Here is a 115,343-nt window from a genome sequence, read left to right on the forward strand (position 1 = left end):
CGAGGCGTTATATCCAATGTGGAAAGCTATCCTAAATAACTTTGCTGCCGGCAATGCCGGCCGTTAAAACTCATTCACCACACTTACACTGTTCAGCTTTCAAAGAACGCCGGCGGAAGGGGTGCCCTGCGTCGGCAAATATTATTATACTCTTTCCCGGAGTGGAAAGTCAAGAGATAAAGGCGCATTTTTGCATTTTTTCTTGTGGGAGGGAGTGTGAGGGCGTCGGAGAACGAGACATCTCCGCCGTCATCCCGGCCGCAAGCCAATCCCCGTAGACCACCCCAAATAATCTGCGATTTTTCGGGGACCCCGGGATCTCTTACCGGTGAAGGCATTCTGCCCTCACCGCCGAGATGACGCGGGTCCGCAGGCGCATCCGCTAAGATGACAATTATCATTTGCCCTCCCCCGGTTCCTTGACAGTGTCTCTCAAATTGATGTATTATAAATATAGCGTCTTCGGGCGCGTCCATTCCCACAACGGATCTGTCACCATGAAATACTGCCTTTGTTCTACCTCGCCCCGGCGCCGGGAGTTGCTGAAGCTCATTATACCTGAATTTGAGATCAGGCCCAGCGGCGCGGAGCGGCCCATTCCCTCCGGGATGGCTCCCGAGGAGAGCTGCGTCATGCTCTCTCTCCACAAGCTGCCTCCCCGGGCGGAAGCAGGCGCTGTGTTCATCTGCGCCGACACCATAGTGTCTGTGGACGGAGTTCAGCTGGGCAAGCCCTCATCCCCCGGGCAGGCCGCCGAAATGCTGTCCCTGCTGTCGGGCAGGAGCCACAAGGTCACCACCGGCTACGCCATAGCCTGCGGCGACCTGATCCTGAAGGGCTACGAAAACACCACCGTCTTCTTTGGTAACATGTCCCCGGAGGACATAGCCGCTTACGTGGCCACCGGCGAGCCCATGGACAAGGCCGGCGCCTACGGCATCCAGGGTCTGGCCTCCAGATTCATCCGGGGCATCGAAGGCGACTATTTCAACGTGGTGGGTCTTCCCGTATATAGTCTGTACCACACCCTGAAGTCTCACGATCTGATACGATAGGAGAAACATATGCTCATAGACATCCACACTCACTGCTACGCGGACGCCATTGCCGAAAAGGCCATATGCGTGCTGGAAAACAACTCCGGTCAAAAGGCGTTCCTTGACGGCACCGCAGAGGCTCTGTCCCGGTCCACTGCTGCGGCCGGTCTTGATTACTCGGTAGTAGTGCCCATAGCCACCAAGCCCTCTCAGACCCGCAGGATCAACGAGTGGGCTCTGTCCCTGGAGCAGGACTACCCCAACCTGCTGCCCTTCGGCACCATCCATCCGGACAACGAAGACCCGGAAGAGGAGATCAAATGGATGGCAGCCCGGGGTCTCAGAGGCCTCAAGATCCATCCGGATTATCAAAAGACCCTCATCAACGATCCCAAGTTCATGCGTATTTTTGCCGCCATGGAAGAACACGGCCTCATACTCATCACCCACGCAGGCTTTGACGTGGGGCTTCCCCCTCCCCGGCACTGTATGCCCCACATGATGGCTGACGTGCTGAAGGCTTTTCCCCGGCTCACGGTCATAGCCGCCCATATGGGAGGCGTGGAAGAGCAGGATGAGGTCAAGCGGTATTACAACGGCAAAAACATCTATCTGGACACCTGCTTTACCCACCTGTATCTCAACGGCCGCCAGCTGGCCGAAGCCATCAAAAGACACGGAGCAGACAAGATACTCTTCGGCACCGACTCCCCCTGGTCCGACCAGAAGCAGCAGATAGGATATATCCTGTCTCTGGAGCTGACCGACGAAGAAAAGAGGCTGGTGCTGGGCGACAATGCCCGCCGTCTGCTGAAGCTGTAATAATATCACTCTCGGGAGAGACTATCATGAAACACTTGTTGCTGGTTTTGCTGATATGCTGCGCCCTGATAGCCACGGGCTGCGGCGCAAGGGATCTGTATATCTACGACATGACCCATCTCTGGAGTCTGGACCTGACCAAGCCGGACCAAGCCAGAGAAGCCTGGGACACGGCTCATTTCGTCAGTACCCTGCAGGGTATCGTCAACCGAAAAAGCCCCAGACTCTACGTCTATTTCAACGGCAGCAGCCCCGACACCGACCCGGAGGGAGGCGCCGACAGATTCTGGCTGGGCAAAATGACCGAAAAAGGCCAATGGCTCGCATCGTACAAGCAGAAGGAAGCGCCGGACCTGGACGCTCTGGTGACAGCCTTCCGCAAGGATATCAAAGGTCTGGTGGTCTATGACGAAAACGTGCCTGCCACCTCCAACGCAGCCACCACCTGCGCCGGAGTAAACGACATGCCTGCGGTGCGATACGACCCCAGCAAGGACTCCCTCTATTATCACCTGACCCAGGACCCCAAGGGGCCGAAGCTGCCTGTCCGTGTGTGGCTGGTCAACCGGGACGGCTCCAGCAAGTTCACCGGCAAGGGCACCATCCCCGACATAAACAAAAGCTCCACCGGCAGCGCCAAGTGCGACGTGTATATGTGGGCCAAGGAAATGTATCTGGACTCGGGCATGTGTGATCCCCACGTGCTGGGCTACTATCTGGATTGCAGCTGGGTAAAAAGCCCAGGCGGCAGACTGTCCAACTTCACTCTGACCAACCACGACTATATAGTGGCCAAAAAGGGCTTCTGCTTCGACCTGTCCCCTTGGGACGACGAGCCTGCCACAGACGATCCCGGCCAGCCCGTGGGCGCCGACACAGCCACCCTGAAGGCCATCCTCCAGTCCGCTTATGACCGGAACGAGGGCAACATGATACAGGCCGCCGGCTTCCTGCCCTGGGACAGAAAATACACCGGCCACGCCGGAGGCAAGCACGGAGACGTGGAGGGCGAATGGAAATACGCCGAGATACTGTCCTGCTTCAACGCCTACATGGACGCCGACGCCCTGGGGTATTCGGCCATGGCCAACGCTTCGGTGTTTTCGCTGTTCAAGCTGAAGGCTCGGTATCCCCAGAAGAAGCCCACCATCAACGACCTGAAAAAGATGGGCTACATCGAGGAAGACGGCTCTGTAAAGAAGGCCGTTTACGTGACCTATTACGTGGGAGACTATGACGCGGCCGCCTGGCTCTACCAGAGGATGCCCGAGATATGGGAATCCCCGGACAGAGGCTCCCTGCCTCTGGGCTGGGCCTTCAATCCCAATCTGGCGGAGCGCTTTGCCTTTGGCATGCACTACCTCCGCTCCACCGCCACAAAGAACGATTATTTTGTCACCGGGGACGTGGGAGCCGGCTACATCAACCCGGGTCACCTGGTGGAACCCCGGCAGTATTCCGGCATGCCCTCCGGCGTCAAGGCCTGGGAGGAGCACTGCAAAAAATGGATGGACCGCTTTGATCTGTCCATAGTGGGCTTTGTGATAGACGGCTTCGCTCCCGCCATGAACGAGGAGCTGCTGGACATGTATTCCCGCATTGCCCCCGACGGCATCGGCGGGCAAAAGCTGCCGATGCAGAGCGGCCTCTACAAAAACAAGATGCCCTACATCATCATGCAGGGAGACGTGTACGACCCGGTGACAGATGCCAAAAACCACGCCGCCTACATGGGCAACAACACGCCGGAGTTCTATATGTTCCGCAACATACTCTGGCCCGTGGAAAACCAGCAGACCTTTTACGACACTCTCAAGAAGAACGTCAAGGGTGACGTGGAGCTCCTGAGCCCTTATCACTTCTTCCTGCTGATGAAATACCAGATACAGAGGACCAACTCCGGCGACTCGGCCACCGACAACCTGTTTGACTACAGAAACATCACCATCACCGGCAACAGCCCCGTCAACGGCATATCCAACATCAACGACATGTTCGGAGCCTACGACAGCGTGGTGGAAGCGGGAGTGACCATCTTTGCAGACGGCCCCGATGACAACTACGTGGAATGGGAGACCAAGGAAGACGTCACCATCGGCTCCCTGTCGCTGGTGACCCGTCCCGACGGCGACGGAAGAAAGCGGCACACACCCCATTTCACTTTTTACGTCAGAGACGACAAAAAGGCCCCCTGGAGAGAGGTGGTGTCCAAGGATATATCTTTCCCGCCGGAAAAGGAATATCTCATATCTCTGCCCACGCCCCTGACGGCCCGGTATTTCAAGGCTGTTTTTGCGGCAGACCCCGAGGGGACCTCCGGCACCAGAGTCGTGGAGCTCTCGGCAAAATAACCCCGGGACCACAGCCCGGACACACGCATACATGCGAGAGGGAGACAGGCTCTCCCTCTTTTTTTTCGGCCGCCCGGGGCGGCTGCCCCAAGCGTCCGGAAAGGCCCGGCAGGTCCCCTGCCCGCTTTACCCGCCCGGACCGATAATGATATAATATATATAGGAATAACCTGCGAGGACACAACATGGAACGACATATACTCTACACAGACGACATAGATACGGCCTGTCTCATGGACAGGACTATAGCCATACTGGGCTACGGCAATCAGGGGCGTTCTCACGCTCTGAATCTGAGAGACTCCGGCTTTCGGGTCACAGTCGCCAACCACAGCGACACTCCCAACGGACGAAAGGCCCGGGAGGACGGCTTTGAACCAATGCCCATTCCGGCAGCGGTACAGCAGGCCGACGTGATCATGCTCACCCTGCCCGACGAGACCATGGCGGACATATACGCGGCCGAGATCGCGCCATGGCTGAAGAAAGGCCAGGGGATCATGTTCTGCCACGGCTTCAACATACACTTCAAAAAGATCGTGCCCCCGGCCGACACCGACGTGTTTATGGTGGCCCCCAAGGGCGCGGGCTACAAGGTGCGGGCGGCCTACGAAAAGGGCGGAGGCGTGGCTGCGCTGTATGCCGTGTATCAGGACTACACCGGCTCCGCCGGCGACCTGGCCAGGGCCTATGCCAAAGGGCTGGGTTGCGGACACAGCGGCATCATGGAGAGCTCCTTTGAAGAAGAATGCGTCTGCGACCTGTTCGGCGAACAGACCGTGCTCTGCGGCGGGATGACAGCCCTTATCGAAGCGGGCTTCAACACTCTTGTAGCAGCCGGCTACAGGCCGGAGGTAGCCTATTTTGAGTGCTGCCACGAAGTCAAGATCATCATGGACCTCATATACCAAAAGGGCATCTCCGCCATGAACAAGGGCATCAGCAACACCGCCGAATACGGCGGCTACACGGTGGGGAAAAAGATCATCGACGACCACGTTCTATGCGCCATGAAGGAAGCCCTGGAGGACATCCGGTCCGGAGCCTTTGCCGACCGGTTCCTGGCCGACATCAAACAAAAGGACAATCTTCTCACCGAGACCAGAAAAGCCAACGATGAGGCTCTCATCGAAAAGACCGGCGCTTTTCTGCGGGAAAAAATGAACCTGGGAAAGGATTAGGGGTACTTGTATTATTTCGTAGATTATCACTGTCACACCCTGACCTCCGGAGACAACAGTCAGACCATGGAGGAGCTGGTGAGCTCCGCCGCGGAACGGGGCGTGCGGGAGCTATGCATCACAGAGCATTTCAACTTTATGCCGGGCACCTACTGCTTCGGCAGATTTTCCTACAGAGACCATGACGACCGGCGGCGCCGGCTGGCCTCTCTCTTTCCGGACGTCCGGATACTGCTGGGACTGGAGATGGACTATATGCCGGAATTCATGCCTCTTATCAGGCAGATAGGCAGGGATATGCCTCTGGATTACTACATAGGCTCCTGCCACATGAGCAACGGCAAGCACGTCTTCAGCGACGACTTTTTTGCAGGCAGGTCCGGGGAGGAGGCCTACAACGAATATTTTCAGACCGTGTCCGGCTGCGTCAGGCAAAAGACCTTTGACACCATCGCTCACTTTGACTGGGTCAAGAGAAAGGGCTGTGAGCACTGGGGCCCCTTTGACATGGCTCCCTACAGAGACGTCATAGCCGATATACTGTCGGATATGATAGCTCTGGACATGACCATGGAGGTCAGCGAAGCCGGCCTGAGGCATCCCGCCGGAGAGACCTACCCCTCCTATGACATACTGAGACTTTACAGAGACCTGGGCGGCGAAAACATCACCTACGCCTCCGACAGCCACAGCCCTCAGCAGACCTCGGCCCACAACGGGGAGGTGTATGGGGCGCTGGAGCAAATGGGCTTCAGATGGATCACCACCTTCAGCGGGCGCCAAAAGACCAGGCGCCCCATCACGGTGTGACGGGCAGCGATATGAAAAAGACCCCCGTCGTGTTTTTGGTGATCACCGTCATCACCTGCCTGTTTTTGGTATGCATGGTGTTTATTTCCGGCAGCAGCCTGATGAGCAGAAGGGCATCAGACAGCAGCGCCGGCGGCTTTTTCGCCCCCTTTCCCGTCATAGACGAGCGGCCTCCGCAGGCGCCTATCAGCATCCCGCCTCAGTGCGAGCCTTATCTGGCAGACACCAATATATACAGCGCCTTCATCACCGAGAAGTCCTACACCACCTTCATCGAAAAAAAGCTGATATACGATCCCTTTGACAAAAAGCACATCCTCTATATCAGGCCGGGCGACGACGACAGGACCGAGCCGGCTCCGGACAGCCGGCCCGTCTGCGACACTCCCATGCAGGAAAAGACCCGCCTGCTGGAATACGACCTGCCCTCCGAGTCTCCCTATCCCGGCTCCATGCCCGAAAGACGGAGGTTCTGCAGGCTGCTGTCGCCCGAGGGAGCAGTCCTCTACGAAACCTGCGGCCGGACACCCGCAGTCATCCGGGACATACGGCGTTTTTCCCGGGACACCTGGCTCATCCTCACAGACACGGCGCCCAACGCCATTTACGTCAATACCCGCAGCCGGGTCACGGTGGCCTACACCGCATTGCCCATAGCCGGGAAAGCGCCGGACGTCAGATACCTGAGGGCCGAAAAGGCTTCCATCCTGGACGAAAACACCCTCTCCTTCGTCTGCCCCGGCAATGCCAGGCTGAAAATGCAGATCAGGCTCACCCCGGACGACGTACGCAAGAACCTGGCGGACAAGCATGATATGGGACGGCAGATCACAGAGTGGAACGGCAAGGAGCCGGACTCTGTGGACATGTTTCCCCACCGCCGGGGCAGGATCAGCGTCAAGGACGCTCTCGGCTGGAAGTGCGCGACCAACAGCAAGCTCCTTGAATTTTTGTCCCACATCCCCCGGCAGTGACCCGGGGCTCTCTCACAAGCCCTGTTTTCCCAAAAAAAGACCGGACGACGGACAAAAGAGACCTTCCGGCTCGGGCTCTCTTGTAATTTCCGATACTCTTTGTATTTTTGGACTTTTTTAAAAAAACGCATAAAATAATGTATTACCCCTGCTGCGGGGTGTATAATGAAACTGTAGATCATTATTTTCACAAGGAGAACACCATGAAAAAAGGTTTTACCCTCATCGAGCTTTTGGTGGTCATCGCCATCATAGCCATCCTGGCCGCTATCCTCTTCCCCGTATTTGCCCAGGCGAGAGAAAAGGCCAGACAGACCCAGTGCCTTTCCAACGCCAAGCAGATAGGCACAGCCTTTACCATGTATGCCACCGACTGGGAGGACTGCCTGCCCCAGTATGACGAGGCCTACGCCATCAGCCAGGGCATCTGGAACTCCAACGGCGCCGAGGTCTATGCGTGCACCCACGGCTTCCACTCCAACTACAACAGGACCAACCATGAAGACTACATCAAGAATGCGTCCTTTGTAGGCCAGCTGGCCCCCTACGTCAAGAACGGCAAGCTCTTCACCTGCCCCAGCCAGACCAACACCTCCACCTATGACAACTGGCAGACCGGCAAGGTGTATTGCGGCTACTTCTACAGGAGGATCTGCTACATCGGCGGTATGTCTCTGGCCAACCAGCAGACCTATCTGGGCACCTACGTGGAAGGCCCCATGATCGTCTCCGCCCTGCCCAAGCCCGCAGGTCTGGTGATCCTGGGTGAATATGCCCCCAACCACAACTTGAAGAAGAACGGCAACATAGCCGAAGGACAGTGCAAGCTCAACGCCGTATTTGCCGACGGACATGCCAACACCATCGCCCTGAACCAGTCCCGCTGGTATTTCGGCGCCTCCCTGGCCGTATATCCCTATTGGGGTTGGGACTGGGATTGGCCCGCAGACGGCAACAAGCACTATGACTATGCCAGAAGACTGGACAAGTGCTACGACATAGATTAATGCTTTTTTTCCACGGCCCCTCGGGGCCGTTTTTTTTGGCAGGCCGCGCCTTTTTCCCGTTTTTTTTGCCTCTCCCCAAGGAGACTTTCCGGGGGCGGCAGACCTTTTTTTGGGCAGGGGGTTTGACAAACCAAAACTGATGTGCTACAATAATAATGCTGTGGAAAACCCGCGTTTTTTCCAAATCCTTTCGGAAAAAGCATAAGCGCTTCACAGTAAAGGAGGCTTGTTTTGCTGAAACGAAGACCTCGTATTTCAAAGCCCCTGACAGCGATCCTGTTGTCTGTATTGCTGCTGGGTGTCATTGCAATGCGGGATAGTATCGTAGAGGCCGAGACGCCAACAACCAAAAAGATCACCATAATCTACAATGGTGAAAAGCTTAACGCTTCTACGACGATGGAAACCGTAGGAGAGGCCTTGATGGAGACGGGCATCACCGTTGACTCCAATGACAGGGTAAGCGTCGGGCTTACCATGCCGGTGAGATCAGGTATGATCGTTTACGTCAACCGGGTCGAGGTGGAAGAAGTCACCGAGACAGTCACCGTTCCTTTTGAGACCTTGAGGACCTTTTCCAGAGAACAGAAGCATGGGACCATTACCACGCTGCAGGAAGGACAAAACGGCGAAAAAAAGGTTACCTACAAGATAACCCGGGTCGGCTCCAGGGAGATATCCAGAGTAGCCGACAACACCGAGATAGTCAAAGAAGCTGTCCCTTGTATCATTTCCATTGGCTCCAAGGGTGAGTACACCACCTCGAGGGGCACCAGCTACCGGACCAAGAAGGTGCTGACCATGAAGGCCACTGCCTACGACGCTCAGACCTTCAAGGGAAGGAAGACCTCCACGGGAAGAAAGGCCGTGTATTCCATGGCCGCAGTTGACCCCAAGGTCATCCCCCTGGGCACCAGGCTCTACATCGAAGGCTACGGCTACGCCATAGCCGGAGACACCGGGGGAGCCATCAAGGGCAACAGGATCGACCTGTGCTTTGAGACGAGAGCGGCAGCTATCAAATTCGGCAGACGCACGGTGAAGGTTCACGTGCTTTCGAAAGTGTAAAGTATGGCGGGTACGACCCGCCTTTTTTTGTGACAAAAACCGGGGCGGATCCCAGTGGGATCCGCCCCGTTACATATATGGGTATTCAGGGTCTGCACACCCCGCAGGGGGTGTAGCCTGCCGCCTCCGCAGCGGCCCGCGAATAAATGGCTATCTTGTTCCTGGGGTTCATGGTCATGACTCCGTCGCAGTCCGGACGGTGGTATTTCAGTGAGGACATATTGCCTATGAAGAACTCGGCTGCGGGAGCCTGGGCGGGCTGGGCCGGAGCGGCCGCCAGCCAATTGACTCCGTTGGCATAATTGATGCCCACTCCGGGCTGGACGTTGTAGCAGAACACGTTGAAGCAGATACCCTTGCCCTTGTCTTCCACGGAGTAGCCCTCCATCAGCACGCCCGAGCACACCAGATTGTTGCCCGCAAACATGGGGGTCACTCTGTACATGACGTGGTTGGAGGTCTTTTTGATATAGTCGCAGACCTTGTTCTCAAAGGGGAGCATGCCCTCTGTGTTCATATATCTGGTGCCTGTGATCAGGTTGCGCTTGTTGGCGTTCTCCCCCGCCAGACAAAAGGCGATCAGATGACACCGGTTGTAGAGATACTCTCCGTCTATAAAATCATATTTGGAGATCTGCCACCCGGTGGGCTTTATCATGCCTATGTTCTCCCGGGGCTTGTCGGGCATCAGCTCCTTGCCCAGGCAGGCGTAGGCGGCCTGACATCTGCCCAGCCTGTCCAGAGGCCTGTAGTGCTCGTAGGCCTTGTCCGTGATCTCCTTCTCGGTAAAATAGGGCACGTTGTCGTTGATCTCTGCCCAGGGCTGACCGGAGTATTCGGGTATCTTGTCCTGCTTCTGACTGTTTTCCGCAGCCCACAGCCCTGAAAACAGCAGGGCCAGTATGCCGAACACAGCAAGTAGAGTCTTTTGGTCGGGTCTCTTCATCACAGCCTCCTTTGATATATCATATTTATTATAGCACACCCGCAGTCAAAAGGCTACTCGACAAAGAGCTCCGGGGTATGATAGAATAAAAGGGAGAGGTAGTCAAATGAACGAACACACCATAAAGGTATTGGAGCTGGCAAAGATCCTGAAGATGACGGAGGAGCGGGCCGCCACGGAAACCGGCGCCCGGAGAGTCCGGGAGCTGGCTCCCGACAGCGATCTCGGCATTTTGCGGCACAGGCTGGAGCAGGTCCGCGAGCTGAGAGGCGTCATCTCGTCCGACGGCAGGATCCCCTTCCGCCAGATCTATGACGTCAGCGGTCCTCTTTCCACTGCGGCTCTGGGCTCCTGCATGAGCATCCCCGACATACTGAGGACCGGGGTCACCCTCAAGTCTGTGACCGGCCTGCGCCAGTTCCTGGCCCAGCGCAGGGACAGCTGCCCCGTGTGCTGCCGCCTGATCGAATACGAGAACTTTGACTCCCTCACAGAGCTGCTGGACCGGTCGGTGGCCCCGGACGGCACCATACCCGACTCCGCCAGCGCCACTCTGGCAGCCCTGAGAAACGAAACGAGGAGCCTGGACGGCCGCATCAAGGAAAAGATAGGCTCCTTTGTCCAGTCTCCCAAATACAAGGCCTACCTGCAGGAGCCTATAGTCACCACCAGATCCGACCGCTACTGCATACCGGTGAAGGCCGAATACAGGTCCTCCGTGCCCGGCATAGTGCACGATTCCTCCGGCTCCGGCTCCACCCTCTATATAGAGCCCGGAGTCATAGTGGACCTGGGCAACAGGCTCCGGGACACTCAGGCCAGAGAACGGGAGGAGATACAAAACATACTCTATGCCGTATCCGCCCGGCTGGGCGAAAAAGCGGACGCCATCAATTTTGCCGTGGACTGCGCCTCCGAGCTGGACATGATATACGCCAAGGCTCTGCTGGCAGCCGACTACGACTGCACGGAGCCGAAGCTCAACGAGAGAGGCAAGATCAACATCAGGCAGGCCAGGCACCTGCTGCTGCCCCGGGAGTCGGCAGTGCCCATCGACGTCACCCTGGGAGGCAGATACAACTGCCTGCTCATCACCGGTCCCAACACGGGCGGCAAGACCGTCACCCTGAAGACCGTAGGCTCCCTGGTGCTCATGGCCATGTGCGGCATGTTCATCCCCGCGGCGGAAAACAGCGAGGTATCCGTGTTCACAGACATATTTGCCGACATAGGCGACGAACAGTCCATAGAGCAGTCCCTCTCCACCTTTTCCGGGCACATGAAAAACATAGTGGAGATCACCGCCAAAGCCACCGGCAGGTCTCTGGTGCTGCTGGACGAGCTGGGCGCCGGCACGGACCCGGTGGAGGGAGCGGCTCTGGCCCAGAGCATCATAGTATCCCTGCTGGCCAAAAAGGCCCGTATCATCGCCACCAGCCACTACGGGGAGCTCAAGCAATTCGCCTATTCGGAGGACATGGTGGAGAACGCTTCCGTAGAGTTTGACACCAATACCCTCAGGCCCACCTACAGGCTGCTGACGGGAGTCCCGGGCTCCTCCAACGCCCTTTTGATAGCGTCCAGAATGGGCATCAGCAGCGAGATCATAGACAAGGCCCGGGGATATATCACCCGGGACATGAACGCATCCGACGAGCTGCTGCAGAAGCTGGAGGACACCCACAGGGAAGCCGCAGCCTACAGGCAGGAAGCGGCGGACCGCCTGAAAGAGCTGGAGGAGCTCAGAAAAAAGCAGCTCGCCGAGCTGGACACTCTCAAAAGACGGCAGGCCAACATAGAAGACAAGGTCCGCAAAAGAGCCAACAAGATCATAGCCAAATATTCCGACGAGATAGAGTTCACTCTGGCCCTCCTGAAGGAGACGCCTTCGGAAAACAAGGACCGGCAGGAAGCCCGCAAGGAGATCAACACCCTCATCAGCGACTTCAAAAAGGAGATCAACACCTCCCGGCTCCCCGAGGCCCCGAAGCCGCCGGCGGAAAAGCTGACGGACCCCCAGCCGGGAGACGCCGTCCGGGTGACAAGTCTGGGTCAGGAGGGCTACATCGAGAGCGTGTCCGGCAAAAACGCCGTGGTATCCATCAACAACAAAAAGATCACAGTGGCTCTCTCGGGTCTGGTCCGGTCGAAGGCCAGACAGACTGCGGAGCCCGGATACACCGCCGTGATGAGCTCCCCTGCCGTCAGGCCGGAGATCAATCTCATAGGCATGAGAGCGGAGGAAGCTCTGCTGCAGCTGGAAAAATATCTGGACAAGGCCATGCTGAGCAATCTGGACAGGCTGAGGATAGTCCACGGCAAGGGCACCGGCGCCCTGAGGCAGGCGGTGTGCAGCTATCTCAAAAACCACAGCTCCGTCGTCTCCTTTGCCCCCGGGGATCCCGAGGAAGGGGGAGACGGCGTGACTATAGCCAAAATAAAGTAATACACAAAGGAGCTATATGATGTATTCCATAGGTCTTGATTACGGCACTCTGTCAGTCAGGTGCCTCATTGCAGACGTCACCGACGGACGGGAGATCGCTCAGGCTGTGTGGGAGTATTCCGACGGAGTCATAGACGACTATCTGCCCACCACCGGCGAAAAGCTACCCCCGGACTTTGCCCTGCAAAACCCGGCAGACTACATACAAGGCACAGAGACGGTGATACGTGAAGCCATCAGCAAGGCGGGCATAGACAAGGACGAGATCATAGGCATAGGCATAGACTTTACCTCCTGCACCGTGGTCCCCGTGGACGACGAAGGAACGCCCCTGTGCCTGTCCGACAAATGGAGCCGGGAGCCTCACGCCTGGGTCAAGCTGTGGAAGCATCACGCAGCCACTCCCGAGGCGGAGGATATGACGGAGCTGGCCGCCCGGCGTGGAGAATCCTGGCTGGCCAGATACGGAGGAACGGTGGGCTCCGAATGGATGTTCCCCAAGCTGCTGGAGATACTCCGCAAGGCCCCGGAGGTTTACAGGGCCGCCCGGTTTATGGAAGCGGCGGACTGGATGGTGTTTGAGCTCACGGGAGCCCGGGTCAAAAACGCCTCCGGAGCGGGCTACAAGGCCTGCTGGTCCAAAGAGGAGGGCTTCCCCTCCCCCGACTATTTCAAGGCTCTGGATCCGGAGTTCGAAAACGTGGTCCGGGACAAGCTGGGGAGCCACGTAAACAGCATAGGCGAAAAAGCGGGTGGCCTGAATGAGAAGTGGGCCCGGAAGACCGGGCTGAAGGAAGGCACTGCCGTAGCAGTGGGCATCATAGACGCTCACGCTGCCATCCCCGCCCTCACCATCACGGGGCCGGGCACCATGGGAGCCATCATGGGCACTTCCGGCAATTATCTGACTCTGGGAGACAAGCCGGTCCTGGTGGAAGGCATATGCGGCTACACCACCGACGGCATCGAGCCCGGCTTCATCGGCTTTGAAGCGGGTCAGACCTGCGTGGGAGACATGCTGGCCTGGCTGGTGGACAACTGTGTGCCCGCCTCCTATGAAAAGGAGGCCCGGGAAAAGGGAGTCTCCGTGCACCAGCTGCTGACGGAAAAAGCCGCCGCCATCAAGCCGGGCGGCACGGGCCTCATAGTATTGGACTGGTGGAACGGCAACAGGAACATCCTGGTGGATTATGACCTCTCCGGCGCCGTGGTGGGCTACACTCTGGCCACCAGGCCCGAAGAGCTGTACAGGGCCTTTATAGAAGGGATAGCCTTCGGCTGCCGGGTCATCATGGAGCAGATAGACAAATCGGGCGTCAGGATAGACTCCATCATAGCCTGCGGCGGCATCGCCGAAAAGAACCCGGTCTTTATGCAGATATTCGCGGACATCACCGGCAGAGAATGGAAGCTGGGGGCCTCGCCCCAGTCCTGCGCTATGGGCTCCGCCATGTGGGGCGCCGTGGCTGCAGGCAAAGCGGCGGGAGGATATGACAACGTGCAGGAGGCTGCTCTCCGCATGGCTCACACCAGGAACAAGAGCTACAAGCCCATCGCCGACCACACCCGCATATACGACGAGCTCTACAGGGAATACATGACCCTCCACGATTATTTTGGCAGAGGGGGCAACAACGTGATGAAGCGCCTGAGACAGATGAAATACGGCAGATAAAAAAAAGCCTTCTGCGATATGCAGAAGGCTGTATTTTTATATCTTTTCCTTGATCTTGGTAGCCTTGCCCACTCTGTTGCGCAGATAATACAGCTTGGCCCGGCGCACCAGACCGCGCTTGACTACCTCGATGGACGCTATTCTGGGAGAATGGGTCATAAAGGTCCTCTCCACGCCGATGTTGTTGGCGCCTATCTTGCGGACAGTAAAGGCTGCGTTGATGGTCCCCTTCTTCATGGCTATGACTACGCCTTCGAATATCTGGATCCTTTCCTTGCTGCCTTCTACTACGCGGCAATGGACCTTGACGGTATCGCCGGGACCGAAGTCGGGGATATCGATCCTCAGCTGCTCTTCGTTTATTTGTTGGATAATCTGATTCATGCTTTTATCCTCCTCACTTTTTCAGTGTTTCAAGTATTTGTTTGTCGGCGTCGCTCAAGGGCGCCCACTCCAATAAATCGGGACGGCGCTGCAGGGTGCGTCTCAGCATTTCCTTCCTGCGCCACGACCGTATTTCTCCGTGATTGCCTCCGAGTAGCACCCGGGGCACCTCCATGCCCATATACTCCGCAGGCTTGGTGTATTGCGGGTATTCCAGCAGCCCTGACGTAAAGGACTCTTCCTCGGACGACTCGTCATCGCCCAGCGCCTCGGGGATGAGCCTGGTAACGGCGTCGATGAGGCACATGGCGCACAGCTCGCCGCCTGTCAGAACAAAGTCCCCCAGGCTGACCTCTTCCATAGGGAAGTGGTCGATGATCCGCTGGTCCACGCCTTCGTATCTGCCGCAGAGAATGACCACATGGTCCTCAAAGCTCAGATCCTCGGCGTATTCCTGATCCAGCCGTCTGCCTGCAGGCGAGGTGTAGATCAGCCTGGCAGGCTTGCCGCCGCTGTCGCTGAGGCATGCCTCCACAGCGGGGATAGCCACGTCGCTGCGAAGCACCATCCCGGGTCCGCCTCCGTAGGGAGTGTCGTCCACGTGCCTGTAACGGTCGTGAGCGTAGTCCCGCAGGTCGCGGGCGCAGATGGTGATGATGCCTTTTTCCGCTGCGCGGCCCACTATACCCAGGGAGGTATAGTGCCGGATCATTTCCGGAAAACAGCTCAATACGTCAAAGCGCATCGGGCAAAAGACCCTTCATGGGATATATGGTCACGATCCTTTTTTCTCTGTCGATATCCAGCACGCATTCGGGTATCTTGGGGATGAGCAGCTTGCCGTCTATGACATAGACGTCATTGGCTCCTCCCTGAAGGACCTCGGTGATCTCCCCCAGCTGCCTGCCGTCGGTAGTGACTACCTGCATGCCTATGAGCCGAAAGACGTATTCTTCGCCGTCTTCGAGCTCCATGAGCTCGTCCTCGGTCACAAAGGCGTAGCAGCCGGCCAGCGCTTCGGAGGCATTTCTGTCCTCCACCCCTTCGAGATGCAGGGTAATGGTGGGGCCGGCGGCGGAAGAACGAACGATCCTGTAGCTGGCGGTCGCGCTGTCGTCGAGCCTGATCCTGATGGTGTTCCCCGCGTCAAACCTGCCGGGAAAATCGGTCATCACGCCCATCTTGATGTCGCCCTTTATGCCAAAGGGCTTCAGCACGCGGCCTATAGCTATCTCGTCGTCTCTGAGCATGGCAAACAGCTTAGCCGGATACTATCTTCACAAAAACGTTTTCTTTTTGCTTGACAGCAGCCGCCTTGACTATGGCTCTGATAGAATCGGCGATTCTGCCGCCTTTTCCTATCACCTTGCCCAGATCCCTGTCGTCCACCGAGACGTAATACACGGTCTCGTTGTTCTCAAAAACGTCCTTTATTTCCACCTGCTCGGGATATTCCACGAGACTGGTGACAATATATCTGATGAGTTCTTTCATGGGATAGTCCTAATAAAGTCCTTTCTTTGTGAGAAGAATGCGGACCACGTCGGATGCCTGGGCGCCGACGCCTATCCAATACTTAGCTCTGTCTTCATCGACTTCGATCCTGGCCGGAGAGTAAGTCGGATCATAGGTACCGATAGTCTCGATGAATTTGCCGTTACGCGCGCGACGCTGGTCGGCGATAACGATCCTGTAGAAGGGCTTGTGATTGGTGCCCATTCTCTTAAGTCTGATTCTTACCAAGTTTGATGTCCTCCTGTCTTAGTAATTATATCTACAATAGACCGGCTAAACGGGACGGTCTTTGGGATATGCCTGGGTCAAAACGGCATTCTGCGCCGCTTGCCGTTGTCCGGCTTGGTCGCTATCTTGCGGACCATCTTTTTCATTTCCGTGAACTGATGTATCAGGGTGTTCACGTCCTGGACTGTGGCCCCGGAGCCGGCCGCTATCCTGCGGCGGCGGCTGCCGTTGAGTATATCCGGGTCTCTGCGCTCTTCCTGGGTCATGGAGCAGATGATGGCTTCCACCCGCTTGAGGCGCCGGGGATCTATCTCCACGTCCTTCAGCTGCTGCCCGATACCGGGTATCATTGCCAGCAGGTTTTCCAGAGGCCCCATTTTCTGTATCTTTCTCAGCTGCTCCAGAAAATCATTCAGGTCAAAGGTGTTCTTCCTGATCTTCTGCTCCAGCTTTTTGGCCTGCTCTTCGTCAAAGGCTTCCTGGGTCTGCTCGATAAAGGTGAGCACGTCGCCGTGGCCTATGATCCTGGAGGCCATCCTGTCCGGGTGGAACTTCTCCAGCCCGTCCATCTTCTCGGAGGTCCCCACCAGCTTGATGGGCTTGCCCGTGACGGCCTTGATGGATATGGCTGCGCCGCCTCTGGCGTCGCCGTCCAGCTTGGTCAGCACCACGCCGTCTATATTGAGGGCTTCGTTGAAGCTCTGAGCTACGTTCACAGCATCCTGTCCCGTCATGGCGTCCACCACCAGCAGGACCTCGTTGATATTGACGGCAGCCCGTATGTTCCGCAGCTCGTCCATCATGGGCTCGTCTATATGGAGACGGCCGGCCACGTCAAGAATGACTGTGTCCAGCATGTCCATCCTGGCCCTGTGGAGCGAATCGCGGCACACCTTCACCGCATCCTTGCATTCGGGGATGTCAAATACGGGGATGTCCACCTGTCTGCCCAATACCTTCAGCTGCTGGGCTGCGGCGGGTCTGTACACGTCGGCCGCCACCATCAGAGGCTTTTTGCCCTCCTTGCGCAGCATACAGGCCAGCTTGGCGCAGGTAGTGGTCTTGCCGGCTCCCTGCAGACCGCACATCATGATCACGGTGGGCGGATTGGGGGACATATTGATCCTGGACACAGAGCCGCCCAGAATGCCCGTCAGCTCGTCATAGACGATCTTTATCACCTGCTGGGCAGGATTGAGACCCGTCAGTATTTCAGAGCCCACAGCCTTTTCCCTGACGCTTGCTATAAAGTCCTTGACCACCTTATAGTTCACGTCGGCTTCCAGCAGGGATATGCGTATCTCCCGCAAGGCTTGATTTACGTCGTCCTCGGTGAGAGATCCGCGATTCCTGAGCTTGTAAAAGGCATTTTGTAATTTTTCGGCAAGGCCTTCAAACATCATATTCTCCGGTATTGATAGTCACTATAATATTATATAACAAACAGGGCGCAAAAGTCAAGCCGCGCCCTCGGGGGACGCGGCTTGTCTTTTGCGCTTGCGCAGGCTATGCCTCGCTGAAGGAGTCCTTCCCCAGACCGCACAGAGGGCATACCCAGTCCTCAGGCAGGTCTTCGAAGGCCGTTCCGGGCTCTATGCCGTTGTCGGGATCGCCGACCTCGGGGTCATACTCATAGCCGCAGGCGTCGCATACGAATTTGGTCATCGCTTTTCTCCTTTCTTGATATTTATTCAGCATCAGCAGTCTTGACGGAACTCTGTGATCTCTCTTTCGGGCTCTCTGTCCCGCAGGTCATATATTTCCCCGGATCCCGCAAAGGTGATCTTGTATCGCCGGTCTCACGCAAACAGATTGCGCATCAATTCCTCAAAGTTGCCCCGGCTGCCGCCGCACAGGGGACAGTGGTCGGGCACCTTTTTGTAGTCGTCCACGTAGCCGCATCTGACGCATCTCCACAGCACCGGGCTGTTCTTTTTGAACAGGGTGCCGGTGGCCAGCATGTTTTCCAGCACGTCAAAGCGCTTCTGGTGATACAGCTCCGCCGCCCCCAGAGAGTCCAGGGCGTCCGCAATGTCCGTCAGCCCTTCCTGACGGGCCACCTTGCTGAAATTGGCATATTCCACGCAGTGCTTGTATTTCTCTTCCCTCAGGGCGGCGTTCAGGTTGGCCCGGGTATCGCTTACTCCGGAAGGCATGGCGCAGCTCAGACTGATCTCTCCGGACTTGTCGCAGCCTGCCAGACGATACAGCACCTCTGTATGCACCCTCTCCTGGGCCGCCGTCTCCCGGAACACGTCGGCTATGCGCCACAAGCCCTCCTCCGCCGCTTTGTCGGCATAGAGGGAATAGAGATTGGCGGATATGGACTCGCCGGCAATGGCCGTGAGCAGGTTCCGATAGGTCTGTGTGTTACAAAGCTCCATACTGCCTCCTTGGTGTTGCATATAATATACGAGAGCCGGGGCGAAAAGGTTGCGGAGGCGGGGTCATTCCGCCCTTTTTTCTATCCGGTTTTTGCCCCAGGCCAGAGGGAAGAGAGCCAATCCGCTGACGGTCAGCAACCCGGCGGACACTGCAAACAGATATTTGATATGCACGCCGTGTTTCTCCGCCATGTTCAGCAGGAACACAGCCACGAAGACCCCCACCAGGCACCTGAGGCCGCCGGCAAAGGCGTGGATCGCCTGATACTCAGCTTCCTTGCCCTTCTCGCTGATCTCCAGCTTCACGTTGAAAAAGCCTATCTCGTTGCAGGAGATGATGAATCCGTAGGCTCCCTGAGCCAGGATCACGTATATCCAGCTGTCGGCGACAAAATATAACAGGGGCCACAAAAGGGCCGCGAATATGTGCAGGACAAAGGCCCTGGAGGCGGAGGCCCTGTCTATATATCTCCCCCACACGTAAAAGCCCAGGGTCCACATGACGAACTGGACTATGGCCACCACTGACATATTGGCTTTGGTAACGTGCAGGACGTCCACCTGCATGATGGGGGTGACTATGTTCAGTATCTGTGTGGAAAAGCTGTAGAAGGGCATCACCAGTATGAGCCTCAGGTTCCGGGGGCTTGATTTGAGAGTCATGAAGGCTCCCTTCAGGTGCTTCAGCATGTTCGGCGCTGCCTGCGCCGCGGCGGAGTCTTCGGTCTTCATCCTGAGGAACAGGGCGGCGGCTCCCGCGGTCATGAGCCCCGCTATCACGAAGCTCACCCGCCAGAAATCCGGCCTTTTCATAAAGAGGCCGCTGATACCGGACCCGGCTATGGTGCTCAGGGCTCCGGCGATACGGACGCAGCCCATGAGCCTGCCCCTGTATTCTATGGGATATATCTTCTGGATGAGCAGGGAATACTGGGGCGAAAAGGTGGATATCATGAGATTCATGAGGAACACTGTCCCGCAGTAGGTCATGCCGGCCTGACTGGCGGCGGCCACCACTATGAGCAGGCGGGCCAGGATGTTGGACCAGGCGTACCAGTACTTTTCCCTGCCGCTTTTCACAAAGCCGCCGGAAAAGAGGGCTATCATGCTGCCCGTGTAGCCCCCCGAGGTCAAAAGCCCCAGCAGGAACCCGTTGGCCACGAATTCGTCTCTGGCCAGCATGGCGTAATAGGGCGTAAAAAAGCCCAGTCCTATACCGGTCAGGATAGTAGCCAGGATGTCCACCTGAAAATTGTGGCGGACCTCCCGGGGCACGCTGTGGGCCCATACAGATATGAATTTTCTCTTGATATACGATAGCATACACACAATAAGGGCTGCAGCCTGAGCCGCAGCCCTCTTTGAGGCGACAGTTTATTTGGAGCTGAGGCTCTTCAGCTGTGTCACGGTCTCCATAGCGGCGTTCATCCCCATGGACAAGCCGCTGGTCTCGTCGGCAATGTTTACCGTGAGAGCGCACTTCATGGCTTCGTCCTGAAGGACGCCCTTGGTAAGGTTGATGTCAGTGACGGCCTTTTCCACAGTGATACGGGCAGTGCCGTTCATACCGGCCATCAGATCTCCCTGCATCACGGAGGAAGAGCTTCCGAAGAGTCTGACGGCTTCTTCGAGACTCACGTCTATGGTCCCGGAGCAGACTACCTTGGCTACCCGGTCGCCGTTGATCTCGGCCACCGTTTCCAGTACGTAGAGCAGGTCGCAGGTAAAGGGGTTCTTGTCACTCTTTACACAGGTGAACTTCCAGCCCTCGCCCACCTTCACGGGCTTTTCGGGATAGCCGCTCTGGTTCAGGATCTGGCTCAGAGTGGCGCCTGCCAGCTGATTCTTCTCTTTGGTAAAATCGGTCTTCTTGCCGTCTACCTCCATCTCGATCAGCTTTACGGTCTTGCCTCTGGGGCTCTCCAGGCTCTTGATATAGGACCTGAAGGGCTGGGTGCCCTCGCCCGCCGACATGACGGAAGAGGTGCACACGGTGCCGAAGCCGGACTTGTCCTTGGCCACGCAGGTCTGCTTTATCTGGCCGGTCATTTTGACGGCCTGCTGGGGCATGGGCATGCTCATGCCGTTGATGGTAATGTCTCCCACCAGGAGAGAAGTCTCGGTGTCGTATTCCGCGGTCTGTCCCACATTAAAGATCAGCTTCAGGTCCGCCTCCTGAGGCGCATCCTGAGCCAGGAGGCAGCAGGAGGCCAGGCAGACGAGAAGGACTGCTGTTAGTTTTTTCATAGTAGTTTACCTTGCTTTGGTTATTCAACTCTGGCTGACGAAAGATTTTTCCTGATCGGCTTCCAGATAGGCGTTGATGGTCATACCGTTGGAAGGATCGGTGATGGTCATATTCACCACGGAATCCAGCTCCAGCTTTCTCACTACGCCCTTGGTGACCGAAAAGACCACGTCTATGTCGGTGAAGTTGATCTGGGCAGTCCCGGTGTAGCGCTTGGAGATGAGATCGGCAGGGATGACCTTCCGGAAGAAGCGGACTGCGCTGACCACGTCCACCACAGCGTTTGCCTGGCCGTGGATATAAGCAAGGATCTCGCCGTCGCGCTCCTTGACCTGGGTGATGGCGAACTCGGACTTGATGTAGCCGTTGTTGTCCAGCTGGATGGTCTCGGGATACCACTTCTCACCGATCTGGACCTCGTCCTTGGGCAGCACGAGAATGGCGGATGCCATATCCAGATAGCTGACGAACACGGGATACTTGCTCTTGTTGGTGCCGTCATAGTCCTTGACGGTCCCTTGGATGCTGGTCTGGACCACGCTCTTGTATTCGTTGCGGGGGGAGAATATGGCCACCTGATAATCGCCGGAGGTCTTCAGCGGCTGGTGTCTGTCATTGATCTCCACCTTCTTGAATTCCACGAAGCTCTTGAGCTTGGCGTTGCCGTACTTGTCCACAGAGAGAGGCTTTTCGTAGATCAGGGATTCGGCCTCCAGCTCGTAGGGCTGGTCCAGCAGGCTCCGGTTGTAAGCGGTGGCAGACTTCAGCTTGAAATCGTCCTCCGCCTTGTAGGTATAGCGGACGCCGGACTTGAGGTCCATCTTCAGCTTGTAGCCGTCGGCAGCGAAGCAGGCGGCGGCAGCCAGCATGACCATAAGAGTAAATGCTATAACTTTCAACTTCATAATGAGATTCCTCCGTAATATATTACATTTTATTGTATCACAAGTATTTGCTGCAAGTCAACAGGATTTCGTCAATATTTTTATTTTTGCAGGGCATTTATCGCAGCCTCCAGCTCCTGCAGCTCCCTGCCATAGCCGGCCCAGTCGCCCTTTTGCTGGGCGGATTTGGCTTTGGAGAGAGCCTCGGCGGCCTTTTTGATGAGAGAATCCCTGTCCTCCTTTACGGCGGCAGGCTTGAGGGCGGCGGGCTTCGGCGCGGGACCTGAGCTCTCTATCTCACCTCCCACCAGCTTTGACAGAGCGCCGCTCAAGCTCTCGTCCATGATGATCCGGTCGCCCAGAGCCACGATGACTCTCTTCAGCTCCGGTATCTTGGTGTTGTTGGACTCCAGATAGAGGGGCAGCACGTAGAGCACGGAATTCTCCACGGGAATGACCAGCAGATTGCCGGCGTTGACGTTGGAGCCCTGCTGGCTCCACAGGGTGATCTGGGGCGATATCACGTCGTCCTGCTTGATCTTGGCGGCTATCTGCTCCGGGCCGTACACGTTCTTGTCCTTTGGGAAGTTGTAGAGGAGGATACTGCCGTAGCTGTCCCCGTCGCATTCGGCGCCGATCCAGGCGCACATATTCTTTCTCCCGGCCCGGGTAAAGGTGGTCATCAGGATAAACTCCTCCGAGGTGCTCTCGGGGAACTTCATGATGGTGTAATAGGGCGCCTGCTTGTAATCGCCTTCCGTGTTGCCGCTGATCTCCGCCACGTTGGGGATATCCCACAGGTCGCTCTTGTTGTAAAAGATGGTGGGATCCGTCATGTGGTAGGTCTTATAGACGTCGGTCTGGATCTTGAACACGGACTCGGAGTAGCGTATATGGCAGGCCAGCTCCTCCGGCATCTCCGTATAGTCCCGGAAGACGCCGGGGTAGATCTTGCGGTAGCTGCGCATGATGGGGTCGTCCACCGGCTTGTCGATGGTGTAGGCCGTGACCTCGCCGGAATGGGCGTTGACCACTATCTTGAAGGAATTGCGCACATAGTTGATGGTGTCGTATTCCGTCAGCTTGGTCCTTTCGGAATAGGGATAGTATTCGCTGGTGGTAAAGCCGTCCAGCATCCAGAACAGGTCTCCGCCGGCGGTCACCAGATAGGGATCGCTGTCAAACACCATGAAGGGGAACAGGGTCTCTATGCGCTGGGCCACGTTTCTGTGAAACAGTATCTGCGAACGGTTGTTGATATCCGTGTTGAGCAGTATATTGATGTCGCCGAACCTCAGGGCAAAGAGCAGGCGCCTGAACCAGTTGCCTATGAGGACTCCGTCCTTGCCGTCATAATGGTTGGTGACGGTCTCGCTGCCCTTGGGATAGTCGAACTCCTTGCTTTTGGTGTCCACGAATATCTCGTGGTTGGTCTGCTCTCCCACGTATATGCCCATGTTGCCTATGGGCACGTCTATATTTTCCTTGGGAGGGATGTCATACACGAAGAATTTGGGCATGCCCTCTCTGGATATCTCGTTGACCGGGCTCATGACGTAGCCGTAGCCGTGAGTGTATTGCAGACGGGTGTTCACCCAGGTCCGGGAGTTTTCGGGCAGGCGGGACTGGTCCATCTCTCTGGCGGACAGCCACACCTGTCTGTATTTCAGCTTGCCCGTATTTTTGTCCTTGAGCCAGTATCTGTCCACGTCCACGTCGCCGAAGGAGTAGTACTGCTGTATGGTCTGGATCTGGGAATAGGATTCCAGCAGCTGGGCCGAATCCCAGAGACGGATGTTCTCGATGGTGCCCTGATTGGCGCTGACCTGCTCCGCAGACAGCACGTCCTCGGCGGGGAACTCCCTGACCTTGATGTCGTTCAGGGCGTAGGCGTCCCTGGTGGCCTTGATGGCGTAGGCTATGTAGGGCTTTTCCTTTTCCAGCTGGTTGGGCTTGACAAAGAGCACCTGCACTGCGTTGGGTATGAGAGTAGTAAAGAGCAGGTTGCCCGCCACCATGATCCCCAGAGCGTAGAGCACCGGCTTCCAGGTCCGGGAGCCTCTGCCAATGAAGGTGATGACGCAGGCCGCCACGCAGACAGCCAGCATGATCCACAGACAGGGGATGCCCACCTTCACGGCGGTATAGGAGGCGCCGGTGAATATGGAGCTGTCCTTGCTCTTGAACAGCAGCTCATACATGGCGATGATATAGCCGTAGGACCTGAACAGGAAGCCCAGAGCCACCAGAGTCAGCAGATGCTTTTTGGCAAAGGGACGGAACTCCAGATTGCCGTCCAGAAAGCTGATGGCGGACAGGGAATAATAGAACACCGCCGTCAGAATGGCCGAAAAGGCCAGGCTCCCGAAGAGCCAGCCGTAGAGATATTTGACAAAGGGGAAGGTAAAGACGTAAAAGCTGATATCCCTGTGAAACACCGGGTCTGTCTGGCCGAAGGGCGTCGGATGCATAAAGAAGAGAAAGTCATTCCAGTGCACCGTGGCCTGCAGACCTATAACCACGGAGATAATGATGCTCACCACAAAGATAAAGAGGCCCGTAGCCCTTCTCAGGAGCCGCCCTATCTTGCCCAGAGTAGGCATGTCGGCAAAGGCAGAGTCCCGGACGGGAGTGTATTTCTTCGCTATCCAGAGATTCGCGTATATGATCAGGAAAAACACCAGGCCGCTGGCCACTCCCAGCTCTATCTTGGAGGACAGCATCCGGGTAAACACGGACTGATACTCCAGAGACCTGAACCACAGCCAGTCGGTATAAAGGCCTATGAGGGACCCGCCGCACACCAGCAGGATCACCAAAACTATAATAAGGGGTTTGAGGATCTTCATATACACTCCACTGTCATAGTCACTGTTCGGCTCGCAGCCGTATCTATTTTAGCACATTGAACATGTTTTTCAAATATTCGTCGCAGGCCCTGATCTCGGGCATGCCTGCCTTCAGGGCATCGTGAAACTCCTTTTGGTGATTCTCGATCCTCAGGTGCAGCAGCTCGTGAAGCACCACCGATTCTATCACCTGCACGGGAGCCTGGGCCAGAGCGGCGTTGAAGCCCAGGGAACGGCTCTTCAGATTGCACTTGCCCCAGCAACTCACCCACGACCCTACCTTCCAGCCGCCTTCGGCCCGGATGCCCAGGGCCTGCTCCCACCGGGGGACCAGTTCCTCCAGCAGCTCCGACAGGCGGCAGGCATACCAAGAGCAGAAAAAGTCCTTCTTTTCCCGCTGGGACCAGCCGGCCGGACATTTGATATGGATGGTCCCGTCCTCCACGGCGGCCTCCCACACGTAGTCGCTGGGGCTGTAATGCTGAACGTAATTTTTGCCCAGATAGGGCAGAGGCTTGCCCTCGGCAAAGAACTCTCCGCCGGGGCCCAGCTGTTTTTTGAGGGCTGCCGAGTGCTTGTCGAGAAGCCTCTCCAGCTCCTCACGGGAGACTGCAAGGGGCGCAGACATGACCACACACCCGTCCTGCACTCTGATATACACGCACTTGATGGGCTTTCTGATGACCACTGCCGTGAGGCCGGCAGCCGTGACGGTCTCACTCATCCCCGTCCGCCAGATTCAGATAGTATTCCCTGTCATAGGCGGGCAGAGGGCCCTCCGGGAAAAAGCTGTCCTGCTCCGTGTCGTCAAAGAGCAGGCCCTTCCGGGAGCTGCTCTTCACCACCTTCAGGGGCAAAAGGGTCCGGAGATAGTTGTCCGAACGCTGCACCAGACTGGTGCGGCCGTCCATGACCCACAGGGTGATCTTCAGGGACTCGTCGATGGAGTCGTCCTTCAGCCTTCCGTAGAGCACGTTCAGCTCCAGCAGCCTGAAGACGGCCCTGGAATACTTGTCCGACATGCCGAGCCCCACAGTCCTGCGGTATTCCAGGCTCACCAGGTCATAGAGCTCCCGCCGCATATCCTCCGGCTTTTCCGTGTAGAGGTGCAGGGAGGACAGGGCCTCAAAGACCAGCCGCTTGTAATAATACACTGACCTGCGGCTGTTGCGGCTCTTCAGCTTCAGCATGCCGTCAAAGAGCCCCCTTCTCTCAAACACGTAGTTTCTGTAGAGCCTGTAGCAGGTCTCCAGCTTCAGGTCCAGCAGCCTTTTGCAGAGCTCCGCGTCCTCAAAAATGACGTAGGTCAGGTCTATGGGGATACAGGAGCCCCGGAGCCTGCCGGCGTCGGGAACGTCGGAAAAGACCCGGGCTCCTCCGGGCATGGCCACAGGCGCAAATGATGATTCGGACATACCTGCTCACTCTCCCAACAGTTTTTTCACGGTGTCCTTCAGGACGCCGGTCACGGTCTCGGCTACGCCCTCCATGACCTTGTCCGGCACGGACGCGTCCTCTGTCTTCTCCTCGGGCACCCGGCCCAGCTGGGCCTTGGCCAGGGATATATCCTCCAGAGCTTTGTCCTTGTCCCCTGCAGCCAGGCTCCTTTCTGCTCTTTCGAGCAGGGCGCCCGCTTTCATGACGCTGACGTTGTCGGGGGACGCCATGGACTTCTCCAGTCGGCCGATACGGGCGCTCATGTCGGAGAGCTGTCTGCGGTTTTCCATATTCTGGGACACCAGAAACACGCACAATATAAGGCAGGCTACGGATACAAGTTTCATTTTACTTCATAGGTACCGTCCGGCCGGGCGGTGATATCACAGATCTTGCCGTTGAAGCGCACTCCCTTCAGGGTCACGCTCTTCCATTCCTCCGGCACACAGGGCTTGACCGTGTGCCTGATCTCCGGGGTATAGTAGTCCATATCCAGCCCCGCAAAGCCCCACAGGACTGCCGAGGCGCTGTTGGCCGCTCCCGTAAGGAAGCACCAGGTCTTGTAGGTGGCGGACTTCTTTTCGTTGAAATAGTTGAAGGGGCCTCTCATATAGGGCCTGTAGCTATTGCGGAACAGCTCCAGAGCCCCGGCGGCGTCCCCCTTCAGGCGGGCGACTATGACCGAGTGGACCGAGGAAGCCATGGCGGGCCCGTTCTTTTCTGTCTTGCCCATATAAAAATCGCAGGTGGCCTCCGCCTGTTTGTCAAACAGGGCGGCGCCTGCAAAGGCGTCCTTCAGGTCCTGATACTTCCAGGGATACCAGAGCAGCTCCGGATCGGCCTGCTTGATGATGCCCCCCTCATAGTCCCGGTAAATGGTCAGCTTGGAGCCGTCGGACAGGAGCTCCAGCCCCTCCGCCACCTGCTTCCATTCCGCAGGAGCGGGCTTGCCCACCAGCTCCGACGCCATGCCGGCTATATACAGCACGGCCTGAGCGGTGGCGTTGGTATAGGCCGAATCGTCCACCAGCCCGGCGTTTTCGTCGGGAGGACACACGCGCTCTATGTGGTATTTGCCGTCGCCGCCCTTTCGGGCAAAAGCGGCCCAGAAGTTGGCCGAAGTCCGGATGGTCTCATAGCATTCCGCCAGAAAGGCCTTGTCGCCGGTGGCCTTGTAATACTGCCACATGGCAAACACTATATCGCTGGTGATATGCCTTTCGTCCCGGGTGGGCACGTCCCCCGGGGTGACCTCGGAGCCGGAAGCGGCGCTCTCCCAGGCAAAGGCGGCGCAGCCGGGCCTGCCCGTATATTTCTGCCCCAGAGCCAAAGCGGCCGGCAGGGTGTTGATGCGGTAGCGGAGGACCTCCCTGACGTATTCGGGATACTGCCATATCAGAGCGGGCACCATCCACAGCTCCGTGTCCCAGAACACGTGTCCGCCGAAGGCGTCGGAGGACAGGCCCGTGGGCGGGATCCCGAAGTCCTTGCCGCAGCTCTGGAGCAGATAGAACATATTGCTGTGGACTGCCTGCTGGGCTTCCGGGTCGCCCTCTATGACGATATCCCTTTCCCACAGCCGGGCCCAGGCGGCCTTGTGGCTGTCTATTATCTCAGGCACCGAGCCGAAGGGATCCCCTCCGTCGGAGCCGGGCACTCTGATCAGGGCGCTGTAGCAAGCCTTTTCCGTGCGTTTTTTGACCAGCTGCAGACTGCAGGAAAACTCGTCTCCCGCCTCAAAGGGCGCGTTCGTCCACTGGGCCGTGGGCAGATCGACGTCCCCCTTGCCTACCGGGGCCTTGATGGTCAGGGTCCCGTCGGAGGAGGGAGTGATCTCCAGCTCTATGGCGCACATGGCCCGGGCGGGCTCGGTCCTGGGCACGTACACGGCAGATCTGATCTCTGCCTTCATATTCGAGGACTTCCACTCGCCCTCGGTGATGAGGCAGGCGTTCTTCATATCCAGGGTCTGTCTGAAGCCCTTGCCTGTCTGCCGGAGCTCCTCCCCTTTTTCGTCATAAAAACGCAGGTCGGCCGTCTGAGGCAGATTCTGTATCTTTTCGCTGCCGTCGTTACGGGTATAGCAGGCGTAGCACCTGCTCTCGGCGGGGCTGCCGTCCTGCTTTCTGCCAAAGCCCGTGGAATACAGGCGGACGCCGTAAAAGCCGTTGGCCAGATAGGTGCCGGCTTCCTCTCCCTCGGGCAGCCTGTCGCTGACCAGCAGCCAGGGGTCCTGCTGCTCCTTCGCCGCAGTGTTTTTCCACAAGCCGTCTCCGTCGCCTGCGGGCCGGCCGGTGCGGGAGCAGCCGGCTGCAAGGCAGATGCACAAGAGAGCCGCAGCCACAATACTAATACTTACGCGCCACATAGAATATCCTGTCACTCCTTTTGTTTGTCCTGTTCAGGGTGTATGCGTCAAAGGCTTCTTCGAAGCTGAGCCCAGCATCCTCCAGCATACAGACTATCTCCTTTTGCCTGTAGCCCTTCTGCACGTGACACTCTTTGACCACGGACACCTTTCCGGTCTCGTCCCTGACCTCAAAGGTCATATCCACCCTGCAGATGCGGGTCCTGGGGTCCCATTTGGGCTCCCAAATATAGTGAGGCCAGCCCTCCAGGTCGGCCTGTCTGAAAAAGCCCATGGAAAGAGCGTAGATGGTGTTCATATCAAATATGAAGCAGCCTCCCGGCTCCAGATGCTTTTCCACGCACCGGAAGGCCATCCTGAGACGCTCCTTGTCGGTGATATAGTTGAGACTGTCAAAGAGGCTCACGGCGCAGTCAAAACGCCTGCCCAGATCAAACTCGGCGGCGTCCGCGCAGTGAAACTCCAGCCCTGGATACTTGTCCCTGGCGCAGTCTATCATCCCTTGGGATATATCCAGCCCCACGGCCTCCATGCCCAGGTCTGCGAACTCCCGGGTCATGGTGCCGGTGCCGCAGGCCACGTCCAGTATGCTGCCGGGGCGTATGCCGTAGCGGTCGAAGAGGCTCCGGATATACTCGGTCCAGTAGGAATAAGGGACCGAGCGCATGAGAGCGTCGTAAAAAACGGGCAGCTCCCTGTATTCTCTGTCCCCGCTCATCCCTCGTCTCCCCCCTTCCGGGGCTTGATATACATAGCGTCGCCGAAGCTGAAGAATCTGTATCTCATATCCACGGCTTCCCTGTAGGCCGACAGTATGTTTTCCCGACCCGCCAGAGCGCTCACCAGCAAAAGGAGGGTGGACCTGGGGATGTGAAAATTGGTGATGAGGCCGTCCACGATCCTGAATTCAAAGCCGGGCCTGATAAAGAGCCGGCTCTCTGCCTCCTGAGCCCTGAGCCTTCTCCTGCCCTCCGCCGCGCTTTCCAGCGCCCGGACGGAGGTAGTGCCCACGGCGATGATACGCCCCCGGGCTTCCGCCACCTGCCGGGCCAGCTCTTCCGTGACTATATACCTTTCGGCGTGCATGATGTGGTCGTCTATGTTGTCGCACCGGATGGGACGGAAGGTGCCTATGCCCACGTGAAGCGTCACCCGGCCCGTTTCCACGCCCATAGCTTTCACCCGCTCTATCAGCTCCTCCGTAAAATGCAGACCTGCGGTGGGAGCGGCAGCGGAGCCCTCGGCCCTGGCATACACGGTCTGATATCTCTCATAATCCTCCAGCTGCCGGTGGATGTAGGGAGGCAGGGGCACCAGGCCCCGGGCCCGGATAACCGGGTCCGCGTCAGTGTCCGACAAAAACCTTATGAGCCTTTCGCCTGTCTCATAGCGGGAGATCAGCCTCACGGACAGACCGCAGTCCAGCTCCACCACCGTGCCGTCCGGCAGTCTCCTGCCGGGGCTCACCAGAGCCTTGTAGGTATTGAAGTCCGTCTTTTCCGTGAGCAGGCATTCCACCTGCCCTCCCGTGGCCTTGCGTCCGAAGAGGCGATAGGCGCTGACCCGGGTGTCGTTGAAGATCAGCAGATCCCCCGGGAGGAGATAATCGCATATGTCAAAAAAATGCCTGTGCTCCGTGGCCCCCGTGTCCGGGTCCAGCACCAGGAGCCGGGAGTGGTCCCTCCGGTCAATGGGCTCCTGGGCTATCAGCTCTTCGGGTAGAGAATAGTCAAAGTCGCTGAGCTGCATCGGGTGTCCTTAGATGGCGAAGCAGCGGCGGAACAGAGCCGCCTCTCTCATGAGCTGAGACCGGTCGGGCTCCATGAGCCGCTCCAGGCTGAAGCCGGAGATGGTGTGGGCCGCCACCACCGTGCCTATGAGCATGGCCTGCTTGATATCTCCAAAGGTCACCCTGCTTTTGGGAGCCAGATATCCCATAAAGGAGCCGGCAAAGGAGTCCCCGGCGCCGGTGGGATCCACCACGTCATAATCCAGGGGCACGCAGGGTATCAGGAATACGTCCCCGTCCCGGGAAAAGCCCGCCGCGCCGTATTTGCCCAGCTTGATGATGACTGCCTCCGGACCGTATTCCAGGAGCCTCTGCCCCGAGGGGATCAGAGAGCGCTCGCCGGTGAACATGGAGGCCTCTTTTTCGTTGATGAATATGACGGACACCTTGCCGAACACCTCCCGGAGCAGCTCCGGGGCCCCTTCTATCCAGAAGTTCATGGTATCGCAGGCGGTAAATTTCAACCCGGGATTGTCTCCCAGCACCTGCAGCTGCAGGGCGGGATCCAGATTGCCCAGCAGGGCGGACTCCGCCGACTTGTATTCGTCCGGCAGCCGGGGGTCAAAGTCGCTGAACACGTTGAGACGGGTGTCGAGGGTCACGGCTTCATTGGTGTCGGCCTCGTAGGAGCCGGACCAGCTGAAGGTCTCCCCGGAGCCCGTCACCAGCCCGGTGATATCCACTCCGCAGCCTGTGAGCAGGCCCCTGTATTCGTCGGGAAAATCCATGCCGGCTATGGACACTATGCCCGGCCGGCAGAACTTGGCGGCCGCCACAGAGGCGTACACCGCAGCCCCGCCCAGGACCCGGTCTCTTTGCTCGTCCCGGGTCTTCACGGTATCGAAGGCCAGAGAGCCTGTGATGATCAAATCGGTCTTTTGCATATATCTACCTTTCAGTATTCTTGAGGGATCTCTTCTGTTCCAGCACCTTCAGGAAGAAGCCCGGCAGCCGGCCCAGCTTGTAGCTCTTTTTGGGAGCCTGGAAAAAGCGGTACAGCCATTCCAGATACAGCTTTTGCAGGAACACAGGCGCCCGCTTCACGTTGCCGCTCAGCACGTCGAAGGTGCCGCCAATGCCTATGCCCACCGACGCGCCGGTGGAGGGCAGGAAGTCCCTGATCCAGAATTCCTGCTTGGGGATGCCCAGGGCCACCAGCACCACGTCGGCGCCGGAGTCTCTGATCTCCTCTGCCAGGCTTTGGCTGTCGCCCGGGTCGAAATACCCGTCGTGTCTGCCTGCCACCAGCATATCGGGATACTTGGCCTGCATGTTCTTCACTGCCCCGCTGTTGGCCTTTTCGGAGGCTCCGAGAAAATAGATACGCAGGTTTTCCCTGCCGGATATGCGGCAGAGGCTCTCGGCTATCACGCAGCCGGAAGCCTTGTTTTTGAGGGGGGTCCCCGCTATTTTGGAGGCCAGCAGCACTCCGGAGGAATCGGGAGTGACCAGATCTGCAGACAGCATAAGCCGGCGGAAATCCTCGTCTTTCGAGGCCATATCCACCATGTACGCATCGGCAGTCACGATCTGATGGGGCCCCTTTTCCCTGCACCAGACCGTCACCCGGTCCAGCACGTCGTCAAGGGAAACGTCATCCACGTAAATATCCAGCAGTTTGACACGTTCCATCTTATACCCTCGCCTTTTTGTAGTTCAGCTTCACCGTAGGCGCCTTGTGAAACAGGGACTCGGTGGGAGTCCTGCGGGCCAGCGAGGATGCGCTGGGCATCCTGAACTCGTCCCCGTAGAGCTTCCCGAGAGCAAAGGCCAGGCTGCCGCAGAGAGAAGCGCAGGGGTCGGCCCCCAGGTAGTCGCAGTCGCCCTTTTCCGCCCGCTCCGTCCACAGGGCCATTATGCTCTCCGCCGTGGTCCTGTCCCCCAGCAAAGCGCTGTTGATCAGAGTGTTCACGTCGTTTTTGATGGTGTTGGCCCGCTCGGGCTGCCGCTTGCTGATGAACGAATAGGTGTTCACGAACACGGGATCGTCCTTTTGGCAGAAGCCCCAGAAGGGCAGCCTCAGGAGACTGAGAGTCGGGTCGTCGTCGAACACGTAGCCCCCGTCGGCGTCCACGGCCCAGGCAAACTGGGGCCCCTCCGGCCCCTCAAACACGAAGCTCTTCATGATAGAGACCTTCAGCGAGTCGGCCACGTTCATGGCCTCCTTGCTGCGGTCTATGTCCCTTATCCTGTTGTAGAGCAAGCTGATGTCCGTCAGTATCTTCCAGGCCAGCACGTTCTGGACGCACAGATAGGGATACTGGGAATACTCTCCGGACACGTCATACAGGGTCTCCATGATATAGTCAGTCCCGTGATACTGGGTGCCCAGTATATCCTGCACGTAGCTGATGTGGTCCTGTATCTCGTTGAGAAACAGGATGGACAGGTCGTTGGTGGTCTCCACGTAGTCCTGCAGCGCCCTGATGGGAGCGCAGATGCTGTCCAGCTTCATGCCCGGCTCCAGCACCTTGCCGCTGATGGTCCGGGACAGGACGCCCACGTTTTCAGCCTGGGTGCCGAAGGCGTACTGTATGTGCTTTCTCGCCTGGCTCTGACTGATCTGCTTGACTCCGAACACGGATCTCAGCATCGAATCGTCGTCAGTGTATATGCCGCACCGGGAGCTTTTGGAATCCCGGGCGGACACGATGGCCATCTCCTCCGTGTCCAGAGTGACTCCCTGACAGTAGAAAAAGTTGTAAAAGGAGTTCTCGTTCACCAGCCGCTTGACCTCGGGATCGCCGTCATACCGGATGATATGCCGGTCCAGCCATTTGTTCAGATTCTCCTCCAGCCGGTCCGTCCCCTGATACATGAGCTCCCGGGCCGCGGACATGGCGGAGATATCCTTTTTCCCCAGACCTGCGTAGAGGGGCAGCACGGCGGTCTCTCCCGGAGCCAGCTCCAGATCCACGCTCATCTCGTAGCAATAATCCAGAGTATCCCTGGGGTCGCCGGACATCTGCATATTGCACACGGACACGTCCGAGGGATAGCCGCTGCCGTTGATGAGGCACATGGCGAAGAGAGTGTCCTCCCGCTCGCCCCTGATGAGCACCGTATCCTTTTCCCTGGAGGGTATGGTGATGACCCTGTCGCACTTGAGGCGGGTAAGGGTCTTGCTGGTGAGCAGTATGTCCTTGAAGGCGCCTCTGAAGCCGCAGACGGGACTTACGGGCTCGTCGGACTCATTGGTCACCTCCAGACGGCAGATAAAGCCCTTGCGGGTGATGGGAGTGATGAGCCTCAGAGACGCGGAGACGCCCCGGCCGGCATAATCAAAGACCGGTATCCAGTATCTTTCCATGCGGAAGGAGGCCCTCCCGGTCAGCTCTTCGTCATCCACGGTGACAAAGGGAGCGATGAGAGGCATGTCCTCCCTGCCCACCAGGTCCACGTTGGCGTTGTAGCCCATATCCAAAAAGCTGACGCAGCCCACCTCCCCCCTGAGAGTGTTGCGGGGAAGGGCTATATATTCGCTGGCGGTAGCGCAGTAATTCCAGTTGTAACCGGTTCTGGAATGGATAACAGCCATCAGAGCACCTCTATCTCAGACTTCTTATCACCATGCCCGACAGGAGCTTAGGATAAAAATAGGTGGCCTTCTGGGGCATCTTCTCCCCGGCGGCGGCTATGTCCAGGATGGTCTTCACGGGTATCTCGTTGCAGATAAAGGCCAGCTGGGCCTTGCCGGAGGAGACCAGCTCAAAGGCTTCGTCGGCGCTCCTGGTGTATATGACGTTGGTGTGCATAGCGAGCTTTTGCCTGTCTATGCCCAGCAGCCTGTCCAGTATGCACTCATGCAGAAGAGTCAGCTCCAGCTCCCGGGTATATACGGAGGCCTCTATGTCCGGAGCCGTGTCAGGATGCTTCCGGAGGACGAAGGCGCCTTCCGGCATCACCAGTCCCAGATGCCTGCCCTCCATGGCTCTCAGCAGGTCTTCCCTGTCCACGGGCACCGGAGTGAACTGCTCCTTCAGGGCCTCCGGCAGAGACTCTGCCGTCCGGGGGTCGATGCCGTACACCACCCGGTGGGTGGGCAGCACCGTCAGGTCCTTTTCGTACACGTTGACCAGAGTCATCATCACGTATTCAGAGGCCCGGGTAGCAGCGCCCCGCTCCCGGAGCATATCCCTGTGCTTCAGAGCGGTCTCATATCTGTGATGGCCGTCGGCGATGGCTATCTGCCTGTCCGCCATAAAGCCGGAGATCAGGGCGATCATGTCCGGGTCGGAGATCTCCCACACGTTGTGGCCGTTGCCGTCTATATCATGGGCGGCAATATCGGGAGCCCGGCCGCAGCAGTCCCGTATCACGGCTCCCAGCACGTCCCCGGGATCCGAATACAGGCCGTATACCGAGTCCAGATTGCAGCGGGTGCACTCTATGGTCTTTTCCAGAGCGCCCTTGGGCCTGGAAAGGGTGTTCTCGTGAGGCAGTATGACGTTTTCGCTGTAGTCGCACAGCTTCACGGCGCCTATGAACCCGTTGACCACGCAGGGGCTGCCGTTCCTTGAGAAGGTTTGCTGATACATATAAAACACGGGGGCCGGGGCTTCCTGCAGGATCCCCTTCTCCAGCCAGTCGTCTATACAGGCTCCCGCTCTGGTAAAACGATTGTCCGTATCTGTGTCTCCGGGATACTCGTCGCCCAGTATCAGCCGGACGAAGTTGCTCTCGTGCCGGGCCTTGTATATCTCCCGTTCCTCCGGACTTATCACGTCATACGGAGCGCTCACCACCAGATCCGGGTCTATAGCCCTGTTGTAGGTGATACCTCTGAAGGGTAAAACTTCCGCCATTATCAGCTCCCCAAAAATATAAATTATCCAAATATATTGTAGCACAAAAGGCCCCCGCCGGGCAAGTGCGGACCGGCTGTGAGAGAGGCCCGGCAGCCCCGCTCCGCAGGGAGCAGGGGCCAAAAGAAAGGGCAGGAGCGGCACGCCGCTTCTGCCCGTCGATCCGATCAGGTCACGCCATGATAGTCAGACGGAGAAAGTTGCTCTTGCCGTCGTTCTCATAGGATATGTCGTCCGTCATCTGCTTGATGAGATAGATGCCCAGACCGCCTATCTCCTTTTCCTCTGCGGGAGCCCACAGCTCGGGAGTGGGAGACTTCAGGGGATTGTAGGGAATGCCCTCGTCCCTGATCTCCACAAAAAAGGCGTTGCCGTCTATCCTGACGGTGATCTCCACGGGACCGGTGGTCACGGGGAAATTGTGTATGTAGGCGTAGTTGCACACGTTGACAATGGCTTCCTCGATGCCCAGCCGCAGCTGATTGGCCTTTTCGGCGGGGAAGGAATTGGCCGCAAAGGTGTCCATGATGTAGTCGATCATATCATCTGCCGAGGCGTCGGCAGTGTTGAACAGCTTGTTGTATTCTTGCATGACGGCGCTCCTTATTCGTCCTTGATCAGATCGTCCAGGCCCGACATCTCAAAAATATCATAGATCTCCTTTTTGGTGTTTATGATATTGAAGCGCTCGGTGCCCACGGTCTTGGCGGTAAAGATGCACATACGCAGGAACGAGGATGCGATATAATCCACGTCCGACATTTCAAAGACCACGTTGCCGGTAGTATTCTCTATATGCTCTTTGAGATCGGCGTCGATCTCGTTGCAGGCAGCGGTATTGAGCAGACCGCTGAAGGTACATATCAGGGTGCCTTCCGATTCGGTGAATTTAACCATGTGAGTAACTCCGAAAAATTTCTATCCAATTATATTATATGGGTTTTCGCCCCTTTTTTCAACAGTTTGTTTTTTACTTACGGTTTTTTTCTCTCCTCTCCGGCTTGCATACAGAGGCCAAAAAGTGCTAACATATAAATAAGGGCCCAGCGCCCTTTGGCGTATCGCCGGAAAGAAAATACAAAAAGAAGATCCCTATGATTATCGATTATGACGTTATCGTTCTCGGCTCGGGCATAGCCGGGCTCAGCTTCGCCCTGAGGGTATCCGAGTTTGCCAGCGTGGCAGTGATCACCAAAAAGAGCGACTCCACATCCAACACCAACAACGCCCAGGGAGGCATCGCCGCCGTGATGGCTGCCAGCGACACCTTCGAAGCCCATATCAGGGACACTCTCACCGCCGGAGCCGGCCTGTGCGACGAGGCTGCCGTCACGGTCCTCGTCACCGAGGGCCCCGAGCGCATCAGGGAGCTGATGGAGCTGGGAGTCAACTTCACCAAGAGCAGCACGGCGGACCCGGATAACCCGCTCAATCTGGATCTGGGCAGAGAGGGCGGCCACAGCGCCAGGCGCATAGTCCACGCCGCGGACCTTACGGGCAGAGAAGTGGAGCGGGCCCTGGTCCGCAGAGTGAAGGCCAACCACAACATCCACGTATTTGAGCACCATCAGGCCACGGAGCTGCTCACGGACAAGGAGGGCAGCGACACAGTGGTCTGCGGCTGCCGGGTGCTGGACACAGAGACGGGAGACATAGACACCTTCCGCTCCAGGATAGTCATGCTGTCCACCGGAGGCCTGTGCCAGACCTACAAGCACACCACCAACCCCTCCATCGCCACCGGCGACGGAGTGGCCATGGCCTACGATGCCGGCGCCGTCATCGCCAATCTGGAATTCATCCAGTTTCACCCCACCAGCCTCTTCCATCCGGAGGCCAATTCCTTCCTCATCTCCGAGGCGGTGCGGGGCGAAGGAGGCATCCTGAGGCTCCCCGACGGGACCCGGTTCATGCCCATGTATCACGAGCTCAAGGAGCTGGCCCCGAGAGACATAGTAGCCCGGGCCATCCACCACGAGCTGATGACCAAGGAGCTGGACTGCGTGTATCTGGACATCACCCACAGGGATCCGGAATTCGTGAAGAATCATTTTCCCTTCATATACAAGAACTGTCTGGCCTACGGCATAGACATCACCCGCCAGCCCATCCCCACGGTGCCTGCGGCCCATTATTCCTGCGGCGGAGTCAGGACGGACCTCAACGCCCAGACCAGCATCAGGAACATGTACGCCTGCGGCGAGGTCTCCTGCACGGGAGTCCACGGAGCCAACAGGCTGGCCTCCAACTCTCTGCTGGAGGCGGTGGTGTTTTCCAAGCGGGCCGCCGACCACGCCAGGGGCATCATAGGAGACATAGAGCTCCGCAAGGTGGAGGACCTGGGGGACGGCGCAGCCGGCAAACGGTCCCACACCGACGAGATAGACCTGGTGAAGAAGGGCATCAAAAACACCATGTGGAAATACGTGGGCATAGTCAGGACCAACGAATGGCTGGAAAAAGCCCTGTCCTCCCTCAAGCGGTTTGAGGACGAATACCTGTCCATCAAAGAGGACAGCCGGGTCACCTCGCAGCTGGTGGAGCTGGCCAGCATGGTGACCTGCGCCAGGCTCATCACCCAAAGCGCTCTGGAGAGAAAGGAATCCAGAGGACTGAATTACAATCTGGACTACCCCGACCGGGACGACCGGCACATCAGGGATACCGTCATCCAAAAGGAAATACGATGAAGTTTTTAAAGAATATTCTGGGCAAGGTCGGCGACCTGCTGACGGGCCACAGGCCCATAGACGAGGAGTTTTTCAACGAGCTGGAAGAGAGCATGCTGCAGGCTGACCTGTCCGTCCGGACCGTGGAATCGGTGATAGAGGAGCTGAGGAGCGAAGCGAGACGCAGGAGACTGGAGCACTCTGACCAGCTGAAGGAGCTGATCATAGAGCAGATATCCGGCATCCTCTCCCGGAGCGACGACGTGCCTCTGAAAATGCCCTCCCAAAAGCCCACCGTCTATATGCTGGTAGGCGTCAACGGAGTAGGCAAGACCACCTCCATCGCCAAGCTGGCCCGTTTTCTGAAGGACAAGGGCAACAAGGTCGTCATAGCCGCCGCCGACACCTTCCGGGCAGCCGCCGTGGAGCAGCTGGGCATATGGGCCGACAGAGTGGGAGTGGATATGGTCAGGCATCAGCAGGGCTCCGACCCCGGCGCCGTGGTGTATGACTCCATAGAGTCTGCCAGGGCCAAGAACGCCGACGCAGTGATCATCGACACTGCCGGCAGGCTCCACAACAAGAGCGGGCTCATGGAGGAGCTGGGCAAGATAGGACGCATAGTGGAAAAGAGTCTGGGACGGCCCTGCGACGAAGTGCTGCTGGTCCTGGACGCCACCACCGGCCAGAACGCCATCAGCCAGGCCCGGGAGTTTTCCGCAGCGGTGCCCGTGTCTGGCATCATCCTCACCAAGATGGACGGCACCGCAAAGGGCGGAGTGGCCGTCACCGTGAGAGAAGAGCTGAACATCCCAGTGAAGCTGCTCACCTCCGGCGAGAGCGCCACGGAGATAGAGCCCTTCAACAGTCTGGACTACGCCAGGTCCCTCTTTGACTGAATGCGGCGTATCCTGTTTGCGGGAGACCCCTTCCCTCCCCGAAGGCTCCTGCTGGTCACAGTATATTATATCCTCGGTATCCTTGCCGGGGATGTTTGTTCTTTCGGAGTCTGTCTTCTGCTGGCCCTTATACCTCTGGCTGCGGGAGCCCGGGTCCGCAGCTCCTTTGTGTGCCTGCTGGCCCTGTGCTTCGCGGCAGGCTCCGGCATCTACACCCTCCACAGGCTCCTGCCCCCGGACCACATAGCCAATATCACCTCCCCGGTCACTGCAGTATCCGGCACCGTGGTGAGCGTCCCCGAGTTTTCCTGCTATGAAGGGCAGCTGATGCGCGTCACCTCCGCCGAGACCCCTGCGGGCCCCGTGCCGGCCCGGGGCTGCGTGCTCCTCTATGCCAAAAGGTCCCTGCCTTACGGCGCCTGCCTCACTGTCAGGGACGCTCCCCGCTTTATCACCGGCGAGGCTGCCTTCGGCATGGACGCAGGCAGGTATTATGCCCGGAAAAACGTGTATATGTCCGTATTCTCCCGTCCCGGGAATACGCTGCTTACCGGCATGTCCTCTTCCTTGCTCATGAGAGCGGCGGATATGACCCGCCACGCCGTCATCCGGAGCGCCCGGCTCCTGCCGAAGGAGGCCGGGGGCTTTTTGACCGGCATGCTGATGGGCAGCCGGGACTACATTTCCGACGAGCTCTACCGGGCCTGCATCGGCTGCGGCATCATCCATCTGCTGGCGGCCTCCGGCTTTCACTGCGGACTGGTGGCTCTGGCCGTGGGTCTCTGTCTGGGGCCCATCCCCGACCACCGGGTCAAAAGCCTCTGCGTCATACTCTGTCTGTGGTTCTACGTGCTGCTCACCGGCTGCGCTCCCGGGGCTGTCCGGGGCGCCCTGTGCGTCACTCTGTTTCTTGCGGGCTCCCTGCTGGGGAGAGGCTGCACCAAGCCCTCCTACACCCTGCTTCTGAGCGCCCTTGTGATACTCTGCGTAAGTCCCTCCCAGCTCTTCGACGTGGGCTTCAGGCTGTCCTACGTGTGCGCCGCCGCCCTGCTGGTCATTGCGCCCTATCTGTCCATGCCTGTACGCAGCGCCCGGCGCCGGGGCAGACTGGGAGCCGGAGCCGCTCACGCAGGGCTGCTCCTGGCGGCCTCTGCCGCCGTGGCTCTGGCGGTGCTGCCCTTTCAGATATATTATTTCAACTACGTCTCCCTCGCGGGCTTCCTGCTGGGAATCCCTCTCTGCGCCGTGATCACCTGCTATTTTTACATGGGCGTCATCGCCATGCTGTGCTCAGCCATACCTCTCACGGGGCAGGCGGCGGCATGGGTGGCGGGTCCTGCGGGAGACTTCACCGTCTGGCTCATCAGGCAGGCGGGAGACGCCTCCCGGCTGTGGACGGTGGGAGTCCTGCCTCCGGCTGCAGTCATAGTCTGGTATCTGTGCGCGGCTCTGGTGATACTGCTCCTGTGGAGAAGGTTCGGTGAAAGGAGGTCCGAAGATGTATAAGCGGCTGCTGGCAGTATTGTGCCTGCTGTGGGTCCCCGCCCTCCTCTGGGCGCGGCCCTGCTTCAGGCTCACGGTGCTGAACGTGGGACAGGGCCTGTCGGCGGTGGCCGAAAGCCCGGACGGCAAGGTGCTGGTCTTTGACTGCGGCTCCGAGTCCGGCGGCTTTGAGTCCAAAAACGGCAACAGGACCGCCAGATATCTGAGGCAGAGAGGCAGGAGAAGGATAGACCTGCTGATATTGTCCCATCCGGATGCGGACCATTCCTCCGGCATCGTGGAGCTGGCCCGGGAATTCACCATAGGGAGCTTTTTGTCTCCCGACGTCCCGGGGCCCGCCATGACAGACGTCAGAAAGGAGCTCCGCAGGCGCCATACGCCCTGCGGGACCCTCCGGGCGGGACAAAGCTTCAGGCTGGGAAAGGAAGTGGTCTGCCGGGCCGTGGCCGGAGGCGCCTCCACGGAGACCAACAGCGGTTCGGCGGCGGTGCTGCTCTCTGTGGGAGACACAGGGTTTCTGCTCACGGCAGATATGGGTAAAAGAGAAGAGTATGCCATGTGCTCCCGTTTCGGGAGCGCTCTCAGGGCCGACGTGCTGCTGGCGCCCCATCACGGCTCCGCCGGGTCCTGCTCCGAGACCCTGCTGCGGACGGTCCGTCCGAAGCTGCTGGTGATATCCTGCGGAGCGGACAACAAATACGGACACCCGGCCCCCGAGACTCTGAAAAGAGCGTCGGAGCTGAGGGTGCCATGGCTGGTGACCTGTCAAAAAGGGGATATCATCCTGATCTCAGACGGCAAGCGCGCGGGGCTGCTGCGGCAGGATGAGGAGCAGCTGCGCCGTTTTCTGAAGCGTCCTCATGCCGCCTATCTGCCGCCCAGCAGCCTGCCGAACAATCCCTCGTTCCCCTCCTCGTCGGAGTCCTTCTTCCACATGCTGCCTATGGCGCTGCCCAAGGCGGGCAAGGCTTTCTCGGTGATGGTCTTGAGTATGTTCTGGCTGTCCTTGTAGGCCCCCAGGTCGGTGAAGGTGTCCACGGCGGTCTTGAGGTCGCCGGACACGATGGCGTTCTTGGCCTGCTTGTATTTGGCTTCCTTGAGCAGGGTCTTGCTGTCCATATAGTCCTCTATGGAACCAAAGAGCTGTATGGCCGTGTTGTAGTCTTCCCGCTCCAGGGCCTGTTTGGCCAGCTGGTAGGTCACCTGGCACTCCTTGATCTCGGCCTTGGCCCTCAGGACCTCGCTGTCCTTGTAGCGGGGTATCTGCTTAAAGAGCTCCTGCGCCTTGTTGTATTCCCCTGCGTTGAAGGCTGTCATACCCTGTCGGTAGACGCCCTGCAATATGGAGTTGCAGAATATGAGGGTAAAGGCTGTCAGCACTACAGCCACAGCGGCCCCCTGGGCCAGTCCCGCGCCGAACTTGCGGAGCTGGGGGCTCCTCATGTGCAGGATCTTCACGTACATGCCCAGGTGGATGAGCAGGAAATAGAGTATGGCGAACACCGCGGTGAAGACCACTGCGTGATCCAGGAAGAGGGCCCGGGTCTTGATGACGGCGTAGGCCAGGGCCAGTATCAGGGCGGCGGCTCCCGCCCTCAGGTACAGGTGTTCCTTGCGTTCCAGGCAGGAGGGGACCGGGCACCCCAGCCTGTAGTTCCACACGAACACCGAGACCTTCTTGCCGCACTCGGGGCAGACTATCTGACTGTCGTTGTAGTCGGAGAAGTATTTCAGGGCGCCTCTGAAGCCCTTTTCCCGAGGAGGGAGAGGCTCCGGGGCCTGGGCTTCCGTCTCTTCGATGGGGTCGCAGCCCCTGTATTCGCTGCAGGAGCTGTCGGTGCAGCCAAAGCGTTCAAAGCACCCCTTGTGATACTTCTTCTGGCAGGCGGGACAATAATAAAAGTCCGGGTCGCCCTTGACAAATCTGTTGCCGCATATGGAACACTTGCTCATATATCCGTCCTTTGGCCTGTCACCGGGCCCTGGTGATGAGGAAGGACGCTTCCTTTTGGCCCTTGGGCAGAGGCACGTCTATCATATACACCAGGTCCGTGACCCCCACCGGGCCCCTGCGGCGGTGCAGCTCCGAGGACACGGAGGGCTGCAAGGCCGGGCTTTCCACTGTCAGGACCCAGTTGCCCACGTATATCCTGTTGCCTTCGATACGGGGCTCCAGAAGGGTGACAAATCTCTCCGTGACAGACAGGACCCGGTCAAAACAGTCTCTGATGCGGATGCTGTCGTCAGTCCATTCCAGCCGCCTTTTGGCGGAAATGCCGGGTATATTGTAGGCCCGGGAGATATCTATGTCGCAGGAGCCCTCCCTGTATTCCATATCCGCCGAGAACTCATTGCCCTCCTTCTGGTAGCAGCCGTTTATGATGGGCACCGAGTGGCCTCTGGACGAATTGCACAGCACTCCGTATCTGGTGTCGGACATGAAGTAGGTCCTGTTGTAGCAGCCCACGCCCACGTCGCAGAAGACCTGGCCGCTGTCGTCGGACAGGATGAAGCTGCCGGCGTCGTTGTGGTTGTGGGGCTCGTTGTTGTAGCCCGCCTTGGCCGCCAGGGAATACCCCTTGCGGTTCACCACGAACTGGCCCCCGGACTCAAAATAGTAGTCCCTGTTTTCTATGGGGCCGCTCAGGTCCCCGGCAAAGGCCAGGAACTGGAGCCGGAAGGTGAACCAGTGGCGCACAAAGCCATAGTTTTTCCTTTCTCTGGGCAAAAGAGGCACGGAGCCGGGATACAGGGTCCGGAGAAACTCCGCCAGACCCGAATAGAGATGCTTGTCTCTTTCGCCGTCGCCGTAGCTCACGGTGCAGTCTCCCAGCAGGTACTGCTTGGGGCCGAAGCCGGCCACCTTTTCCACCGCCGGATCCCTGAAGAGATCCATGGCTCCGTCGGTGTATTGCTTCAGCAAATGGGCAAAGGCGGCCCAGTGGCCGAAGCCGTATTCCCAGTAGCCGATGCCCTCCAGACAGGTGCCGTCGGAGGGATAGCCGGAAAAGGCGGTCTCTATGGTTTTGAGGAGCCGGGGCTTCTGGCGTTCAAACTCTTCCGGGTCCTGATACATGAGGGTGGCGGCCACTCCGCAGCCGCAGACTGACCCCCAGTTGTGACGGGTGTTTTCCCAGTGGATAGTGTGATTCTTGTAGGGCTCTATGACCTGCCTCCGGATCTCTCTGGCGGCGGCCTGCCTCACTTCCTCATCCACTCTGTCCCCCAAAAACCACAGCAGCTCCGCCATGGCGCCGCCGGTCAGGGAGGAGGTCAGGTCTATGCTGTCGCCGTGGAACAGCATGCTCCCGTAGTGGGCGGGCAGCATCCAGCACTCCTCCTCGCACAGGGCCCACACGGCGTCGTGGAAGGAGTCCAGATAGCGCTTTTCCTCGGGATAGGCCAGGGCCAGTATGCCCGAAGCGTGCATCAGGTCCCTCCTGACCAGCATGGGCTCCTCAAACTGGTCCCGTTCTCCTGTGATGTGAGTGAGATGCCTCGAAGTATAGGTGATATCGTTGATCACGTCCCTGTAGATCGTTTTTGCGGTCTCGTAGGCCTTGTCTACCTCCCGAAGCCGCCGGGCAAACTCGGGGTCCTCGCGCATGGTCAGCCAGTATTCAGGCTGTCTTTCCTTTTCAAACAGCATCAGCTTCTCCGTTTTTGCATATGATATATATCCATTATAACACATACGGCCGCCCCGGGCAAAAAAAACGCCCCCGAAGGGGCGTCTTTTACAGCTCGCAAATATCTCTCTTGAGGGACAGGCATCTCCCGGGACTGACGGACAGCTCCCCCACTCCCGCTTCTTCATAAAACTCCAGCAGGGAGGCGTCCCCTGCGGAATTGCCGCAGATGCCCGCCAGCTTGCCCCTGCTTTTTGCGGCGGCGCAGGTCATGGCTATGAGCTTTTTTACGGCTGGGTGAGACGGGTCGAAGATATCCGCCGCGTCTCCCGACTGCCTGTCAGCCGCCAGAGTGTACTGGGTCAGGTCGTTGGTGCCTATGGAGAAAAAGTCGGCTTCCTCCGCCAGAGTGTCTGCCATAAGGGCGGCAGCGGGGGTCTCTATCATCACCCCGAGAGGCACCCGGCTCCTGAAGGGAACTCCCTCCTGCTCCAGCTGCTTTTCGGCCTCGCGCCACAGGGCCCTGGCCTCCAGCAGCTCGCTGAGGGAGGACACCATGGGGAACATGACCGACAGCCTGCCGTACACCGAGGCCCTCAGAAGGGCCCGGAGCTGACACAAAAACATATCCCTGCGTCTGAGACACAGTCTGATGCCCCGTATGCCCAGAGCGGGGTTTTCCTCCTCCGGCAGCTGCAGATAAGGGGCTGTCTTGTCGGAGCCTATATCGCAGGTGCGGACTATGACCGGCTTGTCGCCCATGGCTTCCAGCACGCTCCTGTAGGCCTCGCACTGCGCCTCCTCCGAGGGATAGCTGCCGCCCCTCAGATACAAAAACTCCGTGCGGAACAATCCGATGCCTTCGCAGCCGCAGGCCAGAGCGGCCTGGGCCTCCTCCGGGGAGCCTATGTTGCAATACACCCTTATGCGGCGCCCCCTGGGAGTCACAGCCGGTATATCCCTGTATCGGGCCAGAGCGGCCTGCTCCGCCTCGCCGGCGCTGTATTTGGAACGGAATTCCCCGAGTGCGGCCTCGTCCGGCTCCAGTATCACAGTGCCGGAGGCTCCGTCCACCAGACAGGTCATGCCCTCCTCCGCCGCGTCCAGAGCCTCTCCGGCTCCTATGACCGCGGGTATGCCCAGCAGCTGGGCCAGAATGGCCGTGTGGCCGTTGGGAGAGCCCTCCCTGAGGACCAGAGCCTTCAGATTGCCCGTATCCAGATTGAGAGTGTCGGCGGGAGACAGGTCCCGGGCCACCAGTACCGAGGGAGAATCCAGGGCCGGGCCGGTCTTTTCCCTGCCCGTCATGATATCCGCCAGATCTCTGCAGACTCCCTGCACGTCGGCGGCCCTCTCCTTCATGTATTCGTCATCCAGCTCCATCAGCATCCGGGCCAGCTCCTCGCCGGTGGCCGTGACGGCCTCGGCGGGCTCGGCGCCTTCCGCTATCCGGGCTCTGACTCCGTCCTCCAGGTCCGGGTCCTCCAGCATCAGGAGATATGCCTCGAACAGATCGGACATTTCCCCGGCTCCTTTGCCGGCCGCCGTGTCCGCCAGGCTCCTGTATCTGGCCGCGGCTATGCGTCTTGCGCCGTCAAAATCGGCGCCGGCTCCGTCCGTCCGGACGGGCTCGTCTATCCGGACCACCCTGCCGGTCCCCAGACCGGCAGATACGCCCCTGCCTCTGAGCCGTATCATAGGTTGGCTTCCAGAAAGGCCCTGAGGGCGTCCGCCGCCTGCTGCTCGTCTCCGCCTTCGGCAGATACATGCACCGTGTCGCCGCACTTGATGCCCAGGCCCATAAGGGCTATGAGCCGGGGGCCGGTGACCGTCTTGTCCTTGCAGGACACGCTGATCTCCGAAGCAAAGCGCTTCATTTCTTTGACAAACAGGCCCGCGGGTCTGGCGTGGAACCCCAGGGGGTCCTTGATGGTATATTCAAACTCTGTCATTACTTTTCCTTGTTTATCTCTATTATGCATTCCGGATCCCGGGAAAAGCGTATCTCTCCCAGATCGTCCGGATTGGTGACTGCCAGTATTATCACGGGGTCCAGACCCGCGGCGCGCACGGCGGCTATATCCATACGCATCACCGGATCCCCTGCCCTGACAACACTGTCCTTTTCGGCCAGCAGGGTGAAGCACTCCCCCTTGAGGGCCACGGTGTCTATGCCCAGATGGACCAGCAACTCGGCCCCCTCGGACTCGATGCAAAATGCGTGGAGAGTGTCGGCCACGTCTATGATCTTGCCGGATACGGGAGCGCACACCTCCCCCTCCTGGGGCTGGATGCCGCAGCAGGGTCCCAGTATCCCCTGGGAAAACACCTGATCCGGTATCTGTTCCATGGGCATGTAGGTCCCTCTGCAGGGGGCCTGGACCCTGACGACATTCTTTTTGCCTGTCAGCCTGGAAAAAAAGTTCATATCAGATCCCTGCCTTTTCCTTGAAGGCCTCCGCAACGAACTGCACGTTGGGGCCAATGACTATCTGTACCGTGTTGCCGCCGGACTTCACGGAGCCGGGAGCTCCCGCAGCCTTGACGGCCTTTTCGTCAAAGAGGCTCAGGTCCCTGAGCTCCAGTCTCAGTCTGGTGAAGCAGCAGTCGGCAGCGGCCACGTTGCCGGCGCCTCCCACCGCAGCGAGCAGAGCCTCTGCCAGAGCCTCGTCCTTGCCGGCATTCTTGGTCTTGGCGGGAGCGGCCTCCTCGTCCTCGTCCTCTCTGCCGGGAGTCCTGAGGTCAAACCGGAGGATGGCAAAGCGGAACACCAGATAAAATATCACAAAGGCGGCCAGGCCCAGAGGCAATATCATCCAGGTCTTGGCGGCGGCGGGCAGCGACGCGGAAAAGATCAGGTCCGTGAGACCCGCCGAAAAGCTGAAGCCGGCCCGGAAGCCAAGGAGCACGGTGGCCCAGGTAAACACCCCGTAGAGCAGAGCGTATATGAGGTAGAGGCCGGGAGCCAGGAACATAAAGGCAAATTCAAAGGGCTCCGTGACGCCGCACACGAAGGCGCAGAGGGCGGAGGAAAACAGTATACCCATGGCGGCCGCCTTTTTGCGGGCGCACTGATATATGGCCAGAGCCGCGCCGGGGATACCGAACATCATGCAGGGGAAAAAGCCCGACATATACATACCCAGAGACCAGCCCACGTCTTCGGAGGTCTTGCCCGCCCAGAAGTTGGACAGGTCGCCCAGACCTATGGTGTCAAACCAGAACACGTTGTTGAGAGCGTGGTGCATGCCGATGGGGATGAGCAGCCGGTTGAAAAAGGCGTAGAGGCCTGCGCCCACGGCGCCGAGACCTGCGATAAACTCGCCAAAGTTGATGAGCCCCTTGAAGCACACGGGCCAGAGGAAGGCCAGCGCGCAGGCTATGACGATGGATATGAGGCCGGCGATAATGGCCACGCAGCGCTTGCCGCTGAAAAACGACAGCCAGTCAGGCAGCTTGGTCCCCTTGAATTTGTTGTAGCAGCCCGAGCCGATGATTCCGGAGAGGATGCCTATGAAGGGGTTGGATATCTTGCCGAAGGCCAGCAGCATATTCGGGTCGTCGTTGACGTAGGGCAGGACCTTGACGATGTAATCCTTGTCCAGCAGGTTGGTGATGATGAGCCAGCTCACCAGAGCAGCCAGACCGCCGACTCCGTCGTTGTCCTTGCTCATGCCCACGCCCACGCCTATGACGAACAGCCAGGGCAGGTTGTCGATGAGGGCGCCTCCCGCCTTGACGAGAAAGTTGCCTATATAGGCCGCCGCGCCTGCGATCTCACCGCCCTGCATGGTGGCGGGGCACAGGGCGTAGCCTATGCCCATGAGGATCCCGCAGAGGGGCAGGACAGCCACGGGCAGCATAAGGGATTTGCCCAATCTTTGCAAATACTTCATCATGATGATCAGTCTCCCAGTAGGCCGGCAGGATGCTCGTTTGCCGGCATGATTGCATACTTTTATATTATATCACAAAAATTCGTCCTCCCTCAACATCTGCGGAAAATCACGAAAAACATGGCATACGCCCGGCCCGGAAGGGCCCCGACAGCATCCGCGCCGGCATAGATTTTCTGCAGGATTACGAAATCATCGTGCATCCCCGCTGCGTGAACTTTCTGACCGAGATCAACGCGTATATGTGGGACACGGACAAATACGACAACAGGCTGAACAGGCCGCAGGATTACATGAACCACCTGATGGACGCCATGCGCTATGCGGTGGAGGACATCGCAAAGGGAGACATCTTTTCGTTTAACTGATGGCTAAGAAGAAGGAGTTCCGGGGGAAGCTGGAGGAGACCACCAGGCGCTTCAAGCGCCGGGCCCAGCGGCAGGACGCCGCGGTGCTGGCCGTTGTTCTCCGGGAGTGGAACCGTCTGCTGGCCAAGCTGCTGGTGAAGGCCGGGAAGCTGAAGGAAGCCGGGGCCTCCGAAGCTGCGGCAGCCCGGGCCGAGACCCTGGCAAAGGAAGCCGGGGAGCAGGTGGAGGCGCTGAACAAGAAGCTCTGCCCTGTCATTGAGAAAGGGCAGGAAGCCGCCATAGAGACAGGCATCGAGCAGGCTGAGACCGTCCTTGCCGAAGCCGGCGCGCCGGCAAGCTCCATGGTCCGCGTGAACAAGGAAGCCTTCGAGACCATGATCGGCATGACTCAGGACGGCTCTCCCCTCCGGGATGTCCTGGACAAGGGCGCCGGCTACAGCATCAAGGAAGCCGTCATGAACGTCCTGAAGGACGGCATCGCCCAGGGCAAGAACCCGGAGGAGATCGCCCGGGAGATGGTGCGCCTGGGCTATACCAGCCGGAAGCACGCGCTGCTGGTGGCTCGCACCGAGGTGATGCGCGCTTACCGGATCTCCACCAAGGAGACCTATGAGGCAAACGGTGTGGAGAAGGCCATCTGGTGCGCTTCGGAGAGCTCTGCCACCTGCGCCGCCTGCTGGTGCATGGACGGCCGGGCCTTTTAACCCCAGCGAAACTTTTTTCGCTGGGGACCCCGAAGAGTGCCGGGCGGGAGTATCCGGGGCCCCCGCCGGAAAATTTCACATTTTCCGGTGGGGTTAAAGCGATCACCCCAACGGCCGCTGCACCATGATCCCGGTCACCCTAACCCCACGAAAACTTTTTTTCGCGGGGACCCCGTAATCTATCATCCGGGCATATCGGGGTCCCCGCCGGAAAATTTCACATTTTCCGGCGGGGTTAAGGCAGCGAGGAGCGGTTCAAAGAGAGGCTGTCCGAGGAGGAGCAGAAGCGGGTCCTGGGACCGAAGCGCTACGAGCTGTGGAAGGAAGACAAGCTGAAGTGGGAGGACATCCCGGCGGTGAAGCCCAATGACACCTACGGCCCGACGCTGGGGATATCCCCGCTGAAGGACGGGAAAGCGCCTGCACCCGCGAAAGCAAACAACACTGTTTGGGCAAATAACCCGGAAAAAGACAATGAACAAATGTCGGCGAGGGATGATGAGCAGATAAAAGAGGCAAGGAAAGGCAAAACTTCTTCCGTTACGAAATATTATGCAGAAGAACTAAAAAGCGGCGTTCATACGCTGGATGACCAGCGGGAACACTCTTTGTTTGTCGAGAGTCTAATAAAAGGTCTTGCTCTTACTAAAATATATATAAAAGCAGAGAACGCCGATAAAATCGACGACATCAAGATACCAAAAGAAGAAATGCCTGAAGGATGGGACGACAGCACAAAAACGAAAGTGTGGGCGCATTTCAAAGATCTTGTTAAAGAATCAGAAGCCTTTAACAACTCAAATGAAGTCGCATTTACCCTGAACAAAAATGCTGATTTTCACGAATCGTTTTATGGTGATGAGAATTCTGTTACCATTTGCACCTCTGAGTCGACAATTTATGTGTTGCACAATCACCCTAACGGTTCATCGTTTTCTCCGGATGATTTTAGAGTGTTTACTGAATCTAATAGCGTTAAAAATTTTTCCTTGATAACGAACACTTGTAGAAGGATAGAAATTCTTACCAAGCTTGATGGGTTTGATGAAAGCTTGTTTAAGAGTATTGTAAATAACGCAGAGTTTACACGGCCGGAAAACGCTATTAGTTATATCAAGCAAAAGCTATTAGAAGAACCTGTTGGGGTAAAGTGGAGTGTCTATTATGAACAAGAAAACGATAACCATAAATGATGGATTTGAATACAACCGTAAACTACTTTTGAAAAAACGGGCGGAATATATTCATAGATTAGAAACCGACCCTGCTTTTGTGAAAGAAAAAAAAGAATCATCTGCATGGCCGGAAATATACGCTGTTATCAAAAAAGAAGGCATTAAGCTCGCCGGCGAAGATGACTGACCAAAATACGGGACACACCCCGCTCTCATTGTGAGGGCGGGGGTTTTTATTGACAAGGAAAAAATATGGCAGTAATCAGAATCAAAGTTGACGGACACCTGGCGCAGTGCGTCTCGGTGGAGCCCATGGCCACCGGCAGCGCCGGGGTGGACTCGGTGATCATAGACAGACTGGGCGGCGACTGGGACGGCTTCGGCCTTGCCGCTGCCTTCAAGACCGAGGGCGGGGTGTATTATTCCGTGGTAACAGACGGGTCCGCGCCCATACCGGCTGCCGCGCTGGCGTATAAGCGCTTCGGCATCGCTCTTTACGGCACCCGGGGCGCCGAAAGCTCGGAGCAGAGATACACCACCAACTTTGTCCCCGTGGCGATCCCCGAAGGGTCTGCCGGCGGCGGCGCTGTCCCTCCGGAGCCCTCCGAGAGATTGTACAGCCAGGTGGTAGCCATAGCAGAGCACGCCGAGAGCGTCGAAATGGGATGCAACAGGATCGCTGCGGAGAAAAAACAAAAGCCTATGGGCAGACGCCCGGAGATCATCTTCTGTCTTGCATTACAGACCTTATCAACTGCCCGTGAAAATCTATTTCATAATAATCGTCTTCAAAATCATACAGGCATATCCGGTCTTCTTTGATCTCGAATTCTTTTTTACCGGTCACCGACACAAAAATATCCCGTCCGCTAAAGCTCCAGACCTCTTCCAGCTCTTCATTCAGCATAAGGATGTCGAGCTCACCGTGGATCAGATATCCGCCATTTACCGAAAAGATCCCGAACTTGCTTGCCTGATCTGCAAAAGCCATTGTCCGAAGGATACGCCCCGAAGCCACGTCGATCTGAGTGACCCCGCAGCACTGAAGAATGGTCATGACATCACCCCGCAGCGCCGCGCAGTTTCTGTCATGGTCGAAATACTTATCTGCGACAAGAGCGACGGTGTATTCTCTGTCCTTAAGTCTGATGCGGACGGACATGACTCTCCGGTCCGGATCCCTCGAAATACCGTGGGGATCGAGGACGATATCGTATATGCTGCTGAGATCCGCAACGGGACCGGATGCTTCTTCAACAGAGATCTCAGCAGAACAGAGTTCATTTTCGAGTCTTGTCATAGCATAAGCTCCTGGGACAGTTGACAATAGCTCCTGGAGATCGAGTCGATGATTAGTCCCGGAGACAAAAAAAGCCTCTGCTGTCCCACAGGACAAGAGAGGCGTCTGGTGGGCTGTACTGGATTTGAACCAGTGACCTCTTCCGTGTGAAGGAAGCGCGCTCCCGCTGCGCTAACAGCCCGTGCTTGGGTGGTGGGTTGTACTGGATTTGAACCAGTGACCTCTTCCGTGTCAAGGAAGCGCGCTCCCCCTGCGCCAACAACCCGCGGTGTCAAGTCTATTATACCACATTATCGCCGCTTTGTAAAGAAGCGGGGAGGTTATTCCCCGTTTTTTTCTCAAAAGCTCCGGGAGGGCTCCCCGCCGGGGCCCTGTGAATCCCGTGAAAAAGTGGTATAATATAGTATGGTATTATTATTCATGCGAAAGGACTACAGTATATGAGCGGTCTTGTGATCATTCTCATTGCCATCGTCGTACTGGGAGCCGGCTATCTGCTCTACGGCCGTCATCTTGCCAACAAGTGGGGCATCGATCCCGGCGCCAAGACTCCGGCCTACACGGAAAACGACGGCGTTGACTACGTTCCCGGCGCTCCGGGCGTGGTATTCGGACATCAGTTTGCCTCCATAGCCGGGGCAGGCCCCATCAACGGCCCCATCCAGGCGGCCATGTTCGGCTGGCTGCCGGTGCTCCTGTGGATATTCATCGGCGGAGTGTTCATAGGCGGAGTGCAGGACTTTGCCGCCATGTACGCCTCCGTGAAAAACAAGGGGCGCTCCATCGGCTACATCATCGAGCTCTACATTGGCAAGCTGGGCAAAAAGCTGTTTCTGGCCTTTACCTGGCTGTTCAGCATACTGGTGACCGCCGCCTTTGCGGACATTGTGGCCAAGACCTTCAACGGCGTGGGAGGCACCCCCGAGGCCAATCTGGCCGGCGGTCAGGTGTCCATGACCAGCGTATTGTTCATATTCCTGGCCGTGGCCCTGGGCTTTATCCTCAGATCCGGCAAATTGTCCACTGCCCTGAACACGGTGATCACGGTGCTGTTTCTGGTGCTGTCCGTGGCTCTGGGTATGCTGCTGCCCGTCTATCTGGACACCAACACCTGGCACATCATCACCTTCATATACATAGCCATAGCCTCCGTCACCCCCGTGTGGGCCCTCTTGCAGCCCCGAGACTATCTGAACAGCTATCTGCTGGTAGCCATGATCCTGCTGGCAGCGGGAGGCATCATCGTGGCCAATCCCACCATGCAGCTCACCGGCTTTGCGGGCTGGCAGGTGAACGGTCAGACCATCTTTCCATATCTGTTCGTCACGGTGGCCTGCGGAGCCGTATCGGGCTTCCACGCTCTGGTAGCCTCAGGCACCGCCTCCAAGCAGGTGCAAAACGAAAGGCACATGCTGCCCATCTCCTACGGCGCCATGATGATGGAATGCCTGCTGGCAGTCATTTCCATAGTGGCCGTGGGCGCCTGCTATACCACCCAGACTCTGGCCGGCGCAGGCACTCCCACCGTGGTCTTTGCCAACTCCATATCCGGCTTCCTGACCGACATAGGCCTGCCCGCCTCCCTGTCCTACACCCTGCTGACCCTGGCGGTGTCGGCCTTTGCCCTGACCAGCCTGGACTCGGTGGCCAGGATCGGACGCCTGTCCTGGCAGGAGATGTTTCTGGACTCCTCCATCGCAGACAGCGACATCAAGGGGCTCCGGGCCCTGGCGGTGAACAAATACTTTGCCACCCTGGTCACTCTGGTATTTGCCTATTCGCTGGCCAAGGTGGGCTATGCCAATATCTGGCCCCTCTTCGGCAGCGCCAACCAGCTGCTGTCGGCTCTGGCCCTCATAGCCTGCGCCGTGTATCTCAAACGCACCAAGCGCAGAGGCGCCTATCTGTGGGTCCCCATGTTCCTGATGCTGGCAGTCACCCTCACCATGCTGGTGATCACGGTCATCACCCGGCGCGAAGGCAACCTGATGTTCGGCGACATACTGCAGGTAGTGATAGCAATAGCTCTCTTTATACTGGGCGTCATAGTAGCCGTGTCCGGCATCAGAAAGCTCTTTGCCCCCCAAACAGAGGAATAGGTCCAAAAACAGCAAGGCCCTCCCCAACGGGAGGGCTTTTTTGCTGCCGGCAGGCCGGTCACACTCTCACGTATTCCCTGACCGGTATGCTGCCCCTCACGACTTCCAGACTGCATTTGCCGTCTCTTATCCGGGCTATGCCGTAGCCGCCCGCCGCGCACACAAACACATCTGCGTCCTCGCTCCCGTGATACAGGGTGCGGCTGACGGCGTCATAGGACACTCCGCTGAAGGCCCACAGCAGCCCCCAGGAAGCCAGGGCCCGGGCGTACCAGTGGCCGCATTCGTATTCGTCATAGGGGTTCCGCCTTGCGCCGTCGTATCTCTTGCGGGCTGTCGCCACTATCTCCAGGGCCTCCTTTTTCCTGCCCAATGAGGCCAGGTGCCCGGCGGTCTGGTACTCTATACCGGTCCACACCTCGTCGGAGTAAGGAAAGGGTATCTCCGGCTTGCCGCCCCGGGGCCAGGAGCAGAGCAGGAGCCCTCCGTCCTTGCCCAGAGCATAGCCGGACCTCTGGGGATTGGCGTGGTCCCACAGCTCTTTCCGGAGGTTGCGGCGATACACGCTCTCCAGATGGCCCAGGGTCTTCTCTCTGTCCAGTATGTCTCCCAGTCCGCACCGCTTGGCCAGCCAGGCGCCGCAGACCCCGTCAGACAGGCAGCCGCTGCCCAGCTGGTACTTGGGCCCCATCCTCTCCAGCAGGGGGTCCCCCGCCGGGTCAAACACGGCCCGGAGCTTCTTCCACTCCGTCTGCTGGAAAAAGTATTCGCCGTTCCACAGCTCCGTCTCCATAAAGGTCCTGCCCTTCCGGTACAGGTCTTCATACCGGGAGCCGTCTTCTCCCAGAGCCTCCGCCATGACGCTCATGGCCTTCAGAGCCCCCAGATAAAAGGAGCTGCACATGGGATCGGGTCCCCAGAACTCTATGTCGTAGGTGTTGTGATGGGGCTCCCGCGGGACCCCCTGTTCCTCCGGGTCCCACTGGCCTATGCAGTAGTCCATGCTGCTTTTGGCCCGGGGCCACAGGGACCGGAGCCAGTCCGTATCGCCGGATATGCGCCACTCCCTATACAGCTTCATGATGCCGCCGGGCTGTCCGTCGGCAGCGGGGGGATAGTTGTGGGCGTTGGGCCTGATGGGCAGCAGCGTCCGAAACTGCTGATGTCCCTTCTCGTCCTGGTCTTCACCATACTCCGTCTCTCTCAAGCTCCTTTCCAGACGGGGGAACAGGTCGCACAGGGCCTGAGCGTAGTTCCACACGTGGGTGCAGGAGCCGTAGCAGCTGCCGAAGGTGTCGCACACCCCCTCCCAGCCCCAGAATCTGCCGTCCTTCTGCCTGAGCACCGTGGGAGATTTGAGGATGGACAGATTGGCCTCCGCCGCCTCCAGGACCGGCTCCGGCAGGGAGCCGGAGCAAAAGGCGTCGGCAAAGGCTCTCGACTCCTCGAGGAGATAGCTCCAGCGGGCTTCAAAGTCCTCCGCGGCCTCGTATATGCTGCTGAACCTGCCGGCATACCAGGGAGCGTAGCAGTCCTCCCCTTCTCCTTCCCGCAGGTCCGACTCCGGCACGTACCAGCACAGCCGCAGGGTGATGCTGCGCTTTTCCCCGGGCTCCAGCGCAAAGGGCGCAGATATCAGGGCTCCGGGGGACCTGTCGTCCTCCGCCCGCCTGTCCGGAGTCTCCCCGGCAGAGATGCAGTTCCACAGCATGGTCATGGTATCCTGTCCCGCCAGCCAGGTGCCTCTGTACAGCTCTGTGTCCACACAGGCCTCGGCGTCGCACCCGGCGCAAAAGGCCCCGGCGCTGCCCCGGACCCCCGTGTCCTCCTGCTCAAACACGAAGCCCCGGTCCCTCCGCCTCACATAGAGTCTGTCCCCGCCGCCTTCCGCGCCCATGAACTGCAGGGCCGCAAAATAGAACACGGCTTCCACGGGATCGGTCCCCCTGTTCTCAAAGCGGTAGGTCACCGCCGCGCAGGGCAGGGACGAATCGTCCTCATTCCCGGGGACAAAGGGAGAAAAGGCCTCCGCGGAGCAGACGAGAGGGACCGTGTGGTCCTCCAGCTCCACGGTGGCAAACGGAAAGCGGGAGGAGAACCGGCATTTTCTGAACCGGGGCAGCCCGTAGCTCTTGCCCGGCATGCCGTTGCCGGCGCCCAGAAAGCCCCGGACGGAGGCGCCCCATATCTTGCGCTCCTGCACCGGGCCCTCCAGCAGCCTGGCCCCCTGCCCCTTGACAGCCAGAGCGGCATACATATAGGGCTCGTTGAACAGGTCGGGCCTGTGCCTCAGGGACACGGAGCCAAAGGCTCCGGTGCCCTCTATGCATATCATGCCCGCTCCCATGCCTCCCAGAGGAAAGGCTATGTGCTCCAGATACTTGTCCTCATATACTCTTTTCACGGCTTTCTCCTTTTCCCGCCCGGGGCGGGCCCCTGCCTGCGCCGGCCTCTTACAGCCATATCACCCGGCCGCTGCCTGCGGCCCATACCGCCGCCAGGATCAATGCGATCACTATTGCGGCAGTCAGGGCCGCCGCCAGCTCCTTTTTTGACATCCTATTGTTTGTCCGCCAGCTCCAGAGCGGCGTCGATGGCGCTCTGCATCTGGGCCGTATTGCCCCTGTACTGGACGCTGTCCCTGCAGGAGCGGGAGTAGAGGGACATATAGTCCTCTCTCAGGGCCTTGTAGCGCCCGGCCATTTCCCTGAGACCCGCGGCAAAGTCAGCCGGGCTCAGGGCTCCCGTCAGCTTTTTGTCTCTCAGGAGCATCCGCTCGGCAATGAGGGCATAGGGCCGGGCCGACCAGAGGATCTCTTCGTAGAAGTCCCGGTTGAACCTGATATCCCCGTCTGCGGAGCCCATCAGCTTCTCCCCCTCCGCCGCCAGCGCGGCGACCTTCTCTGCCCGGGCCCGGGGATTGGCGATCCCGGACATGAAGTCGTTGTCCAGTATATCCCCGAATATCTCCATGAAATGATGTCCCAGATTGTAGTTGCCGGTCATATAATTGCTGCGGGAAAACACGTTGTTGTCCTCGTCCAGCCTTTCCACGGGCACCTGATTCACGTTGCCGGTGGTGACGATGCCCTTGCAGAGGGTGTCGTTCTTGGAGCCGAACACCACCAGCGAGAAGGCCTTGTCAAAATAATCCCTGTCCACCTTGCAGCCGTTCCAGCAGGCGGCGAAGTGATACATGGAGGGATATATCAGCACTCCCGGCAGATGTATGTGGCCGTAGTCGCCCCAGTCGCAGGTGATACTGCCCTCGGCCCCGTAGGGCATGCCCCGTTCCATGGTGACGTCGGTAAAGTCCATGGAAAAGGTCACGTCCGGCATGAATCTGGTGTGGCTGGACAGCCAGGGCATGACCCAGAAAGAGCGACCGCTCTTCTGGAGCAGCGGGTAGTCATAGTCCCAGCCGCCGTAAAACTCGGAGGTATAATAGCTGCCCACCGCTATGTCCCCGTCCAGCCGGTCCAGTGTCTTGGCCAGACCGTTGAGATGGCCCTCCGCCCTGAGCTGGCTCTGGGCTATGCACAGGGACATGCCGTGCCTGTTGCACACCTTGTTCAGGGTGTTGATATAGTCCGCCATCAGGCCCGGCAGCTCCTCCGCGGGAGTGCCCGAGGCCACAAAGCCGTAGTCGGCTATCTCCGTCACGTCCACGTTGATATACCTGCCCGGGAACGCCCGGCACACCTCGTCCAGCAGATCGCACACGAATTCCACCGCCTTCGGATCCCGGACGTCGATGGTCTGGGTCCAGGGATGGCCCTCGGCGCCTCCCTCGGGCATGGGGACCATATATTTTTTATAATCACCCCGGGAGGCGATGCGTTCCATGTGGCCCAGCACCTGCATCATGGGGTGTATCTCCATGCCGTATTGCCCGGCGTATCGGGAGAGCTCCAGATACTCCTCCCGGGTAAAGGCGTCCTCGGGAGCTATGTCCGGATACTTCTCAAATTTCAGCATGTCCTCCAGATACAGCTCGGTCACGTTGCTTTTGGCCAGAGCAAAAATGCCTATGAGCCGCCGGAGAGTCTCCGGCTTCAGCATCTGCCCCCGGCTGATGTCATACATCATGCCTCTGTATTTGAGGGCCGGCCGGTCCTTGATCCGCAGGGCTCTGATCTCCGGCTTGAAGGCAAACATCTGGACTATGGTCTCCATAGCGTAATAGAGCCCCGTCTCCGTGCAGGCAGCCCCCATGATGCCATCGGGGCCTGCGGAGACCTCGTAGGCCCCCTCTCCCCCGGCCTTCAGGGCCTCGTAATCCGCGGGACACCCGGTCCCCGGCCCCTCCAGCAGATACAGGGATATGGCGGAGCCTCCCCTGCCCTTGTCGGCTGTGGGCATCGTGACCCCGTCCCTCTCGGACAGCTTGGTCCGGAACTCCTCCAGGAGCCTGCCGTTTTTCACGTCGCCATACAGCAGGATGCCCTTTTGCTTCCTGATGTCGGCCGTTCCCTTTTCCCAGCAGATCTCTCTGGGCTGGGGCAGTATATATATTTGAGCCTTGTCCAGCTCCCGGGCGATCCTCGCCGGATCGGTGATCATTTTTTCGCCTCCTTTTGCATATATCGTCACGCTGAGCATGAGCAGCAGCAGCGCTGCGGTGATCCTGATCATAACGTCCTCCCGTTTTTGATGTCCACTATATTATAGTGTCCTTTTTTGCCTGCTGTCAACAGCGCTACGGGCAGAAAAAGGGGGCCTTTTTTTGTGGAAAACCGGCAGGATGATGTGATATAATAATTATGTATATATGAAATATTAGTTTATCTTTCAGAGGTATAGTATGAATAAACCCGTTATCGCAGGAGCAGGTCTTGCCTGTATGGATTATTTTGTAGTCGGCCCTCAGTGCGACTGGGGCGATATGTCCCTGTGCACCGACAATTACCAGCAGGGCGGCGGCCCTGTGGCCACCGCCATGGTAGCCTCGGCCAGGCTGGGAGGCGAGGTGACCCTCTACTCCTTCATCGGCGACGACGCCACCGGCGGAGACATAGTCAAGGAGCTCCGGGCGGAAGGCATAGACTGCCGCATCCCCTGCATCCCCGACGCCAACTCGGCCTTCAGCTATATATACATCAATCCCGAGAACGCGGACAGGACTATCTTCCACAGGCCTGCCAGCGCCATAGCCAAAATGAGCATCCCCGACGGCATGTTTGACTTTTCGGTCATAGACGGGGCCAGCGCTCTTCTCATAGACGACTTTTATCCCCATCTGCCGGTGCTGGCGTCGGACTACGCCCGCAAAAAGGGAGTCACCGTCATAGCCGACCTGAAGCCCTCCGAGGCCAATATGGCTCTGGTGAAGAACACCGACATCCTCATAGCTCCCAGCTATTATCCCGGCGAGCTGGGCTGCGCCGACCATCCCGAGAAGGCTCTGGAGGTCATGCACGGCATGGGCATCAAGATAGCCATAGTCACCCTGGGCAGCGAGGGCTGGATCTATTCCGACGGCTCCACCGTCAAGAAGGGCAACGCCTACAAGGTCAAGGCGGTGGACACCAACGGCGCGGGCGACACCTTCCACGGCGCCTTCACCTACGCCTATTCCATAGGCTACAGCCTGGACCGGTGCTGCGATTTTGCCAGCGCCGTAGCAGGCCTGAAGTGCACCAAGGCAGGAGGCAGAGCGGGCATCCCCGACTTCGATACCACCATGGAGTTCCTGAAGAAAAACAGCAGCATGGATTGGTGATCATGCCGAACAAGATCATAAAAGTGACTGGCGGACAGAGGCTCACAGGCTCTGTCCGCATCAGCGGCAGCAAGAACTCTTGTCTGGCCATCATGGCAGGCTCCCTGCTGGCAAAGGGGCCCGTCACACTGACCAACGTGCCGGACATCAGCGACGTCCACACCATGACCGAGGTCATCAGGTCCCTGGGAGTCTATTGCCAATACGACAAGGGCACTCTCCATATAGACGCCACCCACATACCCAACACCCACACGGACTACAAGTTCGTCAGCAAGATGCGGGCGTCCTTCAACGTGCTGGGGCCTGTGCTGGCCAGATGCGGAGAGGCCACCATCAGCCGTCCCGGAGGCTGCAATCTGGGCGAAAGGCCCATAGACTATCACATAGCGGGCCTCAAGAAGCTCTCGGCCAACGTCACGGACAAGCAGTCCTCCATCGAGGTCAATCACACGGGTCTCAAGGGCGCCAGTATATTCCTGGACAAGGACAGCGTCGGCGCCACGGAGCAGATCATGACGGCAGCCTGCCTGGCGGAAGGCAGGACCGTGATCATCAACTCCTCCATAGACCCGGACGTGATGGAGCTGGCCTCCTTCCTCAAGGCTCTGGGAGCCAATATCCGGGTCTCCAGGAAGGTCATTGAGATAGAGGGCGTCAGAGAGCTCCGGGGCACCGAGTATCCCATAGCCTTCGACCGCATAGAGGCGGGCACCTTTGCCGTATTCGGAGCCATCACCCGGGGCGACATACTCATCAGAGACGTGATACCCTCCCATATGATGAGCTTTCTCCTGAAGATGAAGGACGCGGGCGTGGGTATCGAGCTCACCGGGGACATGCAAAAGTCGGACCTGCGCATATTCATGGACCATCGTCCGTCTCCCACGGATATATTCACCAGCCCCTTCCCCGGCTTTCCCACCGACCTGATGCCGGCCTTCCTGACTCTCATGTCAGTGGCGGAAGGCACCAGCGTCATCACCGACACCATCTTCGTGGACAGATTCAAGTTCATAGACGAGCTGAAGCGTCTGGGCGTCAACGTCAAGCGCAATTCGGAGCAGGTGTGCATGGTCACGGGCGTTGACAGGCTGGCGGGCACAGACATCAAGTCCCCGGACCTGCGGGGCGGCACGGCCCTCATAGCGGCGGCTCTGGCCTCCGAAGGCGAGTCCAGGATACACAGGACGGAGCACATCTACCGGGGCTATGAGAACCTGACCGGCAAGCTGACCGGGCTCTCCGCCAGGGCGGAGATCATAGAGGAGGATTAAGTGGGTCTTACTCCGGAAATAGGCATCGACCTGGGGACTGCCAACATACTGGTATATCAGAAGAACAAGGGCATCGTGCTGAACGAGCCCTCCGTGGTGGCCAAAAACACCTCCACGGGCAGGATCATAGCCATAGGCCTCGAGGCCCAGGGCATGATCGGCCGCACCCCCCAGAACGTCATCACCACCCGCCCCCTGAAGGACGGGGTCATATCCGACTACACCACCACCCGGCAGATGCTGGAATACATCATCAGAGAGATCTGCAGGATACGGGTGTTCAAGCCCATAGTGGTGGCCGCTGTTCCCAGCCGCATCACTCAGGTGGAAAAAAGAGCCGTGAGGCTGGCCGCCCTTGAAAGCGGCGCCCGGGAAGCCATAGTGGTGGAGGAGCCCTGGGCGGCGGCTCTGGGCTCGGGCCTCAACATAGACAAGCCCGGCGGCGCCATGATCATAGACATAGGAGGCGGCACCACGGATATAGCGGTGCTGTCCATGAACGGCATAGTGCTGTCGGACTCCGACCGCATGGGCGGCGTCAAATTTGACGAATTCATCAAGAAATACGTCAAGAACCGCTACAGCCTGCTCATAGGCGACCCCATGGCCGAGGAGATCAAGATACAGATAGGCAGCGCCGTGCCTCTGGACAAGGAGCTGACCATGACCGTCAGCGGCAGAGACCTCATAGACGGCAACCCCAAGTCTCAGACCGTCACCTCCGCCGAGATCAGGGAAGTGCTGCTGCCCCATCTGGAGCGCATATGCGCCAAGATCAAGAGCATACTGGAGCAGACGCCTCCTGACCTGTGCTCCGACATCCTCAAGACCGGCATAGTGATCACGGGAGGCACCACCCTCATCAGAGGCTTTGACACTCTGGTCACCCAAAAGACCGGAGTCAAGGTCATCCGGTCTCCAGAGCCCCTGAAGGCCGTGGCTCTGGGCTGCGGCAAGGCGCTGGACATGCTGGATATGATCCGCACCAAATTCATCTCGGCCGGCAACGAATAAAACAAAGGGACTGCAGCTCTTGCAGTCCCGTATTTTTTGTGTGGCCGGCTACAGCTTCACGTTCTCGGGGAGAATGCCTCCCCCTGCCCTGTGCTGCCTGCCATAGAGATAAAAGATGGTGTAGGTATATATACCCCTGCCCCTGTCGTGATAATACAGCCTCACCCTTTCGCTCATGGCCAGAGACATGGAGTTTTGGGCGTAGAGGTATTTGGCTCCGTCCTTTTCTCCCACCCATAGGGTGACGTCGCCCTCCTTCATCAGAGTCACGCCCTCTTTCACGCTCCGCCAGCGGATACCCTTTTCCACAGGGCCTTCTCCGTCCCCCGCCAGCTCCCCGAAGAGCCTGTCCGACAGCAGATAGACGGTGCCCTTTTTGTCCGTATCGTAGCAGGCAAACTGTATCTCCCTTGCAGGCTCTTTGCCGAATTCGTTGGAGCAAAAGGTGAATTCGTCGGACCGGATATCCTCCCCGCCGGGAGTGAATATGACAAACCTGCGTGTGTCGTTTTTCCAGGCCCCGTCGGGGTCGCCCAGACCAAAGGAATCCCGGAGCCAGATGAAATATCTGTCTCCCCTGCGTCCTGCATAGGCGGACATGGGAAAGCCTCCTCCGCTCCAGAATATCAGAGGCAATGAGCCGTACTGTGGGTCCAGATACAGGCCCAGCCTCTGGACGTCCAGAGGACTCCAATCCGGCTCCTCCGAGCCTTCCTCAAAGGGGAGCAGGTCATACAGCTCCTTGCCCACGGCGTAGATGCCGCCGGAGGAGATGCCGTCGGGCATCACGTATCTTGCTTCCATGCCCTTCAGCGCCGGAGCCTTGGCCAGCTCTTGTTCGTCGGCCGGTATGACCCTGGCCTGAGGCCGCTCTTCGGCACCGAAAAACTGCAGCAGGGCGGCTTCGTCAAAGGGCTCCGCAGGCCCCTCCTCCGCCTTGTATTCCAGCACCACCGCCGACTCTTCATAGCCCCGGGCCACCAGCACGCCCTTTGTCATGGCCTCTCTGCCCGTCATGCGTCTCAGGGTCCGGTCCCTGTAGTCCCTGTCATAAAAGGTGTACACAGCTCCCGGGTCCAGCCCCAGGGGATATATGCGGTCGGCTCCCCCCATTCGCAGATAGGCGAGTATCATCCCCTCTCTGTTTTCGTAGTCGTTGAATTCCATGGCCAGGTTCTTTTCCCTGTCCAGACTGTAGGGGGTCAGCTGATAAAAATCCTTGTACATGTATGTGTGCAGGCTCTTCCATTCCTTCAGGGCCGCCATGGTCTCCTCTGTGATATCGGGAGCCCCTACGCCTATGGACAGGGTAGGCCTGCTGCGCACGTCGTACAGGCTGGCAATGTCCTGAAAGCCTGTGCCCACCATCACGTACCAGGAGAGAGCGCCGAAGACCTGACACTGCTGACTGATGGCAGGCCCCCAGTAGTCGCTTTTGGTGTGCATAAAGGAAAAGCGCAGGGTGGACAGGTCGTTGCGCCTGCCTCCGCCGGCGCAGGAGTCGAACACCAGCCCCGGATTCCTTTCTTCCAGAGCGGTCCAGGTAGCGATATAACCTGCGGCAGCCCTGTTTTCCGTCATGCCGGTCCGGGGGATACCCAGACGCTCAGCCTCTGTCTTGTCCCTGGCGGACCAGAAGGGCTCGTTCCAGATATTGTAGTCCTGACGATATACGGTCATGGCCTGCTCCTTGACCAGACTGTCCAGCAGGCGCAGGATATATTTCTGTACGGCGGGTTTGCCGTAGTCCACCAGCCCCAGAGCGGGGTCCGCCAGCTCCCCGGTGGCGACGGTGTATATCACGTTGTCCTCGCCCAGGGCTTCCGCGGCCTCGGTGCCCTTGTAGCACCTTTCCGGCTCCAGCCACAGGCAAAAGCCTATGTTTTTTTCCCTCAGCCTGTCCGCCAGGGCCCGCAGCTTGCCGTCTGCGTATTTTTCGTCGATGCTCCAGTTGCCGGTGGCGCCGGGAGTCATGTTCCCCATACCAAACCAGCCGTAGGCGCCGGCGTAGTCAAACTCGTAGGTGGCGTTGTAGAGCCTGCCTATCTCGTCCATCAGGGGATTGTCGATGCACTCCATATCCTTGTCATAGCCCGTGAGGTCGGAGCAGACAAACACGTTTTCCCTGAAGTCCCTTCTGCCCGTGTTCCTGAGGAAATTGTGCTCGATGATCCAGCGGCGCCACAGATTCTGCCCCGCCTGCCGGTCTCCGCCCTTATAAAAGAGGAGCACGGCCCCGGGCACCTTCAGCCTCTCGCCGGGCAGCAGAGCCAGGTCGGTCATTCGCTGACCCATCAGGAGCTCGATGCCCTTCCGGGCTCTCAGCAGTATCATCCAGCTGCCCTGCCAGTCCAGAGCCGCGATCACGCCCTTTTTCCCGCCGTTCAGGTTCACAAAGGGCAGATAGCCGGCGGTGGGAAGTCCCCTGTCCACCTCTATGCAAAAAGGATGGTCGGAGTCCAGCTCCGCCTTCAGGGGCTGATATTCCTGAGGCAGAGGCGGAAAGGCGGCGCTGCCGCGGTTGTAGTGGACGGTCCCCTTCCCAAAGGAGGCGATATTGCCGGCAAAGGCCTTGACGGCGCTGATGCGGGGTGAGGTCCGGCCGGATATATTGATGATCTCCGCCTCGTATTCCGTCAGGGGATAGCCCGGATACCCGGTGAGCCGGACGGATACCAGCAGGCCGCATTCAGGAGAAGTGTAGCCTATCTCCGTCACCAGACGGGTCGCCGGAGAGCCGGAGGCAGCATAGTCCGTCAGGGTGCGGGTCTTTTCCCTGCCGCATATCCACCGGAGCTCTTCCGAGGGCTTGCCGTCCACCAAAAAGGACACGGGCGGCGCAGGAGCTGCAAAAACCTTGTCCTCCCAGGCTCTGCGGGCGTCAAAGTCGCCGTAGGTCTCAGTAAAGGAGCGGGCCGAGACGACGCAGGCCAGAGCCGCCAGCCAGAGCGCCGCTATGATGGTGACCGGGAGATCGTGGAGCAGAAAAGACATGTCAGGCCTGTTCCTCCGAAGGGAGAGATTCCACAAAGTCGGGCGAAGACTTCATCTTGTGCAGCTGGTCTCCGTTGCAGATGACCACCAGCTTGTCCCCCGCCTGGAACTTGGTGTCCATATCCGGATTGGCCACCATCTCGCCGTCCGGATGTCTGACCGCCACTATGGTGACGTGGAACTCGCCCCGGAAGTTGGACTCCCGGATGGTCTTGCCCACCAGAGCGCTGTTTTCGGCTATGGTAAACTCTTCGAACAGGATGTCAAAGGAGTTGCCGTGGTAGGTGAGCTCGTTGAAATCAAACACTGTGGGCCGCAGGATGGCGGCGGCCATCTTTCTCCCGCCGAACAGATAGGGGGATATGACCTTGTTGGCCCCTGCCCTCTTCAGCTTGTCGGCGTTCTCCGCCTCTATGCTGCGGGCGACTATGTCCAGAGAGGGGTTCAGATTCCGGGCGGTGAGCACTATGAACACGTTTTCCTCGTCGCTGGGATACACCGCTATGAGGCCCTTTGCCCGGGAGATGCCCGCCAGCTCCAGAGCCTTGTCGGAGGAGGCGTTGCCCTTGACGTAGAGCAGGCGCTGATCTTCTATCTCCTCAAAATGGTCGGGGTTGCTCTCTATTATCACAAAGGGCACTCCCTCCGCTCCCAGATCCCTGGCGATCTGCCGTCCCATGCGGCCGTAGCCGCAGATGATATAGTGGTCGCTGGTCCCGTCCACTGCCTTCTGTATCTTTTCGGCCTTTTGCTTCATTTCTGTTTCGTACATAAGGTTTACAGCCTCCTTCGCTGCGTCATAATTGGGATCAAAAACCAGATCCACGTTCTTGAGCGACTTCATCTCCTCCATGTCATCCAGGTCGCAGGCCGTGGCAAATACTCCCTTGAAGCCGGCGTTGGCCAGGGCTATCTGCATATGCCGGACGGCGGTGACGTCATGGATGGTGGATATGACCCACTTTACGTTGGTGAGCTTCAGCTGGGACACGAAGCCGGGGCTTTCCGCATCTCCGTAGATGATGTTCTTGCCCAGATTGCGGCGCTCCGACACCACCATAGGGTCAAAGTCCACCTCCAGCAGCTTCTTTCCGTATTCGGAGAGGATGTCCGACAGGGTGGAGCCAAAGCCGCCGGCGCCTATGATCACGGCGTGATATCCGGACACGGTCTCCTCGTCGGTGTCCATATCCTCAGTGGCGCGCTTTTTGGCGCCTTCATGCCGGCCCGTCAGGGCGTCGATGGATTTGTTCAGGGCCTCGTAGAGTCTGGAGGAATAGTTCATGAGATACGAGGAGCTGAGACAGGTGGTGATGAGGGTCAGCACCATGAGACTGGTGGCGTCCTGATGCAGATGCCCCAGCCCTATGCCAAAGGTGGTAAGTATCAGTGAAAACTCACTGATCTGCGCCAGATTGATGCCGGACAAAAAGCCGGTGCGCTTTTTGTAGCCCATGACGTTCATGATGAGCATCACTATGTAGGGCTTGATCACCGTGACGAATATGACCACAGAGAAGGCGCCGGTGAGAGTGTCCAGTATGTTCTTGTCGTCAAAATCCAGGCCTATGATGATGAAGAAAAACACCAGCATAAAGTCCCTGATACCCGTGAGCAGAGAACTGATGGTGTAGCGGTACTCCTTGAAGCCGGCCAGGGTGATGCCCGCCAGAAAGGCGCCCACCTCCATGCCGAAGCCCGCCACCTCGCAAAAGCCTGCAAAGAGTATGGCCAGGCCCATGCTGATGATCATCAGGAACTCCTTGGACTTGGCTATGATCTTCAGGGTCCTGGGAAGTATCCATTTTGACAGGATGAATATCATGCCCGCCAGCACGGCGCCGTTGCCCGCCAGCTTCAGCATCCTCATCCCGAAGGAGTCGTCGGACTTCACGAATATGGAATTCATCACTATCATAAAGACCACGGCGATGATGTCCTGGATGATGAGTATGCCCAGGTCTATCCTGCCGGGCAGGGAGTCGATCTCCTTTTTGTCCGACAGCACCTTGATGATGACTATGGTGGACGAAAAAGCCAGGCCCATGCCTATATAGATGGAGCCTATGGGCTTGAAGCCCATCAGCAGAGCCATGCCGTAGCCTGCCAGAGCCGTGATGAGCACCTGCAGGGTGCCTATCTTCATGGCGTTGCCCATGCTCTTCAGCACGCCCACGTCCAGCTTGAGCCCCACGATAAACAGCAGCAGAGTCAGTCCGAAGTCGGACAGCTCCTTGAACTGCTCCGTGTCTATACGGTCGTCTATACCCAGCAGGTTGATGATGAGGCCCACCAGGATATAGCCTACCAGCATGGGCTGCTTGAATTTCTGGGTGACAAAGCTCATGCCTATCAGGGCCAGTATCAGGAACACCATAGGCATCAGCAAACTCAGTTCATGAGGCATAGATCACTCTCCTTGTTGGGGGACGTCTCCGGCAGCCTGCGCCTGCAGGGTGTCGCCGGAATAGTCGAGCACACATACTCCCTCCGGCGCAGAGACCGACAGAGTCTTATTCTGTTCGTCGAGGCGGCAGCGGTCCATGGCGTCGTCGCTGCCCGTCAGCACCGCCAGCAGCCTGTGGCTGGTCCTGTAGGCTTCCCTGACCGTCAATACGCTGTGGGTGCTTTCGTGACCGGTGACCCAGTCCTCCAGCAGATAGCCGGTGCCGATGGAATAGCTCCAGGAAGCCGGCTTGAAGAGATGCACCCTCAGGGTCCTGGGCTCCGGAGCCGACTCCACCAGAGAAAAGCCCTGGACCGGGTCCAGACTGTTGACATAAAACCGGCCGTTGCCGTGCCACAGCCACTGGATGCAGCCGGCGGCGGGACTCTGGATATTGTCATACATCACTATGATGTCCGGCTTGACAAAGGCTATGCTGCGGTAAAAGGGCAGCTCTTCTCCGTTGCAGTCATACACAGCCCGGGCGGTGACCAGGTCCGCCAGCTCGCCGGCATGAAAGCCTGTGATGGTGCCCTCCGTCTCGCTGACCACGTTGACGCCTTCGTGATATATGGAATTGTGGGCCGTCTCGCTCCTGTATCTGTCAAAAAAGTTGGGCTGCTGCGACCAGGCGATGCCGTTGTTGATCAGCATGTTGGAGCTCCCCAGAAACAGCTGTATGTCGTTCTGGGTGCAGTAGCGGTCGCCGTAGGGGGTGGCCACGGAGCGGGTGCTTTTGAGGCTGATGAGCATGTCGTTCCTGTCGTAGCCGCTCCTGAGGACCGCAAAGCCCGCAAAGGGATATATGACGCTCCGGCCCCTGGGGGCAGCCGCGCCGGCTGGATAGTCCATAAAGAATATCTCTTCCGGCTGGGCCCATCTGCCGGGCATCCTTTCCCGGGAGATGCCCCAGCCTATGAGGGGGTCTGCAAACCACACCGCCAGAGCCCTGGAGGCAAAGCCGTAGAGCTGCCTGCCTATGGACAGCTTCACGTCGTCCTCCATGATGTTGATCTCTCCGGCCAGCGGGGCCGCCAGATCTATGGCGAACCTGCGGGACCGGGCCAGAGCCGGATGCTGCCGGTGGTCTATGCCGGAAAAGGAGTAGAGGGCGTTGATGAAGAGGCATATGCTCCCCATGACGTATTGCCACCGTATCACGCCTCTCATATGGCTCCCGTCGGGAGGGATAGTGTCCAGATAGTCCAGGATATGCTTTGCTGCGGCGTCGAACCAGCGGCTGCTCCGGACGTCATAATCCGACAGCAGCATGGCGGACATACACAGCGAGACGGCTATATCGCACACTACGTCCCTGTCCGCTCCCGCCTCTTCGGAGGGCCCGGACAGTATCTCGCAGAGCCTCTGGGACACGGCGCAGAGATATCTTTTGACCTTGTCTATGAGCTCCGGATCCCCGTGGGCGCCGAAGGTGTCCGCCAGCACGGACAGCCCCTTCACCACCGCCGCCGTCTCCGGCGAAGCCACTCCGAAAGAGACTCCCCGGCCACCGGCAAAGACCGGCTCCGCCAAAAAGCTCTCCATGGCTTCCTCCGCCAGCTCCACGTATTTGCGGTCCCCGGTGAGGAGCATCATGGCGCTGATGGCGAAGAGCCTGGTCTTCAGGCTCATGAGACCGTAGGAGCGGGGGGCGTGTTTCTTGTCTATATCCAGAGCGATGCAGTCCGGATTGAAGAGAGCCCCGGTGTCCTCTTCGGCAAGGCGGGCGATATGCCTCAGCATATCCCCGTATCTCACCAGCTCCAGCCGGTCCAGGGTCCTGCGCAGGCGGTCACCGTCCGCCAGGAGAAAGGGCTCCTTTCTGCGGGAGCAGCCCGCCCAGTCAAAGGCAGGCATCAGCGTTCCAGCTCGCCCAGTCTGAGCCCCTTGCCGCAGACTATGATGCGGTCGGTCTCCTCCAGCACGGCAGCGCCGTCGGGCAGGGCGATGACCTCGTCCCCCCGCTGCAGCGCCAGCAGGCTGACGCCGGCGGGCATCTTCTTCACAAAGGCCTCCACCGTGAGCCCCCGATACCTGTCGGAGACCATCAGGGCCTCCACGGCGTAGCCGTTGGACAGGGTCATCTTGTCGTCTATCTTGGGCTTCACCAGCTTTTCGGCCATGTGGTCGGCTATCTCTATCTCGGGAAACACGGTCTGGTCCACTCCCAGCTTGGAGAGGATCTCCGCGTGCTTGCGCCGGACGGTCCTGCCTATGATCCTTTTGGCCTTCAGCTCCTTCAGGGTGATGGCGATGGACACGCTGTCCTCCAGATTGGAGCCTCTGGCTATGACGCACACGTCAAAATCCGCCACTCCGAGAGAGGCCAGCGCCTGCTCGTCGGCGGGGTTCATCTCTATGGCCTGGGTGACGTGGTCGGCCATACGGGCCACTATCTGAGGGTCCGAGTCCACGCCCACCACGTCGGCGCCCAGCTCGTAGAGCTGGCGGGCCAGCTCCGCTCCGAAATAGCCCATGCCCAGGATCAAAAAGCTCTTGTTGCCGGTCCTGCGCTGCTGTTCATTCTTATCCGATAACGATATCATCTTCAGGCAACCTTCTCATTAATTTTTTGTCGGTAAACACTACTATGTTGAAAAAGGTAATGGAACCGATCCTTCCGATAAACATAGCGATCATCAATATCAGCTTGCCCCAGGGGGACAGCTGAGCCGATATACCCGTGCTGAGTCCCACTGTGCCTACGGCGCTGATGACCTCGAACTGCAGCCGGGTCAGGTCGGAGCACACGGAGGAGGACTCGGTGTATGACAGGAGCACCGTGACTCCCAGCACCATCAGTATGCCCAGAGCCGTCACGGCTATGGCCCGGTTCAGGTATTTGCCGGGCACCCTGCGGGAACATATCTCCACGTCGGGCTTGCCCCCCAGAGCGCTTTTGAGGGCGGCGTAGAGCACAGCCACTGTGGTGGTCTTGATGCCGCCGCCGGTACTCACGGGACAGCCTCCTATGAGCATCAGAGGCCCCAGGAGGTGCAGGCAGATGGCCGGCAGAGCCGAGGTGTTCATGGTGGTAAAGCCCGCCGTCCTGCAGGTCACGGACTCGCTGACGGACATGATGAACTTGCGCCACAGGGGCATGCCGGCAAAGGCGTCGGCATGCTCGCAGGCCAGTATGAGCACGGTCCCCAGGGCTACGAGTATGAGAGTGGTGTTCACCGCTATCACGGTGTGGGTGCTGTGCTTGCGTCTGGCAGCGGCGGAAAACAGCCTGAAGGGGCCCTCCGAGGCAGCGGTCCTGGCCAGGTCGGCGCACACGGCGTAGCCCAGCCCTCCCACGAACACCAGAGACGAAAGCACCAGACAAAAATAGACGTCTCCGCAAAAATGGGATAGGCCCGAGCCCTTGCCGTAGAGGACGCCCATCAGGTCAAAGCCTGCGTTGCAGAAGCTCATCACCGAGTGAAACACGGCGTACCACACAGACCGGAAGGAAAGGCCCAGCTCCGGCATGCCGGCAAATCGCACGAAATACAGGATGGCCCCCATTCCCTCTATGGACAGGGTGTAGAGCACAGTGTTTTTGGCCAGGTCGGCCATGCCTGCCAGATGGGTCTCCCCGTTGGACTGCATGATATGCACGGCAGAGGCTATGCCCAGCCGTTTGCCCATGAGCACGGCCATGGCCACGGCCACGGTCATATATCCCAGACCGCCTATCTGCACCAGGAGCAGTATCACCAGCTGGCCGAAAAAGGTGTAGGTCAGGGAGGTGTCGTGCACCGTCAGGCCCGTGATGCACACGGCGCTGGTGGAGGTAAAGGCGGAGTTGATCAGATCCGACGCCCCGTCAAGCCTGCTCACGGGAAGACTCAGCAAAAAGGTGCCCACGGCGATCACAGCTATGAAGCTGAAGGTGATCACCGCAGCCGTGTTTCTGATGTGTCTGGCCCGCCGGGACACAGCCTTTCTGACGGGCAGCCTGAGCTTGGTGAGATCCGGTATCACTCTCACAGTCTCTCCCTGATAAAGAATCTGCTCACGTCGGCCTTCAGGGTCCCGGGCATGAGTATCAGCACAGTGTCGTGCTCCTCAAAGACGGTGGCGGCCTGAGGTATGACGGAGGTGTCGTTGCGGAGGATGGATATGATGAGCACCCCCTTGGGCAGCCCCAGGTCTATGATGGAGACTCCCTTTGCCGGCGAGTCTTCCTCTATGTCTATCTGCACCACCTCTATGTTGCCGTTCTGCAGGGCGGTCACCGGTATCATGGGGCTGGACTCTATCTGCTTTTCCAGCATGTTGAAGATGATACGGGTGGAGGACACGGTCTGGTCTATGCCGGCTCTCTTGAAGAGCTCCTCGTTCTTGGGGTCTCTCAGGCGGCTGACGGTCCTGGGGACGCCGAACTTCTGCTTGGCTATGGTGCACACCACGTAGTTGTCCTCGTCGTAGCCCGTGGTGGCCACCACCACGTCGGCTCTCTCTATGCCCGCTTCCCGCAGGACGCCCAGCTCGCAGCCGTCTCCGTGGACTATGCTGTAGCCCGTATTGCGCTCCAGACTGCCTATCACGGACTTTTCCCTCTCTATGAGGACTATCTCGTTGCCCTGGGAATAGAGCTCTCTGGCCAGATAGGAGCCTATCTTGCCGCCGCCAATGATCAGGATGAATTTGCTGGTCCTCATTTCCGGGCTCCCGACAGATATTCGTCAATGCTGCGAAGGCCTCTGCCCAGGATGAAGTCCTGAGCTATGCCGGAGCCCAGACTGGTGACGCAGATGGTCTTGATGCCCAGCCCGGAAAAGATCTCCGCCCTCTCCGAGTCATAAAAACGGGCTATGACCATGGGCACGTTGAAATGCTCTTTGGCCAGCATGCTGCTCATGATATTTCTGTTGTCATAGTTGGTGGTGGCCACAAAGGCGTCTGCCTTGTCCAGCCCCGCCCTTTCCAGCACCTCTATCTCCAGACCGTTGCCTACTATGAAGTTGTCCCCCATGTCCTCGCTGCCGAGGCGTCTGGCGGAGGCGGCGTCCTTGTCTATCACCGTCACGTTGTGTCCGTTGCGGCGCATGAGGAGAGCCGTATTGGCGCCCATCCTGCCGCAGCCCAGTATAACCACGTTCATGAAGCTGATCCTTTGCCTAAAATGATTTTTGTAATGCCACTTATTTTATTATACCATATACGGCCCGAAAAGCAAATTCACTTTACCCTCACAGGCAAAATATGGTAAAATTATAATAGGGTGTTTTGCGGCCGCAGCTGCCGCAGGGGCCCTAATACATCACGATTTCAGGTACACGCTATGTCAAAAGTAAAAGTTTACGTCACACTCAAGCCTTCCCTGCTGGACGCTCAGGGCAAGGTCGTCAAGGTCGCTGCCGAGAACCTGGGCTACGACAACGTATCCTCGGTCAGGATAGGCAAGTTCATAGAGATGGAAGTCAACGGAGCTCCCGGCGACATCAGGCAGGACGTGGAAGAGCTGTGCTCCAAGCTGCTCTCTAACGTAGTCATCGAAAACTACAGATACGAGATAGAGGACTGACGTAATGAAATTCGGCGTTGTAATATTTCCGGGGTCCAATTGCGATCAGGACAGCTACTATTGCATCAGGGATGTGATAGGGCAGCCTGTGGATTATATCTGGCATCAGGACACGGACGTGTCGGACTACGACTGCATCATCCTCCCCGGCGGCTTTTCCTACGGCGATTACCTCAGGACCGGAGCCGTGGCGCGCTTTTCCCCTGTGATGCAGTCCATCATAGAGCACGTGGAACGGGGCGGCAGGCTCATAGGCATCTGCAACGGCTTTCAGATCCTCTGCGAAGCCCATCTTCTCCCCGGCGCTCTCATCACCAACAACAGACTCAAATTCATCTGCAAATACGTGGACCTCAGAGTGGAAAACGACACCTCCGACTTCACCTGCCTCTACACCAGGGGCCAGGTGCTGCGCATCCCCGTCGCCCACCATTCCGGCTGCTATTACGCAGACAGCGACACCATCAAGGGCCTGGAGGACCGGGGCGGCATACTGTTCCGCTACTGCCATGAGGACGGCAGCGTGGACGAAGCTGCCAACATCAACGGCTCCGCTGGCAACATAGCCGGCATCATCAACGCAAAGGGCAACGTGGCGGGCATGATGCCCCACCCCGAGCGCGCCGTAGAGGAGCTGCTGTGCTCCACCGACGGCATCAACGTATTCAGGTCACTGGTAGAAAGAATGGCATAAGGGGCAGGAATAGTATATGAAAACAGAGATCACCAACACACAGCCTATCGCTCCCGAGGTGTACAAGCCTATGGGTCTCCTGGAGCAGGAATACGACAGCATAGTAGAGATCCTTCACAGGCATCCCACCTACACTGAGGTAGGTATGTTTGCCGTGATGTGGAGCGAGCACTGCGGCTACAAATACTCCCGCCCCATCCTGAAATATTTCAAAAAATACAAGGAAGCCATCGAAGGCGAGGGTCTGGAGAACGCCGGCATCATCGACATAGGGGACGGCTACGGCATTTGCATGAAGATGGAGAGCCACAATCACCCCTCAGCCGTGGAGCCCTTCCAGGGCGCTGCCACCGGCGTGGGAGGCATCCTGAGAGACATATTCACCATGGGCGCACGCCCCATAGCCAATCTGAACAGCCTGCGCTTCGGCAATCTGGACAACGCCCACAACCGCTATCTCTTTGAGAGAGTGGTCAGCGGCATAGCCCACTACGGCAACTGCGTGGGAGTCCCCACCATTGGCGGCGAAGTGTATTTTGACGACTCCTACACGGGCAACCCGCTGCTGAACGCCATGGCCCTGGGCATACTCAGGACCGACGAAGTGGCCACAGCCGGCGCCCGGGGCGTGGGGAACACCGTGATGATAGTGGGCTCCGCCACCGGCAAGGACGGCATACACGGAGCCACCTTTGCCTCCGTGGAGCTGGGCCCCGACACGGAGGAGAGACGCCCCAACGTCCAGATGGGCGACCCCTTCCAGGAAAAGCTGCTGATAGAGGCCACCCTCGAAGCCCTGAAGACCGGCTACATCACCGGCATACAGGACATGGGCGCCGCCGGCATCACCTGCTCTACCTGCGAGATGTCCGCCAAGGGCAATACGGGCATGAGCATAGACATACGCAAGGTCCCCCTGAGAGAGGCGGACATGACCTCCTATGAGATCATGCTCTCCGAGTCTCAGGAAAGGATGCTGGCCGTGGTGGAAAAGGGACACGAGGAAGACGTGGCCAGGGTATTCCGCAAGTGGGGTCTGGCCGCAGTGGTCATAGGCGTGGTCACCGACGACGGCATAGTGCGCATCTACGACAACGGCGAGCTGGCGGCCTGCGTGCCCGCCAAGAGTCTGGCAGACGACGCTCCCACCTATTATCTGGACACCCGGGAGCCGGACTACATAGCAGCCGTCCAGAACACGGACCTGGCGCCCTACTCCGCTGACGAAGACGTGAACGGCAGCTTTCTCAGGCTCATAGGCTCCCTGTCCATCTCCTCCAAGGAATGGGTGTACAGGCAGTACGACCACATGGTCCAGACCAACACCTGCATACTCCCCGGCTCCGACTGCGCCATGCTGCGCATCAGAGGCACCTCCAAGGGAGTGGCGGCAGTCAGCGACTGCAACGGCAGATACGTGTATCTCGACCCCTTCAAGGGAGCTCAGATAGCGGTGGCGGAGGCTGCCAGAAACATCTCCGTCTCCGGCGCGAAGCCCAACGGTGTCACGGACTGCCTCAACTTCGGCAATCCCGAAAAGCCCGAGGCCTTCTGGCAGTTTGAGCAGGCCGTCAAGGGACTGGCAGAAGCATGCGAGGCCTTTGACACCCCGGTGATCTCAGGCAACGTCTCCTTTTACAACGAGACTCCCGAGGGCACCATATTCCCTACTCCCACCATCGGCATGAGCGGTCTGCTGGAAGACGTGTCAAAGCGCATGACCTCCTGCTTCAAAAAGGCGGGCGACGTCATCTGCCTCCTCTCCGGCACTCCTCTCGGCACCGAGGGCTTTGACGATCTGGGCGGCAGCGAATATCTCCACTGCATCCACGGCGTCACCGCCGGGGACGCCCCCTATCTCAATATAGAGGACGAGCTGAAGGTCCAGGCCTGCATACGGGATCTCATAGACAGGCGCCTCGTCACCTGCGCCCACGACGTCAGCGACGGCGGTCTGGCCGTATGTCTGGCAGAGTGCTGCATCAGAGGCGGCATAGGGGCAGAATGCGATCTCAGGACCGCCTCTCAGCCCGTGAACGCCCTCTTCTCCGAAGGCCAGTCCCGGATAGTCATATCCGCCGCGCCGGAGGCGGCAGAGGAGATAGCATCCCTCTGCGCCGCAGCCGGGGTGGAGCTGCTGGAGCTGGGCCGGGTCACCGACGGAGACAGCTTCTCCGTGAAGGTCAACGGCCGGGAGCTGATCTGCGAGAGCCTGGAGAAGATATCCTCCCTCTACAACGACGCCATTCCCGCCTACATGGACTAAAACACGAAGCCCCCGGGAACCCCCGGGGGCTTAATGTATCCATATGGATACAGGTATCAGAATTCCAGAGCAAATCTGATGCCGCCGTAATCTCTGCCGTCAAACCTCAGATAGCCCGCCCTGAACATATCGTTGAAGCGGATGCCGGCTCCCCAGGAGGAGCCTCCGTTGTACATCTCACCGTCCACGTAGACCCGGTCCTTTATCTCCAGAGACACGCTGCCAAAGGCCTTTTTGAGGGTGCAGCTGCCAAAGCCTGCGCTGGCATAGATGCGGGAGAAAAAGCCGCTCCTGTCCAGAAAGGTCAGCTCCTTGCCCACCACGCCGAAAAATGTGGTGCCTTCTCTCAGCTTGTTGGTCATATCCTTGGCGCCTATGCACAGGGAGGGGGTCACCGGGGTCTCCGGCAGCAGCTGGCAGCTGAAGCCGTACACGGTGGCGTCGTCCCGCACCAGCCTGGACAGGTCCAGGCCGGGGGTCCTGTAGTTGGACAGATTGAGCTCAAAGCCTCCCAGCCCGGCGGCCAGCTTCACGATGCCGGCGTCATGGGAGCCAAAATACACGTCGGCCACCACTCCGTCGGCCGCTCTGCCGGTGGGAGTGTAAATGACGTCCGCGGCGACAGCTCCGCCGGCAAGAGCCAGCGAGCAGAGGACTGCTGTGAGCAGCCCGAATACAGCGCCTCTAATGGTCATGGTCGTGCTCCCCTTCTATCTGAGGACCTCCGTGGATCATTTCCTTGCTTTCCGACACGGGTGACAGGGCAAAGCATTTGCAGTCCCCGGAGATGTCGGTCTTGACCTCTGTCTCAAAATCGTAAAAATCCAGAATATTCCCATTCTGACAGAACAGTCCGTTGGCAAACAGAGGCGTGTCTATGATTTCATAGTAGCCGGGCAGGAGACCGGTGACCTTCTGCTCGTTGAAGTCCACCAGAAAGACGCCGTTCATCTCGTCCTTGCCGTTGATGCCCACCATGACGCTCTGCCCGTTGAGAGAGATGGCTCCGTTGGATATTTCCGCATTGGTCTGATAGATGGGAGCAAAGTTCAGCTCGTCCTCCGAGCCTTCCGCGTGGGAATGGTTCTCGGGCACCTGTATGCCGAACACCGTATATACGGGCTTGTCCGGGTCGTTGCGCTCGAAGAGCTTGCCGGTGGCGATATAAAAGCTGCCGTCCGCCGACGCAGACACCGAGTCGATATCCATCAGGAGCTGCTCGTTGACCATGATCTCGTGGGCGTCGTTGCCGTTCATCACCAGCACGAATCTGTCCAGATGCTCGCCCCTGCTGACCACTGCCAGCATACCGTCGCCGTTTTTGGCCCACGTATAATCCTTGCAGACCAGGGTCTCGCCCCGCTCACTGACAAACTGCTGGAGCTGCTGTCTGGTGGGGATGATGTCTCTGGTGGTGCCGCCGGAGAGGTCGGTCTTGTAGAGCTTGCCCTTGGATATATAGGTGACATATGCGCCGTCGGGGGAGAAGCCCGGCTTGCTCTTGCTGTTGCCTCCCACCGTCAGAGCCTTGTTCTTTTTGCCGGTGGGACCTATGGTGAATATCTGGTCGATATCGTCCACGGGAGACACGTAGGCTATCTTGCCGCCTGATCTGGAGACGGCGATGCCGGAAATGTGAGCGCCGGTAAGAATGGTCTCCTTGGTGCCCTTGTTGATATTGAGCACCACCAGGTTCTCCGAATCACCGTCGATCTCGGCAAAGACCACGCTGTCATAGGCCTTGGGACCGGTGAACACGGTCCATCCGAACCACTGCTCAAACCTGCCGTTGACCGCGCACATCACAAATGCTATGAGTATCAGGATACCCAGTATCCCCAATATGCCCGCTACCTCGGGATGAAGTCTTTTTTTTCTGGGAGCTGCGTTGTTGTCCATATGTCACCTTGGTTTTCGCCCCGGAGGCTCAGCCTCCGTAAGCGGCGTTGTCTGAATGAAATCAAAGGGGGAACGCAGCCCGGAGGCGCGTTCCCCTGCCTATCAAGCCTTCATAGCCTTTTCGACTTCCACAGCCACGTTGACGGTGGCGCCCACCATGGGGTTGTTGCCCATGCCCATAAAGCCCATCATCTCTACGTGGGCGGGCACGGAGGAAGAGCCGGCGAACTGAGCGTCGGAATGCATCCTGCCCATAGTGTCGGTCATGCCGTAGGAAGCGGGACCGGCAGCCATATTGTCGGGATGGAGAGTCCTGCCGGTGCCTCCGCCGGAGGCCACGGAGAAGTACTTCTTGTTCTGCTCGATGCACTCCTTCTTGTAGGTGCCGGCCACCGGGTGCTGGAAGCGGGTGGGATTGGTGGAGTTGCCCGTAATGGAGACGGACACGTTCTCCAGATGCATGATGGCCACGCCCTCTCTCACGTCATCGGCGCCATAGCAGCGCACCTTGGCTCTCTCGCCGTCGGAGAAGGGGACCTCCCGGACCACGGACACCTTGCCCGTAGCATAGTCGAACTGAGTCTGCACGTAGGTAAAGCCGTTGATGCGGGATATGATATAGGCAGCATCCTTGCCCAGGCCGTTGAGGATGACCCGGAGAGGCTTTACTCTCGCCTTGTTGGCAGACTTGGCAAGACCTATGGCGCCTTCGGCGGCGGCAAAGGACTCGTGGCCTGCCAGAAAAGCGAAGCAGTCGGTCTCTTCCCTCAGGAGCATGGCTCCCAGTCTGCCGTGGCCCAGACCCACCTTGCGGTCGTCGGCCACAGAGCCGGGGATGCAGAAGGCCTGCAGGCCTTCGCCCAGTGTCTCGGCTATCTCCGAGGCCACCGTCAGACCCTTCTTGATGGCGATAGCGGCGCCTACCACGTAGGCGTATTTGGCGTTCTCAAAGCAAATGGGCTGTATAGCCTCCACCAGCTTGTATACGTCCAGACCCTTGTCCTTGCAGATCTGCTCGGCCTCTTCGATGGAAGAGATACCGTAGGACGCAAGGCACTTGTTGATCTGCTCGATCCTTCTGTCATAACTTTCAAATGTGATAGCCATATTCTCCTCCTACTCTGCTCTCGGGTCGATGACCTTGGCGGCATCGGCAAAACGGCCGTAGGTGCCGGTGAACTTTTTCAGCGCTTCGTTGGCATCCATACCCTTCTTGATGGCCTCCAGCATGGGACCCACCTTGACAAACTCGTAGCCTATGACCTCGCTGTTTGCGTCAAGAGCGATCCTGGAAACATAGCCCTCCGCCATTTCCAGATAGCGGGGACCCTTGGCCAGGGTGCCGTACATGGTGCCCACCTGGCTTCTGAGACCCTTGCCCAGGTCCTCCAGACCGGCGCCTATGGTCAGGCCGCCCTCGGAAAAAGCGGACTGGGTCCTGCCGTAAACTATCTGCAGGAACAGCTCTCTCATGGCCGTATTGATGGCGTCGCAGACCAGGTCTGTGTTCAGGGCTTCCAGCAGGGTCTTTCCGGGCAGTATCTCCGACGCCATGGCGGCGGAATGGGTCATGCCGGAGCAGCCTATGGTCTCCACCAGCGCTTCCTGGATGATACCGTCCTTCACGTTAAGGGTCAGCTTGCAGGCGCCCTGCTGAGGCGCGCACCACCCTATGCCGTGGGTCAGACCGGAGATATCGCTGATCTCCTTTGCCTGGACCCATTTGCCCTCTTCGGGAATAGGAGCAGGTCCGTGATTGCAGCCCTTGGTTACGGGACACATGACTTGCACTTCATGGCTATATTCCATACAATTCTCTCCTTATCAGAATAAATAGTCACCAGACATATATACTATTATAATTATACTACATATCGCCGGTTTTGGCAAATCTGCGGGACAAAAAAGGCCTGCCGCCGAAGCGGCAGGTCCCTAAAGTCTCAATGTCAGGGCTGACCGAAGAAGGGGAACATGCCTCCGAAGGGATCCTGTTCTCCGGGCTGAGGCTGCATCCTGGGCTGAGGCTGAGGCTGAGCCTGCTTGGCCAGCTCTTCCTGGCTGGGCATTTCCTCCAGCACCACGTCATAATCGACAGTCTGTCCGTTGTGTATGATGGTCAGCTTTATGCGCTCGCCGATCTTTTTCTTGCCCACTGCGGTGGACAGGGCTACGAGGGACTTGGCTGCATCCTTGCCCAGCTTCACCTTTTTGCCGTCAATGGCGGTGATGACGTCTCCTCTCTCTATGCCGGCCTTCTTGGCAGGGCTGCCTTCCATGACGTTCTCCACCAGTATGCCGTCTTCCTTGACCAGACCGGGCATGGTGCCATACTGGTTCTGTATCTGATCTCTGTATTCCTGATTGTAGACTCCCATGGTGATACCGATATAAGGTCTCTTGATGGAGCCTTCCTTGATGAGCTGGTCGCTGATCTGCTTGGCAGTATTGGAGGGCACGGCAAAGCCCACTCCCTCGCTGCCGCCCGACTGGGAGGCGATGGCCGTATTGATGCCTATGAGGTTGCCGCTGAGATCCGACAGAGCGCCTCCGGAGTTGCCGGGGTTGATGGCTGCGTCGGTCTGGATGATGGAGTCATAGGCCTGTCCGTTCAGGTCGAACTCGTCCCGCTTGGCGCTGATGATGCCGCAGGTGACGGTCTGTCCGATGCCCAGGGCGTTGCCTACTGCCACTACCCATTCTCCCACTTTGATCTTGTCCGAATCGGCAAACACGGCGCAGGGCAGATTGTCTGCCTTGATCTTGATGACGGCCAGGTCGGTCTTTCTGTCGGTGCCTATGACCCTTGCCTTGTGAGAGGTGTTGTCATACAGGGTCACCGTGACCTCTGCCATATCCTGGACCACGTGATTGTTGGTGAGGATATATCCGTCCTTGCTGATGATGACGCCGGAAGCGGAGCCCTTGGGGGTCTGCTGGGACATGCCGAAGAAGCCCGAGGACACCAGCTGGGGCTTGCCCACCGTGTCTATGTTCACCACGTATTTGCTCACCTTGTCGGCTGCCGTCTGGATGGCGTTGCCGCCTATGCCAGAGATGGCGGCGCTGACGGGAGCGGGAACTGCTGTGGGAGCGGCGGAAGAAGGCTTGCTGCCCGTAAACTTCAGGCAGAGCGAACATACCAAAAAACCTGCTACAAATATGGCTGCATAGCCTGCAAACTTTTTCATTTTATATAGTCTCCGTGAATGATCTTGGTGTGTGTCAAAGCCCGGTTCCGTACAAAGCGTTCAGGACCGCAGGCACCGTGACCAGCAGCGAACCGGCAGGTCCGGGATGGATCATGTCAGGGACCAGATCTATATAGGTCTTGGGGTCCAGGTCCAGCAGCTCCTTCCACTCGGGGAAGGTGTCTATGAGCCGGAACTTGTTTTCCCGGGCGATCCGGCGGAATTCCTCATAATAGCTGAGGTAGTCGGGCCGGCGCTGCAAATGCACGTCCATCATAGGATTGGTGACCATGATGATGATCTCGCATTTTCTGTTGTGCTTTTTGATGCGGCCGATCATGTTCTCCATGTTGGCCCGCGACTTGGCCACGTCTGTCTGGTAGTCCAGAAAGGCGTCGTTGACAGCAAATTCGAGGATCACCAGATCCGGGTCGTGGGCCAGGACTCTTTCGTCCAGATTGTCCACTCCCCAGCCGGACCACATGGCGCTTTTTGCGCCGTTGATGACCCGGACCTTGTCACCGTATTTGTCGGTGAGCTTCGTCCTTATGAGATCCACCCAGCCGCCCGTCTCCGTAAGAGAGGTGCCGTAGGTGACCATAGTCCGGGTCTTGCCCTTTTCCAGATCCCTGATAAAAGCAGTCTTGTCGGCTGCGGCTGCCTGCATGACGCAGACAGCCAGGAAAAAGACCGACAACATAAGCTTTGCGCTGACGAGCATTGAACTTGTGTTTTTCATTTTATATACGCTCCCATGGGACGCAATAGTTCCCGTATTTTTTATTTTATTTTGCTTACCAGATCTGCCATTTCCAGGGCTGCCATAGCCGCGTCAAAGCCCTTGTTGCCTGCCTTGGTCCCGGCACGCTCCACGGCCTGCTCTATGGTGTCCGAGGTCACCACGCCGAAGATGACGGGCACGCCGGTTTTGGCGGAAGCGGCGGCTATACCCTTGGCGGTCTCCTGACACACCAGATCGTAGTGGGAGGTGGCGCCCCGGATGACCGCGCCGAGACATATGACCGCGTCATACTGTCCCGACTCCGCCAGCCTGAGAGCACAAAGAGGCAGCTCAAAGGCTCCCGGGACCCGGACCACCGTCACGTTTTCCTCCGGAGCTCCGTGACGCGTCAAGGCGTCCAGAGCGCCGGCAAGCAGCTTGGAGGTGATAAAATCGTTGAATCGGCTGACTACTATGGCAAATTGTTTTTGCCCGGCTTCATAGCCGCCTTCGATAAGCTTGTAAGACATATTATTCTCCTCTGGTTATAACAGATGTCCCATCCGTGTTTTTTTCGTTGCCAGATATTCGGCGTTCTCGCTCCTGGGCCGCACCACCAGAGGCACCCTCTCGGTGATCTCCAGATCGTAGCCCCCCAGAGCCGCGTATTTGCCCGGGTTGTTGGTCATGAGCCGCAGCTTGCGGATGCCCAGCTCCCGGATGACCTGGGCCCCCAGGGAATAATCCCTCATGTCTGCGGGAAAGCCCAGCATCAGATTGGCGTCCACCGTGTCGGCGCCGTGCTCCTGCAGGTGATAGGCCTTCAGCTTGTTCACCAGGCCTATGCCCCTGCCCTCGTGATGTGGTATGTAGATCAGGGCTCCCCTGCCCTCCCGGGATATCATTTCCAGAGAGAGCCTCAGCTGCTCCCCGCAGTCGCACCTGTGGGACCCCAGCACGTCGCCCGTAAAGCAGGCGGAATGCATCCGCACCAGACAGGGCTCCCCATCGGACACGCAGCCCATGGTCAGGGCTATATAGGGCCCTGCCTCCACGTCCGTCTCGTAGGCGGAAGCGGTAAATACGCCGTAGTCATTGGGCAGCTCGCACTCGGCCACCTTGTGGACCAGACACTCGTGCTGCCTGCGGTATTTGATCAGCTCGGCTATGGTGGTCATCTTCAGGGAATACTTCTCCGCCAGCTTTTCCAGCTGGGGCACCCGGGCCATGGTCCCGTCCTCATTGAGTATCTCGCACAGGACTCCGGTCTCCTTCAGGCCGGCGATCCTGCAGAGGTCCACCACCGCCTCGGTGTGACCGGCTCTCACCAGCACGCCTCCGGGGGCTGCCTTCAGAGGATGGATGTGTCCGGGTCTGGCCAGATCCTCCGGCCGGGTGTCTTCGGAGGCCATGGCGTTGATGGTCCTGGCCCGGTCGGCGGCGGATATGCCCGTAGTGGTGCCCGCCAGGGCGTCCACGCTGACCGTAAAGGCCGTGGAATGCCGGGCCGTATTGTGAGACACCATCATGGGCAGAGCCAGCTCCTCCAGCCTTTTGGGAGTGGCGGGAGTGCAGATGAGCCCCCGGCCCGCCTTGGTGAGAAAATTCACGTCCTCGGCGGTGGTGAACTGAGCCGCCATGACGAAGTCACCTTCGTTCTCCCTGTCCTCATCGTCCACCACTATTATCATACGTCCCCGGCGCAGCTCCTCCGCCGCCTCGGGAATAGTCGCAAATCTCATATATCTACCTGCATAAAGCCGCTCTTGAGCAGCGCTTCCTTCAAGGGCTCGGCCGTGTCCCGTCCCAACAGCTTCTCGGTATATTTGGCCAGTATATCCGTCTCCAGATTCATCCTGTCCCCGGCCTTTTTCTCCCCCAGGGTGGTATTGGCCAGGGTGTGGGGGATCACCGCCACGGTAAAGCCGCTGCCCGACACCCGGGCCACGGTCAGGGATACGCCGTCCAGGGCCACGGAGCCCTTGGGGACGATATACCGCAGCAGGGGCCCGGGACAGACAAAGTCTATCTCCCGGGAGCCGCCTATCTCCCTGACGGAGCCCACCGTCGCCAGTCCGTCCACGTGTCCGGACACGAAGTGGCCTCCCAGAGGTCTGGACAGGGTCAGAGCTGTCTCCAGATTCACCCTCTCCCCCTTTTTGAGCAAGCCGAGAGCGGTGCGGCTCACGGTCTCTCTCACCGCGTCAAACCCCAGAGCGCCGCCGTCGGCGTCCGTCAGGGTCAGACACACTCCGTTTACAGCCACGGAGTCTCCCGTCTTCACACCGGAGAGTCCGGCTGCTATCCTTATCCTGTACACCGGGCCGGGCGTCACGCTCAGCACGGCGCCGATCGCTTCGGTCAATCCTGTAAACATGGGGCGACCTTCACCAATATATCTTCTCCTATGCGGCGCACTTCCTTCACTGTGACAGAGTGGGCGTCCTCTATGAGGACCGCCGTATCTCCTCCGCCCTGCCCTACCGCCGCGCTGTCATTCAGGAGCTTGGGGGCGTAGAAAAACAGTCCCTCGTCCCAGAGCCCCTCTTTGACAAAGCTGCCTGCGGTCCGGGCGCCGCCCTCCACCAGCAGGGACATTATGCCTATGTCGGCCAATATGGCCAGCAGCTCCCTCAGCCTGCCCTCCCGGTAGGTGATCAGGCAATAGCCCTCCCGGTCCTCCGTCTTGTTGGCATCTCCGGGCCGGGCAAATATCACGGGCCCGCCGGGAGCCCGGAATATGTTGTGCTCCCGGGTCTCCGGGATGGCGGAGGTAAGGACTATCCTGCAGGGCTGCTTTACCCGGGCGCCTCCCGTTCTGGCGGAAAGGGACGGGTCGTCCCGGCGGAAGGTATTGCCTCCCACCAGCACTCCGTCGCATTTGCTGCGCAGCCGGTGGACGAGACGCCGGGACCTCTCGGAGGATATCCACTTCGAATCCCCCGAGGCAGCGGCAGTCTTGCCGTCCAGTGTCATGGCCTGCTTCAGTATCACAAAGGGCCTGTGAAGGGTCCTGTGGGTGATGTATTCCCTGTTCAGGGCCCGGCACTCTTCCTCCAGCACGCCGCACACGGTCTCAATGCCTGCCCGGCGCAGGGTCTCTATGCCCCCTCCCGACACCTTGCTGTCCGGGTCCTGCATGCCTATGAACACCCTCCTGACTCCCGCTTTGATGAGAGCGTCGGCGCAGGGCGGGGTCTTGCCGTAGTGACAGCAGGGCTCCAGAGTGACATAGACGTCGGCGCCCCGGGCGTCGGGACAGCCGGCCAGAGCGTTGATCTCGGCGTGGGCCGCGCCGGCCCGCCGGTGGGCTCCCCGGCCCAGTATGGCTCCGTCCCGGACTATGACTGCCCCCACCCGGGGATTGGGTGAAGGATCGTATTTGGAGGCCAGACGAATGGCCAGACGCATATATTCGGTGTTCATCTTCTGCGAAATTCGGCTCTCGTCAGCAGCAGATCCCACACCAGAAAGGCCGTCATCACCAGCATCAGCGCCAGCACCGCGGCCAGATATCCCAGCATGGCCCTCACTCCCAGAACGGTCCGGAGATAGGGAAAGACTGCGAACAGCCCGAAGCACAGCTCGGTGGCGGCAAACAGGGAGGTGCGTATGAACTTGCGCAGAGTTCCTGCCAGAGAGGGGTCCTTTTTCCACATGACCAGCTCCCGCGCAAAAAACGCCGCCACCACCAGCATGCAGAGGGACAGCAGGACTATCATCCTCTCAGAGACTCAATGGCGTCCCGTCTGGACAGAGTCTTGTTGGCAAAGACGTAATTGCCGGCCACCAGCATATTGGCTCCCGCGCTGATGACCTGCTTTGCGGTCACGTTGTCTATGCCTCCGTCCACGGTGATATCCAGATCCAGGCCCCGGCTGTCGGCCATACGTCTGACAGCCTCTATCTTTTTCAGCATGGAGTCTATGAATTTCTGGCCGCCGAAGCCCGGGTTCACGGTCATGACCAGCACCGAGTCCAGATCCTCCAGCACGTATTCCAGAGTATTCTCGTTGGTGTGGGGGTTGAGAGCCACTCCTGCCTTTTTGCCTGTGGCCCTGATATTCTGCACGGTCCGGTGCAGATGGACGCAGGCCTCTTCGTGGACGGTGATCTCCCTGACCAGGTCGGGCTTGGCAAACTGCTCTATGTATTTGTCCGGATCCTCTATCATGAGATGCACGTAAAAAGGCAGGCTGCTGACGGCGGCGCAGGCGGCCAGAAAGCCGGGGCCAAAGGTGATATTGGGCACGAAATGCCCGTCCATCACGTCGCAGTGCACTGCGTCGGCTCCCGCCGTCTCGATGCTCTTCAGCTCCTTGTCCATACAGGCAAAATCCGCGCTCAGTATGGACGGCATGATGATGATGTCTTTCATGTATCGTTCCTATTCTATGAGTATATCTATTTCGTGATCGCTGTCGGGCAGCAGCTCGGGGCCCTGGTCCTCAGGCCCTTCCCCGTCGTCCCCGGAAGGCTCCGGAGCCTCCCGGCGGCGGTAGGGCTCGGTCTCCGGCTCCTCTCTGTCAAACCTGTGAGCTATGTCTATCCCGTTGGATACCACCAGATCCACCCCGGTGTCCTTGGACACGGACAGGGCCGCCTCCGGATTGGAGGATATGACGTAGTCCTCCGGCACCGTGTCCGAATACTGGCCTGTGACGCCGTTCACCTTCAGACCGGCCCTCACTATCATTTCCGCTGCGTCGCCCTTGTGCTTGCCCACCACGTCGGGCATGATGACGAATTCGTTGCCCAGGCTGGCCTGGATGGTCACGGTCTCGCCCTTTTTCAGCTTGCGGCCGGCCCCGGGGGTCTGATGGATCACCAGTCCCTCCTTGAATTCCTCCGAATAGGTGGGATCGTTGCGCAGCACGAAGAAGCCCTCTCTTTCCAGGGTGTTCACCGCTTCGGACTCGCTCATGCCTATGACGTCGGGCACCACCTGCTTGCCCCGGCTCACCAGATAAAAGGTGACGCAGGCGCTCAGGAGCAGCACCGCGAGGATCAGCAGCACGCCTCCCAGCATGCCGCCGGAGCCCTTGGTCTCCCTGGGATGCTCCACTTCCACGCTGGGCTTGGGCTCGGCAAAGCCGCCCTCGGCCCGGCCGGTCTTGATGCAGTTGGATATCTTCTGAGAGTAGATGCTGGCCGTCTCTATCCGGTCTTCGGGTCTCTTGGCCAGAGATCTTTTCACCAGAGCCGATATGTTTTCCGGTATCTCATGGTCGTAGCTTCTGGGGTCCGCGGGCTCGGTCTCCAGTATCCTGGAGGCGGTCTCTATGGAGGTGGCCCCGGTAAAGGGCACGTGCCCCGTGAGCATCCTGTAATACACGGCTCCCGCGGCGTAGATGTCCGACTGTTCCGCAGGCAGACCGCCCTGGATCAGCTCGGGGCTCTGAAAATATATGGTGTATTTGTCCAGAGTCTCCTTGGCCCGGGGGCTGGCGGCCAGACCGTCCCGTCTGCCGAAGCCCCTGACCTTGACGGAGCCGTCCTCGGTGATGAGCACGTCGTCGTCGGTCAGGTCACCGTGGCACAGGCCCGCTATATGGGCCTTGTCCAGAGTGGCCAGCACGTTGACTATGATCTCCGAGGCCTTGACGCAGGACAGCTTTTTTTCTCCGGCCAGCAGCTCTGCCAGGCTCTTGCCCCGCACGGGCTCATACACGAAAAACGGCTCCGCATCCTCCAGATTGGTCTCCAGCAGAGCCAGAGTCGCGGGGTGATCCAGCTGGGCGCATTCCTCCGCCCCCTTTGCATACCCCTCCGCAAAAGCCCGGTCCTCGGCCCAGCAGGGCTTCATGACGTAGAGGGACACCTGACGGTCGCCAATCTTGTCCACGGCGCTGTAAACGCTGAAGATGAGAGAATCGGACTCCTTTGCCAGTATCTGGAATCTGTTGTTGTAGAGCGTGTTCTCAGCCATGTGAGGCCTCCTTTGAGAAAACATACAATATAATTATACTACACGCGGGCGCGAAAAACAAAGCCGCAGCGCTGCTGCGGCTTTGGAGTATGCTGCTACTGAGCGTCCGGCGCCGGGACTTCGATGACCACGCCTTCGTCGGCGCCTTCCTCAAAGCCGATGCCCTCGTTGCCGTCTCCATCGGGATTCACGGCCGGGGCGGGACCCTCATCGGTCCCGGGGGAGGGAGGCGTTTCCACAGCCGGAGGCGCGGCAGGCTGTCCGCCGCCGTCAGGATAGACATTGTTGTCGGTGGAGGACTTCATGGCCTTTTTTGCCGTAGTGGTGTAGGAGCTGGAAGAGATATAGTCGGTGGTCTTCACGCTCCCCGACTCCACTATCCTCTTTACCACGGCGCTTTTGCCGTTGTTTTTGAAGGAGGAGGTCACGGTGCAGCGCTTTTTGCTGTCGGCGCTGCCCCACAGAGCCACGGTCATTGTGCTGCCATCCACGGAGGCCTTTATGACCACCGGGCTCCCCGAATTGTTTCTGAAGGAAAAATCCTGCTGGCCCCAATACACCATGGCGTCTCTGCCGGCGGGGACGTAGTCCACCATCTTGGAGTGGCTCCGGCGGCTCAGTATCTCCATGCCCGCCAGCAGCGCGGCGTTGAACAGAGTGGAGGACACCTGACAGATGCCTCCTCCCAGCTCCAGCTTTTGCTCGCCGCCCTGAAAGACGATGGCTTCCCTGTAGCCTGCCGCCGCGGTCCTCTCGCCCAGGGTCTTGTTGAAGGAAAAGACCCCTCCGGGCTGCAGCGAGGTGCCGTTCAGCTTCTTCACGGCCACCTTCAGATTGGAGGTCCTGCCCGCATTTTTGGCATTGAAGCCCGTGGTGTATCTGCCCAGACACACTCCGGGCGTATCCTGGGCCCACAGGGCTGCCGGCAGAATGAGCAGCAGAATGATGGCTAAAAGCGTATTTCTTTTCATGTTCCTATCCGTCTATGAGAGTGAGGTCGCCGTTGCCGTCGCCCCCGGCGGGAGGCGCAGGGGTCTCGGGCTTGGGCTGAGCCGGCTTGGGCTTTTCTGCGGGAGGCTCCTTGGGCTTGGGCCGCCTGTAGGTGCTGGAGGCTGTATAGTCCGCCTTTTTCACGCCGCCGGCGGTGACGTATCTGGTGAGGCTGGCTCCGAAGCCGCCGTTGTATACGCTGGTGGATACGGACACTTCCTTTTTGGACCGGGAGCTGCCCCACAGCTGCATGCTGAGGGAGCCGCCGCCTATGGAGGCAAACACTGCCACCGGGTCGGGAGTGTCGTTGACAAAGCAAAAGTCCGAGGAGCCGTAGCTGACCATGGCGTCCCTGCCCAGAGGCACGTAGGCCACCTTCAGGGAGTGGCAGCGTCTCGACGTGATCTTCAGCCCGGACAGCAGCACCGCGTTGAACAGAGTGGAGGACACCTGACAGACGCCTCCGCCCATGCCTTCCACCTCTTCGCCGTCCTGAAAAATGATGGCGGTCTTGTAGCCGGTGCTGGTATCCCTGGGCCCCACTATGCCGTTGTAGGAAAAGGTCTCTCCCGGCATGAGGATGGTGCCGTTGATGGCGCCGGCGGCAGTCTTCAGATTGTGGGTCCGGGCCACCTTGCCTGCGTTGTAGTTGGTGGTAAAGGAGCCCAGACGGGTATCCACGCTCTGCAGGTCCTCGCTCTTTATCCGGGGATAATCCGCCACGTATTCCAGCTCCACTGAGCTGGCCCCGGCCTTCAGGGCGGCGCATATGGCCTCCGAGGCAGCAGCCTCGTCTATCTTTTTGCCTATGACCGCAGGCACCAGGGACACGCCCTTGCCGGTGAACACCAGCCCCGCATTCCTGGGCTTCTGGTCTATGGACCTGTTCACCTCTCTGATGTATCTGTCTATGACGCTCTTGTCTATCTTTTGCTCTATATCAAAGCTCTTGCCCAGCTTGCCGCCCTTGATGGCCAAGTATTTTGCCAGGAGCCCGCCGGAGCGGCCCAGAGCGTAGGCCTTGTCCAGAGCCGGCTCCCATTTCCAAAAGAGGCCCAGCTCATAACAGGGCTTGTGGAAGGTGGAGTCGCCTATTTTGATGGAGAGAGGGGCAGACGAGATGGTCCTCACGTGGCTGCGGACAGCCTCTGCGGCCTCCTCCCTGGTCATGCCTCCCACGGCTACGCCGCCCACCTCCGCGTCGGGCGCCAGGCGCCCGGAGGAGGCGAACCGGCTGACCGAAAGGGACATGTGCCACGGCAGCAGAACTGCCAGACACACCAGCACCGCAGCTGCCGCTGCGACGATCTTTTTTGTCTTGTTCATCCCGGTCAGTTACTCCTTGTGCCACACGGTGCCGGTCTTGGTATCTTCGAGTATGATGCCTCTCTGTGCCAGTTGGTCTCTGATCTCGTCGGCCCTGGACCAGTTCTTTTCGGCCCGGGCCCGGTTCCTCTCTTCTATAAGGGCGTCTATCTCCCCGCTGTCCGAGGACACGGAGGCGGCTATGTCTTCAAAGCCCAGGCTGAGGACCCGGTCAAACCTGAAGAGCTCCTCCAGTATATTGTATTCGCCGGTCTCCGCAGCCCTGTTGATCATCTCGTTCATCACGCCTATGGCGGCGGGCATGTTCAGGTCGTCGGAGATAGCCTCCTCGAAACGGGTGACGTATTCGCCGGTCCAGTCGGGCCTGGGGCCCTTCATCTGAACGGCCCTCATGATAAAGGCCCTGATCCTCTCATAGGCGTTGCGGGCTGCCGTAAGGGACTCGTCGGTGAACTTCAGCATGTTCCTGTAATGGGCCTGATAGGTGAAATATCTGTAGTGCACGGGCTCAAAGCCGGCGTCAATGAGAGACTGGAGCCGGAGGAAATTGCCCTCGGACTTGCTCATCTTGGCTTCGCCGTCCTTGCCCACCACCAGAAAGGCGCCGTGCATCCAGTAGTTCACGAATTTTCTGCCGGTGCAGCACTGGCTCTGGGCTATCTCGTTGGGATGGTGCACCCACACGTGGTCCTCCCCGCCTGTGTGTATATCAAAGGTCTCCCCCAGATACTTGATGCTCATGGCGGAGCATTCTATGTGCCAGCCGGGGAAGCCCTCGCCCCAGGGAGAAGGCCATCTCATAAGGTGTTCGGCAAAGCGTCCGGTGCATTTGAACCAGACGGCAAAGTCTGCCGGGTGCCTCTTGTCCGGGTCCTCGTTGACCTCGTCCCGGGCGCCCACCACCTTGTCCTGAATGGACTGGCCGGAGAGCTCCGTGTATTCCGGAAAACGGCTGATGTCAAAATATATGGCCTGCTCGGTCTCGTAGGCAAAGCCCTTGTCAAGCAGGGTCTTCACCATGTCCTGCATTTCCTGTATATGGTCGGTGGCCCTGCAGATCACCGTAGGGGTCATGATGTTGAGACGGCTGAGATCCTCAAAAAAGGCCTTCTCGTAAAAGTCGGCTATCTCCCTCACGTCCTTGCCCGTCCTGGCGGCCTGCCGTTCCATCTTGTCGGCGCCGCTGTCCTGATCTCCGGTCAGGTGGCCTACGTCCGTGACGTTCATCACGTGACGCACGTCATAGCCGAAATAGATCAGGGTCTTCTTGAGAACGTCGGCAAAGATATAGGAGCGCAGGTTGCCTATATGGGCATAGTTGTACACTGTGGGTCCGCAGGAATAAATGCCTGCGCAGCCCTCCTTTATGGGGATGAACTCCTGCTTTTTTCTGCCTAAGGTATTGTAGAATCTAATCACCGTTGTTATTCTCGCTTTCCAATATTTTCAGTCTCTTTTCCATGTCCTCGAGCTTGTTGATCATGCAGCGTATCTGCTCGCCCTCGGGGTCCAGGTTCCTGCCGTGAGTGAGACGGTCTTCGTCTTCCTTTTGTTTCTGCAGCACCACTCTGCCGGGGACTCCCACCACCGAGGTATCGGCCGGCACGTCCTTCAGCACCACGGCGTTGGCCCCCACTCTCACGTTGTCGCCCAGAGTGATATTGCCCAGCACCTTGGCTCCCGCGCCTATGATCACATTGTTTCCCAGAGTGGGATGCCTCTTGGACCGGGACATACTGACGCCCCCCAGAGTGACTCCGTGGTAGAGCACGCAGTCGTTGCCTATCTCGGCGGTCTCGCCTATGACCACTCCCATGCCGTGATCTATAAAGAGTCCGGAGCCTATGACTGCCCCCGGGTGTATCTCTATGCCCGTCCAGAAACGGGCGGACTGGCTGATGATCCTGGCCAGGAGCTTCAGCCCGTGGACGTGAAAGAAATGGGCCGCCCTGTACCAGCACACGGCGTGAAGGCCCGCATAGGTCAGCACCTCCGGTAGGCTCCGGGCTGCCGGGTCGTTTCTGAATACGGCGGCTACGTCGCTTTTCAGGGTCCTACACATCTGCCGCTTCAAATATGGCGCGCACCCGCTCCAGGTCCTCGGGGGTGTCCACGCCCATGGGCTTTTCGGCCACCACCAGAGTCCTGATGCGGCAGCCGTTTTCCAGCGCTCTCAGCTGCTCCAGGGATTCGGAGCGCTCCAGAGGCGTCCTGTCCATAGAGGGATATTTCAGCAGGAAGGAGCGCCGATAGGCATATATGCCTATATGTCCGTAATAGGGAGCTCCCGGCTCTCTGTCGTAGGGAATGGGGCTCCGGGAAAAATACAGGGCGTTGCCCTTTTGGTCGCAGACCACCTTCACCAGGTTCGGATCGGCGGCCTCCGCCTTGCTGATGGGCACTATAAGGGTGGCCATTTCAGCATCGGAGTCCCGGAGAGAGTCCGCCAGCACCCTGATGTCCCGGGGATCGACCAGAGGCTCGTCCCCCTGCAGATTGATCACCGTGTCGCAGTCCAGCTTTTCCGCTGCCTCGGCTATCCTGTCTGTGCCCGACCTGTGGTCCCTGCGGGTCATGATATAGGGGGCCCCGAAGGACTCAGCCGCCTCTGCCAGCTCCCGGTCGCACAGGGCCAGATACACCTCGAAGCCGGTCCGGCAGGCTCCTTCGTACACCCGTCGGATCATGGGCTTGCCGCATATATCCAGCAGAGGCTTCCCCGGAAGTCTGGTGGAATCCATCCGGGCAGGTATGATGATACAGGTCTTCAAGACAATACACTCCTTACAAAGCGGTTGCCGGGCACTCTTTTGACGACTCCCTTGACCTCCAGCCCGGTCAGCACCCCGGACAGCTCTTCCGTGGGGAGGCCGGTCTTTTCCGATATGGCGTAGTCGCCTATGGGAATGGTGGTGATGCAGTCAAACACGGCCTTTTCCTTCTCCGACAGGGAGTCTGCAGATGTGTCGGGAGCCAGGAGCACCGTGTAGCCCATATTAAAGGCCACGTCGTCTGCGTTTTCTATGAGAGGGCACCCGTCCTTGATAAGCAGATTGGTGCCGGAATTCTTGTCGTTGTCCGCATTGCCGGGCACCGCATATACGTCCTTGCCGCAGTCTCTGGCCAGGGCGGCGGTGATCAGGGAGCCGGACTTCACGGGGGCCTGTATCACCAGTATAGCGTCGCACAGGCCCGCTATGATCCTGTTGCGCAGGGGGAACTTGTATCTGTCTATCCTGCTGGCGGGGTGATACTCGCTCAGGAGAGAGCCGCCGGACTCCACTATATCCATAAACAGCAGGCTGTTCTCGGGAGGATAATCCACCCCCAGGCCGCAGCCGAACACGGACCAGGTCTCGCCCTTGCCCTTCATGGAGCCCCTGTGAGCGGCGCTGTCGATGCCCCGGGCGCCGCCGCTGACTATGATAAAGCCGTTCTTGGAAAGATCCCGGGTGATGGTCTCCGCCATGTAGAGGCCGTAATAATCGGCGTGTCTGGAGCCTACCACGGCCAGTACGGGAGCCTCGCTGTTGAGATCGGCCTTGCCCTTGACAAACAGAGCGCAGGGAGGATCGGTGATGTATTTCAGCTTTTGCGGATACTCGGGAGAGCTAAACGGAATGAGCCTGATCTGCTGGCGCTCCAGATACTTCAGATCCTTTGACACGTCCGCCTCCGTCCAGTGAAGGATCCTGTCCAGCTGTTTGGGAGACGAGGCGAACCTGTCGGCAAAAAAGGCCCTGTCCCCCATCAGCGCTTCTATATCGCACTCAAAGCGGCACAGGATCTCAAAGGCAGTATCGGGAGCGAGCTCGCAGTGACAAAAGCGCAGCCATGCCGAAAGCTCTTGGTCGGTCATTAGAAAGGAGGAAAGGGAGGAAACCCTTCTTCGGGGTATCCGTCAAAGGACGTATCTTCGTCGGTGTCCGTGGCCACCACGTCCACACTCATGCCGTTGTCATAAGCCACGTAGTTGCCGTTTTCGTCATAGCCGTCCTGCAGAGAGGAGCCGCTTTCGCTCCTCGCTGAAACAGCAGAGGCAGCAGTGGTGGTGCTGCTGCCGCTGTTGTTATTTCCGGAAGTTTCTGTTTGCGAGCTGACTGCTCCGCCTTTTTTCGTCCCGGAGGACTCGGCGTCCTTCATCAGCTGGTTCAGCTGGCCTCCGTACACGGAGCCTGTGCCTACGTCCAGATATTTCAGCGAAGTATCCGACATAGTCCTTATGGGCTGCAGGCCGGTGTCCAGATCGAAGCTGAACTCAAAATTCAGCTCGTTGCCGGCGTAGTCGCTGACAGAGAAGACAGAGGTAAAGGTCCCGGAGGGATAAGGCGAGACTACGGAGGTCTTGGGCTTGCTCAGCACGCCGTAGAAGATCTGGTTGTCCAGATCATAGACCAGCCGCACGTCATATTCGCCGCCCTGACTGTCCTCGCAGGTCAGCTTCGCGGTGGTAAAGTCCACGCCGGAGCTCTTGTCCGTCGCCGAGATCTTGAAGGTGATGGGAGGCAGAGCGGATATCTTCCGGGAATTGGTGTCGTAGCCGGGATAATAGCTCAGTATCTCGGGAGCCTTCTTGTCGGCGGCGCCCCCGTTGGACCTGACCATCAGATAGCCGTCGGCGGTGATGTAGGCCAGAGTGCCGTTATTGTAAACGGCGTTGCCCACCAGACCGGAGGGGACGAAGGACTTGGAGTAGTTCTTCAGGATGTCCTGCAGCTCCACTTCCTCGATGCCGTCCACTATCTTGGTGTTGATAGGCTGAGACACGGCAGTCATGCCGCCGGTCATACCGGTGGTCCCCATGGTCCCTGCGGCGCCCATGGTCCCCATCATGCCGCCCATTCCCATCATGGAAGCGGTGGGAGGCGTATAGCCGGGGATGGACACGGTGGAATTGTTCATGGTCCTGCCGGACTGGTTGGACCAGCAGATGGCGCCGGTCTCCCGATCCAGAGCAAACAGGAAGCCGCTCTTGCAGGCGCACAGCAGAACGTTGTCGGTGAGAGCTATGAGCTGAGAAATGGTCTGGCCCATGTTGTAGGGCTTTTTCCAATTCTGCTCCATCCTGCTGTTGGTGAACCTGAGGGAGTAGAGATTCTGGTTGGCAGTAGCCACGTACACGTTCTGGCCGTCGGTGACGGGAGCGCACGTGATGGTGTGGGAGAACTTCTGCATAGCGTGCTCCTTGCCGGAGCGGGTATAGACTATGACCGCCTTGTCGGTGGTGACCAGAATGTAGTCGTCGGTGATGATGGGCATAAAGCCTCTGATGACGCCGTCGGCACCCAGCTGGAAGGTGTTGGCTCCGCTGGCCAGATCAAAGCCGTAGATGGTGTTGGTATCGGACTTGCTGATCAGCAGGTCATCCTTGATGGTGAACCCGTTGGACAGAATGGCTCTGGCGCCTGCGGAAACAGCGTTCCTGTTCTCGGCAGTGAGGGCGGGAGCAGCATCCTCGAGAGTCTCGGGATCCAGTCTGTAGATCTTTCCGTCGCCGGCGGAGAAATACAGAATGCCGTTCTCGGCGTTGAGCATGGCCGCAGTGGTATTGGGGATGTTGCGCATCTTCAGGACTTCGCCGGTCTCCTCATCCAGAGCGTAAAGCATCTTGGTGGTGCTGAAGAACACCTTGCCGCCTTCGGCCTCGGGGACGCAGGTGATGCCGTTCTCCATGTCATTCTGAGAAGGGTACTGCCAATTGAGGCGTCCCTTGTTCTTCTCGTAGGAATACACCTTGGTGGAGGTACCCACCAGGATGCTCTTGTCTCCTATTCCGATACGCGAGGTAGCGATATTGGTCCCGTTGCCGTACTGGCCGCCGGTGGTGCCGCCTGCCACTCCGGCCACAGCCATGCCGCCTCCGGCCACACCGCCTCCGGCCACTCCGCCGGCCATACCGCCGGTGGCGTAGGAAGAGGCAGCGGAATACTTGATCTGCCTGTCAAAAGAATATACCAGGGGCAGGTCCAGATCACCTTCCGTATAGCCGGTATTTTGCGCATTGACGGTCTGTGTCAGCACCTGCGCGTAAGCGCCGGCTGCAGACATGACGGCCACTGCGGCGATCAACAAAATGACGCCTAAGATTGACTTCTTCACGAGAGCCTCCTCAAGTATAGATATTCAGATAAATTCACTTACATAAGGTATATCTAATTCTATTATATCAAGTTTCAACGCGGTTTTCACTAATTCTCATTATTTTTTTCTGCTAAAATATGGGATCGGGATCAAAGGCCAGAGAGGAATAGCTGCCGTCGTCTCCTTCCAGGAGCTCCCACACGGCTGCTGAGACCTGCTCCGGCTCCCGGGTCTTTATCAGCAGATTGTAGTGATACAGTCCTTTTTCCAGCTTCATAGGCGCAGGCACCGCGGGATACACCCGGGTCCCCTCCGGGCCCTTCAGCCGGGCGGCCAGCTCCCTGCCGAAGGCCATCAGCCTCCCGGAGGCGGCTGACTCGGAGCGGTCGCTGCTGCCGATACGGATGAGACGGGAAAAGGGAGGATACGCAAGCAGCCTTCTGTTTTCCAGCTCGTAGCGGTAAAAGCCGGCGAAATCATGCCGGGCCACCAGTTCCAGCACCGGGCTTTCCGCCGCCAGGGTCTGGACTATCACCTGTCCCGGCTCGCTGCCCCTGCCTGCCCTGCCGGCCACCTGGCTCAGCAGCTGAAAGGTCCTCTCCTCCGCTCTGAAGTCCGGCATGTTGAGGTCCGTGTCGGCGGAGATGATGCCCACCAGGGTCACACCCGGAAAATCCAGTCCCTTGGCTATCATCTGGGTCCCCACCAGTACGTCGCATTCCCCCTTGCGGAACCTGTCGATGATCCTCTGGTGGGCGCCCTTGGTGCCGGTGGTGTCGCTGTCCATACGCAGGACCCGGGCAGAGGGAAACTCCATTCTGACGAATTCCTCCACCTTCTGGGTACCTATGCCGGGGGACATGAGCTTCGGGCCGCCGCAGACGGGGCACCGGGCGGGAGCCGCCGCATGAAAGCCGCAGTGATGACAGGAAAGGTGCCGGGTGTCCTTGTGATACTTCAGGGTCACGTCGCAATTGCGGCACTTCGCCACCCATCCGCAGGAGCGGCATATGATAAAGGGGGAATAGGCCCGTCTGTTCTGCATGAGTATCACCTGCCGGCCCCGGGCGAGACAGTCCTCTATGGCCTCCCGGAGCAGGGGCGAGAATATGGTGGGCGCCGGACCGGCAGGAGCTTCGGCCAGCACCGCCGTTTTTACCTGAGGCAGGGGGCGGCCGGCCACTCTGTCAGGCATCTCCACCAGCAGATACTCCCCGGAGCAGGCTTTGTAATAGCTCTCCAGCGAAGGGGTGGCGCTGCCCAGCAGGAGCACACAGCGGTGCATCCCGGACCTCATAAGGGCCACTTCCCTGGCATGATAGCGGGGGGCGCTGTCCTCCTGCTTGTAGCCTCCGTCGTGCTCCTCGTCAATGATGATGAGCCCTATGTTGTCCAGGGGGGCGAACACGCAGCTCCGGGCCCCCAGGACCACGGAGGCCCTGCCGTCCCTGGCCCTCTGCCATTCGTCCAGTCTTTCCCCGTCGGAGAGATTGCTGTGGAGCACCGCCACCCTGTCCCCGAAACGGCTGCGGAATATGTTCATCACCTGAGCCGTAAGGGCTATCTCAGGCAGCAGCACCAGGGCGGTCCTGCCCTCCTTCAGAGCCTTCTCTATGAGGGCCATATACACCTCGGTCTTTCCCGAAGCGGTGACTCCGTGCAGGAGCGCGGCGCGGCTCTCCCCCGCGTCCATCTCTGCGGAGATGCGGGCTATGGCGTTTTGCTGGTGGGGCGTATAGCTGATCTGCCGGGGCTCCGTGTGTATGTAGTCGGGGATACGGTCCCTGTATATCACCGTCTCCGACAGGACCCCTGCCTTCACGCACTTGCCGATCATGGCCCGGGTGGCTATTTTGTTTGCCACCAGATATCCCACCGGCACCGGGTCCTGCCCGGCCAGCCGGTCCGCCAGGGCCTTCATCCTGGGCGTCAGGCTGCCCTCAAAGCCGGGGACGGCGCTGACGCATTTTATCTCCACCCTCCTGGGCCTCCGGGCGAAATAATACTTCTTGTCCAGTATTTTGCGGGCGGTCATATCCCTCAGGAGCTTCCGGACAGCGGCCTCGGTCATATCCATCTCACCGGCCAGCAGCCGGGGGGAAGAGCGTCTGCCCAGGGCGGCCACCAGCTCCAGAGCCCGCTTTTCCGTCGGAGAGCAGGCTCCCTCTCCGTCGCCGGGGGCGTAATACTCCCCCAGCTTAGACCTCACAGCCGCGGGGACCACGGAAGCCAGGGTGCGGGACAGGCTGCAAAAGCAGCTGCGGCTGACCCTGCGGGCCAGCTCTATGATCTCGGGAGTGATGCTGCCCTCGTCTATGATCTCCAGCACCGGCTTCAGCCGGGCAGGCTCCGCGTCCGAGGATCCGGGAAAATCTATGATATAGCCGAACACGGCCCGGCCTGCCAGCGGCACCACCGCGCCGGAACCGATCCGCCCCTCCATGCCCTCGGGCAGATAATAGGTCAGAAAATCAAATCCGCCTCCGGCAAAGTCGCCGGAGGCCACGTTTACGAGTCTCACTTCAAGGCTCCCGCCAGCTCATCCAGTATGACGTCAGCCAGCTCTCTTTTGGGTATCCTGCCAGTGGCAGTCCGGGAGCCGTCCTTTTTGATGATGACCGCGCTGTCGTAGTCGCTGCCGAACACGTCCCGGGAGACGTCGTTGGCCACTATCATGTCCAGCTTTTTCCGCTCCAGCTTCAGCCGGGCGTTTGCTTCCGGATCGCCGGTCTCCGCGGCAAAGCCCACCAGCGCCGGCCCCGGGGCCTCCGCAGCCAGGCTGCCTATGACGTCTCTGGCCTCCGTAAGGGTCAGCTCCAGAGGTCTGCCGTTCTTTTTGATCTTGGCGGGACTGGGCTCGCAGGCGTAGTCGCAGGGGGCCGCCGCCGCTATGACGGCGTCGGGCTTTTCGCTGAGGCAAATATCCTTCAGCGCCCTGTACATATCCTCGTTGGTGAGAGCCTCCTCCACCCTGGCTCCGGGAGGAAAGGCCGCGGATACCCGTCCCGTCACCGCTATCACCCGGGCTCCCCGCCGCAATGCGGCCTCGCAGAGGGCGGCGCCCATCTTGCCGGAGGAGTGATTGGTGATGAATCTCACCGGGTCTATGGGAGACATGGTGGCGCCGGCGGTGACCACTATGCATCTGCCGGCATAATCTCCCCTGCCGGTGACCGCATCCACTATGGTCTCCGGGGAGGAGAGCCGGCCCTTCCCTTCGGTCCCGCAGGCCAGACGCCCGCTGTCCGGACCGATGAAGGCGCAGCCTCTTGCTGCCAGAAGCTCCATGTTGGCCCTGTTTGCCGGGTGTTCGTACATGGCAGTATTCATGGCCGGGGCGATATACACGGGGCACCGGCAGGCCAAATACACCGTGGACAGCATGTCGTCGGCAATGCCTGCGGCCATCTTGGCTATGATATTGGCGTCGGCGGGCGCTACCAGCAGCAGGTCCGCCCAGTCGGCCAGAGATATGTGCTCCGGCTCGTAGGCGTGTTCCCCGAACATATCCGAGCACACGGGATAGCCGCTGAGGGTAGCCAGGGACAGCTCCGTGATGAATCGGGTGGCGTTGGCGGTCATGATCACCCTGACCGAGTGTCCCCTTTTCCGCAGCAGCGATACTATCTCGCAGGCCTTCCAGGCAGCGATGCTCCCGGTCACTCCCAATAATACGTTAGATCCCATTTTGTCTCTTTTTCTCCCCGTCGATCAGTCCGGCCACCCGGCGGATGCACTCCTGCAGGTCGTCGTTCACCACCCGGGCGTCATACAGATGCCGCCGGTCCATTTCGGCCTCGGCGTTTTGCAGCCTGAGGGCTATCTGCTCGGGCGTCTCCGTGCCCCGTCCGGACAGCCGCTGCCGCAGAGTGTCCCGGTCCGGAGGCATGATGAATATGGTAAAGGCCTCGGGATGGGCCTTTTTTACGTTGAGCCCTCCCTGCACGTCTATTTCCAGCAGCACGGTCCTGCCCTCCTCTGCCAGAGCCATAGCCTCCCGGCGGGGGGTGCCGTAATAATTGCCGTGGACGAAAGCGTATTCCAGAAAATAGCCCTCGTCCTTTTTGATCTCAAAAGCCTCTTTGGTCAAAAAGTGATATTCCCTGCCGTCCCGTTCTCCCGGTCTGGGAGCTCTGGTGGTGCAGGTCACGCATTCGGTGATGTGGGGATCCTGCGCCTTGAGCCCGGCAGCCACGCTGCCCTTGCCGACTCCGGAGGGTCCGGAGATCACCACTATAAGTCCCTTTGTCAACGGTCGCTCCTATATGATCACTCTGGGCACCAGACTGTCCACCGGTATCCTCATGGAGTCCAGCTCCACCCGGTCGTCGGTGCGGACAGAGTCCCTGATATCGGTGATATCCACTATGGTCATCTGCATGGCCACCTTGCCCAGCACCGGGGCCTCGGCGCCGGCGATCCTCACCACTCTTTTGCGAAAACGCTTCTTCATGAAGAACCTCAACGGCTCCATGCGATACACCAGAGCCTCGGGTATCATGGTAAAGCCGTCGCCGAAGCCGGCGGATATCACGGCGCAGGTCATGGGCTTTTTGGCCACGAACTCGCTGCCGTAGCCCACCGTGTCCCCGGGCAGCAGCTCCTTGATCTCGCACACTCTGCAGCACAGCTGCCAGGTGTTTTGGAGAGTGATGTGATCCTTTTTGGCGTAGATGGAGGGAAACTGGCCGTAGAGGCTGGTGCCCACCCGGACCATATCCAGATGCATATCCGGGAACCTCAGGGCGGCTCCGGAATTGCAGCAGTGGGCCAGGCCGTAGTCAAAGCCGTGGCGCTTCAGGTCCGTAAGGGCGTCCTGGAATTTGGCGAATTGCTGCTGGGTGAACTTGATGTCCAGCTCCCCGGACCGGGCAAAATGGGTGTAGATGCCCGCCACGGTGATATTCTGCAGCCCGGACATGCTCCGGAAGAGGTCCGTCACCGCGCCGGGTCTGACCCCCAGACGCCCCATGCCCGTGTCCACCTTCACGTGGACCCGGGCGGTCTTTCCCATCCGGGCAGCTGCCCGGGAGATGTTCACCGCGTCCCTTTCGGCGGACACGGTCAGCTCCAGGTCCAGCTCCAGGGCTTCGGCTATGTTGTCGGCAGCGGGGTTCATAAAGACCAGCACGGGGGTCCGGATGCCTGCGTCCCGTATCATCCTGGCCTCGTCGATATGGGTGACTGCCAGATAGTCGGCTCCCAGCTCCGCGAACACGCGGCTCACCTCCGCTATGCCGTGGCCGTAGCCGTTGGACTTCACCACGCAGCACAGACGGGTCCCTTCCGAGAGCAGGCCCCGGATCACCCGGTAGTTGTTTTCAAGAGCGTCCCTGCGGACCTCTACCCAAATGTCATGCATTCCGCTTGGACCCGGCCATGGCTTTCATGGTCCCTCTTATCCTGGGCAGCAGCTTGACCCAGATGCCGTAGAGGAAGGGATCGATCACCAGATCGTATTCACCTATGTATTCTATGAATTCCGGCGAAAAGCCTTCCTTGAAGCGGTTGAGGCCGCTGAGCTTGTCTTCGCCGTCCTTTTGGGGGCTGACGCCCCTGAAGTCGTAGATACGGCAGTTGTTGGCGTGAGCCCACTTGATCATCTCCCACTGCATCAGGTGGTTGGGCATGTGCTTCCGGTGGCTGTTGGAGGAGGCGCCGTAGGTGTACATGGCCTTGTCTCCCCACAGATAGCACAGAGAGCCGGTCACGGGAGTGCCCTCATAATAGGTGAGGAACAGCTTCAGATAGCCCTGGGGCTCCAGCAGGTCCCACATATTGCTGAAGTATTCATAGCCCCGCACCAGAAAGCCGTCTCTCTCGCAGGTCTCCTTCAGCAGCTCGTAGAACACCGGCAGGTCCTCCTTGGTGCAGTCGGTCCGGGCGGTCACGCCTCTTCTGGCGGACAGCCGGATATTGTAGCGCCACTTTTCCTTGAAGGCGCCGAATATATCGTCCAGGCTCTTCTGCCGGCCGTCCCGGTCCGTGAGCATCAGCTGCATGACGCACTTGGGCTGGGTCCCGCCAAAGCCTTCCTGGACCACCTCCCTGAAGCCGGCGGAGCGCAGGTTGTCCAGGCTCACGCTGTCGCTTATCTCGATGGGAGGATCTATCTTCACCAGTATGGCCCCGTGCTTCCGGGCAAGGCCCCGGATATATCCGGTGAACTCCGTCACCCTGTCCCGGTCTATGGTGTCCATGACAAAGCCTCTGGGAATGTAGAAAATGCACCTGTTCTTCAGAAAAGGCAGGGGCTTTTTCAGTATGGAGGCGGCGGCGCACACCTCTCCAGTGTCGTCCCGGGCCAGCAGTCTGATGGGGGTCCAGCCGCTTTTGGACTTCAGCTCTCCCCACTCCCACGACTGAAGCAGGTCTCCCCAGGGAAACCAGGCGATAAAGTTGTTGAATATATCCTTTTCAGTGTCGGTTATCTCGCTTATCTTCATTGTCCTCAGCACCACACTCTTTCTTTCTCAGGCGGGCCTTTTTTCTGTATTCGCGCAGATCCATGGGCATAAAGTCGGGGCCCTTGGCGCCTGCCCGGCCGTCATCCTTTTTGATGACGGTGATCTTTTTCATCCTGTACCGGGGCATGCTATATCCGCCGCTTGTAGCACTCCACCAGGGTCTTGTTGGCCCCGGGGAGCCCGTAGAGAGGCAGGTCTCTGGTAGCCATGACGTTGCTCAGGTCCTGCAGCTCCTCATCGGTGATGGGGTTCAGGGTGCCGGCAGCCCGGGCCATCAGCACCGAGTTGATGGAGGCCTCCGCCAGCTCGATGGTGTTCAGGGTGGTGTATATGTCTCCCCGGGACATGGTCACCAGGCCGTGCTTTTCCATGATAAAACTGTTGTAGTAGGGCAGATACGGAGCAAAGTTGTCCGCCAGCTTTTTGGTGAGAGGCTCGCCGTAGGGCACCGTGGGAATGGGCCCCACCTCGGTCACGGTCTCGGGATAAAAGGGCTGCATCAGCAGCTCCCGCTGCTCCTCGGGCCTGATGACTGCGCAGGCGCAGGCGCAGGGCGGATGACAGTGTATCACGCTCTTGATGTCGGGCCTGTCGTGAAAGAATCTGAGATACATGGGCTTTTCGCCGGTGGGCTTGGCGGTGCCCTCTATGGTCTCTCCCGCCATGTCTATGAATATGACGTTGTCCCGGTCCACGTGGCCCTTCCAGGTCTTGGTGGGGGTGATGAGCACCACGTCATCCTCCAGACGCCAAGCGGCGTTGCCTCCGGCGCTGGTGACAAAGCCCAGGTCCGCCAGCCTGTGGCACACGCCTATGAAGAGGTCCACTTCCTTGGTATATTTTTCCAGCAGCATATCTTGTCTCCTAATCAAAATCTATCATAGCTTTTACTACCCCGTCGGAGTAGTTTTCCACCAGGTCCATGGCCCTGCCCGTCTCCTCCAGCGGGAATCTGTGGGTGACCATCGGATTCACGTTCACCCGGCCGGAGGCTATGAAGTCCAGGGCTTCCTGACAGCATTCGTTCTGACGGCGCACGTTGCGCACGTCCAGCTCCTTGCGTCTCATCAGGTCTATCTTGAAGGACACCCTTTCCGAGGTGGCGGGGATGCCTATGAGCATGAGCCTGCCTCCCGGCTTCAGCATATCCACGGCCTGATCCATGGCGCTCTGCTGTCCGCAGCATTCGAACACGCAGTCCATGCCCTCCGGAGCCGCCTCCAGTATGCCCTTGGTGATGTCAGTCCTGTCGGGATTGGCGCCCCACACGGCTCCCATGGCCATGGCCATTTCCAGCCTGTAGTCCAGACGGTCTGTGACGTAGATCGCCTCCGCTCCCGCGTCCAGAGCGCTGAGCAGGACGCACAGCCCCACGGGGCCGGCGCCCAGGATGGCGATCTTTTTGCCCTTCATGGGTATGGAGCGCTTGACCGCATACCAGCCTATGGCCATGGGCTCGGATATGGAGGCCTCGTCAAAATTCATGGTGTCCGGAATGGGGAAGCAGCTGGTCTCGGGCATGACTATGTATTCACTCAGACAGCCCTCCGCCTGTCCGGGACAGCCCAGAAACCGCAGCTTTCTGCAGGTGTTCCGGCGGCCCGCCCGGCACTGGTCGCACTCAAAGCAGGGCATGGCCGGCTCTATGGCGATCCTGTCTCCGGGCTTCACCCGGGTGACAGCGCTGCCCACGGCCTCCACCACGCCGGCGCCTTCGTGGCCCACGGTAAAGGGAAACTGCACCACCTGGCTGCCTATCATGCCGTCGGAATAATAATGGACGTCCGAGCCGCATATACCCACCGCCTTGACCTTGATGAGCACGTCCGTGTCGGACTTGATGACGGGCATGGGCTCGTCAAAGATCTTCACCTCTCTGATCGCTGTAAGCTTTGCCGATTTCATAACATATTTCCTCTGTTCAGTATATTGGAAGGATCAAACAGTCCTTTGAGATATCTCATGCCCTCCAGCTCCTCCGGGGAATACATGAGGGGCAAAAAATCCTTTTTCAGCTTGCCTATGCCGTGTTCCGCGGACACGGAGCCGCCCAGAGAGGCCACCCGGGCCGCCCACTTTTTGTAGAGCTCCTTGCCCCGGGCGTATTCTTCGGCGCTGTCGGGGATGATGTTCACGTGGAGATGGTTGTCGCCTATGTGGCCGAATATGACGAAGTCCAGGCCCGACTCCTCCAGGTCCCTGCGATACATGGCCACCGTGTCCCTCAGATACTCGTCCGGCACCGACATATCGGTGCCCAGCTTGGTGATGGAGGGATCCCGGCGCTTTTTCTCCCCTATGAGCATGTTCACGGCCTCCGGCACTGCGTGACGGAAGGCCTTCAGGGGCTGCAGGGCCTCCGGATCGAAGCCGCACAGCATGCGGTCCTCCTCTATGCCGTATTCCTCCGTGAGCTCCAGCAGGACCTCCAGCTCGCTGTCATCCCGGGGATGCAGCTCCGCGTATATGGCGCAGCCGGCCCCTTCCGGGACCCGGCGTATGTGCTCAAAGGCGCCCCGGCTCTCCCGCATATGGGTGAGCAGACCCAGGGCTCCGCCGTCAAAATATTCGATGGCGGCCGTATGCAGCTCCGGCGTCTGCCGCAGCCGCTCCGTCAGGGACAGAGCAGTCTCCTCCCGGTCCAGGAACATGATGGCTCCGCAGACCTGGGGCTGCTCCGTGAGCCTCAGGGTCACTCCGGTGATCACAGCCAGGATGCCCTCGCTGCCTATGAACAGGTCCAGCAGGTCCATATCCGGCCTGATATAGAGGCCGGCGGCGGACTTCACGTTCACGGGATGCACCCGGGGCAGAGTGCCCCTGACGCCAAAGAGCTCAAAATCATAGCCCGAGGCAAAGACCTCCCCTCTCCGGAGAGTGCGCAGCTCTCCGTCGGCGGTCACCAGCTCCAGACCCTCGGTCCAGCGGCGCATGGGACCGTAGCCGAAGCTCACTGCCCCCGAGGCATTGGTGGCTGCCATGCCTCCCAGCAGGGCGGAGCTCTCGGTGGGGTCCGGCGGGAAACAGAGCCCCCGGGGAGCTATGTGGCTCCGCAGAGCGTCCAGGGACACTCCGGCGCCGGCGGTGATAAGCAGATCTCCGTCCGGGTCTCCCAGAGCCGTGAGCCGGGACAGATTCAGGATACAGGAGTCCATGGGCACAGCCCCTCCCGTGATGCCCGTAAGGCCTCCCTGGACAGTGAGGGGCAAAGACCTGCCGGCGGCATAGGCCACCGCCCGGGCCGCTTCGGCGGCGGTATCGGGCAGGCATATTCCCAGGGCCCGGCCCCGCAGCCTGGACTCGTCGGAGACATAGTCTCCGCCGGCGGCTCCGGATATCTCCACAAACGGACTGTTCATCATGGCTCCTTGACAAGATAATTTCTATATATATTATACCACAAAGAGTCCCCGGTTTGATAGCCCGAAGGCCCGGCGCCCCGGCCCCCGAAAGGGGGGCTATTCAAAAACCGGCGCATATGTGGTATTATATTATTGTATCTTACGACAGGAAGTGATCTATGAAAAATCTTGACTTCAGAGAAAATCTATTGCAGATCAAGCCCTACGTTCCCGGCAAGCCCATCGAAGAGGTAAAGCGGGAGCTGGGCATCAGCGACGTCATCAAGCTGGCATCCAACGAAAACGCCCTGGGCCCCAGTCCTCTGGCCATGGAGGCGGCAGCCCGGACCCTGGCCAGCTCCAACATATATCCCGACGGAGCGGCCTACACCCTCAGGCACAAGCTGGCGGAGGGTCTGAAGGTGCAGCCGGAGAACATCATCTTCGGCACCGGCGGCGACGAGATCATATTTTATTTTGCCCACACCTTCCTGAAGCCCACGGACAACATAGTGGTGCCCGTATCCACCTTCTCGGAATACACCTCCTCCGCCCTCATCATGGACGCCGAGGTCCGCAAGGTCCCCATGACCGACAAGTGGGGAGCCGACCCCGAGGCCATGCTGGCCCGGGCCGACGGGAACACCAAGGCCTTTTATATCACCAATCCCAACAACCCCACCGGCACTCTGCTGGACAAAAAGACCATAGAGAGCTTTCTCGACAGAATGCCCGAGAGATGCGTCCTCTTCCTGGACGAGGCCTATTTTGAATACGTGGACGACACGGATTATTCCGACATGAACAAATGGATCGCCGAGGACCGCAGGATCGTGGTGCTGAGGACCTTTTCCAAGATATACGGTCTGGCGGGTCTCCGCATAGGCTACGCCCTGGCCCCCGCCGACATCATAGACATCATGGAGCGGGTGCGCCTTCCCTTCAACACGGGCATAGTGGCCCAGGCCGCCGCTCTGGCAGCCCTGGACGACAGGGAGCACGTGGCCCGGTCCAGAAAGAGCAACCGGGAAGGCAAAGAGTATCTCTACGGGGAGTTTGACAGGCTGGGCATCAATTACGTGCCCACCCAGGCCAACTTCATCTGGTTTGACGCCGGGCAGGACTGCGTGAAGGTGTTCGGAGACATGATGAAGCAGGGAGTCATCATCCGGTCGGGCAATATCTTCGGCGCCCCCACCCACCTGAGAGTCACCATAGGCACTCCGGAAGAGAACCGCAAGTTCGTGAAGGCTCTCTCCGCGGTGCTGGGCAGAGGTTAGGCCATGAACCACGTGATCGCCATCGACGGTCCCGCGGGCTCCGGCAAGGGCACGGTAGCCAGGCTGGTGGCCCGGAAGCTGGGCTTTCGTTACATAGATACGGGAGCCATGTACAGGGCCGTCACCCTCTACGTCCACCGGCAGAAGATCGACGTGGGCAACCCGGCTGCTGTGACTGCCGCAGCCCAGCGCTGCGACATCAAATTCCGCAGCTCTGAGGACGGCGGGGAGCAGCAGGTGCTGCTGAACGGCGAGGACGTGACCGCCGAGATACGCTCCACGGACATCACCTGTCTGGTGGCTCCCGTCTGCGCCATCGCCGGCGTCAGGACCTGCATGGCAGGCCTGCAGAAATCCGCCAGAAACGACTACTCTCTGGTGATGGAGGGCCGGGACATAGGCACGGTGATATATCCCGACGCAGACCTGAAGATATTCCTCACGGCCACCATAGACGAGAGGGTCCGCCGGCGGCAGCTCCAATACAGGGAGAGCGGCATAGAGGTGGACTTTGACACCCTCAAGAAGGACATGAACCAGAGGGACATGATCGACTCCACCAGAGAGCACTCCCCCCTCAAAAAGGCGCCGGACGCCGTCACCATAGACTCGGACGGCATGACCCCGGAGGAAGTGGCGGACCGGATAGTGACCCTGTTCAGGGAGAAGACGGCGGGATGACAGTCAGTTATTTCATAGGCAGAGGGCTCTGCCGCCTGTTTCTGCGTCTCACGGGAGGTCTGGAGGGAGTGGGGACGGAAAACGTCCCTGCCGAAGGGCCGGTGCTGCTCATGCCCAATCACGTCAGCTATCTGGACCCTCCCGCCGTAGGCTCCTGTCTCCGAAGGCAGGTGTTCTTTATGGCAAAGGCGGAGCTCTTCACGGCCCCGGTGCTGGGCAAGCTCATATATTCCGTGGGCGCTTTTCCCGTCAAGAGGGGCACCTCGGACGTGGGCGCCATCAAAAGAGCCTTCACACTGCTGAAAAACGGCGAGATAGTCAACATATTCCCCGAGGGGCAGAGATCCCCGGACGGGACCCTGTGCCCTCCCCAGCGGGGAGCCCTGACGGTGGCTCTGAAGAGCAGGGCCGCTCTGATCCCCGTGGCCGTCATCGGCACCGACAAGTCCCTTTCCACCCTCCACAAGGGTATTGGCCGGACCCGGATCAGGGTGATCTACGGCAGTCCTCTGCAGACGGAGGATCTGGCGGACATGGACTCTCACGAGGCCTGCGAGGAGCTGGGCAGACGCTGGACCGCGGCCGTCAGCGGCATGCTGGCCGAACACTCATAGACGCAAAAAAACCGGAGACGCAGCTGTATGCGTCTCCGTTTTTTGCTGTCAGTGCAGCAGCTCTTTGTCCATGACTCCCCTGAGCTCTTCGTTGTATTCCACGGAATACCGGAGCATGCTCTCTCTGGTCTCCCGGTCCATGCGGGTCCAGCCTGCGAAAACATCCTCGGGATACACAGGCTCCTCCGGTGATACGGACTCGGACGGCTTCAGGCTGCCAAAATACTCTTCCACGTCTCCCACGCCGTTTTTCCAGGCCAACACAGGCGCCGGCCGGGGATGAGAGTCCATCTTCTCCCTATCGCTGTCAGTGAGCTCCCAGGTGCCGTACCACTTGGTGTCCCTGGTCAGCTCCCAGGATTTATGTCCGATCCTGACGTGATACACTGTGCCCCGGTCCGTGGCTATGCGGATCACCTCCGGCGTCAGGAAGCGGGCCTCCCGGACCGCCGACGAGCCGTTGCCTCTGATCAGCATCACTTCGGTGCTGCCGGAGAAGACCTCCCAAAGACCGTCCTCCGGGTCCTTTTCCACATATGTCACCCTGCCGTCGTTTTCCGTGAGAAAACGCAGGGAGCCCTTTTTGTATATGAGATCCAGGACGGGAGGCGCCCCCATCTTGTCGGCATTAAACATGCACGATATGTTGTAGCGGCACAGAGTCTTTGACCCGCTGCGGAATATCAGCTGCTTCACCGGCATTTGAAATAGGGGGTTTTCTACGGTCTCCAGGGTCAGGAGATCCACGGAGCCGGCCTTGCCCTCCGCCAGACGCTGCACGTATTCTTCCTCCGCGAGGTCTTTCCTGTACCTCGGGGGAAGGGGAGCGGAAAAAGCATCTTTCGCATATTTCAACCTGAGCGGGTCCTCGTTGGGACCGGAGGAAGGGTAATCCCGGGCAGACGCCGCCTCTTCCTGCCTGCTGCCGGGCTCCCCTGCAGGCTCCGCCCCCGGGGCCGCGGCCCGAACCGGGACAGGCCCTGCGGTCCGGCGTTCTACGGGCCGCGTCAGTATCACACAGCAAACTATGACCACCAGCAGCGCCACAGCTCCGATCCACAAAAACAGCTTGTTCATACGCTTCTCCCGATACAGCTGCTGCCGGTCCGGGACCCGGACCGGCAGACTACCCTTCGTCTATTCCTTCGGGGCAGAGTCCTTGTCCTTGAAGAGCTCCGCCACGCCGGCTATGCTGCCCAGCATATTGGTGCCTTCGAGAGGCAGGAATATCTTGGAGGCCTTGCCGTCGGCCACCTTTGCCAGGGCTTCCATATACTTGAGAGCCAGTATGTCGTTGGTGGGCCGGCCGCTGTGCATGGCTTCGAACACTGTGGTGATGGCCTGTCCCTCACCCTCGGCTCTGGCTATCTTCTGATACTTTTCGGCGTCTGCCACCTGTCTCAGGGCCTCGGCCTCACCCTCGGCGCTGAGGATGCGGGCCTGCTTTTCACCCTCGGACTTCAGGATGGCGGCAGACTTTTCGCCCTCTGCCTCCAGGATGGCGGCTCTTCTGAAGCGCTCTGCCTTCATCTGCCTGTGCATGGCTTCGGTGACGTCTGCGGGAGGCTCGATCTTCTGGAGCTCCACTCTGGTGACCCTGACGCCCCACTTGTCGGTGGCTTCGTCCAGGATCTCCCTCAGCTGGGTATTGATCACGTCCCGGCTGGTGAGACACTCGTCCAGGGCCAGGTCGCCCACCAGGTTCCTCAGGTTGGTCTGGGCCAGCTTGGTGACGGCCAGATAGAAGTTGGCCACGTTGTATATGACCTTCATGGGGTCGGTGACCTCATAATAGACCACCGCGTCCACTTCCACTGCCACGTTGTCCTTGGTGATGACCTGCTGAGGCGGTACGTCCACCACCTGCTCGCGCATATCCACCTTGTTCATCCTGTCTATGATGGGCAGGATGAGCCTCAGGCCGGAGCCCACGGTCCTGTTGTAGCTTCCCAGGCGCTCCACCACGCCCTTCTCATAGGGACGCACGATGCGCACGCCGTTGGAGATAAACACCACCACGATGAGCGCCACGATCACAAAAAACATATCATTCCTCCGTGTATCTTTTTACCACTGCCTTGTTGCCGTCGATGCGCTCCACCAAGACAGCTTCGTTTTCCTCTATGTCCTCGCCGCTGACGGCGGTCCACACTTCTCCGTCCACCTTGATCCTGCCGGGGCTGTTTTTTGTCACGGCCCGGGTCACTATGCCGGTCATGCCCACCAGCCTTTCTGCGCCGAACCGGGAATCCGAGGGCTTGCCCAGCAGGAAGGGAGCCTTGCGGAATATGGCAAAGAGTATGATGCCTGTCAGGGCAAACACGGTCCAGTGGGTCCACTCGGGCAGCCCCAGCCGGCACAGAAGGGCGGCGGCAAAGGCGCCCAGTCCGAACCACAGGAGCACAAAGGAGCCCACGAAGATCTCGGTGACCACCAGTATGCCGCCCCATATGAGCCAATGCATGACTGTCATCTGATCACGCTCCCTCTCTCCATCTGTCTCAGCTTTTCCACCCGCTTCTCAATGGGGGGATGGGTGGAGAACAGATTGGCTATGGCCCCTGCGGTAAAGGGGTTGACTATATACAGATTTTCCGTAATGGTGTCGGCGGAGCTCATGGGCCGGGCCTTGACCCCTTCCTGCAGTCTCAGGAGGGCGTTGGCCAGAGAGCCGGGCCTGCCGCACATCCGGGCGCCGTCCTCGTCGGCCATATATTCCCTGGTCCGGGACACCCAGAGCTGCATGAGCATCATGGCTATGGAGGCCAGCAGCGAAAAGAGCACCGCGCCGCCCCTGTTCTCCCTGCCGGAGAACCAAAAGCCTACCCGGCCCACAAAGGTCACTATGCCGGCCATGCAGGCGGCTATGGTGGATATGAGTATATCCCTGTTTTTCACGTGGCTCAGCTCATGGGCCAGCACTCCCTCCAGCTCGTCCGGGGACAGCAGCTTCAGGATGCCGGTGGTGACGCACACCACCGCGTGGTTGGGGTCCCTGCCCGTGGCAAAGGCGTTGGGGCTCGCTTCCTCCACGTAATAGAGCCGGGGCATGGGGAGCCCTGCCTGTCCGGTCAGCCTTCTGACTATGGGGGTTATGAGCCCGTCGTTTTCGGGCACGGGGGTGGTCTTGTACATGGCCAGGACCATCTTGTCGCAGTTGTAATAGGTGATGAGGTTCATGCCCACCGCGATAATGAGCCCCAGGCCCAGACCGCCTCCGCCCTGGATGCCGCAGGCTTCGCAGACAAAGTTCACCAGGAACATGACTATCAACGTCATTACAGTCATGAGCACAAAGGTCTTGAAACGATTCATTATTACACCTCCAGTGTCAGCCCGTCATAGGCTGCGAACACGTTGTCCGGCAGCTCCCGGGACAGAGTCTCATGATCTACGTTGTGGGTCAGGTGGGTCAGATAGCATCTGCCCGGCCTGTATCTGGCCACAAACTCTATGGCTTCTTCTATGTTGAAATGGGAGCAGTGCTCCCTGTATCTCAGGCCGTCCAGCACCAGAGTGCCGCAGTTCTCAAAGTATTTTTCGCTCTCCGGCGGCACCGTCTTCACGTCCGTGGCATAAACCAGGTCCCCTATCCTGAAGGAGAGGATGGGCAGATTGCCGTGCATCACCCTGAAGGGGATGATGTGCAGGCTCCCCAGGTCAAAGGGCCCCCGGATAACGTTGAGGACTATCTTCGGTATCTGGCTGGGATTGATGGGAGGCCGGAACATATAGGGAAAGGCGGTCCTGATACAGTCCGCCACCCTTTTCTCCGCATAGAGGGGCATGGTCCTGCCCGTCTTCATGGTAAAGCCCCGCACGTCGTCTATACCGAAGAGGTGGTCGGCGTGCTCATGGGTGTATATCACCCCGTCTATATCCTCTATGCCCTCCCGGATGCACTGCAAACGGAACTCCGGAGGCGTGTCTATCACCAGCCGGGTGCTGCCGTCCGTGATATACACGGCAGACCTGTACCTTTTGTTTTTGGGGTCCTCCGAGCGGCACACTTCACAGTGGCAGCCCACCTGGGGTATGCCGGTGCTGGTCCCCGTGCCCAAAAAGGTCAGCTTCATTTGACTACGGGCACCTTGGCCCACCCCTGGGCGCTCTCGGTGAACTCTCTGGCGGCAAAGCACCAGATCACCACCTTTTTCCCTTTGAGTGTGTCGGGCTTTCTCATCAGGCTCACCCGCACGGAGGTGGAGCCGGAGCCCTTGACTCCCAGCAGGTCCACCGGCATCTTCAGCCTGGCTGCCAGAGCCTCCGCAAAGCCGGCGTTCACCGCCAGCATATCCCCGCCGCTGTGAAACACCAGGGTGTGGCTGTCTCCCATCAGCAGCACGGGGCTGGAGGCGGAGACCGCCTTCTGGCAGGAGGTGATCCTGACGCTCTCCTTGGGCACGGCCTTGTTCATGGTCCTCATGTCGCCGCTGATCTCAATGGTCTTGGCGGAGCCTGCAAAGGAGGTCTTGGCCGCGGCCTTGTACCAGGCCTCTCCCTTGACTGCGCTGAGCACCGCTCCCGCAGCGGCGTTCATGCCTCCCGGAGCCCAGTGGGAATCGGTCTTCAGATACAGATCGCCGTGAGGCTTGGCGGCTATAAAGGCAGGCGCCAGGTCTATGACCCGGACCCCCTTGGACTTCAGCAGAGCGTAAAAGTCCTGGCAGGCCTTGTCGGCCCTGGCGTTGGCGGAGGTCTTGACCCCTGTCAGCAGCTCGGGATAAATGGCGGCCTTGGCAGGCACGGGCATCAGTATCAGCTCTATGTTCTTTTTCTTCAGCTGCTCGTTGAAGTCCACTATGGCCGGAAGAGGGTCGGCCAGCTCAGCCTTGGCCGCTGAGGCCTTGGCAGCGTTCGCTCCCCAAAAGCCGGTCTGAGCCAGAAAATGCAGCTCGCTCTTCAGGAACCAATAGCCGTTCTGGCCCTTGACGGCGCCGGAGGCGGCGTTTTTCCAGAGCTTGTCCATCTCCGTGGTGAACTGGGAGGCGGAGAGAGCCGTCGCCACAGTCAGCAGGACCAGCAGAAATGCTATCCGTCTAATCATCTTCCTCTTCTCCTTTTTTTACCTTGTCGTTCCTGAACCAGGCGTCCAGCACGTAGCTGTCCGGGTCGTCCAGCTCTATGCGCTGATAGGTGCCGTATTTGCCCTCGGCGCTCTTCCAGGGGACGATCTCCATGGTCACCCTGTCCCCCGGGGCTATGGAGGCGTTGTCGGTCTCCTCTCCCCCGTCCAGGCTCACCACATAGACCAGAATGCCGTCCTTGGCGTTCTTCACTTCCTCATTGGCGCTGTCGGCGTCCGTGAGCCATATGGCAGTGATGCAGTCCCAATAGGGAGTGGAGCCCTTGGCGGGCAGCCGGCTCACGTCCTTTACGGTGCCGGTGACCTGAGCGGTCTTGACCCCGGCAGAGGGGTCTATCCGATATACCAGCTCCTCACCGGTCTTTTTGCCGCAGCCCCCAAGGGCCAGAGCCGCAACGAGGAGCGCAAGGCACAAAGCAGCGTATTTTGTCATAGTATCATTCTCCCTTTGGTATTTTGTTCCAGTCCAGGCTTTCCCAGTCTCCCAGAGCTATCTCCCGCTGGGCAAACTCGTATATCACCCAGGTCTTGCCCTCCAGCAGGTCGGGCCTGTGGTTTTTGGCGGAGTAGATCAGGTTTTTGTAGAGCTCTCTGCGGGAGGCGGAAGCGCCTCCGGCGTTCAGAGCCAGCTTGTCAACTCCCGAGCCCGTGAGACAGCGGAGCCTTTCCGCCAGACCCGCGTCCCGGCCCCATTTCAGTGAGCCGTCGGAATAGATGTTGGAGTAGCTGTCTCCCAGCAGCAGTATCCGGCTGTCGGCAGGCTCCCCCACGGGCGAAAGCAGAGTCACGGTCTCTTCGGCGTATTTCTTCTGCATATCCGGCAGCTGCAGCATGTCAAATATGTCTCCCCTGTTGGAGGCTATGAGCTCTCTCGTCTCCGGGGCTCTGCCGAAGGTCCCGGTGATCCGGGCCAGGCTTTCCGCCGCCAGAGACAGGCCGTAAGGGGTCCAGTGGGTGTCGCATTTCAAATACAGGTCCCGGTCCCGGCGCTGCCGAAACAACTCCGAGAGGTCGCACACCCGGCAACCCTCCTTTTCAAGCGCCCGGAGGAGCCCCTCCAGCGAGGGGTCTTCGGTCCCCTTCCCCCAGGCCCCGGCAAACCGTTCGGGATATACGTACAGTTTGTTGGGCACGGGCATCACTATGAGCTCCACGCCCCGGGAGGCCAGATAGCGGCGGAGCCGGAGTATCTCCCCGGCGGCAGCCTCTCCCCGGGCGGAGTCCCCCGTCATCAGGGCTCTGAGCTCTTCGCTGTAAAACAGCTCTCCTTTCCGGCCCGTGAGGGCCTTTTCGTTGCCCGTGTCCAGCCCAACGGTCAGGACGTACTGGACCGCCGGCCGCAGGGCCCGGGACAGATACTGCCCCTCCTCCACGCGGGTCTCAAAGGCCTTGATCTCCTCCGGCGAGGCAAAGAGCCTGCCGGCGTCCCGGAGGCCCCGGACCTGCTTCAGCCGGCTCCGGTCCGGCAGGAGCTTCAGGACTCCCGCCTCGGCGACCCGGCCCTTGTCCGCATATTCGCGGCAGACCTGAAACGCGGGAGGCGCGAACAGCATCAGCAAAAAGACCGCCACCGTGATCCGGGCAGCTGCAGGCGATATCCGGGTATGCTCCAGATATCCGCGGGCTTGTTCTTCTCTTGTCATGATCTCAGAATATAAAATAGATAAACGGATTGTACGACTGGACCGCCAGCATGGCCACTGACAGCACAAACAGGACAAAGCCTGTGATGATGACTCCGGCTGTCAGCTTCTGGGTGTATTCCCAGGTATCCGCCAGGCCCCACACTGCAAAGCCCGCCAGCAGGAAGCTGATCAGGTAGTAGGGCTTCATGAGCAGTCCGGCTATCAGCCCGTGATCGGCGCCGGACACGGCTGCCGGGGCAAACATGCACCGGATATAGGTCAGGGCCTCCGGCAGGCTGCCGCTGCGGAAAAAGATCCAGCCGAACATGACCAGCAAAAAGGTGAGGGCAGTCTGCAGCCACGCCGGCGCTCTGTGGTAAAAAGGCCTTTTGCCGTTCATCCTCTCAAGGGCCAGCAGTATGCCGTGGAGCCCGCCCCATATGACGAAGGTCCAGCCGGCTCCGTGCCACAGACCCCCCAGCAGCATCACCAAAAACAGATTGAGATAGGTGCGCCACGGTCCCTTTCTGTTGCCTCCCAGAGGGATATACAGATAATCCCTGAGCCAGCTTGACAGGGAGATATGCCACCTGCGCCAGAACTCCGTGATGGACCGGGACTTGTAGGGCATGTCAAAGTTGCGTATATACACGAAGCCGAACATGAGCCCCAGCCCCACCGCCATATCCGAATAGGCGCTGAAATCAAAATATATCTGAAAGCTGTAGCCGAGCGCG

The 115,343-nt window shown here is 59.0% G+C and carries 107 protein-coding genes and 2 tRNA genes (1 of these 109 running past the window's edge); 29 read left to right on the forward strand and 80 right to left on the reverse strand.

The annotated features are described in order from the left end of the window. The first annotated feature begins 497 nt into the window (after nucleotides 1-497). The 8 genes from maf to IK083_09360 all read left to right on the forward strand — a co-directional run bounded on the left by maf (nucleotide 498) and on the right by IK083_09360 (nucleotide 9,250). Complete coding sequence (maf, locus tag IK083_09325) at nucleotides 498-1,055, forward strand: septum formation protein Maf (GenBank protein ID MBR4749752.1); 558 nt, start codon at nucleotides 498-500, stop codon at nucleotides 1,053-1,055. Nucleotides 1,056-1,064: 9 nt separating this feature from the next. Next, nucleotides 1,065-1,859 (forward strand): amidohydrolase, encoded by a 795-nt coding sequence (locus IK083_09330; GenBank protein ID MBR4749753.1) that lies wholly within the window; start codon nucleotides 1,065-1,067, stop codon nucleotides 1,857-1,859. A 26-nt stretch (nucleotides 1,860-1,885) separates the two neighbouring features. Further along, entirely contained in the window at nucleotides 1,886-4,210 is a 2,325-nt protein-coding gene (locus tag IK083_09335) for a hypothetical protein (protein MBR4749754.1), read from the forward strand. A 185-nt stretch (nucleotides 4,211-4,395) separates the two neighbouring features. Further along, nucleotides 4,396-5,391 carry a ketol-acid reductoisomerase gene (ilvC, locus tag IK083_09340; protein MBR4749755.1) on the forward strand — a complete coding sequence of 332 codons (996 nt, stop codon included), beginning with the start codon at nucleotides 4,396-4,398 and terminating at the stop codon, nucleotides 5,389-5,391. Between the two features lie 6 nt (nucleotides 5,392-5,397). Next, nucleotides 5,398-6,201: a histidinol-phosphatase HisJ family protein gene (locus IK083_09345; protein ID MBR4749756.1), complete on the forward strand. Its 804-nt coding sequence runs from the start codon at nucleotides 5,398-5,400 to the stop codon at nucleotides 6,199-6,201. Nucleotides 6,202-6,212: 11 nt separating this feature from the next. Next, complete coding sequence (locus IK083_09350) at nucleotides 6,213-7,175, forward strand: hypothetical protein (GenBank protein MBR4749757.1); 963 nt, start codon at nucleotides 6,213-6,215, stop codon at nucleotides 7,173-7,175. 203 nt (nucleotides 7,176-7,378) lie between these two features. After that, complete coding sequence (locus IK083_09355) at nucleotides 7,379-8,182, forward strand: prepilin-type N-terminal cleavage/methylation domain-containing protein (GenBank protein ID MBR4749758.1); 804 nt, start codon at nucleotides 7,379-7,381, stop codon at nucleotides 8,180-8,182. A gap of 309 nt (nucleotides 8,183-8,491) precedes the next feature. Next, the gene (locus IK083_09360) at nucleotides 8,492-9,250 is read left to right on the forward strand and encodes a G5 domain-containing protein (protein ID MBR4749759.1); all 759 of its coding nucleotides are present in this window, start codon (nucleotides 8,492-8,494) and stop codon (nucleotides 9,248-9,250) included. Nucleotides 9,251-9,335: 85 nt separating this feature from the next. Here the strand turns inward: IK083_09360 and IK083_09365 are convergent, their stop codons facing one another. Beyond that, nucleotides 9,336-10,196, reverse strand: a complete 861-nt coding sequence (locus IK083_09365) for a DNA/RNA non-specific endonuclease (protein MBR4749760.1) — start codon at nucleotides 10,194-10,196, stop codon at nucleotides 9,336-9,338. 106 nt (nucleotides 10,197-10,302) lie between these two features. Here IK083_09365 and IK083_09370 point away from each other — a divergent pair, with 106 nt between their 5' ends. Then, a complete protein-coding gene (locus IK083_09370) occupies nucleotides 10,303-12,642 on the forward strand; it encodes an endonuclease MutS2 (GenBank protein ID MBR4749761.1) in 2,340 nt (779 codons plus the stop codon). A 16-nt stretch (nucleotides 12,643-12,658) separates the two neighbouring features. Beyond that, the gene (locus IK083_09375) at nucleotides 12,659-14,317 is read left to right on the forward strand and encodes a ribulokinase (protein MBR4749762.1); all 1,659 of its coding nucleotides are present in this window, start codon (nucleotides 12,659-12,661) and stop codon (nucleotides 14,315-14,317) included. A gap of 36 nt (nucleotides 14,318-14,353) precedes the next feature. Here the strand turns inward: IK083_09375 and rplS are convergent, their stop codons facing one another. The 24 genes from rplS to IK083_09495 form a co-directional block, all read right to left on the reverse strand. After that, a complete protein-coding gene (gene rplS, locus IK083_09380; protein MBR4749763.1) occupies nucleotides 14,354-14,701 on the reverse strand; it encodes a 50S ribosomal protein L19 in 348 nt (115 codons plus the stop codon). A gap of 13 nt (nucleotides 14,702-14,714) precedes the next feature. Beyond that, entirely contained in the window at nucleotides 14,715-15,446 is a 732-nt protein-coding gene (trmD, locus tag IK083_09385) for a tRNA (guanosine(37)-N1)-methyltransferase TrmD (protein ID MBR4749764.1), read from the reverse strand. After that, on the reverse strand, nucleotides 15,436-15,951 hold the full coding sequence (gene rimM / locus IK083_09390) for a 16S rRNA processing protein RimM (GenBank protein ID MBR4749765.1): 516 nt from the start codon (nucleotides 15,949-15,951) through the stop codon (nucleotides 15,436-15,438). Before rimM ends, trmD begins: the two co-directional genes overlap by 11 nt. A 10-nt stretch (nucleotides 15,952-15,961) precedes the next feature. After that, entirely contained in the window at nucleotides 15,962-16,195 is a 234-nt protein-coding gene (locus tag IK083_09395; protein ID MBR4749766.1) for a KH domain-containing protein, read from the reverse strand. Between the two features lie 9 nt (nucleotides 16,196-16,204). Then, complete coding sequence (gene rpsP, locus IK083_09400; GenBank protein ID MBR4749767.1) at nucleotides 16,205-16,444, reverse strand: 30S ribosomal protein S16; 240 nt, start codon at nucleotides 16,442-16,444, stop codon at nucleotides 16,205-16,207. A 77-nt stretch (nucleotides 16,445-16,521) separates the two neighbouring features. Continuing rightward, nucleotides 16,522-17,847, reverse strand: coding sequence for a signal recognition particle protein (gene ffh / locus IK083_09405; GenBank protein ID MBR4749768.1), 1,326 nt, complete (start codon nucleotides 17,845-17,847; stop codon nucleotides 16,522-16,524). Between the two features lie 103 nt (nucleotides 17,848-17,950). Beyond that, nucleotides 17,951-18,109, reverse strand: a complete 159-nt coding sequence (locus IK083_09410; protein MBR4749769.1) for a rubredoxin — start codon at nucleotides 18,107-18,109, stop codon at nucleotides 17,951-17,953. Between the two features lie 134 nt (nucleotides 18,110-18,243). Further along, a complete protein-coding gene (locus IK083_09415; GenBank protein ID MBR4749770.1) occupies nucleotides 18,244-18,828 on the reverse strand; it encodes a rubrerythrin family protein in 585 nt (194 codons plus the stop codon). Between the two features lie 63 nt (nucleotides 18,829-18,891). Continuing rightward, nucleotides 18,892-20,151: an MFS transporter gene (locus IK083_09420; protein ID MBR4749771.1), complete on the reverse strand. Its 1,260-nt coding sequence runs from the start codon at nucleotides 20,149-20,151 to the stop codon at nucleotides 18,892-18,894. A gap of 51 nt (nucleotides 20,152-20,202) precedes the next feature. Further along, nucleotides 20,203-21,075, reverse strand: coding sequence for a hypothetical protein (locus IK083_09425; protein MBR4749772.1), 873 nt, complete (start codon nucleotides 21,073-21,075; stop codon nucleotides 20,203-20,205). Between the two features lie 24 nt (nucleotides 21,076-21,099). Beyond that, a complete protein-coding gene (locus tag IK083_09430) occupies nucleotides 21,100-21,981 on the reverse strand; it encodes a hypothetical protein (GenBank protein ID MBR4749773.1) in 882 nt (293 codons plus the stop codon). An 80-nt stretch (nucleotides 21,982-22,061) separates the two neighbouring features. Then, the gene (locus tag IK083_09435; protein MBR4749774.1) at nucleotides 22,062-24,809 is read right to left on the reverse strand and encodes a UPF0182 family protein; all 2,748 of its coding nucleotides are present in this window, start codon (nucleotides 24,807-24,809) and stop codon (nucleotides 22,062-22,064) included. Between the two features lie 43 nt (nucleotides 24,810-24,852). After that, entirely contained in the window at nucleotides 24,853-25,533 is a 681-nt protein-coding gene (locus IK083_09440; GenBank protein ID MBR4749775.1) for a DUF45 domain-containing protein, read from the reverse strand. Further along, nucleotides 25,526-26,224 carry a hypothetical protein gene (locus tag IK083_09445; protein ID MBR4749776.1) on the reverse strand — a complete coding sequence of 233 codons (699 nt, stop codon included), beginning with the start codon at nucleotides 26,222-26,224 and terminating at the stop codon, nucleotides 25,526-25,528. The genes IK083_09440 and IK083_09445 overlap by 8 nt, the downstream gene beginning before the upstream one ends. Nucleotides 26,225-26,230: 6 nt before the next feature. Next, entirely contained in the window at nucleotides 26,231-26,593 is a 363-nt protein-coding gene (locus IK083_09450) for a hypothetical protein (protein ID MBR4749777.1), read from the reverse strand. Next, nucleotides 26,590-28,614 carry a glycoside hydrolase family 65 protein gene (locus IK083_09455; GenBank protein MBR4749778.1) on the reverse strand — a complete coding sequence of 675 codons (2,025 nt, stop codon included), beginning with the start codon at nucleotides 28,612-28,614 and terminating at the stop codon, nucleotides 26,590-26,592. The genes IK083_09450 and IK083_09455 overlap by 4 nt, the downstream gene beginning before the upstream one ends. Beyond that, nucleotides 28,595-29,332 carry a class I SAM-dependent methyltransferase gene (locus IK083_09460; protein ID MBR4749779.1) on the reverse strand — a complete coding sequence of 246 codons (738 nt, stop codon included), beginning with the start codon at nucleotides 29,330-29,332 and terminating at the stop codon, nucleotides 28,595-28,597. Before IK083_09460 ends, IK083_09455 begins: the two co-directional genes overlap by 20 nt. Further along, nucleotides 29,329-30,363: a tRNA preQ1(34) S-adenosylmethionine ribosyltransferase-isomerase QueA gene (gene queA, locus IK083_09465; GenBank protein MBR4749780.1), complete on the reverse strand. Its 1,035-nt coding sequence runs from the start codon at nucleotides 30,361-30,363 to the stop codon at nucleotides 29,329-29,331. The genes IK083_09460 and queA overlap by 4 nt, the downstream gene beginning before the upstream one ends. Nucleotides 30,364-30,372: 9 nt before the next feature. After that, the gene (locus IK083_09470; protein ID MBR4749781.1) at nucleotides 30,373-31,287 is read right to left on the reverse strand and encodes a sugar kinase; all 915 of its coding nucleotides are present in this window, start codon (nucleotides 31,285-31,287) and stop codon (nucleotides 30,373-30,375) included. Between the two features lie 4 nt (nucleotides 31,288-31,291). Further along, nucleotides 31,292-32,035, reverse strand: a complete 744-nt coding sequence (locus IK083_09475) for a WecB/TagA/CpsF family glycosyltransferase (GenBank protein ID MBR4749782.1) — start codon at nucleotides 32,033-32,035, stop codon at nucleotides 31,292-31,294. Nucleotide 32,036: 1 nt separating this feature from the next. Next, on the reverse strand, nucleotides 32,037-33,941 hold the full coding sequence (locus IK083_09480; protein ID MBR4749783.1) for a glycoside hydrolase family 125 protein: 1,905 nt from the start codon (nucleotides 33,939-33,941) through the stop codon (nucleotides 32,037-32,039). A 10-nt stretch (nucleotides 33,942-33,951) separates the two neighbouring features. Next, nucleotides 33,952-35,208: a DUF1015 domain-containing protein gene (locus IK083_09485; GenBank protein ID MBR4749784.1), complete on the reverse strand. Its 1,257-nt coding sequence runs from the start codon at nucleotides 35,206-35,208 to the stop codon at nucleotides 33,952-33,954. A 172-nt stretch (nucleotides 35,209-35,380) separates the two neighbouring features. Then, a complete protein-coding gene (locus tag IK083_09490; protein MBR4749785.1) occupies nucleotides 35,381-35,800 on the reverse strand; it encodes an ATP-binding protein in 420 nt (139 codons plus the stop codon). Nucleotides 35,801-35,811: 11 nt separating this feature from the next. After that, nucleotides 35,812-36,105, reverse strand: coding sequence for an STAS domain-containing protein (locus tag IK083_09495; protein ID MBR4749786.1), 294 nt, complete (start codon nucleotides 36,103-36,105; stop codon nucleotides 35,812-35,814). A gap of 197 nt (nucleotides 36,106-36,302) precedes the next feature. Here IK083_09495 and nadB point away from each other — a divergent pair, with 197 nt between their 5' ends. From nadB to IK083_09515, 4 genes are read left to right on the forward strand one after another with little or no spacing between them, the layout of a single operon-like run. Next, nucleotides 36,303-37,898 (forward strand): L-aspartate oxidase, encoded by a 1,596-nt coding sequence (gene nadB, locus IK083_09500; GenBank protein ID MBR4749787.1) that lies wholly within the window; start codon nucleotides 36,303-36,305, stop codon nucleotides 37,896-37,898. Continuing rightward, the gene (gene ftsY / locus IK083_09505) at nucleotides 37,895-38,776 is read left to right on the forward strand and encodes a signal recognition particle-docking protein FtsY (protein ID MBR4749788.1); all 882 of its coding nucleotides are present in this window, start codon (nucleotides 37,895-37,897) and stop codon (nucleotides 38,774-38,776) included. Before nadB ends, ftsY begins: the two co-directional genes overlap by 4 nt. Then, on the forward strand, nucleotides 38,777-40,282 hold the full coding sequence (locus tag IK083_09510; protein ID MBR4749789.1) for a ComEC/Rec2 family competence protein: 1,506 nt from the start codon (nucleotides 38,777-38,779) through the stop codon (nucleotides 40,280-40,282). After that, nucleotides 40,275-41,291 carry an MBL fold metallo-hydrolase gene (locus tag IK083_09515; protein ID MBR4749790.1) on the forward strand — a complete coding sequence of 339 codons (1,017 nt, stop codon included), beginning with the start codon at nucleotides 40,275-40,277 and terminating at the stop codon, nucleotides 41,289-41,291. The genes IK083_09510 and IK083_09515 overlap by 8 nt, the downstream gene beginning before the upstream one ends. Nucleotides 41,292-42,251: 960 nt before the next feature. Here the strand turns inward: IK083_09515 and IK083_09520 are convergent. The 5 genes from IK083_09520 to IK083_09540 all read right to left on the reverse strand — a co-directional run bounded on the left by IK083_09520 (nucleotide 42,252) and on the right by IK083_09540 (nucleotide 47,804). Further along, complete coding sequence (locus IK083_09520) at nucleotides 42,252-43,928, reverse strand: heparinase II/III family protein (GenBank protein MBR4749791.1); 1,677 nt, start codon at nucleotides 43,926-43,928, stop codon at nucleotides 42,252-42,254. Between the two features lie 88 nt (nucleotides 43,929-44,016). Then, nucleotides 44,017-45,606 carry a phosphoenolpyruvate--protein phosphotransferase gene (gene ptsP, locus IK083_09525; GenBank protein ID MBR4749792.1) on the reverse strand — a complete coding sequence of 530 codons (1,590 nt, stop codon included), beginning with the start codon at nucleotides 45,604-45,606 and terminating at the stop codon, nucleotides 44,017-44,019. After that, nucleotides 45,603-45,860, reverse strand: a complete 258-nt coding sequence (locus IK083_09530; GenBank protein MBR4749793.1) for an HPr family phosphocarrier protein — start codon at nucleotides 45,858-45,860, stop codon at nucleotides 45,603-45,605. The genes ptsP and IK083_09530 overlap by 4 nt, the downstream gene beginning before the upstream one ends. Further along, the gene (locus IK083_09535) at nucleotides 45,860-46,336 is read right to left on the reverse strand and encodes a PTS glucose transporter subunit IIA (GenBank protein MBR4749794.1); all 477 of its coding nucleotides are present in this window, start codon (nucleotides 46,334-46,336) and stop codon (nucleotides 45,860-45,862) included. Before IK083_09535 ends, IK083_09530 begins: the two co-directional genes overlap by 1 nt. Before the next feature lies 1 nt (nucleotide 46,337). Next, nucleotides 46,338-47,804: a PTS transporter subunit EIIC gene (locus tag IK083_09540; protein ID MBR4749795.1), complete on the reverse strand. Its 1,467-nt coding sequence runs from the start codon at nucleotides 47,802-47,804 to the stop codon at nucleotides 46,338-46,340. Between the two features lie 32 nt (nucleotides 47,805-47,836). Between IK083_09540 and IK083_09545 the strand changes: the two genes are divergently transcribed. The 5 genes from IK083_09545 to IK083_09565 all read left to right on the forward strand — a co-directional run bounded on the left by IK083_09545 (nucleotide 47,837) and on the right by IK083_09565 (nucleotide 50,873). Then, on the forward strand, nucleotides 47,837-48,172 hold the full coding sequence (locus IK083_09545; protein ID MBR4749796.1) for a terminase large subunit: 336 nt from the start codon (nucleotides 47,837-47,839) through the stop codon (nucleotides 48,170-48,172). After that, on the forward strand, nucleotides 48,172-48,876 hold the full coding sequence (locus IK083_09550; protein MBR4749797.1) for a hypothetical protein: 705 nt from the start codon (nucleotides 48,172-48,174) through the stop codon (nucleotides 48,874-48,876). The genes IK083_09545 and IK083_09550 overlap by 1 nt, the downstream gene beginning before the upstream one ends. A gap of 356 nt (nucleotides 48,877-49,232) precedes the next feature. Then, nucleotides 49,233-50,069, forward strand: coding sequence for a hypothetical protein (locus tag IK083_09555; GenBank protein MBR4749798.1), 837 nt, complete (start codon nucleotides 49,233-49,235; stop codon nucleotides 50,067-50,069). Next, complete coding sequence (locus IK083_09560; GenBank protein ID MBR4749799.1) at nucleotides 50,041-50,238, forward strand: hypothetical protein; 198 nt, start codon at nucleotides 50,041-50,043, stop codon at nucleotides 50,236-50,238. The genes IK083_09555 and IK083_09560 overlap by 29 nt, the downstream gene beginning before the upstream one ends. Before the next feature lie 65 nt (nucleotides 50,239-50,303). Continuing rightward, nucleotides 50,304-50,873, forward strand: coding sequence for a hypothetical protein (locus IK083_09565; protein ID MBR4749800.1), 570 nt, complete (start codon nucleotides 50,304-50,306; stop codon nucleotides 50,871-50,873). On the opposite strand, the gene IK083_09570 is transcribed toward IK083_09565, so the two are convergent. From IK083_09570 to IK083_09580, 3 genes are all read right to left on the reverse strand, one after another. Then, complete coding sequence (locus IK083_09570; GenBank protein ID MBR4749801.1) at nucleotides 50,773-51,351, reverse strand: hypothetical protein; 579 nt, start codon at nucleotides 51,349-51,351, stop codon at nucleotides 50,773-50,775. The genes IK083_09565 and IK083_09570 overlap by 101 nt on opposite strands. 106 nt (nucleotides 51,352-51,457) lie before the next feature. Next, a tRNA-Val gene (locus IK083_09575) sits at nucleotides 51,458-51,532 on the reverse strand. Nucleotides 51,533-51,541: 9 nt separating this feature from the next. Then, nucleotides 51,542-51,616, reverse strand: a tRNA-Val gene (locus IK083_09580). A 175-nt stretch (nucleotides 51,617-51,791) separates the two neighbouring features. On the opposite strand from IK083_09580, the gene IK083_09585 reads away from it, so the two are divergent. Next, nucleotides 51,792-53,450, forward strand: coding sequence for a carbon starvation protein A (locus IK083_09585; protein MBR4749802.1), 1,659 nt, complete (start codon nucleotides 51,792-51,794; stop codon nucleotides 53,448-53,450). 58 nt (nucleotides 53,451-53,508) lie between these two features. On the opposite strand, the gene IK083_09590 is transcribed toward IK083_09585, so the two are convergent. Together IK083_09590 and IK083_09595 are read right to left on the reverse strand one after the other, a co-directional pair. Beyond that, a complete protein-coding gene (locus IK083_09590) occupies nucleotides 53,509-55,854 on the reverse strand; it encodes a hypothetical protein (GenBank protein MBR4749803.1) in 2,346 nt (781 codons plus the stop codon). 155 nt (nucleotides 55,855-56,009) lie between these two features. Next, nucleotides 56,010-58,085 carry a family 20 glycosylhydrolase gene (locus IK083_09595; GenBank protein ID MBR4749804.1) on the reverse strand — a complete coding sequence of 692 codons (2,076 nt, stop codon included), beginning with the start codon at nucleotides 58,083-58,085 and terminating at the stop codon, nucleotides 56,010-56,012. Nucleotides 58,086-58,254: 169 nt separating this feature from the next. Here IK083_09595 and IK083_09600 point away from each other — a divergent pair, with 169 nt between their 5' ends. Genes IK083_09600 through IK083_09610 form a run of 3 tightly spaced genes read left to right on the forward strand, consistent with a single transcriptional unit; the run spans nucleotide 58,255 to nucleotide 61,463 of the window. Continuing rightward, nucleotides 58,255-59,172 (forward strand): hypothetical protein, encoded by a 918-nt coding sequence (locus IK083_09600; GenBank protein ID MBR4749805.1) that lies wholly within the window; start codon nucleotides 58,255-58,257, stop codon nucleotides 59,170-59,172. A gap of 2 nt (nucleotides 59,173-59,174) precedes the next feature. Beyond that, nucleotides 59,175-60,449 (forward strand): UDP-N-acetylglucosamine 1-carboxyvinyltransferase, encoded by a 1,275-nt coding sequence (gene murA / locus IK083_09605; protein MBR4749806.1) that lies wholly within the window; start codon nucleotides 59,175-59,177, stop codon nucleotides 60,447-60,449. Further along, complete coding sequence (locus IK083_09610; protein MBR4749807.1) at nucleotides 60,450-61,463, forward strand: rod shape-determining protein; 1,014 nt, start codon at nucleotides 60,450-60,452, stop codon at nucleotides 61,461-61,463. It begins immediately after the preceding gene. Nucleotides 61,464-61,511: 48 nt separating this feature from the next. Here the strand turns inward: IK083_09610 and IK083_09615 are convergent, their stop codons facing one another. Genes IK083_09615 through IK083_09645 form a run of 7 tightly spaced genes read right to left on the reverse strand, consistent with a single transcriptional unit; the run spans nucleotide 61,512 to nucleotide 71,995 of the window. Beyond that, on the reverse strand, nucleotides 61,512-64,457 hold the full coding sequence (locus tag IK083_09615) for an alpha-galactosidase (protein MBR4749808.1): 2,946 nt from the start codon (nucleotides 64,455-64,457) through the stop codon (nucleotides 61,512-61,514). A gap of 1 nt (nucleotide 64,458) precedes the next feature. Beyond that, nucleotides 64,459-66,864, reverse strand: coding sequence for a cation:proton antiporter (locus IK083_09620; GenBank protein MBR4749809.1), 2,406 nt, complete (start codon nucleotides 66,862-66,864; stop codon nucleotides 64,459-64,461). Between the two features lie 3 nt (nucleotides 66,865-66,867). Beyond that, nucleotides 66,868-68,760, reverse strand: a complete 1,893-nt coding sequence (locus IK083_09625; GenBank protein MBR4749810.1) for a hypothetical protein — start codon at nucleotides 68,758-68,760, stop codon at nucleotides 66,868-66,870. After that, nucleotides 68,760-69,449 (reverse strand): TrkA family potassium uptake protein, encoded by a 690-nt coding sequence (locus tag IK083_09630; GenBank protein ID MBR4749811.1) that lies wholly within the window; start codon nucleotides 69,447-69,449, stop codon nucleotides 68,760-68,762. The genes IK083_09625 and IK083_09630 overlap by 1 nt, the downstream gene beginning before the upstream one ends. Beyond that, nucleotides 69,430-70,878: a Trk family potassium uptake protein gene (locus tag IK083_09635; GenBank protein MBR4749812.1), complete on the reverse strand. Its 1,449-nt coding sequence runs from the start codon at nucleotides 70,876-70,878 to the stop codon at nucleotides 69,430-69,432. The genes IK083_09630 and IK083_09635 overlap by 20 nt, the downstream gene beginning before the upstream one ends. Continuing rightward, the gene (locus IK083_09640; protein ID MBR4749813.1) at nucleotides 70,875-71,552 is read right to left on the reverse strand and encodes a TrkA family potassium uptake protein; all 678 of its coding nucleotides are present in this window, start codon (nucleotides 71,550-71,552) and stop codon (nucleotides 70,875-70,877) included. The genes IK083_09635 and IK083_09640 overlap by 4 nt, the downstream gene beginning before the upstream one ends. After that, nucleotides 71,549-71,995: a TrkA family potassium uptake protein gene (locus IK083_09645; GenBank protein ID MBR4749814.1), complete on the reverse strand. Its 447-nt coding sequence runs from the start codon at nucleotides 71,993-71,995 to the stop codon at nucleotides 71,549-71,551. The genes IK083_09640 and IK083_09645 overlap by 4 nt, the downstream gene beginning before the upstream one ends. Nucleotides 71,996-72,175: 180 nt before the next feature. Between IK083_09645 and purS the strand changes: the two genes are divergently transcribed. From purS to purL, 3 genes are read left to right on the forward strand one after another with little or no spacing between them, the layout of a single operon-like run. Further along, nucleotides 72,176-72,418, forward strand: a complete 243-nt coding sequence (gene purS, locus IK083_09650) for a phosphoribosylformylglycinamidine synthase subunit PurS (GenBank protein MBR4749815.1) — start codon at nucleotides 72,176-72,178, stop codon at nucleotides 72,416-72,418. Nucleotides 72,419-72,422: 4 nt separating this feature from the next. Beyond that, on the forward strand, nucleotides 72,423-73,112 hold the full coding sequence (gene purQ, locus IK083_09655; GenBank protein ID MBR4749816.1) for a phosphoribosylformylglycinamidine synthase subunit PurQ: 690 nt from the start codon (nucleotides 72,423-72,425) through the stop codon (nucleotides 73,110-73,112). Between the two features lie 16 nt (nucleotides 73,113-73,128). Next, nucleotides 73,129-75,378 carry a phosphoribosylformylglycinamidine synthase subunit PurL gene (purL, locus tag IK083_09660; GenBank protein ID MBR4749817.1) on the forward strand — a complete coding sequence of 750 codons (2,250 nt, stop codon included), beginning with the start codon at nucleotides 73,129-73,131 and terminating at the stop codon, nucleotides 75,376-75,378. Nucleotides 75,379-75,434: 56 nt separating this feature from the next. Here purL and IK083_09665 read toward each other — a convergent pair whose 3' ends face one another. From IK083_09665 to IK083_09805, 29 genes are all read right to left on the reverse strand, one after another. After that, entirely contained in the window at nucleotides 75,435-76,073 is a 639-nt protein-coding gene (locus IK083_09665) for a hypothetical protein (protein ID MBR4749818.1), read from the reverse strand. Next, on the reverse strand, nucleotides 76,063-77,277 hold the full coding sequence (locus tag IK083_09670; protein ID MBR4749819.1) for a hypothetical protein: 1,215 nt from the start codon (nucleotides 77,275-77,277) through the stop codon (nucleotides 76,063-76,065). Before IK083_09670 ends, IK083_09665 begins: the two co-directional genes overlap by 11 nt. 102 nt (nucleotides 77,278-77,379) lie before the next feature. Beyond that, nucleotides 77,380-78,384, reverse strand: a complete 1,005-nt coding sequence (locus IK083_09675; protein ID MBR4749820.1) for a GGGtGRT protein — start codon at nucleotides 78,382-78,384, stop codon at nucleotides 77,380-77,382. 9 nt (nucleotides 78,385-78,393) lie between these two features. Next, nucleotides 78,394-79,086: a hypothetical protein gene (locus tag IK083_09680; GenBank protein MBR4749821.1), complete on the reverse strand. Its 693-nt coding sequence runs from the start codon at nucleotides 79,084-79,086 to the stop codon at nucleotides 78,394-78,396. A gap of 137 nt (nucleotides 79,087-79,223) precedes the next feature. Further along, a complete protein-coding gene (locus tag IK083_09685) occupies nucleotides 79,224-80,465 on the reverse strand; it encodes a trypsin-like peptidase domain-containing protein (GenBank protein ID MBR4749822.1) in 1,242 nt (413 codons plus the stop codon). 34 nt (nucleotides 80,466-80,499) lie between these two features. After that, nucleotides 80,500-81,204 (reverse strand): SGNH/GDSL hydrolase family protein, encoded by a 705-nt coding sequence (locus tag IK083_09690; protein ID MBR4749823.1) that lies wholly within the window; start codon nucleotides 81,202-81,204, stop codon nucleotides 80,500-80,502. A gap of 41 nt (nucleotides 81,205-81,245) precedes the next feature. After that, nucleotides 81,246-81,716: a 6,7-dimethyl-8-ribityllumazine synthase gene (locus tag IK083_09695; GenBank protein ID MBR4749824.1), complete on the reverse strand. Its 471-nt coding sequence runs from the start codon at nucleotides 81,714-81,716 to the stop codon at nucleotides 81,246-81,248. A gap of 15 nt (nucleotides 81,717-81,731) precedes the next feature. Next, nucleotides 81,732-82,928 carry a bifunctional 3,4-dihydroxy-2-butanone-4-phosphate synthase/GTP cyclohydrolase II gene (locus IK083_09700; protein ID MBR4749825.1) on the reverse strand — a complete coding sequence of 399 codons (1,197 nt, stop codon included), beginning with the start codon at nucleotides 82,926-82,928 and terminating at the stop codon, nucleotides 81,732-81,734. Further along, the gene (locus tag IK083_09705) at nucleotides 82,925-83,563 is read right to left on the reverse strand and encodes a riboflavin synthase (GenBank protein ID MBR4749826.1); all 639 of its coding nucleotides are present in this window, start codon (nucleotides 83,561-83,563) and stop codon (nucleotides 82,925-82,927) included. The genes IK083_09700 and IK083_09705 overlap by 4 nt, the downstream gene beginning before the upstream one ends. Then, the gene (ribD, locus tag IK083_09710) at nucleotides 83,548-84,612 is read right to left on the reverse strand and encodes a bifunctional diaminohydroxyphosphoribosylaminopyrimidine deaminase/5-amino-6-(5-phosphoribosylamino)uracil reductase RibD (protein ID MBR4749827.1); all 1,065 of its coding nucleotides are present in this window, start codon (nucleotides 84,610-84,612) and stop codon (nucleotides 83,548-83,550) included. The genes IK083_09705 and ribD overlap by 16 nt, the downstream gene beginning before the upstream one ends. Further along, nucleotides 84,609-84,908, reverse strand: coding sequence for a hypothetical protein (locus tag IK083_09715; GenBank protein MBR4749828.1), 300 nt, complete (start codon nucleotides 84,906-84,908; stop codon nucleotides 84,609-84,611). Before IK083_09715 ends, ribD begins: the two co-directional genes overlap by 4 nt. Next, nucleotides 84,905-85,564: a ribulose-phosphate 3-epimerase gene (locus IK083_09720; protein MBR4749829.1), complete on the reverse strand. Its 660-nt coding sequence runs from the start codon at nucleotides 85,562-85,564 to the stop codon at nucleotides 84,905-84,907. Before IK083_09720 ends, IK083_09715 begins: the two co-directional genes overlap by 4 nt. Before the next feature lie 9 nt (nucleotides 85,565-85,573). After that, nucleotides 85,574-87,115, reverse strand: a complete 1,542-nt coding sequence (locus IK083_09725; GenBank protein ID MBR4749830.1) for a PASTA domain-containing protein — start codon at nucleotides 87,113-87,115, stop codon at nucleotides 85,574-85,576. A gap of 95 nt (nucleotides 87,116-87,210) precedes the next feature. Beyond that, nucleotides 87,211-88,086, reverse strand: coding sequence for a VanW family protein (locus tag IK083_09730; protein ID MBR4749831.1), 876 nt, complete (start codon nucleotides 88,084-88,086; stop codon nucleotides 87,211-87,213). Between the two features lie 4 nt (nucleotides 88,087-88,090). Further along, nucleotides 88,091-89,431 carry a VanW family protein gene (locus tag IK083_09735; GenBank protein ID MBR4749832.1) on the reverse strand — a complete coding sequence of 447 codons (1,341 nt, stop codon included), beginning with the start codon at nucleotides 89,429-89,431 and terminating at the stop codon, nucleotides 88,091-88,093. 9 nt (nucleotides 89,432-89,440) lie between these two features. Next, entirely contained in the window at nucleotides 89,441-90,850 is a 1,410-nt protein-coding gene (gene cysS / locus IK083_09740) for a cysteine--tRNA ligase (protein ID MBR4749833.1), read from the reverse strand. After that, nucleotides 90,843-91,493, reverse strand: coding sequence for a serine O-acetyltransferase (gene cysE / locus IK083_09745; GenBank protein MBR4749834.1), 651 nt, complete (start codon nucleotides 91,491-91,493; stop codon nucleotides 90,843-90,845). Before cysE ends, cysS begins: the two co-directional genes overlap by 8 nt. Then, nucleotides 91,486-92,202: a 3-deoxy-manno-octulosonate cytidylyltransferase gene (gene kdsB / locus IK083_09750; GenBank protein MBR4749835.1), complete on the reverse strand. Its 717-nt coding sequence runs from the start codon at nucleotides 92,200-92,202 to the stop codon at nucleotides 91,486-91,488. The genes cysE and kdsB overlap by 8 nt, the downstream gene beginning before the upstream one ends. Next, the gene (gene dprA / locus IK083_09755; GenBank protein MBR4749836.1) at nucleotides 92,199-93,290 is read right to left on the reverse strand and encodes a DNA-processing protein DprA; all 1,092 of its coding nucleotides are present in this window, start codon (nucleotides 93,288-93,290) and stop codon (nucleotides 92,199-92,201) included. Before dprA ends, kdsB begins: the two co-directional genes overlap by 4 nt. Beyond that, entirely contained in the window at nucleotides 93,290-95,530 is a 2,241-nt protein-coding gene (locus IK083_09760) for a PQQ-binding-like beta-propeller repeat protein (GenBank protein ID MBR4749837.1), read from the reverse strand. The genes dprA and IK083_09760 overlap by 1 nt, the downstream gene beginning before the upstream one ends. Before the next feature lie 112 nt (nucleotides 95,531-95,642). Further along, nucleotides 95,643-98,033: a primosomal protein N' gene (gene priA, locus IK083_09765; protein ID MBR4749838.1), complete on the reverse strand. Its 2,391-nt coding sequence runs from the start codon at nucleotides 98,031-98,033 to the stop codon at nucleotides 95,643-95,645. Next, nucleotides 98,030-99,199: a bifunctional phosphopantothenoylcysteine decarboxylase/phosphopantothenate--cysteine ligase CoaBC gene (gene coaBC / locus IK083_09770; GenBank protein MBR4749839.1), complete on the reverse strand. Its 1,170-nt coding sequence runs from the start codon at nucleotides 99,197-99,199 to the stop codon at nucleotides 98,030-98,032. Before coaBC ends, priA begins: the two co-directional genes overlap by 4 nt. Next, complete coding sequence (gmk, locus tag IK083_09775) at nucleotides 99,189-99,764, reverse strand: guanylate kinase (protein ID MBR4749840.1); 576 nt, start codon at nucleotides 99,762-99,764, stop codon at nucleotides 99,189-99,191. The genes coaBC and gmk overlap by 11 nt, the downstream gene beginning before the upstream one ends. Nucleotides 99,765-99,773: 9 nt before the next feature. Beyond that, entirely contained in the window at nucleotides 99,774-100,874 is a 1,101-nt protein-coding gene (alr, locus tag IK083_09780) for an alanine racemase (GenBank protein MBR4749841.1), read from the reverse strand. Further along, complete coding sequence (locus IK083_09785; GenBank protein MBR4749842.1) at nucleotides 100,867-101,958, reverse strand: peptidoglycan bridge formation glycyltransferase FemA/FemB family protein; 1,092 nt, start codon at nucleotides 101,956-101,958, stop codon at nucleotides 100,867-100,869. Before IK083_09785 ends, alr begins: the two co-directional genes overlap by 8 nt. Next, a complete protein-coding gene (locus IK083_09790; protein ID MBR4749843.1) occupies nucleotides 101,930-102,091 on the reverse strand; it encodes a hypothetical protein in 162 nt (53 codons plus the stop codon). The genes IK083_09785 and IK083_09790 overlap by 29 nt, the downstream gene beginning before the upstream one ends. Nucleotides 102,092-102,107: 16 nt before the next feature. After that, nucleotides 102,108-102,833, reverse strand: coding sequence for a class II aldolase/adducin family protein (locus IK083_09795; GenBank protein MBR4749844.1), 726 nt, complete (start codon nucleotides 102,831-102,833; stop codon nucleotides 102,108-102,110). A gap of 10 nt (nucleotides 102,834-102,843) precedes the next feature. Further along, nucleotides 102,844-103,884 carry an alcohol dehydrogenase catalytic domain-containing protein gene (locus IK083_09800; protein ID MBR4749845.1) on the reverse strand — a complete coding sequence of 347 codons (1,041 nt, stop codon included), beginning with the start codon at nucleotides 103,882-103,884 and terminating at the stop codon, nucleotides 102,844-102,846. Further along, nucleotides 103,881-105,338: an FAD-binding oxidoreductase gene (locus tag IK083_09805; GenBank protein ID MBR4749846.1), complete on the reverse strand. Its 1,458-nt coding sequence runs from the start codon at nucleotides 105,336-105,338 to the stop codon at nucleotides 103,881-103,883. Before IK083_09805 ends, IK083_09800 begins: the two co-directional genes overlap by 4 nt. Before the next feature lie 161 nt (nucleotides 105,339-105,499). Here IK083_09805 and IK083_09810 point away from each other — a divergent pair, with 161 nt between their 5' ends. From IK083_09810 to IK083_09820, 3 genes are read left to right on the forward strand one after another with little or no spacing between them, the layout of a single operon-like run. Next, entirely contained in the window at nucleotides 105,500-106,600 is a 1,101-nt protein-coding gene (locus IK083_09810; GenBank protein MBR4749847.1) for a histidinol-phosphate transaminase, read from the forward strand. A gap of 3 nt (nucleotides 106,601-106,603) precedes the next feature. Then, nucleotides 106,604-107,281, forward strand: a complete 678-nt coding sequence (locus IK083_09815) for a (d)CMP kinase (GenBank protein ID MBR4749848.1) — start codon at nucleotides 106,604-106,606, stop codon at nucleotides 107,279-107,281. Further along, entirely contained in the window at nucleotides 107,278-107,895 is a 618-nt protein-coding gene (locus IK083_09820) for a 1-acyl-sn-glycerol-3-phosphate acyltransferase (protein MBR4749849.1), read from the forward strand. Before IK083_09815 ends, IK083_09820 begins: the two co-directional genes overlap by 4 nt. Nucleotides 107,896-107,943: 48 nt before the next feature. On the opposite strand, the gene IK083_09825 is transcribed toward IK083_09820, so the two are convergent. The 9 genes in view from IK083_09825 to IK083_09865 are tightly spaced (at most 60 nt apart) and all read right to left on the reverse strand, a layout consistent with a single transcriptional unit that may run on beyond the window. Further along, a complete protein-coding gene (locus tag IK083_09825; protein ID MBR4749850.1) occupies nucleotides 107,944-108,972 on the reverse strand; it encodes a hypothetical protein in 1,029 nt (342 codons plus the stop codon). A 60-nt stretch (nucleotides 108,973-109,032) separates the two neighbouring features. Further along, on the reverse strand, nucleotides 109,033-109,941 hold the full coding sequence (locus tag IK083_09830) for an SPFH/Band 7/PHB domain protein (protein ID MBR4749851.1): 909 nt from the start codon (nucleotides 109,939-109,941) through the stop codon (nucleotides 109,033-109,035). A 1-nt stretch (nucleotide 109,942) separates the two neighbouring features. Further along, nucleotides 109,943-110,368: an NfeD family protein gene (locus tag IK083_09835; GenBank protein MBR4749852.1), complete on the reverse strand. Its 426-nt coding sequence runs from the start codon at nucleotides 110,366-110,368 to the stop codon at nucleotides 109,943-109,945. Beyond that, nucleotides 110,365-111,210 carry a zinc metalloprotease HtpX gene (locus IK083_09840; protein MBR4749853.1) on the reverse strand — a complete coding sequence of 282 codons (846 nt, stop codon included), beginning with the start codon at nucleotides 111,208-111,210 and terminating at the stop codon, nucleotides 110,365-110,367. The genes IK083_09835 and IK083_09840 overlap by 4 nt, the downstream gene beginning before the upstream one ends. Before the next feature lie 2 nt (nucleotides 111,211-111,212). Beyond that, nucleotides 111,213-111,971 carry an MBL fold metallo-hydrolase gene (locus IK083_09845; protein ID MBR4749854.1) on the reverse strand — a complete coding sequence of 253 codons (759 nt, stop codon included), beginning with the start codon at nucleotides 111,969-111,971 and terminating at the stop codon, nucleotides 111,213-111,215. Beyond that, nucleotides 111,968-112,942, reverse strand: a complete 975-nt coding sequence (locus tag IK083_09850; GenBank protein ID MBR4749855.1) for a hypothetical protein — start codon at nucleotides 112,940-112,942, stop codon at nucleotides 111,968-111,970. Before IK083_09850 ends, IK083_09845 begins: the two co-directional genes overlap by 4 nt. Next, complete coding sequence (locus IK083_09855; protein MBR4749856.1) at nucleotides 112,935-113,414, reverse strand: hypothetical protein; 480 nt, start codon at nucleotides 113,412-113,414, stop codon at nucleotides 112,935-112,937. The genes IK083_09850 and IK083_09855 overlap by 8 nt, the downstream gene beginning before the upstream one ends. A gap of 4 nt (nucleotides 113,415-113,418) precedes the next feature. Then, nucleotides 113,419-114,624: a hypothetical protein gene (locus IK083_09860; protein ID MBR4749857.1), complete on the reverse strand. Its 1,206-nt coding sequence runs from the start codon at nucleotides 114,622-114,624 to the stop codon at nucleotides 113,419-113,421. 4 nt (nucleotides 114,625-114,628) lie between these two features. Then, nucleotides 114,629-115,343, reverse strand: partial view of an MBOAT family protein gene (locus IK083_09865; protein ID MBR4749858.1) — the 3' end only. It continues 737 nt past the right edge of the window; 715 of the gene's 1,452 nt are visible here — the last part of the coding sequence; the start codon falls outside the window, past its right edge; it ends in the stop codon at nucleotides 114,629-114,631.

It is taken from the genome of Abditibacteriota bacterium (genome assembly GCA_017552965.1).
Taxonomy (GTDB): domain Bacteria; phylum Armatimonadota; class UBA5829; order UBA5829; family UBA5829; genus RGIG7931.

Coding starts and splice junctions, on each gene's coding strand:
- IK083_09515 (MBR4749790.1), top strand. CDS start 40,275: ATGTATAAGCGGCTGCTGGCAGTATTGTGCCTGCTGTGGGTCCCCGCC.
- IK083_09455 (MBR4749778.1), bottom strand. CDS start 28,614: ATGTGGCGCGTAAGTATTAGTATTGTGGCTGCGGCTCTCTTGTGCATC.
- IK083_09820 (MBR4749849.1), top strand. CDS start 107,278: ATGACAGTCAGTTATTTCATAGGCAGAGGGCTCTGCCGCCTGTTTCTG.
- IK083_09430 (MBR4749773.1), bottom strand. CDS start 21,981: ATGAAGTTGAAAGTTATAGCATTTACTCTTATGGTCATGCTGGCTGCC.
- IK083_09665 (MBR4749818.1), bottom strand. CDS start 76,073: ATGACCATTAGAGGCGCTGTATTCGGGCTGCTCACAGCAGTCCTCTGC.
- rplS (MBR4749763.1), bottom strand. CDS start 14,701: ATGAATCAGATTATCCAACAAATAAACGAAGAGCAGCTGAGGATCGAT.
- IK083_09695 (MBR4749824.1), bottom strand. CDS start 81,716: ATGTCTTACAAGCTTATCGAAGGCGGCTATGAAGCCGGGCAAAAACAA.
- purQ (MBR4749816.1), top strand. CDS start 72,423: ATGAAATTCGGCGTTGTAATATTTCCGGGGTCCAATTGCGATCAGGAC.
- nadB (MBR4749787.1), top strand. CDS start 36,303: ATGATTATCGATTATGACGTTATCGTTCTCGGCTCGGGCATAGCCGGG.
- dprA (MBR4749836.1), bottom strand. CDS start 93,290: ATGACCGACCAAGAGCTTTCGGCATGGCTGCGCTTTTGTCACTGCGAG.
- IK083_09355 (MBR4749758.1), top strand. CDS start 7,379: ATGAAAAAAGGTTTTACCCTCATCGAGCTTTTGGTGGTCATCGCCATC.
- IK083_09535 (MBR4749794.1), bottom strand. CDS start 46,336: ATGAACTTTTTTTCCAGGCTGACAGGCAAAAAGAATGTCGTCAGGGTC.
- IK083_09830 (MBR4749851.1), bottom strand. CDS start 109,941: ATGTTTTTTGTGATCGTGGCGCTCATCGTGGTGGTGTTTATCTCCAAC.
- IK083_09410 (MBR4749769.1), bottom strand. CDS start 18,109: ATGACCAAATTCGTATGCGACGCCTGCGGCTATGAGTATGACCCCGAG.
- IK083_09490 (MBR4749785.1), bottom strand. CDS start 35,800: ATGCAAGAATACAACAAGCTGTTCAACACTGCCGACGCCTCGGCAGAT.
- IK083_09730 (MBR4749831.1), bottom strand. CDS start 88,086: ATGAAAAGAAATACGCTTTTAGCCATCATTCTGCTGCTCATTCTGCCG.
- IK083_09485 (MBR4749784.1), bottom strand. CDS start 35,208: ATGGCGGAAGTTTTACCCTTCAGAGGTATCACCTACAACAGGGCTATA.
- ffh (MBR4749768.1), bottom strand. CDS start 17,847: ATGATGTTTGAAGGCCTTGCCGAAAAATTACAAAATGCCTTTTACAAG.
- murA (MBR4749806.1), top strand. CDS start 59,175: ATGCCGAACAAGATCATAAAAGTGACTGGCGGACAGAGGCTCACAGGC.
- purL (MBR4749817.1), top strand. CDS start 73,129: ATGAAAACAGAGATCACCAACACACAGCCTATCGCTCCCGAGGTGTAC.
- IK083_09375 (MBR4749762.1), top strand. CDS start 12,659: ATGATGTATTCCATAGGTCTTGATTACGGCACTCTGTCAGTCAGGTGC.
- IK083_09680 (MBR4749821.1), bottom strand. CDS start 79,086: ATGGAATATAGCCATGAAGTGCAAGTCATGTGTCCCGTAACCAAGGGC.
- IK083_09625 (MBR4749810.1), bottom strand. CDS start 68,760: ATGCCTGCCTTTGACTGGGCGGGCTGCTCCCGCAGAAAGGAGCCCTTT.
- IK083_09360 (MBR4749759.1), top strand. CDS start 8,492: ATGCGGGATAGTATCGTAGAGGCCGAGACGCCAACAACCAAAAAGATC.
- queA (MBR4749780.1), bottom strand. CDS start 30,363: ATGCAGCTCAGCGACTTTGACTATTCTCTACCCGAAGAGCTGATAGCC.
- IK083_09510 (MBR4749789.1), top strand. CDS start 38,777: ATGCGGCGTATCCTGTTTGCGGGAGACCCCTTCCCTCCCCGAAGGCTC.
- IK083_09595 (MBR4749804.1), bottom strand. CDS start 58,085: ATGATCAGGATCACCGCAGCGCTGCTGCTGCTCATGCTCAGCGTGACG.
- IK083_09450 (MBR4749777.1), bottom strand. CDS start 26,593: ATGAAACTTGTATCCGTAGCCTGCCTTATATTGTGCGTGTTTCTGGTG.
- IK083_09685 (MBR4749822.1), bottom strand. CDS start 80,465: ATGAAAAAGTTTGCAGGCTATGCAGCCATATTTGTAGCAGGTTTTTTG.
- IK083_09720 (MBR4749829.1), bottom strand. CDS start 85,564: ATGAAAGACATCATCATCATGCCGTCCATACTGAGCGCGGATTTTGCC.
- IK083_09440 (MBR4749775.1), bottom strand. CDS start 25,533: ATGAGTGAGACCGTCACGGCTGCCGGCCTCACGGCAGTGGTCATCAGA.
- IK083_09470 (MBR4749781.1), bottom strand. CDS start 31,287: ATGCAAAAGACCGATTTGATCATCACAGGCTCTCTGGCCTTCGATACC.
- IK083_09670 (MBR4749819.1), bottom strand. CDS start 77,277: ATGGACAACAACGCAGCTCCCAGAAAAAAAAGACTTCATCCCGAGGTA.
- IK083_09425 (MBR4749772.1), bottom strand. CDS start 21,075: ATGAAAAAACTAACAGCAGTCCTTCTCGTCTGCCTGGCCTCCTGCTGC.
- IK083_09540 (MBR4749795.1), bottom strand. CDS start 47,804: ATGAAGTATTTGCAAAGATTGGGCAAATCCCTTATGCTGCCCGTGGCT.
- IK083_09850 (MBR4749855.1), bottom strand. CDS start 112,942: ATGATTAGACGGATAGCATTTCTGCTGGTCCTGCTGACTGTGGCGACG.
- IK083_09480 (MBR4749783.1), bottom strand. CDS start 33,941: ATGGCTGTTATCCATTCCAGAACCGGTTACAACTGGAATTACTGCGCT.
- IK083_09815 (MBR4749848.1), top strand. CDS start 106,604: ATGAACCACGTGATCGCCATCGACGGTCCCGCGGGCTCCGGCAAGGGC.
- IK083_09620 (MBR4749809.1), bottom strand. CDS start 66,864: ATGCCTCATGAACTGAGTTTGCTGATGCCTATGGTGTTCCTGATACTG.
- IK083_09840 (MBR4749853.1), bottom strand. CDS start 111,210: ATGAATCGTTTCAAGACCTTTGTGCTCATGACTGTAATGACGTTGATA.
- IK083_09800 (MBR4749845.1), bottom strand. CDS start 103,884: ATGAAATCGGCAAAGCTTACAGCGATCAGAGAGGTGAAGATCTTTGAC.
- IK083_09545 (MBR4749796.1), top strand. CDS start 47,837: ATGCTCGTTTGCCGGCATGATTGCATACTTTTATATTATATCACAAAA.
- IK083_09860 (MBR4749857.1), bottom strand. CDS start 114,624: ATGACAAGAGAAGAACAAGCCCGCGGATATCTGGAGCATACCCGGATA.
- rimM (MBR4749765.1), bottom strand. CDS start 15,951: ATGCTCAGAGACGACGAGATAGCTATAGGCCGCGTGCTGAAGCCCTTT.
- IK083_09690 (MBR4749823.1), bottom strand. CDS start 81,204: ATGAAAAACACAAGTTCAATGCTCGTCAGCGCAAAGCTTATGTTGTCG.
- cysE (MBR4749834.1), bottom strand. CDS start 91,493: ATGTGTAGGACCCTGAAAAGCGACGTAGCCGCCGTATTCAGAAACGAC.
- IK083_09600 (MBR4749805.1), top strand. CDS start 58,255: ATGAATAAACCCGTTATCGCAGGAGCAGGTCTTGCCTGTATGGATTAT.
- IK083_09335 (MBR4749754.1), top strand. CDS start 1,886: ATGAAACACTTGTTGCTGGTTTTGCTGATATGCTGCGCCCTGATAGCC.
- IK083_09705 (MBR4749826.1), bottom strand. CDS start 83,563: ATGTTTACAGGATTGACCGAAGCGATCGGCGCCGTGCTGAGCGTGACG.
- ftsY (MBR4749788.1), top strand. CDS start 37,895: ATGAAGTTTTTAAAGAATATTCTGGGCAAGGTCGGCGACCTGCTGACG.
- coaBC (MBR4749839.1), bottom strand. CDS start 99,199: ATGGGATCTAACGTATTATTGGGAGTGACCGGGAGCATCGCTGCCTGG.
- IK083_09855 (MBR4749856.1), bottom strand. CDS start 113,414: ATGACAAAATACGCTGCTTTGTGCCTTGCGCTCCTCGTTGCGGCTCTG.
- IK083_09495 (MBR4749786.1), bottom strand. CDS start 36,105: ATGGTTAAATTCACCGAATCGGAAGGCACCCTGATATGTACCTTCAGC.
- IK083_09715 (MBR4749828.1), bottom strand. CDS start 84,908: ATGATAGTCCTGCTGTCCCTCTGCATGCTGGTGGTGGCGGCGTTTTTT.
- purS (MBR4749815.1), top strand. CDS start 72,176: ATGTCAAAAGTAAAAGTTTACGTCACACTCAAGCCTTCCCTGCTGGAC.
- ptsP (MBR4749792.1), bottom strand. CDS start 45,606: ATGATACGGCTCAGAGGCAGGGGCGTATCTGCCGGTCTGGGGACCGGC.
- IK083_09795 (MBR4749844.1), bottom strand. CDS start 102,833: ATGCTGCTGGAAAAATATACCAAGGAAGTGGACCTCTTCATAGGCGTG.
- IK083_09725 (MBR4749830.1), bottom strand. CDS start 87,115: ATGGCTGAGAACACGCTCTACAACAACAGATTCCAGATACTGGCAAAG.
- IK083_09790 (MBR4749843.1), bottom strand. CDS start 102,091: ATGAAAAAGATCACCGTCATCAAAAAGGATGACGGCCGGGCAGGCGCC.
- IK083_09365 (MBR4749760.1), bottom strand. CDS start 10,196: ATGAAGAGACCCGACCAAAAGACTCTACTTGCTGTGTTCGGCATACTG.
- IK083_09640 (MBR4749813.1), bottom strand. CDS start 71,552: ATGAGGACCAGCAAATTCATCCTGATCATTGGCGGCGGCAAGATAGGC.
- IK083_09460 (MBR4749779.1), bottom strand. CDS start 29,332: ATGAGCGGGGACAGAGAATACAGGGAGCTGCCCGTTTTTTACGACGCT.
- IK083_09735 (MBR4749832.1), bottom strand. CDS start 89,431: ATGAACAAGACAAAAAAGATCGTCGCAGCGGCAGCTGCGGTGCTGGTG.
- IK083_09565 (MBR4749800.1), top strand. CDS start 50,304: ATGGCAGTAATCAGAATCAAAGTTGACGGACACCTGGCGCAGTGCGTC.
- IK083_09370 (MBR4749761.1), top strand. CDS start 10,303: ATGAACGAACACACCATAAAGGTATTGGAGCTGGCAAAGATCCTGAAG.
- IK083_09395 (MBR4749766.1), bottom strand. CDS start 16,195: ATGAAAGAACTCATCAGATATATTGTCACCAGTCTCGTGGAATATCCC.
- IK083_09630 (MBR4749811.1), bottom strand. CDS start 69,449: ATGATATCGTTATCGGATAAGAATGAACAGCAGCGCAGGACCGGCAAC.
- IK083_09560 (MBR4749799.1), top strand. CDS start 50,041: ATGAACAAGAAAACGATAACCATAAATGATGGATTTGAATACAACCGT.
- IK083_09645 (MBR4749814.1), bottom strand. CDS start 71,995: ATGAACGTGGTTATACTGGGCTGCGGCAGGATGGGCGCCAATACGGCT.
- ilvC (MBR4749755.1), top strand. CDS start 4,396: ATGGAACGACATATACTCTACACAGACGACATAGATACGGCCTGTCTC.
- IK083_09825 (MBR4749850.1), bottom strand. CDS start 108,972: ATGAACAAGCTGTTTTTGTGGATCGGAGCTGTGGCGCTGCTGGTGGTC.
- IK083_09785 (MBR4749842.1), bottom strand. CDS start 101,958: ATGAAGATAAGCGAGATAACCGACACTGAAAAGGATATATTCAACAAC.
- alr (MBR4749841.1), bottom strand. CDS start 100,874: ATGCATGACATTTGGGTAGAGGTCCGCAGGGACGCTCTTGAAAACAAC.
- IK083_09810 (MBR4749847.1), top strand. CDS start 105,500: ATGAAAAATCTTGACTTCAGAGAAAATCTATTGCAGATCAAGCCCTAC.
- IK083_09805 (MBR4749846.1), bottom strand. CDS start 105,338: ATGAACAGTCCGTTTGTGGAGATATCCGGAGCCGCCGGCGGAGACTAT.
- IK083_09420 (MBR4749771.1), bottom strand. CDS start 20,151: ATGCTATCGTATATCAAGAGAAAATTCATATCTGTATGGGCCCACAGC.
- IK083_09835 (MBR4749852.1), bottom strand. CDS start 110,368: ATGACAGTCATGCATTGGCTCATATGGGGCGGCATACTGGTGGTCACC.
- IK083_09475 (MBR4749782.1), bottom strand. CDS start 32,035: ATGGAACGTGTCAAACTGCTGGATATTTACGTGGATGACGTTTCCCTT.
- IK083_09350 (MBR4749757.1), top strand. CDS start 6,213: ATGAAAAAGACCCCCGTCGTGTTTTTGGTGATCACCGTCATCACCTGC.
- IK083_09570 (MBR4749801.1), bottom strand. CDS start 51,351: ATGACAAGACTCGAAAATGAACTCTGTTCTGCTGAGATCTCTGTTGAA.
- IK083_09435 (MBR4749774.1), bottom strand. CDS start 24,809: ATGAAGATCCTCAAACCCCTTATTATAGTTTTGGTGATCCTGCTGGTG.
- IK083_09615 (MBR4749808.1), bottom strand. CDS start 64,457: ATGTCTTTTCTGCTCCACGATCTCCCGGTCACCATCATAGCGGCGCTC.
- IK083_09445 (MBR4749776.1), bottom strand. CDS start 26,224: ATGTCCGAATCATCATTTGCGCCTGTGGCCATGCCCGGAGGAGCCCGG.
- IK083_09330 (MBR4749753.1), top strand. CDS start 1,065: ATGCTCATAGACATCCACACTCACTGCTACGCGGACGCCATTGCCGAA.
- IK083_09520 (MBR4749791.1), bottom strand. CDS start 43,928: ATGCTGTTTGAAAAGGAAAGACAGCCTGAATACTGGCTGACCATGCGC.
- maf (MBR4749752.1), top strand. CDS start 498: ATGAAATACTGCCTTTGTTCTACCTCGCCCCGGCGCCGGGAGTTGCTG.
- IK083_09550 (MBR4749797.1), top strand. CDS start 48,172: ATGGCTAAGAAGAAGGAGTTCCGGGGGAAGCTGGAGGAGACCACCAGG.
- IK083_09845 (MBR4749854.1), bottom strand. CDS start 111,971: ATGAAGCTGACCTTTTTGGGCACGGGGACCAGCACCGGCATACCCCAG.
- ribD (MBR4749827.1), bottom strand. CDS start 84,612: ATGAACACCGAATATATGCGTCTGGCCATTCGTCTGGCCTCCAAATAC.
- IK083_09415 (MBR4749770.1), bottom strand. CDS start 18,828: ATGGAGCTTTGTAACACACAGACCTATCGGAACCTGCTCACGGCCATT.
- trmD (MBR4749764.1), bottom strand. CDS start 15,446: ATGCGCTTTGACGTATTGAGCTGTTTTCCGGAAATGATCCGGCACTAT.
- IK083_09700 (MBR4749825.1), bottom strand. CDS start 82,928: ATGAGATTTGCGACTATTCCCGAGGCGGCGGAGGAGCTGCGCCGGGGA.
- IK083_09675 (MBR4749820.1), bottom strand. CDS start 78,384: ATGGCTATCACATTTGAAAGTTATGACAGAAGGATCGAGCAGATCAAC.
- IK083_09585 (MBR4749802.1), top strand. CDS start 51,792: ATGAGCGGTCTTGTGATCATTCTCATTGCCATCGTCGTACTGGGAGCC.
- IK083_09530 (MBR4749793.1), bottom strand. CDS start 45,860: ATGACAGAGTTTGAATATACCATCAAGGACCCCCTGGGGTTCCACGCC.